This window comes from Pseudomonas sp. MWU16-30316, assembly GCF_020515645.1.
In the GTDB taxonomy this organism is placed as follows: domain Bacteria; phylum Pseudomonadota; class Gammaproteobacteria; order Pseudomonadales; family Pseudomonadaceae; genus Aquipseudomonas; species Aquipseudomonas cerasi.
This window is the reverse complement of record NZ_JAIZAZ010000002.1, coordinates 288,358-401,244: the sequence shown is the minus strand read 5'-3', so window position 1 is coordinate 401,244 and position 112,887 is coordinate 288,358. Positions and strand designations below refer to the sequence as shown.

The window sequence follows — 112,887 nt, the reverse complement described above, 5'->3', positions numbered from 1 at the left end:
GGATGAGCGAGAACGGTTCGATCACCGCGCTTTATACGGTGCTGATCGAACAGGACTCGATGAACGATCCGGTCGCCGACGAAGTGCGCTCATTGCTCGACGGACACATCGTACTGTCGCGCAAGCTGGCCGAGCGCGGGCACTACCCGGCTATCGATGTGTCGGCCAGCATCAGCCGGATTCTGAGCAACGTCACCGGTCGTGAACATCAACGGGCGAACAATCGCCTGCGCCAGTTACTGGCCGCCTACAAACAAGTGGAAATGCTCCTGCGCCTGGGTGAATACCAGGCCGGGGCCGACCCGGTCACCGACTGTGCCGTGCAACTGAACGAAGCCATAAACGCGTTCCTGCGCCAGGACCTGCGTGAGCCCGTGCCGTTGCAGGAAACCCTGGACAGGCTGCTGCAACTCACCTCTCAACTGCCGGAGTAGCCATGGACGAACCACTGGAAGACGACCCGCAACAGGTTGCTCTGCATCAGGTGATCGGTCTGCTCACGCCACTGCGTCAACATCGTCAGGCCAGTGCCGAGCGGGCTCATCGCCAGGCGCAGTTGGAACTGAAATCGATGCTCGACCACTTAGCAGAGACCAGGGCGTCGCTGAATCAGGAACGCGAAAACCACAAGCGCCGCCGAGAGAGTCTGTCCCATGCGCATTTGCAAAGAACTCTCAGCCTGACTGATGTAGACGGCTGGCACGAAAAGGAAAGAACCATGCTCGACCGCCTGGCTTACATCCGCCAGGACGTGCAGCAACAGCAAATGCGAGTAGCTGAACAACAGGCGTTGCTTGAACAGAAACGGCTGCAAGCCAAGGCGTCTCAGCGCGCGGTCGAGAAACTCGCCTGCATGGAGGAGACGCTCAACGAAGAAGGTTAAGTGACGATGACCGCACCGATCAAAACCCCCGCCAAAGCGCCACCCGCGCCGAGTGCGCCGCCAGCCGCCTCGCGCCCCCTGCCTTCGCGGCGTCAGCCCGCGAGGTTCGATGACCAGCCGCCAGCCTTTACCGGTACGCCTCGGAGCGATGCGCAGAAGGTTCGTTTCGCGCTGAACCGTTCAGTGACCGACAGCCCGATGAGCGCCGACGGCATGTTCTTCTCGCAACTGCTGATACCGCAGGTAGGCGAAGAGCCGGATCAGCAGGGCTTCGGAGGCAGCGGTGTAGCCTTCTCCGCACAGTCCGAAAACGTACCGACGCAGTTGATCGACGAGCTGGCTCAGCGCTTGCCCGACCAGCCGGACGGTCCGCTGGCATTCAGCCTGCTCATGCCCAATCTGGGGAGCGTGCGGGTCAACGCCAGCAAATCCGAAAACCGCTGGAATATTCAACTGGGGTTTGGTCGGCGTGACGTTCTCAAGCGCTTGCAGGGCCAGGCCGGCGCATGCCGGGAATCGCTGGCACAGGCGCTCGGTCAGGACGTCGAACTGGACATGCATGAAGACTTCACAGCATGAGCGCCCTGCGTCTGCGCAAGGTCGACGCTCTGCTGGCCCAAGCCACACGCGCACTCGGTGCCGGACGGCGCCTGGGCTTCAGCAGCCGCGGTCAGCACGCCGAACTGAGCCTGCTACCGCTGCTGGAAGACGCGCGGATACCGGCAGACGGTGTCTGGTTGAATACGGCGGTCGGCCCCTTGTTGCTGAGCGATGCCGAAGCGTTGCTCAGCCTGCTGGGCGAAGTGCCCTTCACGCTTGGCGGCGAGCATCAGGGCTGGTACTGGCAGTTGTTCAACCAGCGCCTGAGCCCGGTGGTCGCCGACCTGCTGGCGCCTGTTGCGCCGTTTTCCGACACCCCGACCGAGCTGGCCATCGGCTGCCGCGTTCACGTGAGGCTGGGCAGCGAGCGACTGGATACCCGCCTGCACGCCGCACCCGCCACCCTGCTCAGGCTTCTGGGTTCGGCTGACTGGCAGGTCTTGAATCGTAACCTGGACGAATCCTGGTCGGTGTCGACGCCGCTGATCGTCGGCGAACTGTCACTGACCCGGGAACAAATCGCCTCGCTACGCCCCGGTGACGTGGTGCTGCCCGCCCGCTGCCGCTTCGACAGCGCCGGACAAGGGTCCGTGACACTCGCTGGCCGTCAATGGGCGGCCCGCACCGACCAACAGGAACAGCATCTTTTTCTGCAGCTCAGTCATGAGGAGCACAGTCACCATGAGTACTGAAGATCTGTATCAGGACGACGTCGAGATGCTCGACGACTATGAAGAACCGGTGCCTGAACAGGCTGATCAGCAACAGCGTGACGACGAATACGCCGAGCACGCATTCGGCTACGCGGACAGCGACGCGGAGCATGAAGAGCAGTCGGGAGACCATAATGAATCGCCGATGCTCGATTCACTGGAGCTGGACCTGACCTTGCGCTGCGGCGAGCTCAGATTGACCCTTGCCGAACTGCGTCGACTGGACGCCGGAAGCATTCTTGAAGTCAGCGGCATCGCGCCAGGCCACGCCACGCTATGCCACGGTGAGCAGGTGGTTGCCGAAGGCGAACTGGTCGACGTCGAGGGCCGCCTCGGTTTGCAGATTACCCGGCTGGTGGCGCGCTCATGATCATGGAGGGCGTCAACCCGATCATGCTGGCGCTGTTTCTCGGCTCGCTGTCGCTGATCCCGTTCCTGTTGATCGTCTGCACCGCCTTTCTGAAGATCGCCATGACGCTGCTGATCACCCGCAACGCGATCGGCGTTCAGCAAGTACCGCCGAACATGGCGTTGTATGGCATCGCCCTGGCCGCGACGATGTTCGTCATGGCCCCGGTGGCGCACGATATACAACAGCGGGTCCATGAACATCCGCTGGAACTGAGCAACGCCGACAAACTGCAGAGCAGCCTCAAAGTGGTCATCGAGCCGCTGCAACGCTTCATGACACGCAACACCGACCCGGACGTCGTCGCCCACCTGCTGGAAAATACCCAGCGTATGTGGCCCAAGGAAATGGCCGATCAGGCCAACAAAAACGATCTTCTGTTGGCGATCCCGGCCTTTGTGCTGTCGGAACTGCAGGCCGGTTTCGAGATCGGCTTTCTGATCTATATCCCCTTCATCGTCATTGACCTGATTGTCTCCAACCTGTTGCTGGCACTGGGCATGCAGATGGTCTCGCCGATGACACTGTCGCTGCCGCTCAAACTGCTGCTGTTCGTGCTTGTATCGGGCTGGTCGCGTCTGCTCGACAGCCTGTTCTATTCCTATATGTGAGGCGGTCATGGAAGCGTTGGCGTTGTTCAAGCAAGGCATGTTTCTGGTCGTCATCCTGACCGCCCCGCCGCTGGCCGTTGCGGTGCTGGTGGGTGTGGTCACCTCGCTGCTGCAGGCACTCATGCAGATTCAGGATCAGACATTGCCCTTCGGCATCAAACTGGGGGCCGTCGGACTGACCCTGGCCATGACCGGCCGCTGGATCGGCGTCGAGCTGATCCAGTTCATCAATATGGCCTTCGACCTGATTGCCCGCTCCGGGGTCAGTCACTAAATGCCCTTCGACGCGCACAGCGCCTTTCAATTCATGCTGGGCATGGGACTGGCAATGGCGCGGCTGATGCCCTGCATGCTGCTGGTGCCAGCCTTCTGCTTCAAATACCTCAAAGGCCCGTTGCGTTATGCCGTCGTGGCGGTGATGGCGATGATCCCGGCACCGGCCATCACCCGGGCTCTGGAGTCCCTCGACGACAACTGGTTCGCAATCGGCGGCCTGCTGATCAAGGAAGCGGTACTCGGCACCCTACTGGGGCTTTTGCTGTATGCGCCGTTCTGGATGTTCGCCTCGGTCGGCGCACTGCTCGACAGCCAGCGCGGTGCGCTCAGCGGCGGCCAGTTGAACCCGGCGCTGGGCCCTGACGCCACGCCACTGGGCGAATTGTTTCAAGAAACCCTGATCATGCTGGTCATCCTCACCGGGGGGCTGTCGCTGATGACTCAGATCATCTGGGACAGCTACAGCGTCTGGCCTCCGACGGCCTGGCTGCCAGGCATGAACGCTGGCGGCCTGGATGTATTTCTGGAGCAGTTGAACCAGACGATGCAGCACATGCTGCTGTACGCCGCCCCCTTCATCGCGCTGCTGCTGTTGATCGAAGCAGCGTTCGCGATCATCGGCCTGTATGCGCAACAGCTGAACGTTTCGATCCTCGCCATGCCGGCCAAGAGTATGGCCGGCCTCGCGTTTCTGCTGATCTATCTGCCGACGCTGCTGGAACTGGGCACAGGTCAACTATTGAAGCTGGTTGATCTGAAGTCGCTACTGACACTTCTGGTGCAAGTGCCGTGAGCGAAAAAACCGAAAAGGCCACGCCCAAGCAACTGCGTGACGCGCGGGAAAAGGGTCAGGTCGGGCAGAGTCAGGACCTCGGCAAACTGCTGGTGCTGATGGCTGTCAGTGAAATCACCCTGGCCCTGGCTGATGAAAGCGTCAACCGCCTGGAGGCGCTGTTGTCGCTGTCCTTTCAAGGTATCGACCGCAGCTTTGCCGCCTCGGTCGAGTTGATTGCCAGCGAAGGATTCTCCGTACTGCTCAGCTTTACCTTGTGCAGCGTCGGTATAGCGATGCTGATGCGTTTGATCAGCAGCTGGATGCAGATCGGCTTTCTGTTCGCGCCCAAGGCGCTGAAAATCGATCCCAACAAGATCAACCCGTTTTCCCACGCCAAACAGATGTTTTCCGGGCAAAACCTGCTCAACCTGCTGCTCAGTGTGCTCAAGGCCATTGCCATCGGCGCGACGCTGTATGTGCAAGTCAAACCTGTGCTGGGTACCCTTGCAGTGCTGGCCAACAGCGATCTGACGACCTACTGGCACGCGTTGGTCGAGCTGTTCAGGCATATTTTGCGAGTGATATTGGGGCTGCTGCTGGCGATCGCCATGATCGACTTCGCCATGCAGAAATACTTCCATGCGAAAAAACTGCGCATGAGCCACGAAGACATCAAGAAAGAGTACAAGCAATCGGAAGGCGACCCCCACGTCAAAGGCCATCGTCGGCAACTTGCCCAGGAGATCCTCAATCAGGAGCCCAGCGCTGCGCCCAAGCCGGTGGAAGACGCCGACATGCTGCTGGTCAACCCGACCCACTATGCGGTGGCCCTGTATTACCGACCAGGCGAAACGCCTCTGCCTCTGATTCATTGCAAAGGGGAAGACGAGGAAGCCCTGGCATTGATTGCCCGGGCCAAAAAAGCCGGCATCCCGGTGGTGCAAAGCATCTGGCTGACCCGCACGCTGTACCGCTCCAAGGTCGGCAAATACATCCCCCGCCCCACCCTGCAGGCTGTCGGCCACATCTACAAAGTGGTTCGGCAACTGGACGAAGTCACCGATGAAGTGATTCAGGTCGAAGTCGAGCTGTGATGGCTGTTTAGCCATACGCGTACCCTTCCAGCCAAGTGACCTCAACCGACGTTATCTCGCGGTCGTCGAAGCCTGCATGAATCACAGACAGAGTCATACCGGGTCATACAGGGCTGCATTGCCCATTGTCGGCCTGGATGTCGGGGCTGCGCCGTAGCCATGGCGCTTGACCAGGCCGCTGCTTGATCTCGGCTATGGTCTTTTTTATCGCTGGCGTCCGCAGTTGGCCTGGTCGTCCCATCCTGATGGCAGTGCTCGCTGCCGGGGTGACAGCTGTGCAGTGTCGAAAACCGACCGAGCTCCGCATGACCAGTAACTGCCTGATGCTTTTGGATTGCATCTGCGCAAAAAAAGACCGCCCCAGATGGGGCGGTCTTCTTTTCACGCGGGTGTTATCTCCTAAGCCAGATGATCCAGGCCTGCCAGTATCAGCTCGTTTCGCCGGATATCATCCAGGTTGGTGACGGCATAGGGGGCGTCGCTCACCGCGTGCCACACCACGAAATCACGCCGCATATCCAGGAACAGAAAGTAGTCATTGAATCGTTCGGCTTGTGAAAACCTCAGTTGCAGCGCCTCTCTGAGTTGTTCGGGACGCAGCGCTCGACCCTCGATGTGCAGCGCAATGCCCCAGTCATGATGCTCGCGCCGGCTGACGAAAGACACTCCGTTTGCCACCGGCCAGACCGCAGGACTCTGCGCCGCAACGTTGTAGTAGAACGCTGTTTTCTCCTCGACCTCGATCATGTCTAGTCCCTTAACTTCACGACGGTGTAATCACGCTCGTGGTCCTGGTCGTCAAGACCGTCACGCATGTCCGGAGGCCACCAGATGACCAGTTCGCGGCTGGTGGAGTCCGGGCGTTTGCAGGCAGTTCCCGAACAACCGTGGGTGGCGCACCCGGTCAGGGTAGCGAACACCACCAACACGACTGCAACGCTGCTGATCTTCATGGCTTTGCCCCCCGGAGCAGTGATGGCCGGCTCTCTTTGGCCATTTTCGATATCTGTGGCTGACGTACCGCGATATACACTTCGCTTTCCTCGCCCGGTTGCAGCCATGCATGGGGCCAGGCGGCGACGCCGATGACCCAGCGACCACCGCAGCGACTCTCGTCGATCCGCACCGGTTTGTCGGTATTGTTGCGCGCGACCACGACAGCCACACCCCAGTCCTTGCGGGCATACCATTGCGAGCGCTGGCCATCGAGGCTCAGGCCCTGGCCCGGGTCACACAGGCTGTCGGTTTCAAAGGGCAGTGTTTCGCCATCATGCATGCCCTCTGGCGCAGCGCCATCAACCATCTGCGTGAAGACTTTCTGAATGTCGCCACGGGTAGGCAGCTCAGCGCCGTCACGCCGTTCCTTGATCCTTTTCATCTGATCATCGACGTCGTGAGGGTTGCCGTTCTGCACATAGCGAGCCGGGTTGACCTGATCGCCAATCAGTCTTGGCGTCAGGATGAACAGGCGCTCGCGCTGGCTCAGTTCACGGCTGCGTGACTGGAACAGCAGCTTGCCGATGTAGGGAATGTCGCCCAGCAACGGAACCTTGTGGACCTTGTCGTTGGCTTCAAGACCATGGAAACCACCGATGACCAGCGAACCGTGCTCGGCTATGACGGCCTGGGTACTGACATTGCCTTTGCGCACACTTGGCTGCGTGTCATTGATGTCGGAGATGTCGATCTGACCATCTTCGATATCGACGATCAGTTGCACCTGAGGCTTGCCATCGTGATCCAGCGAGCGCGGAGTCACCTGCAGACTGGTGCCTGCGGTGATGGGCTCGATATTGGCCACGCGTTCCGAGGTCGCGGTGAGGTATTCGGTGCGACTGAAGTCGATCACGGCCGGCTGGTTTTCAAGGGTAAGAATGGACGGGTTGCCGATCACCGACGCCGAGCCGTTACCTTCCAGCGCATGCAGTTCGGCGGCGAACTTGCCGGCGTTCTGAATGAACAGGGTGGAGCTGGTGCCAGCGTCGAACATGTTGGCGCCCCCGTTGACACTCCCGGCATTGAAGTTCCAGCGGCTGGACAGTTCTGCCAGCTCGTTGCGATCGATGTCGAGAATCACGGCGTCGATTTCGATCAGGTTGCGCGAAACATCCAGCTCTTTGATGAGCTTTTCGTACATGGCCTTGCGCGAGGGCAAGTCGTAGATCAGCACGGCATTGTTACGGACATCGGCGGTTACACGGATGTTGGCCCGCCCGCCAGAGCGACTTTTTCCACTGCTTTTGCTGCCGCCGCCACCATAGTGCAGCACCTGATCGAGGCCCTGCTCCAACGCATTGGTATCGAGGCCGCTGGAGCTCATTGGCAGACTCGGAGCGTCCGGGCTGCCACCGCCCGCCAGACCGTTACCGCGACCGCCTCGCCCCAGCAGATCCATACCATTGATGGACCCGCCATGAGAACGGGTATCCAGCAAATCCTGGAGAATGCTGGCGACACCGGCGACCACCAGTTGTTGATCGCGATAGCGAATGGTGCGGTCCGCAGCACTGGCGTACTTGAGCGGAAATACGATGACGTCCTGCTTGTCGCCCTTTTCCGGCGCTTCGACTTTCTTGCTGTAATCGCGCACCAGTTCCACATATTTTGCCGGGCCGCGAACCAGAACCACGCCTTCGTTCGGCAATACCCCCCAACCGAAGCGCTTGTCCAGCAGCCCCACATCGGTCAAGGCAGTCTGCAGGTCATCCACCGCGTCGGAGGACACTTCGATGCGTGCCGAGGTGTGCTCGCTGGAGGGGCTGACGTACAACGTGTCGTTATACACAAACCACTGGAAGTGATATTCCTGGCCCAGACGGTCGAGAAACTCTTCCGGACTCTGGGCGCGTATCCGGTCATCGAGGACTCCCGGGATGGGCGGCATGTCCAGCGCCATGCCGAATTCCTTGGCGAAGTCGGCCAGCGCTGTCGCCAGCTCGGTCTGCCGGGCATCGTAGGCGTAAGCCGTATGTTTCCAGGCTTCGGGGGTCACCGCCCACGTGGCGGGGGACAGCCCGATCAACAATAAAGGCAACCACATCAAGGCCTTGCGCATTTCAAACTCCCGGTTGCCGGTGATTGAGGGTCGTGCGCCCGGCTAAGGCGGGCACGGAATTGACCAGAGTGGTGTGCATCAGGCTGAGCAAGGCCGCGCGCTGATTGGCCAGGCTTTCCAGACGGTTCAGCAGATCGGCAAGGCCGCAGGGGCCAGGCATCCAGCTGACCAGCACCATGCAGCGCGTTTGCGGATCGATGGCGAACGCGCCGTCACAGGCACACGCCAGGCTGGCACCGCCGTGACTGAGCAATGCTTCGATACGCTGGGGGTCGTTGGCGTCATAGGGGTCGAGTAATTCGATGCTGCAACGGACTCCGCCACCCACCATTTCCAGCCGTGCGTTGGCGTCGTCGACCCAGCAGTCGAGCGGGCTCGCCGGACGCTGATCACGCCACAGGCCGACGACCTCCTCGAACTCACTGAAATCCATCGATGACATTTTTGGTCATTTTATAACCAGCCTGCTGGCATTGATCAGCGATGTTGGAGCTGACCGCAGCCTGCTGGCTCGCCTCACTGAAGGCATCGATGTCGTCGGCGGTGAAATGCCCATTGCCCCCGTCCAGCACGTCATCCACGTCGGACAACGCGCGAGTGAGCGTGGAATCGAGGTTATTTTGCAGGGATTTGAAATTTATCATGTCCTGATACTCCAGCAGAAAGGTTCAAACCTTGAGTGGAGCAAACAGGTGGAGCGGTTCCATTTTCGCCGCAAGAGTCTGTTTCAGGCAGCTGGCTCCGCGCCTGCCAGCCCATTGCGAAGGGTTGCCCAATCGATTTCGAAAGCGCCGTTGGCGTCGCTCAGGCGCAGGCTTTCGGTGGTCAGCGTCGCATCGCGCTTGAGCTCCCAGTGCTCGGCAAAACGGCTCTCTGCCAACCATTCGGCGACCGGCTCGGCCATCTCCGGATGAACGCTGAGTGTGGCCACTGCTTCGTTGAGCTGACTGGCTGCCAGGTTCCTGACCAGTGCCCGAGCGCGCTCGGCAAGGGTTGTTTCGTCGAGCAACTGGCACAATGCCTCAGTCAGCAGTTCCTCTACAGCAGTCATGGCCTGCTGCTGCAAGGCTTCGCGCTGAACGTGCAGCTCGTCCAGAAAGGCATTGGCACGCTCCCAGAACTGCGCAAGCGCCTCCTGATGCCGATGATCGGCTTTAGCCTGCTCAAGCACCAGCAGTTGCTCCGCCTGACGGCGCGCGTCAGTCAGAATGTCGCGAGCCAGCAAACTGTTGGCGATGTCTTCACGGCGCAATACCGGCTCGGGCAGCACCGCGTCGGCAGTCAAAGTAATACTGCGTTTGGCAAGCATGGGAGAATTCCTGGTGCAGAGAGGAGCGGATACTCAGGTCGCGGTGACACGCCATAGAACAGCCTGCCACAACGTCTGAAGTTTATTTTCGGGGGCCGCGCAAGGTCTGTCGGTGACCTCATCGGGCGCCCAGGCCAGACGCAATCGCGACCAATACTCAGGCCCGAGCCAGGCACCCAACAGCAAGCGCGCATCTTCACGCTCCAGCTCCAGCCAGACACCGGGGCGCAACGCTTTGGTCAGCGCCCAGCACCACTGCCCGTCATGGCCGTCGCTTTCGTTACGGGAAAAACAGATGCGCTGCGCCAGATCCAGCGCCTGATCACGCTGCACGGGCGTCAGCGCCAGCCAGTTCAAAACAGGCTCCGCAGGCATTGGCGGTTGACTTGGCGTGATGCCGATACTCTGCAGGAACACACTGTGACGGCTGACCATAAGGGCTTCACATTCGCTGACGGTCAGTCCGCAGCGCTCGGCGAACCGGCTTTGCCAGCCCGGATGCGCCCATGGCCAGGGATTGCACCACCACTGAGTCCAATAGTCCTCGGCGGTCAGGTCCATCACGCGCGCGCCGGTACGGTCGAGCGACTCCGGCCGGCAAAGCCGATCCGCCGCAGCACTGAAGCGCGCCAGTCACTGCGCAACAGCAGCGCGGTGATCAGCAGCAATACCGCCAGGCCAGCCGGCACCAGCCAGAGCATCAGGTTCCAAAACGGCAGATTGGCGCTGTCCAGCTTGAACGGTCCGAAACTGACCCACTGTGTGGTTTCCTGAAACTCGGTAGCCGGTACGAACACAATGGAAAACTTTTTCGATTCTGCCGCTTGCGTCGACATACCGGGGATACTGCTGGCGACCATCTGCTGAATGCGTCCGCGCACGCTATCCGGGTCAAGCACTGCGGAGTGTTTGATGAACACCGCAGCAGAAGCAGGTTGCACCGGTTCGCCCGGTGCGATGCGTTCCGGAAGTACCACGTGCACCCTGGCCACGATGACGCCGTCTATCTGCGAAAGTGTCGCTTCGAGTTCCTGAGACAGGGCATAGATGTAGCGGGCGCGCTCTTCGAGCGGGGTCGAAATGACCCCTTCTTTCTTGAAGATATCCCCCAGACTGGCGCGGGACTGACGTGGCAGGCCGGCAGCGTTGAGCACCCTGACGGCGCGGTTCATGTCGCTTGTGGCGACGGTGACGACAACGCCGGTTTTTTCCAGACGTTTGCGCGCGTCGATATGCTGATCGGCAAGGCGCGCAACGACCTCGTTGGAGTCCTGCTCGGACAGGCCGGTGAAAAGATCGGTTTCATCACTGCAGCCGCCGAGCAACACCATGCAAATCAGCAACAGCCCTGCGCTCAGAAATTTCACGGAAACCTCTACTGCAAGTTAGTCAGCTTGTCGAGCGCCTGCGCAGTCTTGCTCACCACCTTGGTGGTGAGCGCAGTCTGCAACGAGCATTGCGACAAGGTTCTGGTCATCGCCGCGATATCCAGCGCGTCTCCAGTCCCGGAGGCTTTCTTCATCGACCGCATCGCTTGCTGAGACATTTTTTCGGTTTCGCCCAGACCGCCGGAAATTGCGCTGGCGATATGCTCGGAAAGCGGCGCTCCACTTGAAACGCCGTCCGGCTGCGTGGCAGCGGTGAAGATGTCGACATCCGCCTGGGCCGGTTCTGAAACGAGCCCCTGTGGCACATCCTGCCCGAGTTCCGGCGAGATGCTTTTAACATTACCAAGGTGGGAAATGGTCACGTGAGTTCTCCGTCAGGCGGTTGTCGGTCAGGCCGCAGCCTGATTGCGGGTGCCTTGCAGCAGCGTACTGACCAGCAAGGTGGCGATTTGCGCAGCGCTCGACTGCACGTCGGTGCCTGTTTGCCCGGCATCCTTGAGCGTTGCCTCCAGGCCCTTGAGCAGCAAGCCGCCCAGCAACTGATCAAGATCCTGAGCGGACTGTCCGCCATTCGCCGACGTACCGGTCTGCGGGGTGTTTACGGGTGTGCCCAGTCCACCACCGGCCAATACCGATTGCAGGCCACGGTCGATAAGCTCGCCGATCAGTTGCCCCGCTTCACCACGGGTATTGCCGCTGTCACCGGGACCGGTATTGGCGTCGATCAGCGGATCACCCATCACGGACGAGCTGTTGGAAAAACTGCTCGGAGTGCCCAGACCTCCACCCGTCCCTGCCAGACTGCCAGCGTCACTCTGCTGATTACCCAGTTGCTGGCCAATGATGTCGAGTGCCGAACGGAACGCAGCCGTTTCGTCGCCATCAAGGAAGTTGTCTTCCTTGAGTTCGTTCACCCAGGAGCCAGAGTCCGGCTTGGGAAACTGTGCGGGATTGTCATCCATGAACTGCGCGATCTTGTTCAGCATCGGCATATCGTCTTCGGAGAAGCTTGTCCCGCCATCCTGCTTGGTCAGAAGATCATCGAGCATCGACTTGGCCAGGCCATTGAGCACCTGAGTCATCAGGTCCTGCTGTCCGGTACCCGAGGCGCTGTCCGCAGACGCGCCGAAGTTGTCACCGAGCTTTTCATGGATCAGCTTGTCCAGCGCAGCGATGACATCCTCGATACCGCCACCCGCCTTGCCATCCGCGGCCATCGACTTGGTCAGCAGTTTGCCCAATGGCGAGCTGTCGTCGAGTTGACCATTGCGCATCAGTTCCTCGGCCAGCTTCACGACAACTTCCTGAAGCGCCTTGCTCGACGTACTGCCAGTCGTCTCGGCTTCAGGACGTACCAGGACAAGGGCCATTGCCGGGGTTTGCAGCGAGCTGCTGTTAAGACTGAGACTCTGCATCACAACCTCCTAAAAGTAGCAGCCCCCTCAGGTACGAAGGGGCGTCAAGAAATCAGAACTGGACGACCGAGTTCCGGATCTTGCTTGCGACGATCTGGTTGGAAAGCGCCTCTTTCTTGTCCTCAAAGCCCGCCAGCATGCTCGACTCGCGGAGCAGGCCGTTCTCTTCGTTCGCGGTGCCGTCAAGCTCGGCACTTTTTGCATCGCCTTTGCTGATGCTGGAGCGAGTAGCGTCGATGCTGTCAGTGCTGCCGGTGTTGCTCACCAGTGCAGCATTACGGTCGGCGCTGCTCTTTACGCTGTTGATGCCCTGAGCGGCACCACCGATCGTGTTGACTACACCGCGACCCGCACCCGCCAGAGAACTCATGATAGTCATAACGTCATACCCCTTCGTCTGTACCAGCGTAATTGCTTGGTACAGCTAGGTGGCATGTGTCCGCGAATCGGTTCCAGATCTTCTGCAAAAAATCAGATGCTCAATTCCTTGATGCGACGGTAGAGCGTACGACGTGGAATATCGAGCTCCAGGCTGGCCGCGTCGATGCAATTGCGGTGGCGCTTGAGCGCTTGCTGAATCAAGGCCTTTTCGATCGCCCGCAATTGGAACTTGAGCCCGCACGCCATGTGCTCTTCGGTCTGCGAGTCAGCCCCCAGCAAGGGGAAGCCCAACACATGACGCTTTGCAGCGGCCTTGAGCTCGCGGATATTGCCGGGCCAGCGATGCCCCGTCAGTACCTGCTGCAGCAACGGGCATACATCGGGAATCGCGACGTTCAGTTCTTTGGCCGACGCCGCCACAAACCGAGTAAACAACGGCAGGATACGCTCGGGCTGATCGCGCAGCGGCGGCAGTTTGAGGGTCAGCACGTTCAGGCGAAAGTACAGGTCGCGCCGAAACTTCCCCTCTTCGACGGCATCGTCCAGAGAGGCCTGAGCCGACGCAATCACACAGATATCCAGGTGGATCGTGGAGGTCGAGCCCAGACGCTCCAGTGCTCGGGTTTCAAGCACCCTCAGCAGCTTGGCCTGGAGGGCGAGCGGCATGCTATCGATCTCATCCAGATACAAGGTTCCACCCTGCGCCGCTTCGATGTAGCCCATTCGAGAACGGTCCGCGCCGGTGTAGGCTCCACTCACCACCCCGAACAGCTCGCTCTCGGCGAGCGATTCCGGAATGGCCGCGCAGTTCATCGGTACGAAGCGCCCCTGGCGCCCGGACATGTTGTGAATGCGCCGGGCAGTGGTGTCTTTACCGGTGCCGGTTTCGCCCGACAGCAAGACATCGATGCCGAGCTGCGAAATACTTTCGGCAACGATCCCCAGATTGGGTACGCGCTCCGCATCCAGGTCATCGTCAAACTCATCATCGAGATTCATTTCATGACTCCAATGGCATCGGCGTTGCGCGAGCGCAGCGGCGATTCAGGACTCGGCTGCCAGGTCGATATGCGAAGCAACCCCCAGCTCTTTCATGCGGTGGTAGAGGGTCCGCCGGGGCAGTTCGAGTTCCTCTAGCACAGCGTCGAAATTGTGGCGATGCCGCTTCAAGGCATCCTGGATGAGCATTTTCTCGATGACGCGCATCTGCATGCGCAGTCCTGTTACCGGGTCACGCGCTTCGACCGGCTCGGCGCCCAGCAACGGCAATCCGAGGACAAATCGCTTGGCAGCGGACTTCAGTTCGCGCACGTTGCCGGGCCAGTCATGACTCAACAGGATCTGTACACGCCCATTGTCGAGCGTTGGAGCGGAGCGGCCACACTCTGCGGCGATGTCCTGGGTGAACTGGTCGAACAATGGCAAAATCTGCTCGCGACGCTTGCGCAAGGCTGGCAACTGCAGTGTCAGCACATTGAGCCTGAAAAACAGGTCACGACGAAAAAGTCCTTGTTCCACCAGTTCATCCAGCGGGCGCTGGGCCGAGGCGATCACTCGCAGATCCAGGGGTATGAAGTCGGTCGAGCCCAGCCGCTCGACCCCCCTGCTTTCCAGCACGCGCAGGAGCTTGGCCTGAAGGCTCAACGGCATGCTGTCGATTTCGTCCAGATAGAGGGTGCCGCCGTTGGAGGCTTCGATGTAGCCCTCGCGAGCGCGGCACACGCCGGTGAACGCACCATTGACCACGCCGAATAGCTGACTCTCTGCCAACGACTCGGGGATGGCCGCACAGTTCATGCCGACAAAGGGCCCTGTCCTGCTCGACAGCTCGTGAATCCGGCTGGCCAGGGTGTCTTTGCCGGTGCCGGTTTCCCCGCAAAGAAGCAAGTCCATATCCAGTAGCGCACTGTGCATTGCAATTTGATGACCAGCCGATAATGCAGTTACGTTCCAACGCGTTCGAACGTCGTTATCAATGTCTGTGCTCATCGATCACTCTCATAGCGGGAGGAAGGCGGAATATTAATACCACGTCTTACAAGGCACACCTATAGTAATTTAGTTCCCCAACGATGGTAAAAAATTTCACAAACTCGAGAATCACTATCAAGTAGCGCCAGCACCTTAAGATTCACTCGGTATAGCGAACGCGCTTTTACATGACCTTATTAATATATACTTATTCCAAAATTATCATAGACTTACGCTGGCCAAGCATCGCCGCAGGCCCCACAGCTGCTGGGGATCCGGGCGCATGCCCGATCAGGAGCCATAATGAAATCGAAAAATTTGTAACTTGCCAATCGTAGAAAAAACAGTTAGCCACCCCATGAACTTCGATGCCCCTGCACGGTGTGCCGCAACGCGTGAGTTCTTTGCAACAGTAAAAATCGATCAAACCAAAATAATAAAGCACATGCACTTAATAGATTAACTTTCAACAACATTACAACTAACAAACTCAGGCATAAACCTGTCAATGTCCAACCTGCTCCACACGTTCGAATATAAAGTGCCGGACTGCAAAACAATGCCCGATAACTGGGCGGATACAACCAAGTTATCAGTCGGATTTCCGAACAGTGCGACATCGCTGATTTGGTTGGATCCAGAATCCCCCCATTTCTTGGGCCCATCTCGCGATAGCTTTTTGCCACACCTGCATTCGGTAATCCGAACGCGTCGCCTTTTCAGAATTTAGATTGTCAGGTTCTGAAAATGGCTAATCGGCTGAAAGGATTCACTGTAGGACAATCTGGCAATCAAGGATTATGGCGCTGTGAACTTTTCCCTCCATAAGCAGCACTGATACCTCATCATCACTGAGATTGTTTCAAAATATGTGTAAGTATTTCCTTACAATTCTTTACAAAGTTTGCATGATCCATTGAGAAACATATCTGGTGCAGGTCGGTCAGCCGCCCTTTTTACGCCCCTATAACGGCAAAAAAAGGAGCAAAATTCTGCCTCCGAGGATTTCGGACACACACTGAAAACGCGAAAAAGCACTAAAAAAGGTCAATTTTCAGGTGCTTTAAGGGCTCAGGAGAAAAAAATCGAGAGGTTATTGGCGTGGATCGCTCGCGTATACCACGACACGAGGACCGTTCGGCAGCTCACGCGGCTCATCGCGGTACGCGATCTCGTCGCGCTTGCGTGGCGACGAACGGTCATCGATGTACAGCCTCTTTTGTATCCGGCGGTCCAGTAACGAACGCTCGTTTTGCGATTCAAGCTGTGTCGCCTGCGACGACGCCAGACGCTCAGGCTGGCTGGGGTCGGATACAGGCACCCGCTCGGCAGCCTTAACGGGTTGCGCGGCGCCGGGCAAGGGTTCCTGCCTGGCAACCTGCACCACTTTCGGTTGAGGTTCACGTCTGACCGGTTGCACCGATTCCGGTGCCGGCTCGCGCCCAAGCACCTGCATCAGGCCTACGGTCTGCTCGCGCGCTGCTGCTTGCAACGGTCCAGGCGTCGGAGCGCGCTCGGCCACCTGCGACGATGGCTGGCGCTCGATCACGCGCTTTCCGGAGCTGGGCGGGATGACAGCGGTTGTCGGCGACTCTCCGGTGATCCGCTCGATACCAGCAGTCAAAACCTGCGTGTGGGTCTTGGGAATCAGCAAGCGTCCCGGCCCATCCGGGGTCTTTTTTCGCAGGAATGCCGGGTTGAGGCGCAACAACTGCGCCTCATCTACCCCGGTGGTGGCGGCGAGCTGAGTCAGGTCTACCGTGTGGTTGAGCTCAACCACATCGAAATACGGCATGTTGGCGACCGGCGTCAGTTGCACGCCGTAGGCGCCTGGATTACGCACCACCAGCGAGAGTGCCAGCAGGCGCGGAACGTAGTCCTGGGTTTCGCGGGGTAAATTCAAATGCCAGTAGTCGACAGGCAAGCCACGCCGACGGTTGGCGTCGATCGCTCGTGCAACCGTACCCTCGCCTGCGTTATAGGCCGCCAGTGCCAACAGCCAGTCGTTATTGAACTGATCATGCAGGCGAGTCAGATAATCCATCGCCGCCTTGCTTGACGCTACGACATCGCGGCGGGCGTCGTAGGTAGCGCTCTGGTTCAAGTTGAACTGGCGACCGGTGGACGGGATGAACTGCCAGAGGCCCGCTGCCGCCGCCGGGGAGTTGGCCAAGGGATTGTAGGAGCTCTCGATCATGGGCAAGAGTGCCAGTTCCAATGGCATGTTGCGCTCATCCAGGCGCTCGACAATGAAATGCAGATAAGGCGTGGCGCGCTTGCTGGCCCCGGTCAGGAAGCCCCTATTGTTCAGCAGCCAGTCACGCTGACGAGCAATACGTTCATTGACGCCCTGCCCGTCCACCAGCCGGCATCGCTGCGCTACCCGTTGCCAAACGTCCTCGCCGTTGTAGACGGGCAAATCGGAAACAGTCGTTGCAGCCAGAGGGTTTGCCTGCGCGTCGTCAGAGCGATGCCCCAGCCCGGCGACCAGTCGCGGTAAGCGGTCCAGGCGCGGCTGTGAGTCATCGACTGACTGACAGCCCACACACAGCGACCCCAAGGCCAGGACGGCGATCTGTATCGAACGAGCCAGCAAACGAGGAGACGAAACGTGGAGGGCAACGGCGGCCATGTGCGGAATGTCCTGAACGTGTCCCCCTACGTGGCACGCCCGCCTTTCCAGTTCCCTGCAACGCGTATTTCGCTTGCGTACGCACAAGCCTGAAACGTTTCAGCCATCTGTTTTTCTGTGGAACCGGTGCCTTTCCCATGCCACACAGAAGCTGAAGGAATTTTCAAAGGGTTACAAAATCGCCGTCGTCGGGCGGCAAATGGAAAGGGAGATGCACCGTGCAGGCACCAACGGTCAACCGCAATACCGGTAACGTCATTTCGCCAGAAGCAACAGCAAGAGCCGACAACCCTTCAAATCTGCGGCAGCAAACTGAACAGCCGACCCAGCGCTCCTCACATTCCCTGGGGAGCATGGGAAAACGGCTGCTGAAAAGCGTCGGCAAGGTTTTCCAGAAATCCAAGGCACCCCGGCAATCGGCCGCCAGATCGCCCAGTACACAAACACCCTCAAGCTCAGCGCCGCGCTCCAGTCGCGAGGCCGGCAGAAATACCGGTCGTGGCAATCGTTTGCCGGATAACCCGGCGCCACGCAGCGACCAGCCTCCCAAGTCCATTCTGCGCACCAGTGCGAACAGGGCAAACGCGTCAGGGACGACGACGCATGAAATAGAAGAAGGATCGGCGCGGACAGGCACTGCCCCCCGTAACAATCGCCGTGTCACATTCAATCTTCCGCAGGATCAGCTCACACACAGCGCTTCGCAGCAGCTCTCCGCAGAGCCCATGACTGACGAAGAGGCGGTCGCCAGCGCTATGCGCGAACGCCGTAACCCTGGCAGCCGCCTGCAAGGCTCCGATGGTACACGCCAGTCAATGCAACCTGTCGACACGAACACGGCAAGCAGTTCCGGCACCAAAGCCGACGATCCTGAAGAGCCGCTTGCGCCGCGCAACCCCGGTCTGGAACCTGGCACCAGCGGGCGCTCCGCGCTCAGGAGCGAGCAACGGCTACGCAATGCGCAACCACAGGCCACTGTCAGGCTGAGTGCCGACGGCAAGCCGGATTTCTCTTCGTTCAAGACGCCCGGCATGGCCGCGCTGCTGGACGACATACTCGCCAAGCCCGGACAAACCTATCTGGCGCAGCAGAGTGAGCAAGGCGCGCAGGGCCACCAACTTCTGCAAGCCAACGGGCATCTGCTGCATCTGGCGCAGGACGACAGCTCGCTGGCCGTCATCCGCAGCAGCGAGCCCACACTGCCGGTAGCAGGCGGGAAACCTCCGCCGGTGAACATGCAGCGTGAAGAAAACCACATTCATCTCGACACCCTTGACGGGCGGCGCAGCCAGGAGTTGCCAGGCAAGGCCCATATCGCCCACCTCACCGAGGTCCATCAGACCACCAGCGGCGACCGCCTGCGCGTGCACGAAGACCGGCTGTACCAGTTCGAACCGCTCGCCGCTCGCTGGAAACCAGTGGATGATATCGAGGACATCGCTTTCAACCGCCTGATAACCGGAGGCAACGGCTCGGTCTACGCCAAAAGTGACGATGTCGTCGTCGATCTCTCCAGCCCGTTCATGCCGCACGCCGAGTTCAACGACCTGAAGTCATTTTCGGTTGCCCCTGACGATACCGCGGCACTGCTCAGCGGCTCGGACGTGCAGACCGTCCTGCTGGCCGACATGAGTCCGGTGATTGGTGGGCTGACCCCGAAAAAAACCAAAGCCCTTGAACTCGACGGTGGTCAGGCACAGGCCGCCGAAGTTGCCCTGAGCAACGACAGGCTATTTATTGCAGACACGCAGGGCAGGCTTTACAGCACTGATCGCAGCGCCTTCGAAAGCAACGACCCGATGTTGCGCCTGATGCCGGAGCGGGCCGGCTACAGGCTGGACGATCAACCCATGGGCGGCCACAACAGCGTCAGCGGATTCATCAGTGGCGATGACGGTCGCGTGCACGCGCTGATCAGGAATCGTCAGGGCGAGGTGCACTCCCATGCGCTCGATGAGCAGGGTACGAAACTGGAAAGCGGCTGGAACCTGACCAATGCGTTGGTACTGGACAACACACGCGGCCTGACGGTTATGCCAGCGCCCGCCGGGGCTGACCGCCTGCACCTCGACCGTGCCGGGCTGGTCGGCCTGAGCGCCGGTCGTATCCAGCGTTGGGATGCGACGCCACAGTGCTGGAAAGATGCTGGCATCAAGGAGGTGGATCGCTTGCAACGCGGAGCCGACAGCAACGCCTACGTATTGAAAGGTGGCAAGCTGCTCAGGCTGGATGTGGCCCCTAAACACCCCAATGTCGCCTTCGACCACAATACGGCGCTGGCCCAGATAGCACGCTCGACCAAGGTGGCGATGGGCAAGGAAATCGCAGGGCTGGAGAATCGGGTCGTGACCGCCTTTGCCATGGTCAGCGACAAGCGCTTTGTTGTGCTCGATGATCAGAACAGGCTGACGGCCCATAGCAAGGACCACAAACCCATTGATCTGGATACGTCCGCAATCGAGGGAGACATCAAGGAACTGGCCCTGGACGAAAAACACAACCTTTACGCACTGAGCAGCACCGGCAAGCTTTACTGCATGCCCAGAGAGGCATGGCAGGCAACCCGATTCGGAGGCCAGTTGGCCGCCAAATGGACGCCGCTCGCAGCACCTGACGGGCAACCGGTCAAAGCGCTGTACAGCAATGATGACAATCGCTTGAGCGTCCAGGTCGAGGACGCCGCCGGTCAAGGCCTGATGCAACTGAAAGAGGGGCAGTGGCAAGCGTTCGAACAGCGTCCCGTGGAAAAAAACGGCTTGAACGACGTCTACAATCGCATCACGCGAGCGCACAAGACCTGGCGGATTCCAGGCACCGGGTTGACGGCCAAGCTGGACATTAATGCATTCGGGCGCAGCGGCATGGAGAAAAGCAATCGTCCCGCCGCCAGCGAGGCTATTCGGGCCAATGTCTACAAGCACACGCTGGAACCGCCTCGCTGGATGAAGAACGTCGGCAACAACATCCAGCATCGCTATCATGGTCGCGAGGGCCTGAAGGAGCTCTACAAAAAAGAGCTGATCGCGTTCAAACAACTTGAACTGATTCATGAAGCCGGCGGCGCACCGCCGACCCCGGGCAACGATCTGAAGGCGCGGATTGCGCGCCTGCAGCTTGGCCCTGAAGGCGCCGAGCTAGCAAAAGAACTGGAAGTATTCCGCGACGAACTGGAGAAGCACGCCAGGACCGCGCTGGAGAACATCGGCAAGGATTACGGCAAGCTCAAAAACCTGAGGCAGAACGACGGCGTGCTCAACCAGCACAGCGAATTGGCAAAGTCGTCGAAACGCACTCAGCTAGGCAAGAAGCTGGCTGAACTGGGGTCGATGCTCAACTTCAAAAGCTCCGGCCATGATTTCGTCAATGAGCTGGATAACGCACTGACCCGGGTCGCCCCGTCCGCAGAAAACCCAACGGCCGCAACGCTCAAGCGGCTGAAAGACAACGGGGTAAAGCTTTCTCACACCAAAACCGATATCGGTCTGGGTCAACGCCGCGATGCCAATGAAGATCACGGGCTGAGCAAGGCCCGCCTGGCGCTGGATCTGGTCACCCTGAAAGACCTCGGCGCGCTGATTGGCAAGGTTGAGCTGCTGGCACGCAGCAGCGACCTGCCCAGGCTGCAAGCGGAATTGACCTCGTTACGCGATGTGACCTATGGCGAGAACCCGGTCAAGCAGGTCACCGACATGGGCTTTACCGATAACGCAGCACTGGAAGGCGCGTATGACGCGGTCAAGGCGTTCTCGAATGCACTCAAGAAATCCGACCACGCTGTCAGCGTCAATATGCGCGCGGCAACCGGCAGCCAGGATCAGTCCGAGCTGGCCGACACGCTCAAGGCCATGCTTAAAAACCTGGAGCATGGCGACGATGAAATCGGCGTGCAACGCAGTTACGGGCTGAACCTGACCAGCCCGTTCGCCGTCCTTGCCGACAAGTCGACAGGCCCGTGGCCGACCGCCGGGGCTACCGGCAATCGCAACTACCTCTTCAGTGCTGAACGTTGCGAAGGTGGCGTGACCCTGTACCTGATGAGAGAAGCGGCCGGCAATATCAGCGGCGGCGTGGGGGGTGGCAAGGACTACTGGCCTGGCTTTTTCGACGAAAACCACCCTGCCCGCAGCGTCGATATCGGTAACAACCGCAAGATGACCCCGAACTTCCGTCTTGGCGGAGACGTGACCGCAACCGCTGCCGCGAGCCAGCGTGCCGGGGTGATCTTCAATGTAGCGGACGACGAAATCGACGGATTCGTCGACGACCTGTTCGAAGGCAAGCTCAACCCCTTGCAGCTGTTGAACAAGGTCAAGGACCACGAAACCTATGAAGCGCGGCGCTTCAATTTCGATATCACGACAGGCTTCAGCGCTGATATGCGCGTCGGCTTCGGTCTGTCGGAGGCCGACAGCGCGCCGCTTTCCGCCGTTGCGCGTCTGGGCGTGGCGGCGAATGTCACGGTCAACCTGCTGAGCTACACCGATTACTCCCTCACTCAGAAGAACGACAAGACAGAACTGCGCGAAGGCGGCAAGAACCGGCCGCGCTTTTTCAACAGTCTGATCTTCGGCGGGCAGGCACGCGGGCAGATCGGTGGCACGCATACCAACGCCACAGCGACCCCGGCCTCCGCTGCCGGGCCGACGCCAGCGACTCAATCGGCGGCCAATAACCTGGGCGTCGCAGCGAACGTGACCATCGATGACAAAACCGTCAAACGGGTCAAGTTCCGCTTTAACGTAGCGACCCCGATGAGCACCGAGAGCCTGGACAAACTGTCGAAAAGTCTCGCTGCAGCCTTCAAGGATAAAGCCACGACAGCCAGGCTTGCAGCGCTGCAGGATCCGCTGAACGCGCTTTACGCCGACATGGACCCTGAGCAGGCCACTCAGGCACGACTTGACGAGCTCAAAGCGCTGTTTGCCGACAGACCGTCGCAGAACGACACGCAATACAAGGCGCTTCGAGACCTGAAACGGGCGGCCGTGCAACACGAAGCGTCGATCAGCAATCACAGCGTGCTGGACAATGCCCGCTTCGAAACCAGCAAGACCAACCTGTCCGGCCTGAGCAAGGAAAGCATCCTCACCAGAATCATGGGTTCGATACGCGAAGCCAGTGCGCCCGGCAACGCCGCCAGGGTCGCCGAGTACATGCGTCAGGACCCGACGCTCAGCGCCATGGTCAAGCAGCTTGAAAACAGCCAGGGCACCCTCGCCCGGGTACGCCTTGAACCAAAAGACTCGCTGATCGACGAGATCGACGAAGGCAGCCGCAGGGGTACGCTGACGCAGACCGAACTCTCCGGCCTTCTGGAAAATCGCAACAACATGAGGATCAAAAGGCTGGTGGTGTTCCATGCGCCACCGCAGACCGAGAACTTCACGTCACCCACGCCACTGATCAGCTACAACAGCGGTGCGTCGCTGAGCGTGAACAAGACCCTCGGGCGAATCAATTTCATCTATGGCGAAGACCAGGACAAACCCATCGGCTACACGTTCGACGGGGAGCTGTCGCGGCCCTCGGCATCGCTGAAAGAGGCGGCTGGCGAGTTGAAACTGTCGGGCTTCGAAGTCAAAAGCTGATAGTTGAAACAACGCAAAAGCGCCGCATGGAAGCGGCGCTTTTGCGTGCAAACCCGTCTGCTCAGGCGTGCAGAAATGCGCGGGCTTCGCGTGCCTGAGCAATAAAGCCACGTGTCACGTCGCAAAAGGCTGGCTCATCGAGCGACACCAGCTCACGTTGCGCACACAGGCGTACATCGCCCTGATCGACGGCAAACCAGCAACCGTGCAAACGGGCGACATCGAAGTTCAGGCTCAACAAATGCTGCAAATCGGCAGTGCGTTCAGGGCAGCGCCCGACGCGGCAATGAAAGATGACCATTTCACTGTGCTCGGGCAGCTCGATGACGGCGGCTTCGTTATCCTGGCCGTCATACAGCGCGCATACCCCGTTCTGCCAGGTAAGCGAAGTGCCAAGCTGGGTACCCAGCGCAGTGATGAAACGGGAAAACTCATGTTGCGAGGTATTCATCGTCATAGTCCTTTAAGAAAAGCCTGAGCTGACCAGGCAGTGAGTGGCTGCCTGGCGCTGTCGGTTCCAAAAGAAAGGCTCAGCCCTGGTTGCTTTCGTCAGCGTCGGCGCCCCTCCTCCATCGCCGTCAGTTCGACAGCAGCGGCGTCATCAACTGCTGGCGATGATGTTTCCGCTGGTTTGAGTGCATCGCGCAACGAGGACACGCCGCTTGCTACGCCGTCTTCCACGACACGCACCGTATCGACCACCACCTGGGTCGGTAATTGCAGCGCACCCCTGGCCATGTGATAGGCGTTTTCAACGGCTCTGGGGACACCACCCAGGGTATCCGGCTGGAACGTATGCGGCAGTGAAGCTCTGTCCGGATGGCGAATAGTGTTCCAGGCGCTTTCAGTACGCGGCAGCATCGGCACTGCGCCGCCCATGCCCGCCTCTTTCAAGGCCTTGGCCTCGGCCGTAACCGACTGGTTGGCATACAGGGTCGACAGGTAAGACACCGAACCGGTTGCCGCCAGCGCCATGTTGCGCAGGATATTACCCGCGCTGAGCGTGCCGGATGTACCTTCGGGCTGGACTGCCACCGGCGGTAGCGCGCCGTTCAGCGCTGCGCTCTGCACACCTGAAACAGCCTTGCTGTAGAACGCGGTGCGTACCGCCGGCTCGCGAAGGTCCAGGCCTTTGGCCAGGTCCTTGCCCAGGTCGGCATTGGCGCGGTCCGGGGTGAAGACCGGGATCTTGCGTCCGCGCGGATCGACATAGGTCGAGTTCAGCTGTGCAATGGTCTGGGTGGTGGCTGATATGGCCCCGGCGATCCCGGAGGTCACCGCTCTGGCCGACAGGGTCTGGCCATTGAGCAGATTGAAATCATTCAGCATCTGGCGTACCGCCTGCCCGCCACCAAAGGCGCCGTAGGGGATCATCTCACCCAGCGGGTGGGTGGACGAAACCTGAACCTTTTTCTGATTCAAAACCGCTCGCTCGCTTTCGACGAAGGCTTTGTCCTCAGCGGCTTCTTCAGGTGTTTTTCTGACCAGTGCGCCGTTGTCGTTCTTCAACTCGAAAGGGTCGGGAATCACCGAGTCAGTATCGATCCCTTTGAGTGGCACCATATTCAGCCGTTCGTTGAGGCCGGTTTTCTGAAACCCGGCCTGCACGATCGGCTTCAACAGGTTGGTAATGCCCTCATGAGCCACCCCGGCAGTCAGTCCTACGGCCAGGGCCCTCTTCATGCTGGCGTCGGCGCTCTTTCCGGGAACGGCATCTTTCATCGCGTCACCGGTGGCCGTACGGATATACCCCAGGTGGAGCATGGACACCATAAACTGCGGCACCGCTGCCGCGACGATCGGACCGACCCCCTTCCAGCCGCCGACCGAGTTGCGATCAACGTTCAGCTTGTCGATCAGAGCATCCATTTGCGTGTGAGCGGCAACGGCATTCAGCCGCTTGGCTTCAGGCGATTTGCAGAAGTCGGCGTGCAAGTCGCTCAGCATCGCTCTGGCCGTTTCCAGCGCCTGTCTATCCATCAGCAGACCCGGTCTGCTGCCCTCATTGGCGCCCTCCAATTGACTGTCCAGTGCGGCGATGCGTTCGTCCAGCACCGCGAGACTGTGGTTCAACCCTGCTTCGATGGACTTACTCGCCCGACCGGCGTATTCGCCCAGCGCCGCCTGACTGACCGCCAGCGTGTTGCGGTCGCGCAGCCCTCCGGGGCCGAATCCATCAGCCGTCGCGTCGTGCATGAGCTGGAAGTGTTCCAGCTGGTCTGCGAGCGACTGGGCAAAGCCCTTGATCAGTTGCTCGGTCTCGGCCTTGCCTGGCACATGCCCTGGCTCAGCGAATCGTCCGAGCGTTTGCTGCAAGTCGGAGCCATGAAACTGTTTCAACTCATAACGCTCAGGCGCCAACCGGGCGGCCATGACTTCGAAGGGCAGCTTTTCAGACTGCAACAAACTGCCGATCAGCAGGGCCGCGTTAGAGCTGATAGTCGGTGTGGAAGTGCCTTGTACGGTGGGCTGTTCGGCACGAAACTTCTGCAAAATCGGCAGATGTCGCGGCGCGACTGGCAGGCGAGCGGCGCCGGCCGCCGAGCTTTCCGGCGCCTGCGCGGCCGACTGGCTGGCGGTCAGCGGCGGGTTGCTGCCCGGGCTTACCGCGTGTGGATGAGCCTGGGCGACAGCGGCAGCTGGCTGCGGCTGGTTCGCCTGGACGATCTCGGTACTGCCTGATCCGCCGACTCGTGTGCCGATCATTGGAACCTCCCGGCGCTCGCAGGATTATCACGCATGGTTGCCTTGGAAGCGGGCATATTGAGCGGGGCACCCGCAGTGCCCACCGGTCCCATGAAACCGTGTTCGCGCCACTCTCTGGCCAGGTCGGCAAAGGACTTCATCAACAACAGCACGCCCTCGGCTGTCGCTCGTTCAAGGCCTATCGATCCCATCAGCAGCACTCGGCCGGTCTGGGCATTCCAGGAGAAAGCCGGGCTGTGGGCACCCGAAAACATATGAAAGTTGATGTCCATCAACGCCAGCAATGCGCTGTCGCGATTGCGCGCGGGCAACGCGCCCATATCCCCGTAGATCAGAATCGCACGCCCCTCGTCGCGATCCTGATAGTGAAGTGTGAAGTCGACGTCGCTGATTTTGAAATTGGCTGACTCGTAAAAACGTTCGGGTTCGGAGATCAGGCTGAGCGCGCAAATCTCATTTATAAGCGTTTGATACTCATCATTTTTGTTCATTTCACGGCCTCTGAGTGCGATGTGGGTCCACACCATTTTTTTGCTGGCGTGCGCGCACTGAGTCGGAGGGCAAGGTGTTTTGGTTCCTTGGGGCGAGTCTGCCTCTCCAGACACGTACATCGGGATCATCGCCAGTCAACGCACACAAACGGGAACCCATCCCACCGTGTTGCCACTCACTTCGGGCAACGCCAAGGCAGAGTCCTCATCGACCTATAGAGCCCGACAAGGACGCGGCGATCAACGCCGGTAAATCCGGAAGACGACGCTGGTTCATATGTCCATCCCATCGAGGTAAAGCACCATGAGCATCGGTATCAACTCCTCCACCACCTACCAACCCGCTTCAACCCAGTTGGACTTCTCGGCGCTGAGCGGCAAGAGCCCACAGACCAATACGTTCAACGATGAGAGCACTGCACAGGCCGTCGACCCGAGTGCCCTGCTGTTCGACACTGCCAGCCAGAAAGACGTCAGTTTCGGAAAGCCCGACAATACGGTTCAAAGCCCCACCGACAGCAGTGCTGCAACTGACCCGCAGTCCAACGTCGTCAAGCTGCTCAGCGCGCTCGTCACATCGCTGCTGCAAATGCTCATGAACCTCAATAAAAAACAGGACACGGGTCAGGACTCCAACGAGTGGCAAGACCCGTTTCAGAACAATGGCGGACTCGGTACGCCATCGACCGAAGGCGGTGGCGGTGGCGGTGGTACTGAGGCGGCTTCAGGCGGTGACGACGGCGGCGGTACAACGGCAGCGTCGGGTGGTGGCGATGGTGGCGGTACATCCCCAACCACTGAAGGTGACGGCGGCGGTAGTTATGCGTCGACAGGCGCAGACGGCAGCGGCACGCCTTCGACCGAGGACGGAACCGGTGGCGGTGGCGGTGGCGGTGGCGGTGGCGGTGGCGGTGGCGGTGGCGGTGATAGCGTAACGCCTCAAGTCACCCCACAACTGGCCAATCCCGGCCGCAGCTCGGGCAACGGCACGGTTTCGGATACAACGGGCTCTCTTGAGCAATCCGGCGAGGTCAATGTCGAGAAAGACACCATCGAAGTCGGTCCTGGCCAGGTGTATGACGGCCACGGTGCAACCTTTACCGCCGACAAGTCGATGGGCACCGGCGACCAGGACGAACATCAGAAACCCCTGTTCGAACTGGCCGAAGGCGCTGTGCTGAAAAACGTGAACTTGGGTGAGAACGAAGCCGACGGCATCCACGTGAATGCCAAGAACTCGGAGCAGGTCACCATTGATAACGTGCACGCCCAGAACGTCGGTGAAGACATGATCACGGTCAAGGGCGAAGGAGGCGCAAAGGTCACCAACCTGAACATCACTAACAGCAGCGCCAACGGCGCCGATGACAAGGTCATTCAACTCAACGCCGATACTCACCTGAAAGTCGACGGTTTCAAAGCCACCGATTTCGGTACGCTGGTCCGCACCAATGGCGGCAAGCAGTTTGATGACATGAGTGTCGAGCTCAATGGCGTGGACGCCACCCATGGCAAGTTCGCACTCGTCAAAAGCGACAGCGATAACCTGAAGCTGGCCACTGGCGACATCGCCATGACCGACGTCAAGCACGCCTATGACAAGACCAAGGCGTCTACCCAGCACACCGAGCTCTGATACGACGCATACATGAGGAACAAGCAAAGGGGCGCATTCCGTAGAGGGCGCCCCTTTCCTTTACCGGCTATGGTTGGAGACGCTTATGAGCGCCCTGGCTGGAACGGCACCGCGCTCGGCGAACCCGCCGCAATGCCCCCCTCTTCGATGTCCGGCTCACGAACATTGCGACGACGTAATGTGTCACGCAGGGATGCCCCCGTCGCAGCAATCGCCTCACTACTCGCGTCGATGCCCGCCCTGGCCAGCTTGACAGTCTGATCGGCTACATAGCTGGTCGAACTCGACGCCGCCGATTTAACCGTATCCTGCAAGAACGACTCGGCCTTTTTCACTGCGGGATCGGTTGCGACTGCGGCCGTGGTCCAGGCTGCGAACACACCTGCCGAGCCGGCCATATTGGTCAGTTGGCTGACCGCCGCCTTGGTGGCCGGGTCAGTGATATTTTTGGTCGCCATCTCCTGCAATTTGCCCACGCCGGCAAAGCCGCCCGCCAGGGCCAGCCCGTTTTGCGCAAGACCGGTGGCCGACACCAGGCTTCTCACCGCTTTCAGGCCGTCGGTGGCGACGTCAAGCGGCAGACCCGCCATCCGCTTGCCGGCGTTCAGCGCCGCGCCGGCGTAGCTGGCTGACTTGATCGCATTGTAGGCCTCAAGCCAGTCGGTTTCTTCACTCAAGTCTGCCTTGGGTTGCTTGTCCTTGATGCCGAGCACGAATGCACCGCCGCGCAGGTGATCACGCGCCTGCACACTGAGCATCCGATTGCCGAACCCCGCGTTGGCCGCCAGGCCACCTGCCGCCGACACGCTGATGTCGACCGCACCCTGCACGGCGGGTCTGGATGCCAGTGCTGGCGCCAGCACGGTGCGCACCGCATTACGCGCACTGTAAGTCTGAACGGCAATGCCCAGATCGACCGCCTGACGCATGACACCCGGCGAATGACGCTTCACGGAAGCAGCCATCGCATCATGCAGTTTCTCAGGCGAGGTGCTCAGGTAGTGCAGGTCGCCCGTGGCGCGATTCATGACCGTAGTGCCCACCTGATCCATGACACCGGACAGCGCTCCGGACACAAATGGCGTCAGGGGTTTGAGCGGCGTAGGCAGCCAGTCGCCCTTGTTGATGGCAGGCTGCATGTACTGCAACACCGACGCAGCGGCAAACGGCGTGGCACGTAGCGCGGTCGAAGCGGTGGTTGCCATCCTGTCGAACTTCTCCGCCTTGGCGAAGGTTTCGCCAATGCTGGCAGGCGTTTCGCCCTCGTCCAGCAAGCGTCTGGCGCGAGTATCGATGATGTTGTCGATCTGCTCGTTATGCGCATGAACAGCGTCCTGATCGACGGCCGACTCACTCAACGGCAGTTTGTGCGCAGCGAACACATGATCTTTCAGGTAATCGGTAATGGCTTGCAGATTGGTCTGCTCGGCACTGCTGAGCTCGCGTACGGAACTGGAGGCAGACGATTCCGATGCGGAATAAAAGCGCTCCAGCTCGATGCTGGGGTGCGGGCTGCCGGTTCGGTTGATGTTCATGGAAACTCCCTCTCTATTGCGTAAGTTGCGTAGCAACGCGACGAGACGGGTCTGGCCGGACGACTTGCTTGTGAACAGGCAAGGCAATGGGGCGTCGGTCCGAGAGTGATAGGAATTGCAAACGTCCGGGTGCCCGTCAGCGAAGAGGACCGACAAGGCTGTGTGGTCGCAACTGTGCCGGGGGTTCCAGCTGTCGGCATGGGCCGCCATGGTCAAGACAGGCGTGACTGTTTCGCCACCATGGAGAATTAAGCGAGCTTTAAGCCTCGGTCAGTAAGTTTGCAGCGTGGCGTGTTGATTGACCGCGCCAAACCTCTTCCAACCCAGCAAAGGAGTGCCGCAATGTCTGGTCCTTTTGAAAAAAAATGGCGGTGCATCAGCAGAACGGTCACCTACGTTGGCTGGTCACTGTTCTGGCTTCTGCTCTGGGACGTGGCCGTGACCATGGACTTCATGTTGGTCCAGGGTGCTGGGATAGATCTCCCGCTGATGCCGCTTACGCTGTTGTGCTCGGCGCTTATCGTGCTGATCAGCTTTCGCAATTCCAGCGCCTACAACCGCTGGTGGGAGGCACGCACGTTATGGGGCGCGATGGTCAACAGCTCGCGCAGCTATGGCCGTCAGGTACTGACCTTGATTGAAGGCAACGCCGATGAGCGCGGCAACCCGGTGAAAGAAGTGCTGTTCAATCGTCACGTGGCTTACCTGCGGGCACTGCGCGCTCATTTGAAAGGCGATGTCAGCAAAGCGAAACTTGAAGGGCTGTTATCGGATTCCGAGATTCAGCGCGCAAAAGAGAGCAACAACTTTCCCAATGACATCCTCAATGGCTCGGCGGCCATGATCTCCGAAGAGTTTGCCGGAGGGCGAATCGACAGCATCCGCCTGGCGCGACTGGAGTCGACCATGGTCGAACTGTCCAACTGCCAGGGCGGGATGGAGCGCATCGCCAATACGCCGCTGCCCTACCCGTATGTCTATTTCCCCAGACTGTTCAGTACCCTGTTCTGCATCATCATGCCGCTGAGCATGGTGACCACTCTGGGCTGGTTCACCCCGGCGATATCCACGGTGGTCGGCTGCATACTGCTGGCAATGGACCGCATCGGCACTGACCTGCAAGCCCCGTTCGGCGCCAGCCAGCACCGGATCCGCATGGAAGACCTGTGCAACACCATCGAAAAGAACCTGCGCTCGATGTTTGATGCACCCGCAAGGCAAAGTCTGGTGATTGACGCGCAAGATCAGCAGGGCAGCGCCTGGCAACCGCATCGGCTGGTCGTTTAGACGCGTTTGACTGGCGTGCCGATGTTCCACATTGGCACGCCATCCGGGACGCCCGGCCTCATACTGCAAGACCACAGGCAGTTCAGCTCAAAACACAAATCCCTGCCCCAGTTCGCCTTCCATCCATTCCAGAAATCGCCTGACTCTGGGGAAGCTGGAGTGCGCCTTGGGGAATACCAGATGGTGCGCGGCGACCGGTGCAGTCAGGGCTTGAGGGGCAACTTCGATCAGCTCCCCCGTGGCCAGGTATTTTTGCGCCAGCAACGTACTTTCCAATGCAAACCCCAGACCGTGGCTAGCCGCTTCGAGCGTCATGTATGAGCGGTCGAAACTCAGCGCGTAGGGCTTTTCCGGACGAGCCAGACCATGCCGGGCAAACCATTCAGGCCATTTCAGCAGTGTGGCCTCGGAGAGAATCAGTTCGCGGTCGAGCAAGCCAGCGGCGCTCTCGACCGGACGTCGCGCCAATAGCTGCGGAGACGCCAGCACAGCGAATTTCTCGTCACGCAAGGTGCGCACTTCATAACTCGGCCAGTTCGGCCTGCCATGCCGGATATCGACGTCGATCTTGTCCCTGCTGAAATGCAGCGACTCGTAAGAACACGACAGGTTGATCTGAATGTCCGGATGGCTTACGCGAAAGGCTTCCAGCCTGGGCATCAGCCACAGCAGCCCGAAACTGGGCGCAGAATGCAGACGCAGGCAATCGAGGCTGACATCGCTGGCGGCACGCTCGGTGGCGACGGCGAGACTGTGCAGCACTCCGGAGACATCTTTCAGATACTGCTCACCGACCGGCGTCAGGGTCACACCACGGGCGGCCCGAACGAACAACTGCCGGCCAATCAAGGCCTCCAGCCGGGCCAGTTGGTGACTGACCGCCGACGGCGTCAGATCCAGTACTTCGGCGGCTCTTGCCAGGTTGCCAAAGCGCGCCGTCTGCTCGAAAGCCTGAAGCGCTTTCAGCGGTGGCAGGCTCAGCGGTGCATCGTCATCAGGCCGCATGGATGCTCCGATGTGTCCGATTATTCGAGTTTCATTCATTCAACCACTCGCCTGTCGAATTGACGAGAGGTGAATTTTTTTCAGCATCCAGTGATTTTTGCGGCATTGCTCAGGATCGGCACCGGGAACACTCTGAAGTCATCGATCACCCGAATCGAACCCAATAACAATAATCAGAGGTAACCCTCATGCTACTTCAAGGCAAAATTGCAGTGATCACCGGCGCGGCGTCGGAACGCGGTATCGGTCGCGCAACCGCGATCACCTTCGCCAACCACGGCGCACGCGTGGTGATTATCGATCTCGACGAGTCCGCAGCACGCGATGCCGCCGCCGCACTGGGCGAAGGTCATCTCGGCCTGGCGGCCAACGTCGCCGACGAACGTCAGGTTCACGAGGCCGTCAGCAAAATTATCGCGCACTATGGTCGCATCGACATTCTGGTGAATAACGCCGGTATCACACAACCCATCAAGACCCTGGACATCCGCCCTTCCGATTACGACAAGGTGCTCGACGTCAGCCTGCGCGGCACCTTGCTCATGTCACAAGCGGTGATCCCGACCATGCGCGCCCAGTCCTCGGGCAGTATCGTGTGCATGTCTTCGGTTTCCGCCCAGCGCGGCGGCGGTATTTTCGGCGGGCCTCACTACAGCGCAGCGAAAGCCGGCGTGCTGGGCCTTGGCAAGGCAATGGCGCGGGAATTCGGCCCCGATCAGGTGCGTGTCAACTCCATCGCTCCCGGCCTGATTCATACCGATATCACCGGCGGTCTGATGCAGGATGAGCGACGCCACGCGATCATCGACGGCATTCCCTTGGGCCGCCTGGGCGCAGCGCAGGACGTGGCCAATGCCGCGCTGTTTCTGGCCAGCGACCTGTCGTCCTACCTCACCGGTATCACGCTGGATGTGAACGGCGGCATGCTGATTCACTGACCGCGAGTGGACGGGCTGGCAAACAGCCTGTGTTTGTTCTGGATCGACGATACGCCAGGCGGTTGCCTGGCCGATCTATAAAAACAAGAGATCAGACCATCATGATAACCACCATGACCCTCGACGCGGTGTCGACCACGCGCGCCAATGCCTACCGCAAGACCGCCTGGCGACTGATGCCGTTCCTGATGCTGTGCTACCTGTGCGCGTACCTGGATCGGGTCAATGTCGGCTTCGCCAAGCTGCAGATGATGAACGACCTGGCCTTCAGCGAAACCGTCTACGGGCTGGGTGCAGGCATGTTTTTCATCGGCTATTTCCTCTGTGAGGTGCCCAGCAACCTGATCCTTCACCGGGTCGGTGCCAGACGCTGGATCGCCCGCATCATGATCTCCTGGGGGATTATTTCCGCGCTCTTCGCCTTTGTCGAAACTGCCTGGCAGTTCTACGCCCTGCGCTTTCTGCTCGGGGTGGCGGAAGCCGGTCTGGCACCCGGTCTGCTGCTGTACCTAACGTACTGGTTCCCCTCTTATCGCCGCGCGCGCATGACCGTGCTGTGGTTCATCGCCATCCCGCTGTCCGGCATGATCGGCGGCCCGCTGTCGGGCTACATCATGACCCGCTTCGCAGGCGTTCATGGCTGGGCCGGCTGGCAATGGATGTTCGTCCTCGAAGCGATCCCGACGGTGATCGTCGGCTTGCTGGTCCTGAGCTACCTCAAAGATGGCGTGCATCAGGCGACATGGTTGTCCGCTGAAGAAAAGGAACTGGTCAACAAGGAGCTGCAAGAGGACAACAGCCAGAAAGTGGTACACGCGTCGGTAGGCGCCTTCATTCGCGACAAGCGTCTGTGGCTGCTGGCGTGCATCTACTTCTGCGTGGTGATGGGCCAGTACGCAATCACCTTCTGGCTGCCGACGCTGATTCGCAATGCAGGCGTTTCCGACCCGCTGCATATCGGCCTGATGACCAGCCTTCCCTACCTGTGCGCAATCGTCGTGATGCTGTTGATGGGGCGCAGCGGCGACAAGCATCGAGAACGCCGCTGGCACCTGGTCGGGCCGATGATCGCAGGCGCGCTCGGGCTGAGCCTGGCAGCGCTGTTCGGCGGCAATCTGCTGCTCTCGGTGCTCAGCCTGTGCCTCGCCGCAGCAGGCATTCTCTCGGCATCGTCGCTGTTCTGGATGCTGCCCACCACCCTGCTGGGCGGGGTATCGGCGGCCGCCGGGATCGCCGGAATCAACAGCTTCGCCAATCTCGCGGGCTTCTGTTCGCCCTACCTGATCGGCTGGATCACCACCACGACCGGCTCAAGCGCCATTGGCATGTACCTGATTACCGGCGTGCTGTTCATCGGCGCCTATCTGGTGCTGCGCATCCCTGCCGCCTCGGTCAATCGTTGAGTCAACGGAGTAATCACCATGACAGCCAAGACTTTACCTGCGCCTTCCACTTCGCTGGCGCAGCGTGCTCATAACATTCGTCGACACGCATTACGCATGGGCCAGGTTCAGGGCCAGGGTTATGTCGGACAGGCGCTGGGCGCTGCGGACCTGCTCGCCGTGTCCTATTTTCACGCGCTGAACTATCGCCCTGAAGACCCTGAATGGGAACAGCGTGACCGCTTTTATCTGTCGATCGGCCACTACGCCATTGCGCTGTACGCGGCATTGATAGAGGCGGAAATCGTCCCGCTCGATGAACTGGAAACCTACGGCTCCGACGACAGCCGATTGCCCATGTCCGGAATGGCCACCTACACCCCCGGCATGGAAATCACCGGTGGCTCACTGGGTCACGGGCTGGGCATTGCCGTAGGGGCCTGTCTGGGTTTGAAACGCAAGAACTCGCGTTCTTTCGTCTACAACCTGCTGTCGGACGGCGAGCTGAACGAAGGCTCCACCTGGGAAGCGGCCATGTCCGCCTCGCACTGGAAGCTGGACAACCTGATCGCGATCATCGATGTGAACAACCAACAGGCCGATGGTCACTCCAGTGAGGTACTGGCTTTCGAACCCATTGTCGATCGCTGGCAGGCGTTTGGCTGGTTTACCCAACGGGTCGACGGCAACGATCTGGACGCGCTCGTCGTCGCCTTCGACAACGCGCGCCAGCACGACGGCGCGCAGCCCAGGGTCATCATCTGCGACACCAAAATGGGCAAGGGCGTGGCGTTTCTGGAAACCCGTGAAAAGACCCACTTCATCCGCGTGGATGAGCACGAATGGGACATCGCACTGAATAACCTCGACGAGGGGAAAACCGTATGAGTTCTGCCAATCACACACCGGCTCCGTCCGGCGCCACGAAGAAAAAACTGACCACCTCGGCGATGATCGCGTCTATCGCGTCCGAGGGTCAGGCCACTCGCCCGGCTCCGTTCGGCCATGCATTGGCGGCGCTCGCGGAGCAACGTCAGGATATCGTCGGGCTGTCGGCTGACCTGTCGAAATACACCGACCTGCACATCTTCGCCAAAGCGCACCCTGAACGTTTCTATCAAATGGGCATGGCCGAACAGTTGCTGATGAGCGCGGCTGCGGGCATGGCTCGGGAAGGCTTCGTACCGTTTGCGACCACTTATGCGGTGTTCGCCTCGCGTCGCGCTTACGACTTCATCTGCATGGCGATTGCCGAAGATAACCTGAACGTCAAAATCGTCTGCGGTCTGCCGGGCCTGACCACCGGTTACGGGCCGAGCCATCAGGCCACCGACGACCTGGCGATCTTTCGCGCCATGCCCAATCTGATGATCGTCGACCCCTGTGATGCACTGGAAATCGAACAGGCGGTCCCTGCGATCGCAGCACATCAGGGCCCGGTGTACATGCGCCTGCTGCGCGGTAACGTGCCCTTGGTGCTGGACGAATACGGTTACACATTCGAGATCGGCAAAGCCAAGACACTGCGCACTGGCAACGACGTGCTGATCATTGCCACCGGCCTGATGACCATGCGTGCACTGGAAGCGGCCAAGCAGCTGCAGGCTGACGGTATCGACGTGGCAGTGTTGCACGTACCGACCATCAAACCGCTGGACGAACAGACCCTACTCGCTGAAGCCAGAAAGCCGGGCCGGCTGGTGGTGACGGCCGAAAACCATTCGGTCATTGGCGGGCTGGGCGAAGCAGTGGCGACGGTGCTGCTGCGCAATGGCGTGACGCCCACGTTCAGGCAGATCGCCCTGCCGGACGCTTTTCTCGACGCTGGAGCGCTGCCTACACTGCATGATCGTTATGGCATTTCCACGCCCGCCGTCTGTACGCAAATCAAGGCGTGGCTTTAAGCACTGACAGGCGCAGGGGCTTATCTCCCTGCGCCTCGGGAGCACGTATTGAACGCCGATGAATTACTGGACCCGGCCTATCGTTGGTTCATGGACGAGCCGTCGAGCAACTGGACGCTGCACACCCTTGCCGACATCAGGGCTCGCGTCAGCGCCTCATGGGCAACCGCCGCCACAAAGCGCGGCGAGCAACACTGGACCTCCTCCGATTCGGACAACGGCGTCAGGTTATGTCTTTATCGTCCGGACCTTTCGCTCTCTCACTCTGGACTCCCCGTCATCCTGTATATCCACGGGGGCGGCTTTGTACTGGGCAGCCCGGAGATGGCCGATGACTACCTCGCAACGCTGGCCGTCGAGCTCCAGGCAATAGTCATTGCCGTCGACTACCGGCTTGCACCCGAGCATCCATTCCCGATCCCGCTGGAGGACTGTTACGCAGCGCTGGAGTGGGTATTGAGCAACGGGCTGACGCAGGGCATGGACACCCGCAACCTGGTGATCATGGGCCACAGCGCCGGCGGCGGGCTTGCTGCCGCGCTCGCCCTGCTGGCAAGAAACAGAGGTCTGCGGACCATCGCCGGCCTGGTGCTGATCTACCCGATGCTGGATCACCGTACAGGCACACCCGACGCTGCGTCAGCCAACCCGACTACCGGCACTTTCAGCTGGTCGCGTCAGGCCAATCATTTTTGCTGGGAATGCCTGCGCGGTGCCTACGCACTGGACGATGATCGCAAAGCCCTGTTCTCCCCCGCACTGGCCACCGACCTGAGCGATCTGCCGCCCACTTTCATCTGCGTTGGCGCACTCGATCTCTTTCTGGAAGAGGACCTGGCATTCGCGCTGACCCTGTCGCGCTCTGGGGTGCCGGTGGAATTGCATGTCTACCCAGGCGTGCCGCATATGTTCGATCAGTTGCCAGGCGAGCAGACAGCGCAGGCTACGCAAGATATTGCCCGGGCCATGCGCAGGATGATCGCAGCAGGGTTATGCGACTAGAATGACGCGCATGTTGCATCAACTCGGAAACAAGGGAATGTATGCTCAAGCAATGCCTGTTACTTACTACGGCCATCTCACTGAGCGGCTGTTGGAGCCTGATGTATCACCTCGATGGTGAACGTTGCGTCTATCCCGGAACACGACACGGCTGGGCATGGGGTACCAAAGACGTGACATCAACCTGGCCCTGGCTGATAGACGTGCCGTTCTCTTTGGCCCTGGATACGCTGTTTTTGCCCTACGACCTCACCGCTTTCCTGCCGGAAAACCTTGGCGGTGACGATCGCGAGTGCCATTTCAATGATGCGCTGAATGTGCTTGGCTGAGAGCCTCCCGCAGGGTCACGGCCTCGCCTCTGCTCAGGAATGCACACCTTACGGCTGGAAAAGGGACACGCCTTGATGCTCGCCACGAAACTTCACCTGCTGTGCGGCAAGATCGCATCCGGTAAATCGACACTGGCAAAATCAATCGCGACCGAGCATTCAGCGATCCTGCTCAGTGAAGATCAATGGCTCTCTCGGCTCTACCCTGACGAGATCAAATCAGTGGCGGACTACGTGCGTCTGGCCCATCGGATTCGCGACATCATCGGCCCTTTGGTCATCGACATGCTGAAGTCCGGCATGTGCGTGGTTCTGGATTTCCCAGCCAATACGCTTGCCGACCGCCAATGGCTTCGCAGCCTGGCTGAAGACGCTCAGGTTAAACATCGACTGCACTATCTCGATGTGGAAGATGATCTTTGCCTTGCCAGACTGCATGCTCGTAACGAAACAGCAGAGCATGACTTTGCGGCTACAGATGCGGAGTTCAGGCTGATCACGCGCTACTTCCAGACTCACACACTGACGAGGGGCTGGATATCCTGGTTCACCGCCTGTCATTCATCAGAGGGCGCGTGGCGACGTCCTTCCAAGAGTCTGATTTCTGATGCTCCCGCAACAGGCACCCTGCGTAGCCGGTCGGCAAAGATCGGGACAAACGGATGCCTTAACGCCACTCCACAACGAAGCCTGCCATATGAACCTTCGGCCGATATGGCGCTCACTTTATAGGTTGCCTTGTCTCATTGCCGAAAGGAATTCGCATGCTTTCGACCTCACCATCGAACCCTCTTGCCAGCCCTGTCGAGCGTGAGCTCAGTCTGCGCGCGGTGATTACCGGGGTTGTGCTCGGTATCCTGTTGACGCCTTCCAATGTGTACGCCGGGTTGAAGATCGGCTGGTCGTTCAACATGTCAATCATTGCGCTGTTGATCGGTTATGCGATCTGGCAAGGGCTGTCGAAGCGCGCCTCCGGGCAGCTGCCGTGGACGCTGCATGAGAGCAACATCAATCAGACGGTCGCCTCGGCCGCTGCGTCGATCATTTCTGGCGGGCTGGTCGCGCCGATTCCGGCTTATACCTTGCTGACAGGCCAGCAATTGGACGCCATCCCGATGATCGCCTGGGTCTTTTCGGTGAGCTTTCTGGGGATCTGGATTGCCTGGTATTTGCGGCCGTCACTGCTCAATGACACATCGCTGAAGTTTCCCGAAGGCATGGCCACTCTGGAAACCCTCCTGCACATCTACAATCACGGCCGTGAAGCTGCGACGCGCCTCAAGGTGTTGCTCAGTACCGCGTTGCTGTCGGCGCTGGCCAAGTGGATCGACACGTTCGTATGGGCGTTCCCGCGCTGGTCGCCGAGCGCTCAGTTGGAGCGCCTGACCTTTACCGCGGACCCTTCGCTGCTGCTGGTGGGGTTCGGGGCGATTATCGGTATTCGCGTCGGCTTGACCCTGCTGATCGGTGCCGTGCTGGCCTGGGGTGGCCTGGCGCCGTGGCTGCTGGAACAGGGGCTGGTGACGTTGCCGTCCGACAGCAGCGGCCCGCAGTTCGCCGCGCTGGTGGAATGGTTGCTGTGGCCGGGCGTGAGCCTGATGGTCTGTTCGACGCTGGCTTCGCTGGCTATCCGCCTGTGGACACTGCACGCGTCTACCAAAGCCAGCGGCGGGACGCCCTGGTCAATGCCCAAGCCCGGGCCGGCCGCCGGTTTTGCGCTGGCGATCCTGTTGGTGGTCAGCCTGCAGGCGCTGTTGTTCGGTATCAATCTGTGGATGGCATTGCTGACCATTCCTCTGGCGATCTGCCTGGCGGCCGTGGCGGCTCGTGTGGTCGGTGCCACGGGTATCCCGCCCATCGGCGCAATCGGGCAGTTATCGCAACTGAGCTTCGGTATCGTCGCGCCCGGTCAGGTGCCGATCAACCTGATGAGCGCCAACACCGCAGGCGGTTCAGCCGGGCAATGCACCGATTTGATGAACGACTTCAAGGTAGGCCGGGCGATTGGCGCCACGCCGCGCAAACAATTGATCGCCCAGACACTGGGGATTTGCGTCGGCAGTATCGTCGGGGTCCTGGCTTATATGGCGCTGATCCCGGACCCGCAATCGATGCTGCTCACCGAGGAGTGGCCAGCCCCGGCGGTGGCGACCTGGAAGGCTGTGGCGCAGACCCTGACGCACGGTCTGGATTCGCTGTCGGCAAGCATCCGCTGGGCGATTTTCATCGGCGGTCTGGCCGGCTTGCTGCTGGGCATCCTCGACAGCACACTACCTGCGTATCGCGCCCGGTACTTGCCCAGCGCCGCAGCCCTGGGCCTGGCCTTCGTGCTGCCCGCCTCGGTGTCGTTGATGATGGCGCTCGGTGCGGTGCTCACCTGGCTGGTGAACTGTCGCTGGCCGTCACTTACCGAACGCTTCGCCATCACCGCAGCGGCAGGCCTGATTGCCGGCGAGAGCATTACCGGCGTCGGTGCGTCGTTGTGGCAAATGGTTCAGAACGGCGGGTAGTCGCATGCATGGCGCGACAGGCAAACTGCTATGATTCGCGCCTGTGCAAGCGAGTTGAAGAATATGAATCGTCGCAAGAAAATCCAGCAGTTGCTGAAAGCTCATGCCAAAAAAGCCAGCGCCAAACTGGCCCCGCAGAGTAAGACCAAATACATCAGCAAGGCCGACCGCGTGAAGCTGGCGGCCGAAGCGGATCAGGACTCGACCAGCCCGTCCGAAGGCTGACCTGCCACGTAAGCGCCATCGTGCGACGCAGAACGTCGAGACCTGCATTCACACGCTGGAGCGTGCGGAACGATCATCGCAACTATCGTACGACGCTCTGCGTCGTATGCCTTTCCGGACGCTCCGCGTCCTCTTGCGACGCAGAGCGTCGAGACCTACATTCCCACGCGGAGCGTGCGGAACGATCATCGCAACTATCGTGCGACGCTCTGCGTCGTATGCCTTTCTGGACGCTCCGCGTCCTCTTGACAACGCAGAGCGTCGAGAACTGCATTCCCACGCTGGAGCGTGCGGAACGATCATCGCAACTATCGTACGACGCTCTGCGTCGTATGCCTTTCTGGACGCTCCGCGTCCTCTTGCGACGCAGAGCATCTAGAACTGCATCTACACGCTGAAGCGTGAGGAACGATCATCGCAACTATCGTACGACGCTCTGCGTCGTATGCCTTTCTGGACGCTCCGCGTCCTCTTGCGACGCAGAGCGTCGAGAACTGCATCTACACGCTGAAGCGTGAGGAACGATCAGCCCGAGTATCATGCCGCGCAAGCGCTTCAGGCACGGCGGTTACTTGGCAAAGGAATATTCCCCGCCCTGCTCCAAAGCCTTGCGGTACGCAGGTCTGCCCTGCAGCCTTTCAACCCACGCGGTCACGTTCGGGTACGGCTGCAGCATTCCCTGAGCCTTGGCGAACTCGCCGATGAAGCTCATCTGAATGTCAGCACCACTCAGCTCGTCGCCAAGCAGATACGGCGTCAGCCCCAGAGCCTCGTTCAGATAGCCCAGGTAGTTGGCCAGTTCCGACTGGATACGCGGATGCAGCGGCGCACCTGCGTCACCCAGGCGCCCGACGTACAGGTTGAGCATCAGCGGCAGAATCGCCGAGCCTTCAGCGAAGTGCAGCCATTGCACGTATTCGTCGTAGGTAGCGCTGGCCGGGTCCGGCTGCAGACGACCGTCGCCATGACGGCGAATCAGGTAGTCGACAATGGCACCGGACTCGATGACGACATGCGGGCCATCTTCGATGACAGGTGATTTGCCCAGCGGATGCACGGCCTTGAGCTCGGGTGGCGCAAGGTTGGTTTTCGGGTCGCGCTGATAACGTTTGATCTCGTAGGGCAGGTCGAGCTCTTCGAGCAGCCACAGAATACGCTGCGAACGTGAGTTGTTCAGGTGATGGACAGTGATCATGTGAGGCTCCGCCGGGTGAGAGTGTCTAAAAAAGACTGCGCTACCACCCGGGAGTGCCGTGAAATGATTTTACTTCGATGAACGTAACGAATTCATTCAGGTGCTTCTGTCACTCGAGGCGCCCGCCGCTTCGCCACGAAGCTCGCGCTCCACTGCCGCTTTATCAATGACCGACCAGACGCCGATGATCTTGCCGTCAGCAAAGGTATAGAACACGTTTTCGCTGAAGGTAATGCGTTGGCCAGGCGCCTCCAGCCCGAGAAAACGCCCTTGCGGCGAGCAGTTGAAGAGCAGACGGGCGGCAATCTGTGGCGCTTCGACCACCAGCAGGTCGATATTGAAACGCAGGTCGGGAATGATCCTGACGTCGTTTTCCAGCATCGCCCGGTAACCGGCCAGACTGATCCGCTCGCCGTTGTAGTGCACACCGTCGTCGACGAAATTGCCCAGGTCCTGCCAGCGACGCTCGTTGAGACAGGCGATGTAGGCACGGTACTGCTCGGCCAGGTTCATGTTGCGCCCTCTTTTTCAAAAGATACCGACGCAGCCTCGTTGAAAAGGCCGCACACCTCTGCTGTCTTACTGTAGCGCTTATGAGCGGCGCAGAGAGTGAGTAATGACAGCAGCGCATGTGCCAGATAAAAACTGCTTGGAAATCAATGAACAGCATTTTTTACCAGTCAAAAAAACTGAATTTCATTGACAGCGAAAGGGGGAAACAGGGGCGTTTATGACAAGGAAAAGTTAATCGTTTCAGCAGCCTCAAGCTCAAGGCTTTCGCCAGGAAAACAATCCTGAGCAGGTTTGTAGGGAACTAGCACGGCCGACACCGCCCTAAGCGTGACATCCATGTACTGGCGCAACGCTGGTTTCAAGCCAAGGACTTCAGATTCATGTCTTCAAGTAGCACCTCAGCAGCGGCGGGTCAGCAAGGCCGGCAACGCGCTTCATCGAATCGACTCATCTTTATCTCTGTGCTTGTGGCGACCATGGGCGCACTGGCGTTCGGGTATGACACTGGCATCATCGCCGGTGCCCTGCCGTTCATGACACTGCCCGCCGATCAGGGCGGGCTGGGTCTGGATGCTTACAGCGAAGGGATGGTCACCGCGTCACTGATTGTCGGCGCCGCGTTCGGCTCGCTTGCCAGTGGTTATATCTCCGACCGCTTCGGACGCCGCCTCACCTTACGCCTGCTGTCAGTGCTCTTTATTGCGGGCGCACTGGGCACTGCTATTGCGCCGTCCATTCCGTTCATGATCGCAGCGCGCTTCCTGCTGGGTATCGCAGTGGGCGGCGGCTCTGCAACAGTGCCGGTGTTCATCGCCGAGATCGCAGGTCCGTCACGGCGTGCGCGGCTGGTCAGCCGTAACGAACTGATGATCGTCAGCGGCCAGCTGCTCGCCTATGTGCTGAGTGCGGTCATGGCGGCCTTGCTGCATACGCCGGGGATCTGGCGTTACATGTTGGCCGTCGCCATGGTGCCAGGGGTGTTGCTGCTGGTTGGTACGTTCTTCGTACCTGCGTCGCCGCGCTGGCTGGCCTCCAAAGGCCGTTTCGACGAAGCGCAGGACGTGCTGGAGCAACTGCGCCCCAGCAAACAGGACGCGCAGCGTGAAGTCGACGAGATGAAGGCGCAGGACGAAGAAGCTCGCCATCGCCCGAAAGCAAGAGAATTGCTGCGTCAGCGCTGGGTCATCAAGTTGTTGCTGATCGGTGTAGGGCTGGGCTTCACCGCGCAGTTCACGGGGGTGAACGCGTTTATGTACTACACGCCGATCATTCTCAAGAACACCGGGATGGGCACTAACGCTGCGTTGACCGCGACGATCGGCAACGGTGTGGTATCAGTCATCGCGACCTTGCTGGGCATCTGGGCCATCGGCCGCTACGGGCGCCGGCATTTGCTGATGACCGGTCTGGTCATCGTCATTCTGATGCAGGCAGCGCTCGGTTGCGTGTTGCAGTTCATGCCGCAGAACATGACCCAGAGCTACACCGCCCTCGCCTGCATTCTGGTGTTTCTGCTGTTCATGCAGATGTGCATCTCGCCGGTTTACTGGCTGCTGATGTCAGAACTGTTCCCCATGCAGGTACGCGGCTTGCTGACCGGCACGGCGGTATCGATGCAGTGGCTGTTCAACGCATCGGTAGCGTTCACATTCCCGATTGCGGTCGATACCATCGGCAACCCGACGTTCTTCATCTTCGCCGCCATCAACATTGGCTCGTTGATTTTCGTGTTCCTGTGCCTGCCGGAAACCAAGGGCAAGTCACTGGAGCAAATCGAAAAACATTTGAAGAAAGAGCTGTAATGGGCGCCTGTCCACTGAACCTCAACTAAAGGAATAGCGATGCCCACGACCGAGCCAGCCACCGTGACCTTCACCAGTGCCATCCCGATCCTGCGGATATTCGATGAACGCAAGGCGCGTGAGTTTTACATCGACTTTCTCGGTTTCAGCATTGAATTCGAGCACCGCTTCGAAGCGGATCTGCCGTTGTATCTGGGCATCAGCCGTAATGGGCTGAACCTGCACCTTTCCGAACATCACGGTGATGCCTGTCCAGGTGCGGCGGTGTTCATCCCGACGCAGAACATCGAGCAATTGCGCGATGAACTGATCGGCAAGCAGTATGGCTACGCCCGCCCGGACATCGTTCAGCAAGGCTGGGGAAAGACACTGGAAGTCTGCGACCCGTTCGGTAACCGGCTCAGGTTCTGCGAGAGCTGAGAACCCTGCATTGATGTCAGCCGCGCGGCGCTACATTCGCCCTGCGGCTGACATGACCTATCTTTGTGCACGCAGACACATTCAAGCGCAAACATGACGCATGACTGCAGCGCAACGCCCCGCCAATAGCCAGTAACCCCACCGTAAATCGCCCTCCGGCTGACCTTGGCCCGTAACGTGCAAACGCGTCAGCTCATCTTGTATACATGAATGAACACCACCATGACCGCACTCGATATCCCTGAACTTCAGTCGGCGCTCCGCTCGGGCGAAACCACGCTGACGACACTGGTGCAGAACCTGACCGCGCACATTGATGCGGATGACCGGGCAGAGGTCTGGATTCATCGCGTCCCGCTGGCACAGCTTGTCGAGCGGGCACAGGCGCTGGAGAGTATCGCCGAACAACTGGGCGATGCGCTGTATGACCGGTTGCCGCTGTTCGGCGTGCCCTTTGCGGTCAAGGACAATTTCGACGTAGCGCAGATGCCCACCACGGCTGCCTGCCCGGCGTACGCCTACGTGCCCGAGGACAGTGCTCACGTTGTGCAACTGCTGCTCGACAGCGGCGCGATCCTGATGGGCAAGACCAATCTCGATCAATTCGCCACTGGCCTGGTGGGCGTCCGTTCACCCTACGGCGCAGTGCGCAATGCGCATGATCCGGCCTACGTCAGCGGCGGTTCGAGTTCCGGCTCGGCAGTGGCGGTAGCGCGTGGCTACGTCAGTTTTGCACTGGGCACGGACACCGCAGGTTCAGGCCGCGTGCCAGCCGGCTTCAACGGCATCGTCGGCCTCAAGCCCAGCCTTGGTCTGTTCAGCAGCCGCGGGGTCGTACCTGCCTGCCGCACGCTGGACTGCCCATCCATCTTTGCCAACGATGTGATGCAAGCCTGGCAGGTGGCGCAGGTCATTGCAGCTTACGACCCGCTGGATGCGTCCAGTGCGGCCGTGCAGGCATTGCCGGTACAGCGCAGGGTTCGGCGTGTCGCCGTCGCGCGGCACTGCGAGTTTTTCGGTGACGAGCAGGCAAAGGCGGCTTACCTCAAAACTCTGGAAGGCCTGCAAAACGACCCGCTGGTGACGGTCAGCGCTATCGAGTTCGACGTGTTCGCCGAGGCGGCTGCCCTGCTGTACCAGGGCCCGTGGGTGGCGGAGCGCCGCGCTGCCATCGGCGAATTCTTCGCCAGCAACGCGGCCGACATTCATCCCGTGGTGCGCGGCATTGTGCAGAGCGCGGATTCATTCGACGCCGTGGACACGTTCAACGCCCGCTATCGCCTGGCAGAACTGACCCGCGCTGCGCAGCAGTTGCTGACCGACATCGACGTGCTGGTGGTGCCGACCGCGCCGTGCATGCCGACCATCGAAGCGGTGCTCGGCAATCCGGTCGAGCTCAACTCACAGCTTGGCTATTACACCAACTTCGTCAACCTGATGAACATGTGCGCCATCGCCATCCCGGCAGATCGCCGCGCGGACGGACTGCCTGCGGGCATCACGCTGATTGGCCCGGCCGGTGCCGATCAGCGCCTGGCGGAGATCGCCGCTGCCTGGCAGCCGCTGTTCGGCCAGGCTGACCAGCGTGACGCCGTGGCGATGGCTCCCCTGCCCTATAACAGCCCGACCGTGCAGGTTGCAGTGGTCGGTGCACACCTCGTTGGCCAGCCACTCAACTGGCAATTGCTCGAAGGTGGCGCGCGCCTGCTGCGCACCACAACCACCAGCGCGGATTACCGCCTGTATGCGCTGGCAGCAACGACACCGCCGAAACCGGGACTGGTGCGCGTCGCTGAACAGGGCGCGAGCATCGAGATAGAAGTCTGGGGAATGCCGCTGAGCCAGTTCGGCGCCTTCGTCGCGGCCATTCCCGCACCACTGGGCATCGGCTCGCTGCAATTGGCCGACGGCCAGTGGGTCAAGGGTTTCATCTGTGAGCCTGGCGGCCTTGAAGGCGCGTTGGACATCACCGATTACAAAGGCTGGCGCGCCTACCGCGCCGCGCGCACATCTTCCATCGCTCAATGACCCGAGGTAGCACACATGTCGAATGTTGATCGTCGCAGTTTCATCAAGTTAGCGGGCATTATCGGCCTGAGCGCAGCGCTGCCTTTCGGTCGCGCCTATTCAGCCGATGCGCCGTTGGTAGTGGGTTTTATCTACGTCGGCGCTCGCGACGACTTTGGTTACAACCAGGCCCACGCTCAGGCAGCGGCCATCATCAAGACGCTGCCCAACGTCAAAGTGATCGAGGAAGAAAACGTTCCGGAAACCGTGGCCGTACAGAAGACCATGGAAGCCATGATCCGTCAGGACGGCGCCACATTGATTTTCCCGACCTCGTTCGGCTATTTCGAACCGCACGTGGTCAAGGTCGCCAAAAAGTACCCGGACGTCCGTTTCGCGCACTGCGGCGGTCTCTGGCAGAAAGGTCGCGACCCGATGAACGCGGGTAGCTTTTTCGGGTACATCGACGAAGCGCAATACCTCAACGGCGTGATCGCCGGGCACATGAGCAAGAGCAAAAAGCTCGGTTTCGTCGCCGCCAAACCTGTGCCGCAAGTGCTGCGCAACCTGAACGCGTTCGCCATGGGAGCCCGCTCGGTCGACCCGAGCATCGTCACCACGGTGATCTTCACCGGTGACTGGTCGCTGCCAGTCAAGGAAGCAGAAGCTGCCAACGGCCTGATCGACCAGGGTTGTGACGTGCTGACCTGCCATGTCGACGGGCCCAAGGTGATTGTCGAGACAGCTGAAAAACGCGGTGTGATGACCTGTGGCTACCACGCCAGCCAGGCTGCGCTGGCGCCCAAGGGCTACCTGACCGGTGCCGAATGGAACTGGGAGACGCCTTATCGTGCTCACGTCGCGGCAGCCCAGAGCGGCGCGCCGATGATCAACTTCCTGCGCGGCGGGCTGAAGGAAGGCTTCGTCAAAACGTCCGCCTACGGGCCTGCGGTAACAGCCGACGCCAAACAGAAAGCGGATGCCATCAAGGCGCAGATGATGGCCGGTCAGTTCGTGATTTTCAAAGGCCCGCTCAAGGACAACAAGGGCAACGTGGTGATTGCCGATGGTGTTGCACAAGGCCAGACCGATATTGCGCTGGAGAGCATGAATTACCTGGTCGAAGGCGTGCTTGGCCAGATCTGAGGAACGTTCATGAGTTCATCGATAAGTCTGCGCCGCCTGGCCAGCGCGCTGTTGCCAGGGTTGCCTACAGTGCTGGCGGTGTTTTCCTCGTGCGTGCTGTTCGGGCTGTTTCTGGCGGTTCAGGGCAAGCCTGCCTGGCAGGCGCTGCACTTGGTCGGCGAAGGCGCGTTCGGCTCGTGGTTCGCCCTGGAAAACACCTTGCAACGCGCCGCGCCTCTAATGCTGACCGCGCTGTGCGTCGCCCTGCCCGCGCGAGCCGGGCTGATCATCATCGGCGGTGAAGGTGCGCTGGTACTGGGCGGCCTGGCTGCCGTCGTGACACCCTTGTGGCTCAGCCATCTGCCAGCCGGTTTGATGCTTGCCTGCATGGCCGTCGCGGCAATGACCGTGGGCGCACTGTGGATCGGTCTGAGTGGCTGGATGCGCCAGCGTCGCGGGGTCAATGAAACGATCAGCAGCCTGCTGCTTTCGTACATCGCCCTGGCACTGTTCCGGCAGTTGGTGGAAGGCCCCCTGCGCGACCCGGCAAGCCTGAACAAGCCTTCGACGCCGCCGCTGGACGATGCCTACATGATCGGCACGATCAGCGACAGTTTCGAGGTGCACTGGGGACTGGTGGCGGGCGTCGTCGCCTGCCTGCTGGCGTATGTGCTGGTGCGCCACAGCGTCAAGGGGTTTGCCCTCGCCGTGGTCGGCGGCAACGTGCGTACCGCGCTGATGATCGGCTTGCCCGTGGACCGGCTGATCATGCTCAGTTGCCTGCTGGGCGGTGCGGCGGCGGGTCTGGCCGGCATGTTCGAGGTCACCGCAGTGCAAGGCAGCGCCAACGCCGCGCTGATCGCAGGCTATGGCACCAGCGGCATCCTCGTGGCTTTCGCCGCTCGCCATCATCCGCTGGCAATTATCGTCTGCGCCATCCTGCTTGGCGGGCTGGAGGCCAGTGGCGGACTGCTGCAACGACGACTCGGTCTGCCGGACGCCACCACGCTGATTCTTGAAGGTCTGCTGTTCACCAATCTGCTGCTCTGGGAAGCCCTGGGTGGGCGTATCGCCGCCTGGAAGATCAGGCTGACGGCGGTGCCTGCGCCGCTCGACAAGGGAGCACTGCAACATGGCTGATATCGACCTGACTACCTTTCTCCTCGCCCTGCTGGCCGGCGCTATCCGCGTCGGCACACCTTTTCTGTTCGTCAGCCTGGGCGAATGCCTGACCGAGAAGAGCGGCCGGATCAACCTGGGGCTGGAGGGCATTCTGGTGGCTGGCGCCATGTCCGGATATGCCGTCGCGTGCCTGAGCGGATCGGCGTGGCTGGGGGTGGGCGCGGCTGCAGGGGTCGGCATTCTGCTGGGCCTGCTGCATGGGCTGGCGTGCTCGTTGCCAAGGGTCAACGACATCGCGTTCGGCATCGCGCTGATTCTGCTCGGCACCGGCCTGGCGTTCTTTCTCGGCAAAGCCTTTATCCAGCCACAGGCGCCCATGCTGCCTTCACTGGCGCTGGGAGCCTGGAGCAGCGAAGAACGCGTGCGCTCGGCGCTGAACATCAATGTGCTGTTCTTCGTCGGTGCAGCCCTGGCGTTCGTTCTGCACTGGGGGCTGCGCACCACGCGCTGGGGGCTGATGCTGCGTCTGGTCGGCGACCACGCTGAAACCGCTCAGGCGCTGGGCTATCGACCGCTCAAGGTACGCATTGTGGCCACTGCGGTGGGTGGTGGGCTGGCCGGTATCGGCGGTGCCTATCTGTCGCTCTACTACCCAGGCAGCTGGAACGAAGGGCTGTCCAGCGGTCAGGGACTGATGGCCGTGGCGCTGGTGATATTTGCCCGCTGGCGCCCGTTGGCGTGTCTGTGGGCGTCGTTGCTGTTCGGCGCTGCCGGTGCCATCGGCCCGGCCCTGCAAGCGGTCGGTATCAGCACCGGCTACTACCTGTTTGCCGCAGCACCTTATGCGCTGACGCTGGTGGTGATGTACGCCACCTGCCGCCGTGGTCGCACTCTGAATGGCGCGCCGGGCGAACTCAGCCTGACGCGATGAACTGATCTTTTCGAGGAGACATTGCATGGCCAGTGGTCTTGGTGGTTTGAACAAGTCGCCCAAGGGCGTGGTGATCGGCCTAGCGCAACTGGCGCTGCCCGATCCGCATACGCGCGAGGCGCTGTGGGCGCAGACGCAGAAAGTGGTCGGCATGGTTGCCAAAGCGCGACGCAGCAACCCGGGCATGGACCTGATCGTATTTCCCGAATACTCGCTGCACGGCCTGTCGATGAGCACGGCGCCGGAGATCATGTGCAGCCTCGACGGCCCGGAAGTCCTTGCGCTGCGCGAGGCGTGCAAGAAGCACCGGATATGGGGCTGCTTCTCGATCATGGAAGCCAACCCGCACGGCAACCCGTTCAACAGCGGCCTGATCGTCGATGACCTCGGGGACATCCGCTTGTACTACCGCAAGCTGCACCCGTGGGTGCCGGTCGAACCGTGGGAGCCGGGCGATCTGGGTATTCCGGTCTGCGACGGACCGCGCGGCAGCAAGCTGGCGCTGATCATCTGCCACGACGGCATGTTCCCGGAAATGGCCCGCGAGTGCGCCTACAAGGGCGCCGACATCATGCTGCGCACCGCGGGTTACACCGCACCGATCCGCCACTCGTGGAAGATCACCAATCAGAGCAACGCCTTCACCAACCTGATGCAGACCGCAAGCGTCTGCATGTGCGGCTCCGACGGCACGTTCGACTCCATGGGCGAAGCGATGTTTGTCGACTTCGACGGTACGATCATGGCTGAAGGGGGTGGCCGGGCCGACGAAATCGTCTGCTGCGAACTGCGCCCCGACCTGGTCCGCGAAGCCCGTGTGCACTGGGGCGTGGAGAACAACATCTATCAATTCGGGCATCGCGGCTATGTGGCGGTCAAGGGCGGCGCACGCGACTGCCCCTACACCTACATGCACGACCTGAGCGCAGGCCAGTACCGTCTGCCGTGGGAAAACGATGTCGTGCATACCGATGGCAGCTCGTGCGGGTTTGCGGCCCCCGAGCGCGACTTCAAACCTACCCCCAGCAGTTGGGAGGAGTAATGCCATGAGCGAACGTCATATTGCATCGGCGCCCTACCCCTGGCCCTGGAACGGCCAATTGCATGCGCACAACACAGCCTTGATCGTGATCGACATGCAGACCGATTTCTGCGGCGTCGGCGGCTACGTGGACAGCATGGGTTACGACCTGGCACTGACCCGTGCGCCCATCGAGCCGATCAAGGCGTTGCTCGCCGCGATGCGCCCGCTGGGCTTCACCATCATCCATACCCGCGAAGGCCATCGCCCAGACCTCAGCGACTTGCCCGCCAACAAACGCTGGCGTTCGCAGCGCATCGGCGCGGGAATCGGCGACCCAGGTCCGTGCGGCAAGATTCTGGTACGTGGCGAGCCGGGCTGGGAAATCATCGACGAGCTGGCACCGCTGCCCGGCGAAATCGTGCTCGACAAGCCCGGCAAAGGCTCCTTTTGCGCCACCGATCTGGAACTGATTCTGCGCACTCGCGGCATCGACAATCTGATCCTGACCGGCATCACCACCGACGTCTGCGTGCACACCACCATGCGCGAAGCCAATGACCGTGGCTTCGAGTGCCTGCTGCTGGAAGACTGCTGCGGGGCGACCGACCCTGGCAATCATGCGGCGGCCCTGAGCATGGTCAAAATGCAGGGTGGCGTGTTCGGCGCAGTCGGCCATTCCTCAATGCTTCGCGACCTGTTGGGAGCATGAACATGCGCGCCCCGAGTCTTGAGACGATTGGTGCCAGCAAGCATTTCGGAGCGTTTCGCGCACTCGACGAGGTGTCCTTCAAGGTCCGCGCCGGCACCGTCCACGCCCTGCTCGGCGAGAACGGTGCCGGCAAGAGTACGCTGGTCAAAGGCATCATCGGCTACAGCCCGCTGCAGTCGGGCAGCATTCTGATCGACAACCGCGAACACGAGATTCGCACCCCGCGCGACTCTCATCAGTTGCAGATCGGCATGGTGTATCAGCACTTCACCGTCGCGCCGGGCCTGAGCGTGGCGGAAAACCTGGTGCTGTCGCGTGGCGATCTGCCGTGGCGTATCGACTGGGCCAGCGAGCACCAGCGTCTGGAAGCGTTCATGGCAAAAATGCCTTTTCGACTGGACATCCATCGTCCGGTCAGCAGCCTGGCGGCCGGCGAAAAGCAGAAACTGGAAATCCTCAAACAGCTGTATCTGGAGCGTCGACTGGTCATTCTCGACGAACCCACCTCGGTGCTCACGCCGCAGGAAGCCGACGAAGTGCTGGGGCTGATGCAGGCGATGGCGCATCGTGGCGAACTGACCGTCTTGATGATCACGCACAAATTTCGCGAAGTCAGCACCTACGCCGATGACGTCACCGTTTTGCGCAAAGGCCGCTGGGTGGGCAGTGCAGCAGTGGCTGACACCACCACACAACAGATGGCAGCGTGGATGATGGGCAACGCACAGGTGCGCGGAGTGAGCACCGAGCGCCCGGTGATGGCGGCTCGTCCGCCGCAGTTGCAGGTGACAGGCCTGGATGTGCCTGGCGACAAAGGCACGCTGGCGGTGAAAAACCTGTCTCTGGCCGTTCACCCGGGTGAGATCGTCGGAGTTGCAGGCATCTCCGGCAACGGTCAGCGCGAACTGACCGAAGCGCTGCTCGGCCAGCGAGCCTTCAGCGCCGGGCAGATAGCGGTCGACGGTCAGCCTTACCACGCGCGGCGTGAACAGATGCAACGCCTGCGCGTGTTCAGCCTGCCCGAAGAGCCCCTGCGCAACGCCTGCATCGGCACGTTCAGCGTGGCTGACAACCTGGCCCTGCGCAATTTCGACCAGCCGCCGCTCTGCCGTCAGGGCTGGCGCCTGGATCGTCGCGCCGCAGGTGTGCAAGCACGCAGCCTGATTGAGCAGTTTCAGGTATCGCCCAACGATCCGAACCGGCCCATCGGCACTTTGTCAGGGGGCAACGTGCAGCGCGCTGTACTGGCCCGAGAGCTGACCCACGACGTCGCGGTACTGATCGTCGCCAACCCGGTATTCGGTCTGGACTTCGCCAGTGTCGCGCTCATTCACCAGCGCCTGATCGACGCTCGCAACAGCAGCACAGCGGTCGTTCTGCTCAGTGAGGACCTCGACGAACTGCTGAGCCTGGCAGACCGCATCGTGGTTATCCACGACGGCGAGCTGGTGTTTGAAACCAGTGCAGCGGACGCTGACCGTACCGAGCTGGGCCGACACATGGCCGGTGCCGAGCATCTCGCGGGGCAACCGGCATGATCAAGGTCAACGCGCGCCCTGACAGCTTCACCTTCGACACGTCCCGGACCGCTGTGGTGATCATCGACATGCAGCGCGATTTTCTCGAACCCGGCGGCTTTGGTGCCGCACTGGGCAACGACGTCGCACCGTTGCAAGCCATCGTACCGTCCGTGCAACGCCTGCTGACGCTGGCCCGCGATGAAGGCATTGCGGTGATCCATACCCGCGAATCACACCGCCCGGACCTTGCCGATTGCCCGCAAGCCAAACGTGACCATGGCTCGCCGGGCCTGCGCATCGGCGATCCTGGTCCGATGGGACGCATCCTGATTCGCGGCGAACCCGGCAATCAGATTATCGACACCCTGGCGCCGCTCGCTGGCGAGTGGGTCATCGACAAACCCGGCAAAGGTATGTTCTTCGCCACGGATCTGCAGCCGCGGCTGACCGACGCCGGGATCACCCATTTGATCTTTGCAGGCGTCACCACCGAAGTCTGCGTGCAGACCAGCATGCGTGAAGCCAATGACCGGGGTTATCGCTGCCTGCTGATCGAGGATGCGACCGAAAGCTACTTCCCCGTATTCAAACGGGCCACGCTGGAGATGATCACCGCACAAGGCGGGATTGTTGGCCGCGTCGCCTCACTGACGGACCTGGAGCAGGCGCTGCAGACAAGGAGTACACATTGATGGACATCAACCTCCCCCACGTGGTCGCTGAAGTGACCCACGCCTTTCGCGACTACGAACGCGCCCTGCTGGCCAATGAACTGACCACGCTGGATGCATATTTCTGGGATTCCGAACAGACCGTCCGCTACGGCGTCGCGGAGAACCTGCATGGCGCCGACACGATTGCGCGCTATCGGCGCCAGTGTCAGCCGGTCGGACCGGGCCGCACGCTGCTGCGCACCGTGGTGAGCACCTTCGGTGAAGACTTCGCCACGGTCAGTACCGAGTTTCACGATGGCGTCACCCAGCGCCTCGGTCGGCAGATGCAGACCTGGGCGCGACTGGAGGGCGGCTGGAAAGTCGTTGCTGCACATGTCAGCATTGACCTGAGCAGCCTGGAGCCACGCCCTTGAATTCCCCGAACACCACCAACGCGCTGGCAGAAGACGTCTATCGGCGGCTCAAGCAGGAGATTTTCGACTTCTATCTGCTGCCTTATGACCGGTTCACCGAAACCCAGCTGGCCGACCGTTATCAGGTCTCGCGAACACCGGTGCGTGACGCACTCTACCGCCTCCAGCGCGAAGGCTACCTGGACGTCGAGTTCCGACGTGGCTGGTCAGTCAAGCCTCTGGATTTCAACCAGATCGACCAACTCTACGATCTGCGCATCGTGCTGGAGTGCGCGGCGGTCGAGCGCATTTGTGCATCCGCCGAGGTGCATCCGGAACTCACTATTCTGCGCCAGCACTGGTTGGTCGATCGCGACAGCTGGCAAATAGACATGCAAGTGGTCACCGACCTCGATGAGCAGTTTCACACCCAACTGGTGGCGGCGTCAGGCAACCTGGAAATGGCCCGCATCCATCAGGAAGTGACCGAGCGCATCCGTATTGTGCGCCGCCTGGACTTCTTCAAAAGCGCCCGTATCGAACATACCTACCTCGAACACGCCGCGATCCTCAATGCCCTTCAGGCGCGCAAACGCGACGAAGCATTATTGCTGCTGCGCTCCCATGTAGAGATCAGCAAACTGGAAGTACGCAAACTGACGATTTCCATGCTCAGTGATGCACGACGGCGGTATGAGGCGTGAGGTTTCATGCCCACTTTCAAGGCAGACAAACCATTGCGTGAGCGCAAATCATCGCGCCTGTTAATCGTCAGTCCGTCGATGAGGGTACTGCTGTTCAGATTTCAGCACACAACCGGGGCGTTGGCCGGCGACAATTATTGGGCAACACCTGGAGGGGGCGTAGAGGACGGCGAAACTTTCGAGGCCGCCGCCCTGCGTGAACTGCGCGAAGAAACCGGCATCAGGGTCAATTCGGTTGCCGGGCATGTTGCCAACAGACGTTTTCCGATGCTCCTCCCTGATGGTGAAACCGTACTCGCCGTTGAGCGGTATTACGTTGTGCACACAGAGCGTCAGATAGTCTCTCGATCAGAATGGACGCTGCAGGAAACTCAGGTCATGACAGAGCATCATTGGTGGTCCGCCAATGAACTGAACTCGACAATGGAAATCATCAAGCCCGATAACCTAGTGAGAGTACTCGAGAAAGCGGGTGTCTTTAAAACTCAGCGCTAGCAGCATCGTAATGCCACAACGGGTATGACTGCGAACGACTCCCTCAACTTCTCTGCACGGGCCATTCATATAAACAAGCCAACTTCGACTATCTGCCTTGCACTCTTTCTTGGCAGTAGGGCTAGCACTCCATCCGGACATCCACTCTTCCATGCAACCTTTTGAAACCCGCCCTGTCGTAAACATTAGTGCGTAATAGCACTTAGGCATCAGCAAGAACTCACTGTATTAAACATGAGCCGTAACAGCAGGTGCGATCCGCAGCTGACTGAGGGGCACGTTATCCAGTAGGTCACTCGTCGCTTCGACCAAACGTCTTTTAGCAACATCAAGTCTGTACGTGGTGCTGGCTGAAAAAAATCAGCTGAACCCGTCAGACGATCTCTTAGCGCAACTGGAAGAGGTCCACGGAACGCGTCCACGGCTTATGCGCTGCCGAACAGGATCCGGACTATACATGCATGCCATTCAGGAATAGCGATCGATGAACCCTCAGGGCTATGAGCACGACCACGTCATACCAAAGAATATTGAAGATGTTGCCAAGGTATTGCAGGCCGCTGCTCATTCCGCCTCGTGCAACGCCGCTCTGCTGATGGTATCCAGCGCTACAGGCTGGGAGCAGTTGGTCAGCGTTGGTCAAAGCCAGACCAAGGCGGACGAAGCATGGTTAAGGATGATCTCATCGTATGGAGACGTGGTGCTGGTCGGTCATGACAGCCCGGCGAAGGCAATCGAAGCGAATGGCTCAGGGCCTACCCTGATCTACGTCGCGATTCGTGGCTTCAGGCATGAGTTGCTGGGCGCGATGTTGTTGAGCAACAGCGACGACGCAACAGTGCTGAGCGCAGCGCAACGTTATGCGCTGCAGGCCCAGGCTGTTCATATTCGTACTTACCTGCAACCGGGACGTGATCCCGAAGCCAATAACCCGCTGGTCACCTCGTTCGAACGCCTGCGCTTGCTTGAATCGGTTGTCATCAACGCCAATGACGCGATTCTTATCACCGAAGCGGAACCCATCGATCTGCCCGGCCCGCGTATCGTCTATTGCAACCCTGCGTTTCTGGCAATAACCGGTTTCACGGAAGACGAAGTCATAGGTCGCACGCCACGGATTCTGCAGTGTGAGGACACCAGTCGGGCAACGCTGGACGTTATTCGCGAGGCACTCAGTCACTGGCGACCGGTTGAAGTCGAACTGCTCAACACCCGCAAGGATGGCAGCCAGTTCTGGGTCGAGCTGAGCATTGTGCCGGTGGCCAACGAAAAAGGCTGGTTCACTCATTGGGTATCTGTGCAGCGCGATATCACCGAGCGCAAGGAGTCCCAGCAACTGGCTCAGCGAGCTCGGCTGGAGTGGGAGGAAAAGCTTGCGTTACAGAGCCGGCTGGAGGAACGCGAGCGTATTTCCGAAGAGCTGACCTATATCGCTTTTCACGATGAGCTGACCTCACTGTTCAACCGCGCTTACCTGATGAACGAATTGACCACGGCCTTTGTAACCCGTGACTCTCGTTACGAACGGGCAACGGTACTCTTTCTGGACCTGGACGGCTTCAAGGTGGTCAACGACAGCATGGGGCACCTGGCCGGTGACAAGTTGCTCAAGGCGGTCGCGAACCGATTGCAGACCTGCGTTCGCTCGAATGACGTTTTGGCGCGAATCGGCGGCGACGAATTTGCAATCCTGCTGATGGGCAAGGATCAGCCGGAGACTGCCGTAAAAATGGCTGAACGTATCGTCAGTCAATTGCACACGGCAATACAGATCGAAGGCCAGGACATTTTCATCTCGTGCAGCATCGGCATTGTCACCGCAGGTGAAAGCCATACCAAGCCCGAAGAGTTGCTGCGTGACGCCGATGTCGCCATGTATTCCGCAAAAAAACAGGGCAGAGGACGCTGGAACATTTTCAACGCCTCGATGCGCGAGGCGGCCATCGACACGCTGGTGATTCAGAATGCATTGCGCCAGGCACTGGAAAACAAGGATTTCCTGGTTTTTTATCAGCCGATCTACAGCGGCGACTGTGAGCATCTGGTGGGAGCCGAAGCCCTGGTCAGATGGAACCACGCCACCATGGGCATCATTTCCCCCGATGCGTTTATCCCGATTGCCGAAGACCTCGGGATCATTCATGAGTTGGGGGCCTGGGTGATGCATCAGGCCTGTAGCGAAGTGCAGGCCTGGCGCAAGCAGTTCCCTCACCTGGACCTGAGGCTCAATGTCAATGTGTCCGGAAAAGAGTTGAGCCATCCCGGGTTCGTCGATCAGGTGACACGGATCATCGCCTCCACCGGCCTGCCTGCGGGCCAGCTGCAGATCGAGGTCACCGAATCGGTGTTTCTCTATCAGCCTGACGCGATCGCGGAGATTCTCCGACAGATCAGGCAGCTCGGCGTGAGAGTAGCGCTGGATGACTTCGGTACGGGTTACAGCTCGCTCGGCTACATCGACCGTTACCCGATCGATGCCGTGAAGATCGATCGCTCCTTCGTGTCCCGAATGATGACGTATGAGCGCAGCGAAGCCATTGTCAGCAGCATCCTGTCGCTGGGCCGAGCACTGGACCTGGATATCACGGCGGAAGGTGTGGAGACAGCGGAACAATACAACCTGCTACGCAAAATGGGCTGCCCTTACTTTCAGGGTTATCTGTTGAACAGGCCGATGCGTTCAGAGGCACTGTTGCATATCATCAAGTCCGCAGCCGAATGCACTGCCTGATTTACGCCGACGTTGATGGGCCGGAATGATTCCCGGCCCTCCCGCAGGGCTTCACGTCAGCCAGTGCCACAGCAGCAATGTCCCGATCAGCCCGACCACCGAAACGATGGTCTGCAACACCGACCAGACCCAAATGGTTTGCTTGAGTTGCAGGCCGAAGTATTCGCGGACCATCCAGAAGCCTGCATCGTTGACGTGGCAGAAGAACACCGAGCCGGCACCGATCACCAGCGCCACCAGTGAGGCCTGCACCGGCGCAAGCCCGGCCATCATCGGCGCGAGTATGCCTGCGGTCGTGGTGGTCGCCACGGTCGCGGAACCAGTGGCCTGACGCAGTGCCACGGCAATCAGCCAGGCGAGCAGCAGATAAGGCATGTGCGCACCTTCCGCCACTTTGCTGATGGTCTGGCTGACTCCCGCATCCAGCAACGTCTGCTTGAGGCCGCCACCCGCGCCGATGGTCAGCAACAGTACCGCGATGGGCGCGAGGCTTTTGCGCAATGTACCGCCGACGTGTTCACGGGAAAGCCCGTTGGCCCAGCCCAGACAAACAGTTGCCGCCAGCACCGCGATACCCAGCGCTACCAGCGGCTCACCGAGAAACTTCAAGGTCAGCGCGATGTTGCTTTCAGGCTCCAGGGCGATCTTGGCAAAGGTGCTGCCGAGCATGAGGATCACCGGCAAAAGGATGATCAGCAGCGAGATGCCGAACCCTGGCTGGCGACTGGTTTCAGGCTTGGCACTGAACAATTCACCGAGCTCGGCTGGCTCTGCAACGTGCATGCGTCCGGACAGCCAGTTGCCGTACAAGGGACCAGCGAGAATCACCGCCGGCACGGCAATGCACAACCCCAACAGCATGGTCAGCCCCAGATCGGCATGCAACGCGCTGACCGCAATCAACGGGCCGGGATGCGGGGGCATCAAAGCGTGCAAGGTGGTCATACCCGCCAGTGCCGGAATCGCGATTTTCAGCAGCGGCTGACCGGACTGACGCGCCATGACGAAGATGATCGGCACCATCAGCACCAGACCGACTTCAAAGAACAGCGGCAAGCCGATGACCATCGCCACCAGCGCCATTATCCAGGGCAACATGCGGCCCTTGCCCAGCCTGAGCAAGGTGGAGGCAATACGATCCGCCGCCCCCGACTCGGCCATCAACGCGCCAAGCATTGCCCCCAGCGCGATGATGATTCCGGCCTCGCCAAGAATGCTGCCCGCGCCTTTACTAAAGGCTTTTGCAACAGCCTCGGCTGGCAAACCCGCGCCGATACCGGCGATGAACGTGCCGACGAGGATGGAGAGAAAAGGTGGCAACCGGGTAGCGCTGATCAGCAAGATGATCGTGGCAATGGCAATCAGGCAGCAGATAATCAGACGGGTGTCGTGAAACACCCAGGCAGCAGACGACAAATCCAACGCAGACCTCCTGGCATTCGTTTTTTCAGGACGCATTTCAGCGCGCACCCCGAGAGAGTCAGAAACAATTAGTTTCAATTGACCGAACGATACCGGAATGCGACATCACGTCGCAGTTAATATTTGCCAAACCGCTCAGATACTTGGGCGCTGCACGGGGAGTCATGCGCGCGTTTTTTCCTGGAGGTATAGTGCCCGTGCAACCAGTGCTCGGTGCCTGCGGTCCAACTCACTGCACCCATTGTCCAACCGGCATTGCGTCACACATTATCTGATCAGAGCCGCGATCAATTAACGGATCACTCGACAGGAAATCAGATGACCTCATCCAGTCAGCGTCTTGCCTTGCTTGAAGCAGTTGTCGAACAGTCATTCAATGCCGTATTGATCACCGACGCCAATCTGGCCAATGGCGGCCCCTTCATTGTGTACGTCAATCCGGCATTCTGCTCCATGACCGGCTACACGGCCGAGGCATTGATCGGTGCCTCGCCACGGATCCTGCAAGGCCCGGACACCGATCCTCAAGTGATCGAGCGGATGCGCGAATGCCTGAGTGAAAGCCTTTTTTTCGAAGGGTCGACAGTCAATTACCGCGCGGACGGAAGTCCTTACATCGTCGAATGGAAAATTTCTCCCGTGCGCGACGATGCAGGTTCGGTGTGCAACTTTGTCTCTGTGCAGCAGAACATCAGCCCGCGCATCCGGGCCGAGCGTGAGCAACACCTGCTGGCGCAGGCACTGAACGCTGCGCTTGATCCGATTATCATCACCGACTGCAATTCCACCATCGTGTTTGCCAATGAGGCTTTTCAGCAGATCACTGGCTACAGCAGCAGCGAAATCCTCGGCGAAAACCCGCGGATACTGAGCTCTGGAAAACACGATGAGGCGTTCTATGCGCAATTCAAGGAAGCGCTGAAGAGTGGCGCCCCGCTTCGCACGACCTTCATCAACAAGCGCAAGGATGGCTCGCTGTTCTATGCGGAACACAGCATTTCTCCGCTGTGTAACCTGGAGGGCGCAATCACCCACTACGTCAGCATCAGCCAGGATGTGACCACACGCCTGGGCCGTGAGCAAAAGTTGCTGGAGATTGCTCACAGCGATCCGCTGACCGGGCTGGATAACCGTCGCTCAGCCGAGCATACGCTTGAGCGACAGATACCTGCGGTGAGTATGTCGGGCAAGCCGTTCAGTCTGATCATCTGCGATATCGATCATTTCAAGGCGGTCAATGACCGGTACGGCCATCCTGCCGGCGACAGCGTAATCACCAGCGTTGCGGCCATCCTCAAACAGCGTATCCGCCTGTTGGACGTCGCCGCCCGATGGGGAGGAGAAGAGTTTCTGATCCTGGTGCCCGACAGCTCGTTGAAACAGGCGGCCGAACTCGCGGAGCGCATTCGCAAGAGCGTTGAAAGCCTGGTGATTCCGGAAACAGGGTCGGTGACCATTTCTCTGGGCGTTGCAGAACTGAGCACCGGGGAAACGGCCGCCAGCCTCATTCAGCGCGCAGACCAGGCGCTCTATCAGGCCAAGCGCCTGGGCCGCAACCGTGTGGAATGCGCTTAGGCAAGGACCCGGCTTTCTTCGTCATCCGCGTCGTTCGCCCACGCATCGGAGTGAACACCGCTCATCGAAACCGGGCCTGTCATTACAACAGGCCCGGACATCGTGTCAGAGCTTCGGCAACTGTCCGATACGCCCCATCATCTCGGTGACGATCTGCAGATCCAGCAAGAACTGTCCGGTGGTCTTGAACTCGTTATCCGTATGGCCGGTGTATTTGACTTCGGGTCTTGCCAGACCGAACTGCACACCGTTGGGTAATGAATGGACCGACGTAGCGCCAGCCGACGTGCCAAAGGTGTGCTCCATGCCGAGATTTTCACTGGCAACAGCCAGCAGCGCCTTGACCCACTCACCCTCGGGATTGCGATACATCGGCTCGGCGATGGAATAGTCAAACACTGGCTTGATAGAAGTTTTTGTACTCCAGGCCGCAAGCTTTTCAGCGATTTCGGATTTAAGGACCTGCGGGGACTTGCCCTTCGGCACACGCAGATTGACCGCCAGTTTGAACGCCTTTTCATCCATTGCTACGTAAGTCAGGGATGCGGTCAGAGGCCCCATGAAGTCGTCGGAGAACCCGACGCCCAACTTGCTGCCCAGATAATCGAGCCCCCAGTTGTCAGCGGCATAGCGGGCAGCGTCGGTGATCTGGTTCTGTTTGAGCGCAACCTTGCCCCGCAGACTGTTGATGAAGTCCAGCATCCTCGCGACCGGGTTGACGCCGGACTGGGGTGCCGACGAGTGTGCGGATACACCGGTGACCGTCAGCTTGACGTCTTTGCCGTCGACGCGGGCATCGACCTCGAAGTCGCCGCCATTACTTTTCACGTACTCGGCACCGGCCTGTTGCAGGCTGGCAGCCAGCTCGGCAGGCTTGTCGGTCACCAGAGTGGCCACCGACTTCGATGGAATCTGATTGGTGGCCATGCCCCCGGTCATTGAAACGATCTCGGCGCCCTCGCCCTCGGCCTGGCGTCGAGCAAAGCTGGCCATGACCGTGCCGTAGCCTTTTTCTGCGATCACGACGGGATAACCGCCATCCAGCGCCAGGTTGTAGGCGGGCGTCGGGTTACGCTCAAAATAGTACGGGATGGCGTCGCCGGCCGTTTCTTCCGTGGTATCGATCAGCAACTTGAAGTTTCTGGCCAGCGGCAGCTTTTCTTCCTTGATGACTTTCATGGCATAAAGCGCCACCACGATACCGTTCTTATCGTCCTCGGTGCCGCGTCCATACATGCGATCACCGATCAACGTCACCTTGAACGGGTCCAGACGAGTGCCGTCAGGCAAGACCCAGTTGTCCAGCGTGACCGGCACAACATCGGCATGCACATGAATGCCCACCACTTCGTCACCGGCCCCGTCGAGCGACACTTCGTACACACGGTTATCGACGTTACGGAACTTCAGATTGAAGCCCTCGGCCAGGCGCTTGATCGTGTCGGCGATCTTTATGAACGCCGGGTTTTCATGCTGGGCAACGCCGTCGACACGAACAGTGGGAATCGCCACCAGCTCGCGCAGGGTTTCAGTAGCCGCGCTGCCATACTTCATGCGGGTATACAGACCAAGCAGACGATGAATATCGTTCTGTTGCGATGCGGAAAGTTGCTTGTTGTCGAGAAAGGCGCTGATAGCCGGGCCAAAATCGGCAGTTTTAACCACATCAGCGCTGGCGAGATTGTTCAGAAACTGCCTGAAATCCTTTACCGATGTCTCACTGAATGTCTGGAGAATCACAGCGCTCTGTTGTGCAGTGACAGTGGCATTTGCCAGACTGGCGAACGACGAGAGACTGGCCAGTATCAAGGTGGAGGCAGCCAGTTTTTTGAGTGACAGGTTCATTATTGAAGGCATTCCTTGGCAGGCAACGTGCGGATTTTCTGATCGTTTGATCAGGAAGCGTTTCAACTTACACCAAGAGCAGTGATGCGAGAATCCCCTTCTAAAACGAAGCGATGCACTGGAGTGCTCATATGATCAAGCTGCTGATGCGCCTGAAAGCGCGCTTCGACCGAAAGTCCAAGGGGCAGCAACCTGATCGGTTACCGCCTGCGCAGCCTGCCGATCAGCAGGAATCCATGTCACGCGTGCGGGAAAATCTGGCTTGGCTGCCAGTCTATAAAGAGCCGGAACCACTGCGTTTTACGCCAAGACAGGTCAGGACATTTCTGCCACATCCCTCAAGCGAGACACGTTTGCCTGATGAACCTTCGCCGGGGCCCGACGATATTGACCAGCTGCTCTCCTACCTGCCACTGCTGTACCCAGACGGCGTGGCGATCAAGACTTATATCGTCAAGGAAAACACCTATTGGCCAGACTACTTTCCGGTAGTTGAAGCGTTTTATCACGCGGTGGCCAAAGACTGCTGGTGTGATATTGATTACCTTAATCATGGCGCGGCGGACATGCTCAATGACGACAGCTATATGGCCCAGGCAAACCTCGCTGATATACAAACCTTGCTGACCTACTGCATCAGAGGCGAGCGTTTTTGCGATGGCCACAATGGTGCGATGATCGAAAAAGGCTACGTGCTGAAGATCTTACGCAGGCTGGCAGTGTTGCGCGAGGATTGAAGTTCGTGACAATCAGTCAGAGTGTCGGGCCATAACAGTGCATACCTGACTCTTTCACATGCGCTCCTGTGCACCGAACGACTTCAATAGCGTATGTCGGCTCCAGGGGCCACAGTAGCGTGGAAGACATGCGATCGGCACGTAACCGCAACGCGCGTACCATCTGGCAACATCGTCATCCAGCGTTTCGATCAGAGCGTCAGTACAGCCTCGCTCGATGGCCAACGCTTCAAGCCTGTTCAGGGTCTGCGCCCCGAGCCCTTTTCCGCGCCACCCGGCATCGATCCACAGGTAACTCACAAACAGCCGCTGGAACTCGGTTCGGCCTGTGGCGCCGCCAATCAATAGATCGTTCTCCATGATCATGCAGGCGATCGGATCAGCCACTCCCCCTTTCGCTTCGGACAATGCGCGGCCATGTTGCAAGACGCCGTCAACAACAGCGCGGGTTTGATCATTGTCAATCTGTGAGCCTGTAAGCCACTTCCTCATGTAATCAATTCCCTCATAACGGATCGCAGGTACATGAGCATGAGCAAGATAAAGGCCAGGCACACGATCAACCGCAGTGAATTCTTCCCGCGCCGGACACTCCGAACAATACCGAGCGAATGCTGCAGATCATTCGCTCCCCACTGAGGAAGTCTGAATGACCACCGCATTCAAAGTTGGCGACGCCGTACACTGGAACTCCGAGGCGGGCCAGGTGCATGGCAAAGTCACTAAAGTACATGTGAAGGACGTTGAGTTCATGGGCAAACATCGGCCTGCTTCAAAGGACGATCCGCAGTACGAAGTGAAGAGCGACAAGACCGGCCATTCGGCGATGCATCATGGGGATGCGCTCAAGCACGCGTGATTGCTCCGCGCCGCGTTGTGGAGAGAACGGTGTAGCGCACGTCTCACTTACGCGAGAAAGCTTTACCGATTGGCGCGCCTGCACCCGAAACGGATGCAGGCACGGTCCGTCAGATCACGCCACAGGCAGCACGATCACCGCCACCGCCCAGAGGTGCGGGGTGGTCGGAATGGTTGTCGCTGCCGGCGTGAACCATCAGCGCGTGGCCTTTGACTTCCGAGAGTTTCTTCAGGCGTGGGGCAAGCACCGGGTAAGTTGCAGTGCCGTCAGCAGCCACGTACAGCGCAGGCAGATCGCCTAGATGGCCATCGGCGTAAGGACCCAGGTGCTTGCCGGTCTTGGCCGGGTCGAAGTGACCGCCAGCCGCGAGGGCTGCGACCTTCTTGCCGTCCTTGGTGCCCGCTTCGCAACTGCCGTTTTCATGCACATGAAAACCGTGGATGCCCGCAGGCAGCTCTTTCAGATTCGGAGTGAACAGCAAGCCGTATTGCGTTTCGCTCACCGTAACGCTGCCGACAGGTTTGGGGGCGCCATCAGCGCTGACCAGATTGATCGGAACGTCCAGCGATGCAGCCTGAACACCGAAGGAGAAAACGCCAAGCAGACCTAGCAAAAGATGAGGTTTCATAATTTCAATGCGTCCCTGATCTGATAATCGAATTGAACGTGGCGCCAGGCAGCACTGATGCTGCACAGCACGAACGTCTTTCATGCCACAGAGGTGTGACCACAGACCGGCGAACTTGATGCGAGGAAATGAGCGGGGAGTACTTGGGAAAGTAATGCAAAACATCACAACTGGCCTGCCGACACCAGGGTCGGCAGGCCAGCGCTGTTCACCTGTGCTCAGTTAACAGCACAGTGTTGCGGATCAGATATCCAGGCAGATCTTGCCGAAATGCTGATTGGTTTCCTGGTAACGGAACGCTTCGACGATGTCGGTCATCGGGAAGGAACGGTCCATGACTGGACGCATGCCATTGGCATCGATGGCCCGGATCATGTCCTGTTGCTGGGTGCGACTGCCGACCAGCACGCCCTGCATGCGCAGCTGTTTGACCAGCGCCGGGACGAACTCCAGTTGGCCGGCAACACCGCTCAGAATGCCGATGACCGAGATATGGCCAGCGACCCGGGCCGCGTTCATGGAGTGCTGCAGTGTCGAGGGGCCGCCCACGTCGATGATGTGATCCACGCCACGGCCGCCGGTCAGCTTGCGCGCCGTCTCGCCCCAATTGCTGTCCTTGCGGTAGTTGATCAGGTGATCAGCGCCCATGGCTTGCAGACGCTCCAGCTTTTCATCACTCGACGACGTGGCGATAACGGTCGCACCGACCATCTTGGCGAACTGCAACGCGAAAATCGATACACCACCAGTGCCCTGCACCAGAACGGTATCGCCGGCTTTCAGCGCGTCATCGACCATCAGCGCACGCCATGCGGTCAGACCGGCGGTGGTCAGCGTGGACGCTTCAGCATGGCTGTAGCCCTTTGGCGCAAGGGTGAACGAGGTGGCACGGGCAGTCACCTGCTCGCGGGCATAACCGTCGACGCCATCACCCGGCACCGTGACAAAACCTTCGACCAGCGGCTCGCCGCTGATCCATTCCGGGAAGAACGTGCTGACCACTGAGTCGCCAACCGCGAACTCGCTGACGCCCTCGCCCACTGCAGTGACTACACCTGCACCATCGGCCATGGGAATGCGTTTTTCCGTCGGTGCCCACATGCCGGTAACGACCGCGAAGTCGTGATAGTTGAGCGAGTTGGCATGCAGACGCACAGTGATCTCACCGGCTTTCGGTGCCAGTACTTCGCTTTCGCCCACGCTGACCTGATCGTAGCCGCCGCCAGCCTGCACGTAGATGGTTGTATTGCTCATGGTCAATCTCCTATCAATTCAACATTACGCAAAATGACGAAATGTATAAATAACGCTCAAAGCCTAGAGTTCTTTCTTGAGCCTGTCGGCAAACCGGTCTATGGCCTGCTCGTCACGGCGAAAATAAGTCCACTTGCCGATCCTCGTTGCCTGAACCAGCCCGGCACGTTGCAGGATGGCCAGATGCGCAGACGCGGTAGAAGCCGACAGGTTGGCCTTGGCCTGAATGTGCGACACACATACGCCTATCGCCGGATCACCGTGGTCCTGGGGAGGGAAATGGGCTTGCGGGTTTTTCAGCCACTCCATGATCAACATGCGAGTGTCATTGCCGACCGCTTTGATTTGCTCAAGAATCATGGAGCACAACATTACGCTTTTTTACGAAATGTTCAACCCCTGATTTCCCTCCCCCGGCCAACGGCATGTTTTGATTACAGCTTCACAGCGGCCTGACAAATGAAGCAATCTGTCGGCTCCAATAAAACCGACTGCACCGCTGAGAGCATCCAGACTCATGATGAATCTTAAATACAGCGCACTGACCGCCCTGCTGCTGGGCATCACAGGCATGGCTCAGGCTCAGGACTACACCTCGCATCTGGACAAGGTGCTGCAAGCTGGCCAGTTGGCTGTCTGCACCACTGGCGACTACAAGCCCTACACCCTGCTGCGCGAAGACGGTGAGTACGAAGGCATCGATATCACCATGGCCCGTTCACTGGCCAAGAGCCTGGGGGTGAAGGTGCAGTGGGTGCCCACGACCTGGAAAAATCTGATGCCGGACATGGTGGCCGGTAAATGCGACATCGGTATGGGTGGCATCTCTGTGAGTCTGGAACGCCAGAAAAAAGCGTTTTTCAGCAACACACTGGACGTCGATGGCAAAATCCCGCTGGTACGCTGTGCCGATCAGGCGCTGTATCAGACGGTCGAGCAGATCAACCAGCCCTCTGTGCGTTTGATCGAACCCGCCGGTGGCACCAATGAAGCCTTCGCTCGCGCTCATCTGCCAAAGGCGTCCTTGGCATTTCACGACAACAAGACCATCTTCCAGGAGCTGCTGGACAAGAAAGCTGACGTGATGATCACCGATGCTTCCGAAGCGCTCTACCAGCAGAAACGCATGCCCGGCCTGTGCGCGGTCAATCCGACCCGCTACATGCAATACGGCGAAAAGGCCTACCTGTTGCCACGTGACGATGTCACCTGGAAAGGCTACGTGGATCAGTGGCTGCATCTGAGCAAGGCCACCGGCGAGTATCAGCAGGCGCTGGGAGAATGGCTGGCAGTGCCCGCCGAGTGAGTGTGAAGTGGTTTTGCCGGGCACTGCCTTCGACGTCCTGCTGTGCAATGGTTGCAAGGCGTGTCCGGGTGAAATAGCGTGTTACGGCAACTCTCACTGGAAGGCAGCCAAACGAGCATGAAGCCCAGCAAACCCATCACCCGTGCGTACTGTGTGGAACTGCAGCAGGAGCTGTCGATCGCCGCGGCGCGACGCGAATACTTCTCTCAGGAACCGCCACGCGCACGGTTCGAGTTTCTCTGCTCGACCGAGGCGTGCAGGGCAATGGGCGCGAAGGTCACCGGGGTTCGCTATGACGTGAAACCACAGGACAACCCGACCTTCGTCGCCGCGCACTTTCGCGCCAACCCGCATTACGACCATCACCCGGGCTGCGAATGGGTGGATGAGCGCGCAGAGGCAGAGGAAGAACCGAACGAGCCGGTCGAAGAAACCGATGTACAGACACGCCTGCGCAAGGCCAAACGCAAGCTGGACGATTACATCGATATCTTCGACCCGGTCATCAAGGTGCCGACCAAGGAAACGTCCGGCCCGGAAAAGCCCGATGCTGGCGCTCAGCGCCCTGCTGCAACGCTTCCAGTCACAGAAGCTGCCAAGGCACCGATTGCTCGCTACAGCGAAACGCGCACCAACAATCTGGAGCGGCTGGTGGACAGCTATCGGCAGGCCAAGGCCGAGCTGTCACTGGAAGACTTCAAGCTATTGAAGCTGAAAATTCCGGGCCAGGGCGAAGTGTCGCTGCGCTCATATTTTCGCCATATCAAATACGCGCAATCAGGCGATAACGGCCGGGTGCTGTTCGGCGGCGGCCTGATCGAGCAGCGGTACGGGCTGGGCTTCAAGTTCAGGTTCTTCGACCGTCTTGACGGCAAACTGGTGACGCTCTACGTGTCGCCCGCGCAGATGCAGGCCTATCGCTCCAGCCGTTACATCAGTGAGCTGCTGAGCCACGCGGATGACGTGAAGTTTTTCACGGTGTATGCGCTGGGAACGGTCACTCAGAGCCCTTCGGGCAAAAGCTATGGCCTGGAGGTCGACGACTTGCGACATTTGGCGATTGTGCTGGGGCCGGCTAAAGAACCGGTTGAGCAAGGAAAAACACCTGAAGCCTGAACGTGTGGTCGGTGGTCGTTCCAGCGTTCGACGCTGGAACGATCCGGGTCAGCTCATCAGACCTTGACGATCCAGCCGGCTGGCGCCTCGATGTCACCGGACTGAACGCCGGTCAGCTCCTTGTACAGACGCTGAGTGACAGGGCCGACTTCGGTCTGGTTGTAGAACACGTGCAGGTTGTCCTTGTAGGAAATCCCACCGATCGGAGTAATGACCGCAGCCGTACCGCATGCGCCTGCTTCCTTGAACTCGCCGATCTGATCGATGAACACATCGCCCTCTTCGACCGTCAGGCCCAAACGGGATTTCGCCAGTTCGATCAACGAAAGTCGGGTGATACCCGGCAACACTGATGGCGACTTGGGCGTCAGGAACACATCGTCCTTGGTGATGGCAAAGAAGTTGGCTGAACCTACTTCCTCGATCTTGGAGTGGGTCTGTGGATCGAGATAGATGCAATCTGCAAAGCTGTGCTTCTTGGCTTCGGAACCGGGCATCAGGCTGGCAGCGTAGTTACCGCCGACCTTGGCCGCACCTGTGCCGTTGGGCGCAGCACGGTCGTAGCCGGAGATGACGAAATTGTTCGGCTTCAGGCCGCCCTTGAAATAGGCGCCCACCGGAATGCAGAAGATCGAGAAGATGAACTCAGGCGCCGTACGCACGCCGATGTTGTCACCCACACCGATGACGAACGGGCGCAGGTACAACGCGCCGCCGGAACCGTAAGGCGGGATGAAGCGTTCGTTGGCCTTGACCACCTGTTTGCAGGCGTCGATGAATACATCGGTCGGGATGTGGGGCATCAACAGACGGGAGCAGCTGCGCTGCATGCGCTGGGCGTTCTGATCGGGACGGAACAGATTGATCGAGCCATCCTTGCAGCGGTAGGCCTTGAGGCCTTCGAAGCACTGCTGACCATAATGCAGCGCGGTCGACCCTTCGCTGATATGCAGCGTGTTGTCCTCGGTCAGTGAGCCCTGATCCCAGGCACCGTCGCGCCAATGAGAAAGGTAGCGCTTGTCAGTCTTGATGTAATCAAAACCCAGAGTGTCCCAGTTGATGCTTTCTTGACTCATAACGCCCTCTATCATTTTAGCGACTGCCTGGTCGAGTCAGGCCAATGCCTTATTCTGCCAGATCATTCGGGCCATGAGGCTCGAAATAAATGCAAACCGACATGGCATTTCTGAAGCAGCTCCGAACGCACAGGCGCTTTTCGTCCAGTCAGTTGCCCACTGGCCGTGATGTGGCCTGGCGCCGGCGAACATATGAGAGAAAGGCTTCCATATCACCGCTGCACAAGGTCCGTGCCACAGATTTGACCTCCTCCATGGGCCAGTCCCACCAGGCCGTTTGCAGCAGCAGTTGACGAACATCCTCTTCAAAGCGCCAACGGATGAATTTGCACGGATTGCCACCGACAACCGAATAGGGGGCCACATCGCGCACAACCATCGCGCCGGCACCGACGACTGCACCGTGACCTATCGTGACGCCCGATACGATGAGCGCGTTGGCGCAGATCCAGCAGTCACTGCCAATGGTGACATCACCCTTGCTGGGGGAGTAATCCTTGATATCTGCCAATTGCTCGACCATGGCGGGAAATGGATAGGTCGTGATCCAGTCTGTGCGGTGCTCACCCCCCAGCAGAATCCTCACTCCTTTGGCAATCGAAGTGTAGGACCCTACACGCAGCACGGAATCATCACCAAACTCGACGATATCCGGCGTGCCATATGTGCCTACACCCACTTCAGCTCGCGGGTATTGCAGTCTGATCTTCTCCGCAAGCCTCTCCAGTTTGTCAAGTTTGCGTAGCTGCTTGCGTATTTTTCTATTTTTTAACAGCTCGATGATTTTCATATCTTCAATCACATATGTTTTGACCAGCAGGCAGCGCCTACCGATAGCTCAACAACAAACGCTTGCAGCGCCGCAAGGTTGTTCTGTTGATCTGCCTCCACGGAATGGACAACAGCAGACTCCAGGCATATCGCTTGTCCGCGACCGCGGCGTATTTCAAGGCCTTGTTGATGGCCTGAGTGCGACCGCTCTGGTATTCGCGATGGTCCCGATAAGGCTCGATGCTTTTCAAGTCAGCCTCAAGCAACACCTTGTACTTGCGTGAAAGGTTGTTCGAGTGACGTCGGTAGCGCGTAACGATCTCGGGGAGCACATGAATTTCATAGCCCAGATGGGCTATTTTCAATGTCGCCTGAAAATCCTGAACCTTTATCTGCGGGTCATAGCCGTTCGCACCCTTGATGGCCTTCATGCGGTACAGAGCGACCGGCGCGCCGACGACCACTGCGCCGCGCAATATGTCATCAAACGTCAGCCTCTCGATGTAATCGCGCGACTGACGTTTGATTTCATTGCCGTCACCATCCATGTAGCTGATCAATGCGCCGACACAGCCTACTGCGGGGTGATTGTCCAGATACTCGGCACGGATCCGCACCGATGAGGGAAGCATGATGTCATCCAGGTCCGGCGTGGAGAGGTAAACGCCCTTGGCATACCGCAGACCGTGGTTAAGGGCAGCACTGACACCCTGATTGGCCTGACGGTAAAGCTGGAAAGGATAGCGTTGCTGCAGGGACTCGAGCATCGCAATGCTGTTGTCGGTCGAGCCATCATCAACAACGATGACCTCGAAATTTCCGTAGTCCTGAGCAAAGATGCTCTGAATCGCAGCCTCAAGAAATCGCTCGGCGTTGTAGCAAGGGGCAACGATGGAAACCAAGGGGCTGGACGTGGGGTTCTGACTTTCTGAAGACATCATGGGTAGCAGCCATAATCATGATCAGCCCTGGCGGGCTCGGAAACCGGATATCTGTAACAGGTCGCTTGAAAACGGCACATCATGCGGCAAGCGCTCCTGATTTTCCATGAAAGGTCAAAAACGCCCTGCAAGCAGGCGTTTACAGGCACTTCAACACTGCCGACACGCCCTGTGTTTCATCCAGTGTAGTTCGGCACTCGAAAAAAAACCCCGTTCTTCGCAGAACGGGGTTTTCATAACGCGTATCAGGAGGAATCAGAAGGCGTAAGTCACCAGCAATTCTTTTGTCACCTGAAAGTCGACCGACATCATCACGCTCAACGCAGTAATGGTGAAGATCGAAAACACGAACAACTTGCGAGCCCAGACAGTATCGTCAACGGCCTTGTAGCCCTTCCAGGCCATGTACAACCAGTACATGCCCATACCCGCTGCGACAGCCAGGTAATTGAGACCCGCATAGCCACCGACGGTCAGCATCAGGGTCGCTACGAGGAACGCCAGGATGTAGAGCATGATGTGGCGCTTGGTAACCAGAATGCCGCGCTTGACCGGCAGAACCGGGATCTTCGCAGCACGGTAATCATTGAAGCGGAAGATGGCGATCGCATACGAATGCGGCATCTGCCACAGGCTGAACATCACCAGTAGCGTCAGGGCCGCAAAGTCGAAGCTGTTGCTCACTGCGCAGTAGCCAATCACCGGCGGCATGGCCCCCGAGAGACTGCCCACCAGCGTGCCGTGAACGGATCTGCGTTTCAGGTACAGGCTGTAAAGGCCGACGTAAATCACGAACCCGATCACTGCAAACAGTGCGGCCAACGGATTGGCCTCGGTGTACAGCAGGCCAACGCCTGCAATACCGAGCAAGGTTGCGTAGAGCAGCGCCAGTTTCAGTGAAACCAGGCCCTGCACCAGAACCCGGTTACGGGTTCTTTCCATTCGCTGATCGATATCGCGATCGATGCAGTTATTGAACACACAACCGGACGCAACGACCAGGGAAGTACCGATGACAGCAGCGAGGAACACGCCGAAATCGATATTTCCCTTAGAAGCCAGAAAAAAGCCACCTGCCACCGAAAGCACGTTACCGAAAATGATCCCCGGCTTGGTGATTTGGATAAAGTGCTTCAGTGACATCTGGTATTCCTCAATGCGCCATCATTTCGCGGTGGACGCTGAAAATGATCCACAGCGACAAGCCGACCAGCAGGACGATAACCATCGTGGTAAAGGCGAAGGCCATCACGTTGTTACGCTGCACGCTCGTGAAGTCCAGATGCAGGAAGTAATGCAGGTGCACCAGGATCTGGATGATCGCGAAGACCAGAACGATTGCGATCGTCATGTCCTTCGGCAGTGAAGGTGACATCACCAGGGCAAACGGAATGGCGGTCAGGATGATCGACAGTACGAAACCGATGACGTACGACTTCACTGAGCCGTGACTATTGTCTTCAGCGGAGTGATGCGAATTTGACATTACAAAGCTCCCATCAGATAGACAACGGTGAACACGCCGATCCAGACAACGTCCAGGAAGTGCCAGAACAGGCTCAGGCAGCTCAGGCGCGTCTTGTTGGTGTTGGTCAGGCCCCTTTTCTGGACCTGGAACATCATGATCGCCATCCAGATCAGACCGCTGGTCACGTGAGCACCGTGCAGGCCTACCAGGGCGAAGAACGCTGACAGGAAGCCACTGCGGCTCGGACCGTAGCCCTCTTCGATCAGGTGATGGAACTCATAGATTTCCATGCCGATGAAGGCAGCACCGCACAGGAAGGTCAGTGCCAGCCAGCCCAGTACCTGGCTTTTATTGCCCTTGTACAGTGCCAGCATGGCGAAGCCGTAAGTGATACTACTGACCAACAGGAACGCGGTTTCCACAGCCACGAATGGCAGCAGGAAGATGTCCTGGCCCGATGGGCCACCCGCGACACTGTTGACCATCACGGCGTATACCGCGAAGAACGAGGCGAACAACACGCAGTCGGTCATCAGGTACAGCCAGAAGCCGTAGACCGTCATGCCACCGCTGTCGTGGTGATCGTCATGCCCATGATCATGGTCGTGACCGTGATCGTGATCGTGGGCTCCGGAGTTGATTGCAATATTTGACATTGTTTAAACCTGTTCCAGCGAGGACTTGACAGGAGTGTATGCACCGTTGGCCGCCAGGACCTTGTGATGCTCACCTTCAATACGCGCTACATCTTCAGCAGGCACCATGTAGCCCTGGTCGTCACGGACAGCGTGAGCAACGAAGACTGCAATGGTCGCAACCAGGCTTGCGCCTACCAGCCACCAGATGTGCCAGATGAATGCAAAGCCGAAGACCGTCAGCAACATACCCATGTACAGGCCGGTCGGCGTGTTGTTAGGCATGTGGATCGCCGAGTAGCGGGCAGGAACCTTGTAAGCGGTGCCGGCACGTTTTGCGTCGGTGAACGCGTCAATGTCGTCAGCTTTTGGCAGCTCGGCAAAGTTGTAGAACGGTGGAGGCGAAGACGTGGACCATTCCAGGGTATGGCCATTCCATGGGTCACCGGTCAGATCGCGGTTGTTGTCGCGGTCACGGATACTCACGAACAGCTGGATCAGCTGCGAAGCGATACCCATCGCGATCAGCACGGCACCGAACAGCGCGACGTCCAGGTAGATGTTCCACTCTGGCATGTCGGTAGCGTTCAGACGACGGGTCATGCCCAGGAAGCCCAGCGCGTACAGCGGCATGAATGCGACGAAGAAGCCGACGATCCAGAACCAGAACGCAGCCTTGCCCCACTTCTCGTTCAGGGTGAAACCGAACGCTTTAGGGAACCAGAACGCGAAGCCGGCGATGTAACCGAATACCGCACCGCCGATGATGACGTTGTGGAAGTGAGCGATCACGAACAGGCTGTTGTGCAGCACGAAGTCAGCACCCGGGATCGCCAGCAGAACGCCGGTCATGCCGCCGATCGAGAAGGTGACCATGAAACCCAGGGTCCAGAGTACCGGCGGAGTGAAGCGCAGACGGCCCTGATACATCGTGAACAGCCAGTTGAACAGCTTCACACCCGTCGGGATCGCGATCAGCATCGTCGCCAGACCGAAGAAGGCGTTGACGTTGGCACCCGCACCCATGGTGAAGAAGTGGTGCAGCCAGACCATGAAGCCCAGGATACAGATCGCACCGGAGGCGAAGATCATCGACTTGTGGCCGAACAGACGCTTGCCGGAGAACGTCGAGATGACTTCCGAGAACACGCCGAAGGCCGGCAGGATCAGGATGTACACCTCAGGGTGACCCCACGCCCAGAACAGGTTCACGTACATCATGGGGTTACCGCCCATTTCGTTCGTGAAAATGTGGAAGTCCAGGTAGCGGTCAAGGGTCAGGAACGCCAGGGTAGCGGTCAGGATCGGGAACGAAGCCACGATCAGGATGTTTGCCCAGGTGCAGGTCCAGGTGAAGATCGGCATGTCCATCAGTTTCATGCCAGGGGTACGCATCTTCAGAACGGTCACGAGGAAGTTGACCCCCGTCAGCGTCGTACCTAACCCGGATAACTGTAGCGCCCAGATGTAGTAGTCAACCCCTACGCCAGGACTGTATTGCAACCCGGAGAGAGGCGGATACGCGACCCAGCCAGTCTTGGCGAACTCACCGACACCCAGGGAGATGTTGATCAGCAGCATACCTGCAACCAGCAGCCAGAAGCTCAGGGAGTTCAGGAACGGGAACGCCACGTCGCGAGCGCCGATCTGCAGAGGCAGAACGATGTTCATCAGACCCGTGAAGAACGGCATCGCCATGAAGATGATCATGATCACACCGTGAGCGGTGAAGATCTGGTCATAGTGTTCAGGCGGAAGGAACCCTTCGGAACCGTTCTGGGCCATCGCCAGTTGGGTACGCATCATGATGGCGTCGGCAAAACCGCGCAGCAGCATGACCATGGCAACGACGATGTACATCACGCCGATTTTCTTGTGGTCGACAGAGGTCAGCCATTCAGACCACAAGTACGTCCACTTGCGGAAATAGGTGATCAACCCGACAACCGCAATGCCGCCGAGCGCGATCATGGCAAGTGTCACCATGACTATGGGCTCGTGGAACGGCACCGCTTCCAGACTTAATTTGCCAAACATCGTTTACTCCTCTGCCCCAGCAGCTGAATTTTTGCCTTTTTCCGCACCAGCGTCACCGGCCACTTCCTTCTCACCAGCAACAACCTTCTTGCCTGGATTCATACCTTCATACTTGTCGATGACGATCTGGAACAGGTTCGGGGTGACCGAGGAAAAGAGTTCGACAGGGTTGCGTTCGCTCGGCTTGATCAACTCGGCGTATTCGGCCGTGCCAAGCTTTTTAGGTGAGCTCTTGACTTCGCTGACCCAGCTGTCGAAATCAGCCTGGCTGGTAGCGATGGCCTTGAACTTCATGCCGGTAAAGCCTGCGCCACTGTAGTTGGCCGAAATACCGTTGAATTCGTGATTCTCGTTGGCAATGAGATGCAGCTTGGTGTGCATGCCCGCCATCGCGTAGATCTGACCACCCAGACCCGGGATGAAGAACGAGTTCATCACACTGTCGGAGGTCACCTGGAAGTTGATCGGAGTCTTGGCAGGGAACACGATCTTGTTGACCGTGGCGATGCCGTAGTCCGGATAGACGAATACCCATTTCCAGTCAACCGAGATCGCCTGGATGGTGACCGGCTTGACGTCCGAATCAAGCGGACGGTAAGGGTCCAGCGAGTGAGTCGAAACGTAAGTGATGTACCCCAGGAAGACCAGCAACAGCATGGGTACGCCCCAGACTGCGATTTCGATCTTGGTGGAGTGAGACCAGTCCGGCGTGTACTTGGCGGCCTTGTTCGACGCGCGATACTTCCAGGCGAAGATCAGGGTCATCAGGATGACCGGGATCACGACAATCAGCATCAGCAACGTTGCGATTACGATCAGGTTCCGCTGCTCGATACCCACCTGCCCTTTTGGATCGAGCAGAGGTACGCCATCGCATCCACTGAGCAAAAGCATACAGAAAAGGGCCAAGAAGCCAAAAAACCTGGGGTACCTTTTTTTACTCATTTCACGACCTCTAAAAGCAGCTTGCGCGGTGCAGTTGGGTTTCGACCGCCAACACTTCGCCCTGCCAGTGCCGGCTAATTTTTTTGAATTGAACAAGGGCCGCCAGTACGCACAGCGGCGTATCGACAAGTCCGGGTTTAGCTATGGATTCTTGTTTTTTGAGTTGCTGGAACTGCCCAAAACTTCGGGCAGACGCTTTCGACGCGGCCATTATACGCCCTCAGAGGCAAGCGTTGCGCTGCCTGTTCAGAGTGCACAGGGGACGCTCCAAGCCTCAAAATGCTGATCGTTCGGCCAAGCTGAACGACAAGTGACGGGGATTGTAGATACGTAAATTTTTAATGACTATGCCTAATTTTGTAACAGTTATTCTCTATATGCGTAACAATCGTCTTGCAAACGCCTCATTTCACTCGAAAAAAGCCCCGTATTCACGGGGCATTTTTTGCGAAAGCCCCTGTAGTTAGTAAGGTTTGCGGCGATTGCGAATGATGCACGCCGGTACCAGAACTGCGGTCAGGACAAACGCCGTCAGCGCCCATTGCGCGAGTGACAATCCGAGAACCGGCGGATATGGCGTCGTGCAGAAACCGCTTACCTGAAACCCTGTAGGGAACAGTGTAGCCAATGGCAGGCCATCGACAATTGGCTGCAGCACGTCGATACCGCAGCTGTCGGACGGATGGGCGAGGATCCAGACATGCCGGCCGGCCGCGGCAATGCCGCCAAGGGCGCTGAGGGTAACCAGGGTTTCAAACGCCGTGACGCTGCGACGCCCAGGCATGGCCGCGCCGATGAACGCAAAAATGGCGATGAACAACAGCGCGTAACGCTGCAGGATGCACAACGGGCAAGGCGCTTCGCCCAGGACGATCTGCATGTACAGGGCGCCGCCGATCAGGGCCAGGCAGATAATCCCCAGCAAAACCAGAAAGCGCTTTTCGCGTCTCAGGTACAACGTGTTGTCGCTCATTCACATACCTTACTGAACTGATGAAAGGGTTGGTCAACGCCATGCAGCGTGCGTCAGCAACCTGAACGGGGGTGGACGGCCTGGCTGAGCCGAGGCGTGCGCGATGATCATCTGTCTGATCCGGCAACTCAAGCATTGGCCAGCCATACGGGCGCATTTGCCAGCCGGATGGTCTGCGCGTCGGCAGATCCAAGACCGACAGGACGTTTTTGCGGGAGCCGGATGCAATGCCCTTCTATATATAGAAGGGTGCGTCAGTTTGTCGCAGCTCTTCTTCTATATATAGCTGCGGTATTTTGTCGCAGGGTGCCTTTCTGGCAAAGCACTACTGCGTGCGAACCCGCGACGCAGGTTGTCGGAATGCAGAGAGCGACAATCTGCCGCCCTCCTCCGGTTTGACGCAACCGAAGCCAGACTGCCACTATCGGGACGTGGGCAGTCAGTTTGTCGGGCCCGCTGCGGTGTAGTGCAACGACTTCCAATGGCAAGCGAACGGCGTGCTCGGCTGTCGGTTAAAAATCCTCAAGCCAGCCCGTCTCAGGTCGATAACCTGTCATAGAAAGTTGTTTGCCGCTACCAGGCGACGAAACACCTACAGCCAGAAGGTTCATATGTCCAAGAACGTCCGAGCAGATTCACTTTCGCTGCTCCTCTTCACGTTGCGCAGCGGCAAGCTGATGGCGATCAACCTGCTCAAGGTCAGCGAGATTATCCCCTGCCCTCCCCTGACCCATCTTCCCGAATCGCACCCGCACGTCAAAGGCATCGCGACGTTACGTGGCTCGTCACTGTCGGTTATCGATCTGAGTCGTGCGATCGGCGAGCGTCCGCTGGCCGATCCCGACGGTGGCTGCCTGATCGTCACGGATGTCAGTCGCTCGAAGCAGGGCCTGCACGTTCAGGCCGTCAGCAAGATTGTGCATTGCCTGACCACCGATATCCGTCCGCCGCCCTACGGGTCGAGCAGCAAGTCGTTCATCACCGGGGTCACTCAGGTCGACGGCGTGCTGGTGCAGGTGCTGGACATCGAAAAGGTGATCCACGGCATCGCCCCTGCGCAGATCGTCGTGCAATCGACGGAGCTGGCCAAAGAGGATGCGGAACTGCTGAGCAAGGCGCGGATTCTGGTCGTCGATGACAGCCAGGTTGCCCTGCAGCAGTCGATCATTACCTTGCGTAATCTCGGCATCGAATGCCACACGGCGCGCAGTGCCAAAGAAGCTATCGATGTTCTGCTCGACCTGCAGGGCACTGCACGGCAGATCAACGTGGTGGTTTCCGATATCGAGATGTCGGAAATGGACGGCTACGCCCTCACCCGCACACTCCGGGATACGCCGGACTTCAGTGACCTGTACATTCTGCTGCACACCTCGCTCGATAGCGCGATGAACAGCGAGAAGTCCCAGGTCGCCGGGGCCAATGCCGTGTTGACCAAGTTCTCGTCACCCGAGTTGACCAAATGCCTGATCGAGGCCGCACGTACGGTGGTCGCCCAAGGGCTCTGATCCCTGAGCGCACAGCGACACAACGTCCGAACCTGACCGACGCATCCGCCGCGCATTACTGGCTGATGCGTCGGGATCTCGCAGTGCCAGTATCATTCGCAGCCTGGCCGCATGGCATCCAGCCACACCCCTTCACCATTGATCGAGCCCCAGAGGTTCACCGCCTGCTGACCGTGGGTTACGGCAGCGCGGCAGGCTGCGTTGCGGATTATCCGGACTGGCTGGCCGCCTTCGAACACGATCCGGAATGCGACCCGTCGCGGTGCTTTCTGGCCATGCGTGATGCAACGGTAGTCGGTGTGATCGTGTGCTGGACCAGCGCATTCATCAGGGACTTGGTCGTGCACCCTGGTGTGCGACACAGCGGGATCGGCCACGCCCTGCTCAATCACCTGTTCGTCCATCTGCGTACGCGCAACGAAGCATCTGTCGACCTTCACGTCATGGAAAACAACTTGGCGGCGCGGCGTCTTTATGAGAAATCCGCAATGGCCTATCTCAAGCGTTTCGACATCCCTGCAGCCTGAACGCGCTGTTGACCCGCCCGGCGACTGGCGCACAACTTGCTTCCGGAGAGGTATCAAGCAGGTGAGTGACCAATTGTTGTCGCCCACCACATACCTCTTCGACGGATCATCGAGATAATGGACACCAAGTTTTCCTGCGTGGGTTGTGGCGGCTGTTGCACCGACCATCACGTACCGCTGACGCTCGGCGAAGCCACGCAGTGGGCAGCAGATGGCGGCAACGTCATCGTTCTGACCGAGGCATTTTTGAGCAATGGCTACGGGGTCTCCGAGACCCAGCTGACCCATGCCAGCCGTCGCTCGACCGAGGTGAGCAGTGGCAGCACGACAGCCTTCGTGGCGATCACCTTCGCGGCCTACAACGTGGGGCGCTGCCGGAATCTTGACGAGAAGAACCTGTGCCGCATCTACGAGCGCCGGCCGCTGGTGTGCCGAATCTATCCGATGGAGATCAACCCGCACATTCCGTTACGCCCCGACAGCAAAGGCTGCCCGCCAGAGTCCTGGGAGCAGGGTCCTGACCTGATCGTCAACGACAGGCTGGTCGATACGCAACTGATAGACCTGATCGAACAGTCGCGTCAGGCCGACCGGGATGAGATAGAGACCAAACAGCTGATTTGCCAGAAGCTCGGCATCCGTACCACCGCCCTCAAGGGCAACGGTTTCGTCGCCTATCTGCCGGACATGGGCGCGTTTGCCGCTGCCATCGAAGAAGTCGCAAATCCTGCGCAGGATGAGCGAGCCCAGGGCTCGAAGTGGGAGTTTCACGTGGCCGGCCAGCACGTTCTGGACACCCTGCAACAGGAAGGTGCCGAAGTGACTGACCGGCAGCCGGTTTCCTACCTGTTCATCCCGTTGCAGGCTGCCTGACAGGATCAATCAGGCAATCAGCGCTTGCCCATCGACCTGCGGGTGCCGGCCGGCGCTACGCCCGGGGTCTTGTGGTGGCCGTGCTTGTTGGTTTTCTGATGCCACGCCGGCTCCTTTTTGGCCTGGGCAAACTCCGAAGGCTTGAACGGAAAGCTGAAAGGCGCAATGACAGCCTTCTTTTCAGTGTCTGCGGCGGAGTCGGCTGCGGCGTCTTGAACAGGGGGTTGTTCAGGAGTGGTCATGGTGTCACCAGAAAGTCGAATTGGCCGGGCAAATGCCCGCGGCCGCGCAGCATACATCAATCGCCGCACAACCGCCCGAGCCTCCTGTCGCCGTCATTTGTAGAACAGATCGACCATCACTTCGGCATTGAACGGTCCGGGCCGTGGCGTGCTGGTGTTCCATAGCAGTTCGGCATTGAAGTCCGCCCTGGCAGTGTTGGTTTCGCCCAGCAATTCCGTCAGATGGAAGGGTTCGTTGTAGCGTAACGGCTGACCATTGACTGCGCTGGTCATCCGGATCCCCAACGAATCATTACCGACAGGGATCAGCAGCTCGCCAGACAGAGTGCCTGTCACCGGCCTGAAACGCGCGTCGATGCTGAAGGGCGAATCGCAACTGCGACTGGTCAGCAGGGAGAATGTCTGGGTGGCAGTCACTTTGCCAATGGCCACTTGGTGTATCGCAACATCGCCAAATTCCACGGTTTCCGGGAGCACTTGGAGATCGGCATCGCAGGCCACGAACCTCAGCCCCCGCAGGTTATTGATCACATAACTGAGGCTGAGCCCTGACAGCCGACTCGGGTCTGTCGCGCCGCCCAGCTGAAAAAACCGGTAATCGAGCAGGTCACTGGCCACGCCGGAGGACGGTGTAGCGCCGAACTTCTGGATGAACACCGAAAACGCCAGGCTGAAGCGCACCTTAGGGCAGTTGTCGAGCGTGCTCTCACCCTCACGACACATCGGCAGGTAGCTCCCGGTACTGATCCTTCCACCGCCTTGCAGGTGATCGATGCCCTGCAGCGTCATCCCGGCGCGAATCCCCTGACCGATCGAACGATTGTCCGGATTCAGGTAGATAAAAATCTCCTCCGCGCCGGACTGCCAGCCCTCTCTCGCGCATTCGACCTGAACAGTCAGAGGTTCGGAACGCCATACCACTTCCCCGTCAGGACTCGACTCCGGGATTGCCACCGAACTGCTCAGATCATCGTGAATTTCGGTTTCGCCCGTCCCTTGAGTGGTACAGATCAGCGCGAAAGTGGAAGCCGGATGCAGTAACAGCACCACGGCAAGGGATCGCAGCCAGCCTCCGGCAGAGAGATATTTCATATCAGCATTCGTCCTGAATGGAATTGTTTTTCGGCAGCCCGGCCGTAGTGGCTGTCTGCCCGGTGAGCTGTGCGCAATGGGTCCGTCGGCCGCCGTAGTCGGTCAGCGACTGGTATGAAAAACGATGTGTGGCAGAGGGCTCGACACTTGCGGGCACACCCATGGCAACCTGGGCGCCCGGCGCCAGCAGCAGATGATCGCCGAGCTGCACACCGTCGATATGCAGCGCTTGCAGAGCGGCGTGATAGGGCGTCGGGTTACTGACCGTCAGCGACAAGACGTGCGACGGGTCATGAGTCAGTGTCCACAGCAGCCGCGCGGGGGTGTCGGCCGGATCACCGTCAAGGCCGGGGGGCCGGTAGAACACCTTGATGCGTTGGCGCACGGCAATGTTCAACTGCCCCACGCCGTCCTGGCGTCGAGGCACCTCAAGCACATACAGATGCAGCAGAGACTCGTGCTCCTGCGGCATGCCCGAGCCCTGATACAGCACGCGCAAGGTCTGCCTGCCGCCCACCGCCAGGCGTGCAAGCGGTGGCGTGACCACGAATGGCAGCGCTTTGCGAAGCTCACCCGGGGTGTCGTCATCGTCCGCGGCGTCGCTGAGCCAGGCCTGCAAAAGCGCCTCGGACTTGCCGCGATTGCGCACTTCGAGCGTGACTTCGCGATACTGCCCGTCGAAAACCAGCCGTGTTCCACTCAGCGAAACAGCGCCGTGCGCCGCCAGGTCGCTCGTCAAAAGCACAGCCGTCAGCAGCGCCTTGCATGAGCCAGCGAAAGCGCTCATCGGCATATCACCCTGATCCGCTCGTAGGCTCGCGACGGGTCTCTGGGCGGTAGCGAGAATGTTGCCTGACAACGTTGATCGGACCAGCGTACCCACACGCTGCCGGCGTCCTGCTCGCTGAGCACCAGCGCCTGACTGCCGGGATCGACCACTGCCAGCGCCCTGCCCTGCTCATCTTCGACACTGGCGCCCAGCGGCACCTTGCTGCCATCGGTGCGCACCAGTTCGAACTGCACCCGACGGCCCACATTGGCCTTGAAGCGCACCACCGGGATCGCGCCCCTGCGCGGCACGATCTGGGTGATGGCGTTTTCCAGATCGACATCAGCGCCCAACTGCCGGGTATCCAGGCTGACCCAGTTGGTGCGGTAGGCCTGCGCATAAGGCAGAACCGCATAGCCGTTGCCGGCGGTCTCGACGTTACTGAACGACTTCAAGCGGGCACCACCGACATCGGGCACCTGAACCAGTGCAAAGGTTTCCCCCAAGGCCTGCCCAAGGTTCACGCCACCGGCATGCGCTACCAGCGAACCAGCGGCGGACAGGCTGAATGCATCGTAATCCTGACCCTGGCTATAACCGGCCTCGAAACGGCCGAATGCCGTGCTGGTGCTGACCTTGCCTGCGCCGAAACTGCCGGAGGTACTGTCACGTCCAGCCTGTACCGAATAGAACGTGTCGCGATCGCCCGGCACCTGGCCGTTAAGACCGGTCTGCGCGTTGTACTCGCCGCGGCTGTCGCGCACCGCGTTGAAAGACAATCGCGACGAGCCGGGGCTGGATCCAAGCGGCAGGGTCACGCTCAGGGCAATACGATTGTCGGTGCTCGCGTCACCGCTTCGCCCGAAATCCTCGTTGCGTTCGACGGACAGGCTGTAATTGAGCGAACGCCAGGCTGCGTTATAGGACAGGTAAAGTTGCCGGGTCTTGCCGGGCAGGTTCCAGTAGCGCTGCTCTGAAGCAGTCAGGCTCAGCGACGCCGACTGGCCAGGCACTATCTGAGTGATGCTGAGTTCGAGTCGATCCCGCGCCAGACCAGAGGGCAGTACCAGCCGCTGCGGGCCGATATCGCTGACGTGCTGGTTCAAGGTCCGGTATTGCTCGGTCGAATACCGGTAACCGGCCACTGCCAACGTGGTGTCGGTGACGTCCAGCGTGTTGGCATAACGCACCCGCAGGCTCTGACCACTGCGCGCCTGCTGATCCACCTTGCTGATCGATCGGGTGAGGTCCATCGACACCGCGCCCAGCCCGGTGTTTACTCCCGTACCTATATTCCAGGCCTGATAATCCTCGGCCAGTTGCAGCCCGGCAAACCCGGTGATCCGTTCGGAAAGCCCGTAGATCAGGGCTGCGCTGGCAAACGCCGGAGAGGCCTGCTGGTCGTCGTTGTTGTCGACCTGCCCGCTGGCCAGGCTGTAGCGCAACGAGCCTGCGGGAACCATGATCGGCAGCGACGCGTAGGCCTGAGTGAAGGTTCGCACACGCCCGTCGGCTTCGATGACAGACACCGACAAATCGCCATTCGAGCCACTGGGATAAATATCGGCAATCTCGAAAGGCCCGGGCGACACACTGCCGCTGTAAAGCAGAAAGCCGTTCTGGCGAACTTCCACGGTCGCATTGGTTTCGGCAATCCCGCGGATGACCGGTGCATAGGCCCGCTCGCTGTCAGACAACATGCCGTCGTCAGAGACCAGCGCCGCGCCCCTGAAGCGGACACTGTCGAAGACCTGCGAATCGGTAAACGTCTCGCCCAGCGTGAGCTGGCTTTTCAGGGCGGTGATGTCGCGCTGTGCGAACGTACGATTGCTGCGATAACGCCAGGGTCTGTCACTGCCACCCACCAGAGAGGACTCGTTGCGCAAACGCCAGGCACCAACGTTCAGCCCGTTTCGCAGCCCCACGTAGTACTGATCCGTTTCCAGGCCCTTGTTACGCCGACGGCTGCCATTGAAGTTGTAATTGATAAAGCCTGCGGTCTCGCCCTGATCCCAAAGCTCCGGCGACACATAACCGCGGGCACCGCGTGACATCACCGCTTGCGGCACACTGATCGTCAGTCGCAACGCACCGGGCTGATAGTCGACGCGGGCAAATTCGACACGCGCAGGCAGGTCGAAACAGGCCTGGGCAGACACCTCACCTGACGGCAGACGACTCAAGTCCAGACCAAAGCTCTGTAGCATCTCGAGCGACAGGCAGGGCTCGATCAGGCCTGACAGCGGATTTTTCAAAAAGCGGATATCCCGCCTGCCGCTCAGCTTGCGATTGACGTAGATATCAACCCGGTAAGTACCGGGCAGTACGCTATTGGAGCGCAGAAACTCCTGAAGGTCAGCCGGCTGATCGCTTCCCTGGATAAAAGCCGTATTGAATCTGCCTGCGCCGCTGCCACCCGAAGAGGCGGCCGACGCGCTGACCGCAACCATCAACGCCAATCCGAAACCGATACCCCGCGCACAGCGTCGGGGGTGAGGGAGCGCGCACTGGGCAATGACTCCCTTGTTAACTTCTTTGCGCCATTCCATAGCGGTCTTCACTCTACTTCGGCTGTCGCGCGCGTCGCGCAATCCTTTTACACAGACGCAGGTCTGCCGGGCGGTCTTGTCGCTGAGGCCCGACGGTTTGAACAGTGAACGCTGACAGTGGATGCGCCAGCTTATCGGGGCGACGCCTTGCCGGCGTTAACCGGTTGTTTATGGGTAAGGGCTGCCTGATAAGGCACTTGTCCGCCGTAGTCATTGAGACTGACGAAACTCAACAGCAACGGCGCACTTGCCGATGTGTGCTGTAACGGAATACGCAGACGCTGATGCGGCGCCAGCATCTGACTGTCCAGACGGGCAAGTTCGGTGTCATGCTGGCGTATGGAAACCCTCAGCATGGAGACATGATAGGGGCCGGGATTTTCGACCTGTACACCGGTGTCATCGACCCACTGCCAGTTCAGTTTTTCCGGAGCCTGCTGTGGATCACCCTGCAAACCATCAGGCCGGAAGAAGACTTTGATGCGCTGACGTACCGCGATCTGCAGTGTGTTTTCAGCTGCGGCCTGGGGAATTTCCTGAACATTGAGCCATAACACCGATTCACGATCGGTGGGCATGTCGGCACCGGAATGAATGATCCGCAATAGCTGCCTGCCACCCCCGGCCATACGCGCAAGTGCGGGTGTGACAATGAACGGCAGGTTCGGCAGACTTTCGTGAGTGCTGACCGCCGCCACAGGCGGTTCAAGCCAGGACTGGAGGAGAATCTCTCCCCCGCCACTGTTGTGAACACCCAGACTGACCTCTTTATCAGTGCCCTGGTAAATGACTCGCGTCGTATTCAATACAATGCCCGCCTGAACGGTGGATGCGCAGAACACCAACGCAACAAGCATCGTGTAGCGAAAAAAATCGGAAAACATGCTGGCGTTCGCCTTGAATTCGGTAGAGGACAGAGCGAGCACTGCCCGCCCCGCCCGACACGATTACTCGTAATCCATCACGAACGGCAGGAAGCCGTCGGCATTACCCGGATTGGTGGGCGTGCCGTTAAGCACATACACCGCGCCAAAATTGATTTCAGCGGTGGCACCGTTGGCGCCATCCTTGATCAGCGTGGTGTCGACGGTTTCGTCACCACTCAGATCCATCAGCACACTGGACGCATTGAGCAGGCCGATACCGACGCCATCTGCCGCACCGGTGGTGCGCAGGAGTTTCGCGTCGTTGTTGTCCAGGCCACTGCCGTTACGGGCAATAAGGCGCATCTTCACCATGTTGTACTGGTCTGCACCGGCACTGCAGTTGACCAGCAGCTGGATGGGGGCAGCCGTCTCGAATCGGCTTTCGCTCGATACACCGATATCGGAGAAGGACACGTTGCCCAGGTCGATATTGATTTCGCCAGGGTTGGTCCCCGCACTGACACCCGTGCCCGGCCCCACATCGCAGGAGATATTGGTCAGTGTTCCGTTAAAGACCATTGTGCCGTTGTTCGCAGCACTGGCGGTACCTGCCATGCCAACGCCCATTACGCCCAGAACTGCCAATGTAAGAGAACGCTTTTTCATGCTAACGACCTTCCTTGTGTTATTTCGTGTGTGCCCGCTATCGGACGGTGAGCACTATAGAGCCAGGTCTATTTCAATGCTGTCAGCCCGGTAACTTTCACCCCGCAGACAACACAACACGACACGCAGGACAGGTCTGTAGGAATAATTATAAGTCGTGCCCGGCACACTGATAAAAACCCTTTTCCACACAGAAGCGCGTCTTTACTCAGGTACAGACTAGCGACGCCTTGACGGTGGCCGAGGTTATGTATCGTTCATACCTGGCGGGCACTGGACTGCCACTTGAAAACGTGACAGTCCGGACGAGAAAACACAACAGGCAGCTAGTCACTGATAGCTCAACGTAACGACGGCAGCGCGTGCCTGCAGGGCTTCTCCGTCGATAACCACGGCGGCAGGCAATACCTGATACTGCGTCACGAAGGGCATTGCCTGCTCACCACAGACATTGCGTTCGGTGCTCACATGAATAATGACCCCGGGTGCAACTTCCAGCGTTCTCGACTGATTACCGGGCACCGTTATCTCTGTACTGGAAACCCTGCAACTGCTGTTGACGATACTGCCACGCAACGTTATTGCACCGTCCTTTGCCCATGACACAGCGGGAGTAGCCAGCCACAGCGTCGACATGATTGCGACCCACAAGTTTTTATCAAGGGACCGTAACGTCCACATCACTTTTCCGTTCGTTTTCTGACGGCTCATGGCGTACTCCATTCATTGACTCATGCGATAAGTTAAGTTGATGAGAGAATGACCTGCCAGAAACCTACTTAGGAAAATGTAGGAAAACTCCTAGGACTTAATAAACATCTGGACAACTATCTCTTCAACATAGATATCGTCCAATTCCGACTTTTCTTGACTGCACGCCACACCCGCTGGAGGCTTTCTGACAAACCTGACAGCTGAAAGTCATTCTGTTGACCGGGTTTGCAGGCTATAAGGAAGCTGTAAAAAATATCTCTCCCGTACTGACATTTGGCGTTTTCTTCATATGCGCAGAAAGACCCTGACCGTCACCGCTGTCGTTCTGGTGATCGCCTGTGTGGCGATTGCCGGCTGGAAACTGACACGCCCGGCCACGCTTCCCAAAAATGCCGCTGCCGCTGTGCCGGTCAAAGTGATCACGGTCAGTCTTGAAGACGTGCCGCGCTTCGTCACAGGGATCGGATCGGTGCTGTCGCTGCAAAGCGTCGTGATCCGCCCCCAGGTGGATGGGGTGCTGACGCGCGTGCTGGTCAAGGAAGGTCAGCAGGTCAAGGCCGGAGACCTGTTGGCAACGCTGGATGACCGCTCTATCAGGGCTGCGCTGGAACAGGCGCGTGCCCAGTTGGCGCAGAGCAAGGCGCAGCTGGACGTAGCGCAATTGGACCTCAAGCGCTATCGCCAGCTCACCCAGGAAAATGGTATCTCGCGACAGACGTTCGATCAGCAACAGGCACTGGTCAGGCAGCTCGAAGCCACGGCAAAAGGCAACGAAGCGAGCATCAACGCCTCACAGGTGCAACTGTCCTACACTCAGATTCGCTCGCCGGTAACGGGACGGGTCGGCATTCGCAATGTCGATGAAGGCAACTTCCTGCGCGTCAGTGATGCTGCCGGACTGTTTTCAGTGACCCAGATCGACCCGATTGCCGTGGAGTTTTCCCTGCCACAGCAGATGTTGCCGACCCTGCAGGGGCTGATTGCCGAGCGCGACGCTGCGACCGTCAAGGCGTATCAGGGCGACGGCGCGGCCAACGGCCTGCTGCTGGGTGAAGGCACGCTTTCATTGATCGACAATCAGGTGTCGGCAAGCACCGGTACGATCCGCGCCAAGGCTCAATTCAGAAACCCCGGCGAGCAACTCTGGCCAGGGCAACTGGTGACCGTGAAGATCCAGACCGGTATCGAACTCAACTCGCTGAAAGTGCCGCCACAAGTGGTGCAGCGCGGCGTTGACCTGCACTTTGTCTATCGGCTCACTGCCGATAACAAGGTGGAAGTCGTACCCGTCAAAGTGCTCTATCAGGACAGCGAGCAGACGCTGATCAGCGGGCCGCGTGCTGGCGATGTACTGGTCAGCGACGGCCAGTCACGGCTACGCCCGGGAGCAACGGTGGAAGTGATCACCGCGCCTGCTGCGGATGTCGCCAGCGCGCAAGTGGAGCCCGCACGATGAACGGCCGTGGTTCGGTATCGGCGTGGTGCATCGACCATCCGGTGGCCACCTTGTTGTTGACCTTCGCATTGGTACTGCTGGGGGTCATTGCCTTTCCGCGTCTGCCGATCGCGCCGTTGCCGGAAGCGGAATTCCCGACCATCCAGGTCACCGCGCAACTGCCCGGCGCCAGCCCCGAGACCATGGCGTCTTCGGTTGCCACGCCACTGGAAGTGCAGTTCAGTGCGATACCGGGCATGACCCAGATGACTTCCAGCAGCGCACTGGGCTCCACCAACCTTACGCTGCAGTTCACCCTCAACAAAAGCATCGACACTGCGGCCCAGGAAGTCCAGGCCGCCATCAATACCGCAGCCGGACGCCTGCCGGCCGATCTGCCTAGTCTGCCAACCTGGCGCAAGGTCAACCCGGCCGACAGCCCGGTGCTGATCCTCAGCGTGAGTTCCAGTCTGATCCCCGGCACCGAATTGAGCGACGTCACCGAAACCATTCTGGCGCGCCAGCTCAGCCAGATCGAAGGGGTGGGCCAGGTATACATCACCGGTCAGCAGCGTCCGGCGATTCGTGTCCAGGCCGCCCCCGAGAAACTCGCCGCGCTGGGGCTGACCCTGGCGGACATTCGCCAAGCGGTGCAACAGACCAGCCTGAACCTGGCCAAGGGTGCCCTGTACGGCAAGGACAGTATTTCGACCCTGTCTTCCAACGACCAGTTGTTCAAGCCGCAGGACTACGCGCAACTGATTGTTTCCTACAAAAACGGCGCGCCCGTCCAGCTCAAGGATGTGGCTCGGGTCGTCGCGGGCTCGGAAAACGCCTACGTCAAGGCGTGGTCCGGCGATCAGCAAGGCGTCAACATCGCCATCTTCCGCCAGCCGGGCGCCAACATTGTCGACACCGTGGACCGTATCCAGCGTGAATTGCCACGCTTGCAGGAAATGCTCCCGGCCAGCGTCGATGTATCGGTACTCAACGACCGGACCCGCACCATCCGTGCCTCGCTGCATGAAGTGGAACTGACCCTGCTGATCGCGGTGCTGCTGGTGGTCGCGGTCATGGCGCTGTTCCTGCGCCAACTGTCAGCCACCCTGATCGTCAGTGCGGTACTCGGGGTCTCGCTGATTGCCAGCTTTGCGATGATGTACCTGTTCGGCTTCAGCCTGAACAACCTGACACTGGTGGCCATCGTGGTCGCGGTCGGTTTCGTGGTGGACGACGCCATCGTGGTGGTCGAGAACATCCACCGTCACCTCGAAGCCGGCCAAGGCATGCGCGAGGCGGCGATAAAGGGCTCCGGAGAAATCGGCTTTACCGTGGTGTCGATCAGTTTCTCGCTGGTGGCGGCGTTCATTCCGCTGCTGTTCATGGGCGGCGTGGTCGGGCGACTGTTCAAGGAATTCGCACTGACCGCAACCGCGACCATTCTTATTTCGGTGGTCGTCTCCCTGACCCTCGCGCCGACCCTGGCCGCCCTGTTCATGCGCGCGCCCACCCATCACCCGCATCAGAAACCGGGGTTTGGTGAACGCCTGCTCGCCTCCTACGAGCGCGGCCTGCGCAAGGCCCTGGCCCATCAACGGCTGATGCTTGGCATATTCGGCCTGACCCTGGCGCTGGCGGTAGTCGGTTACATCCTCATACCCAAAGGCTTCTTTCCGGTCCAGGACACCGCGTTTGCACTCGGGACCACCGAGGCAGCTGCTGACATCTCCTACCCGGACATGGTGGAAAAACACCTGGAGCTGGCAAAGATCGTCGGCGCGGATCCTGCGGTGCTGGCGTTCTCGCATTCGGTTGGTGTTTCAGGCAGCAACCAGACCATCGCCAACGGCCGCTTCTGGATCTCGCTCAAACCACGCTCCGAACGCGATGTGTCGGTCAGTGAATTCATCGACCGCCTGCGCCCCAAACTGGCCAAGGTCCCGGGCATCGTTCTGTATCTGCGCGCCGGGCAGGACATCAACCTCAGCTCCGGCCCGAGCCGCAGTCAGTACCAGTACGTGCTCAAGAGCAACGACGGCGAATTGCTCAACACCTGGACGCAACGGCTGACTGAAAAACTGCGCAGCAACCCTGCATTTCGCGACATGTCCAACGACTTGCAACTGGGCGGCAGCGTCACGCACATCGACATCGACCGCAGTGCTGCCGCGCGATTCGGCCTGACCACGGCCGATGTCGACCAGGCGCTGTACGACGCATTCGGCCAGCGGCAGATCAGCGAGTATCAGACTGAAGTCAACCAGTACAAGGTGATCCTTGAACTGGACGCCCAACAACGCGGCAAGGCCGAAAGCCTGGCGTACTTCTATCTGCGCTCGCCGCTGACCAGCGAAATGGTGCCGCTGTCGGCGCTGGCCAAAGTCAGTGCGCCGCGCATGGGACCGTTATCGATCAGCCATGACGGGATGTTCCCCGCGGCGAACCTGTCGTTCAACCTGGCACCCGGGGTCGCCCTGGGCGATGCCGTGAGCATGCTCGATCAGGCCAAGAACGAAATCGGCATGCCCGCCTCGATCATCGGCAGCTTCCAGGGCGCGGCCCAGGCGTTCCAGAGTTCGCTGGCCAACCAGCCCTGGCTGATCCTTGCGGCGCTGGTGGCGGTGTACATCATTCTGGGCGTGCTCTATGAAAGCTTCGTGCATCCGCTGACCATCATCTCCACCCTGCCCTCGGCAGGCATCGGCGCACTGTTGCTGCTGTGGATGATGGGGCAGGACTTCTCGATCATGGCCCTGATCGGCGTGGTGTTGCTGATTGGTATCGTCAAAAAGAACGGTATTCTGCTGGTGGACTTTGCCCTGCAGGCCCAGCGCGAGCAGGGCCTCACGCCGCACGAGGCCATTTATGAGGCCTGCATCACCCGCTTCCGACCGATTATCATGACCACCCTCGCCGCCCTGCTCGGCGCACTGCCGCTGATGCTCGGTTTTGGCGTCGGTGCCGAGTTGCGGCAGCCGCTGGGTATAGCCGTGGTTGGCGGCCTGCTGGTGAGCCAGATGCTCACGTTGTTCACCACGCCGGTCATTTATCTGCAACTGGAGCGGCTGTTTCATCGACGCCAACCGGCGCCCGCCGCACCGACGCTGGCCCTGCAAAAGTGAGAGTTGCCCGATGCGCGTGCTGATTATCGAAGACGAAGAGAAAACCGCCGACTACCTGCGTCGCGGTCTGACCGAACAGGGCTATGCCGTGGACGTGGCGCGCGACGGGATCGAAGGCCTGCACCTGGCGCTGGAGAATGACCATGCGATCGTCATTCTCGACGTGATGCTGCCGGGCCTGGATGGTTTTGGGGTGTTGCGTGCGCTGCGTGCGCGCAAACAGACGCCCGTGATCATGCTGACCGCGCGCGAGCAGGTCGACGACCGCATTCGCGGCCTGCGCGAAGGCGCGGATGATTACCTGGGCAAGCCGTTTTCCTTTCTGGAACTGGTCGCCCGCCTGCAGGCCCTGACGCGGCGCAGCGGTGGCCACGAGCCGGTGCAGATCACCATCGCCGACCTGTGGATAGACCTGATCAGCCGCAAGGCGACCCGCGCCGGCCTGCGCCTGGACCTGACCGCCAAGGAGTTTTCGCTGCTCAGTGTGCTGGCCCGACGTCAGGGTGACATCCTTTCCAAGACATCCATCGCCGAGATGGTCTGGGACATCAACTTCGACAGCGATACCAATGTGGTCGAAGTCGCGATCAAGCGCTTGCGGGCCAAGCTCGATGGCCCTCACGAGCACAAGCTGCTGCACACCATTCGCGGCATGGGCTATGTGCTGGAGAACCGCAGTGCGGGTTGATTCGATTGCCCTGCGCCTGAGCGGGCTGTTCGCGCTGGTGGCACTGGTGGTGTTCCTGCTGATCGGCTGGGCCTTGTACCTGCAGGTGGACAAAAGCCTCGATTTGCTGCCCCGTGCAGAGGTGGATGCGCGCTACAGCGTGCTGGAATCGGCGGTCAATCGTTTCGGCAACCCGGAACACTGGCGCAAGATCAAGGCCAAGCTCACCTTGCTCAGTGAAGAGGACAAACGCCTGCGCTTCTGGGTGGTGAGTGACAATCCGCTCTATGAGTTCGGCAATCCCGGTGCGGACATTCGTCGTTTTGCACAGGGGCCGCTGGGCATGCACGACCTGAAGCTGGCGGACCATCCGTTTTCGTTCAAAGTGCTGGTCAGCGAGTTTCCCGCCAAGGAACAGCGTCCGGCCCTGCGCTTTCTGACTGCCATCGACACCGAGACGTTCTGGCACACGCAGCACTCGCTGCTGGTCGCCTTGATCAGCCTGGCCACGCTGGGCATTCTGCTCGCGTCGGCGCTGGGCTACTGGGTCGCGCGGATTGGCCTGCGACCGCTGACCAGCCTTTCGCAGGAAGTCCAGAAGCTCGCCCCGCCAAGGCTGTCCGGACGCTTGCAGTTGTCGCCGCTGCCACCGGAACTCGAGCAATTCGTCGCCTCGTTCAACTCCACGCTGGAACGCGTCGAGCAAGCCTACTCGAGGCTGGAGTCGTTCAATGCCGATGTGGCACACGAGCTTCGTTCACCGCTGACCAACCTGATCGGTCAGACTCAGGTGGCGCTGACCCGTGGCCGCTCTGCCGAGCATTATTTCGAGGTGTTGCAGTCGAACCTCGAAGAGCTGGAGCGCCTGCGCTCGATCATCAACGACATGCTGTTTCTGGCCAGCGCCGATCAGGGCACCAAGGTCAAGGCACAGATCTGCACCTCACTGGCTGAAGAAGTCGCGACGACGCTGGATTATCTGGACTTCATTCTGGAAGACGCGCACGTGCAAGTCCGTGTCCAAGGCGACGCCAGCGCACCCATTGAAAAACCCCACTTGCGCCGCGCGCTGATCAATCTGTTGCATAACGCCGTTCAGCACACTGGCGCTGGTGAAGTGATTGAAGTCAACATCGAATCCCGCGATGCCCATGTCACTGTCAGCGTGACCAATCCGGGCGTAAAAATCGCTCAGGAACATTTACCCAGACTGTTCGAGCGCTTTTATCGGGTGGATGCCTCACGCAGTAACAGCGGCGCCAATCACGGCCTGGGGCTGGCCATCGTCAAGGCGATTGCCTTGATGCATGGCGGCACCGTGTTCGTGAACAGCGACAAGGGCGCCAATACCTTCGGCATCCAGTTGCCTCGCTGACACCTGAAAATACTGACTACATTGACCGTGTTCACGGTCCTCAGTGTGCGTCTGTTCGCAGCGTTTTAAATACAGTTGCTTTATTCACATTCCCTTCATATGGGGCTATAAGGAGCGTGTTATACACGCGTCAATAAGTTCCCCACCTAACTGATAATTTTATTAACCGATTATCAAGAATCATTCGTCTGCAGGTAGAACAACCGATGATGGTGTTTGCGTTTTCTCGGCAAGCCCGGCTCAAATGGACCCGTCCGGAGCTGATATTGATTTTCGGCAGCTCGGTTTCAATGCTCGCCATTCTGGCGATCGTGGCGTCTCTACTGGCCCAGGAGCGCGACGACGCAGCACAGACAGCAGCACGCGCAGCGTCCAATATCGTGCGTTTGATCGATGCCGACGTCATGCGTAATGCAGAACTTTACGACTCTTCACTGCAAGGCATGATCAGCGCGTGGCAGCGTCCGGACCTTCAGCAACTGTCACCTGAACTGCGCCAACTTGTTCTGTTCGATCGCGCCACTGCCGCCTCTTACAAGGGCGACCTGGTATTACTCGATAACCGCGGCGAAATAGTGGCTGATTCTTTGTCTGTCACCCCTCGACACGACAACTTCGCTGACCGCGCCTATTTCAAGGACCATGCAACAGACCGCTCTTTGACGCTACACGTCAGTGCACCGTACAAGACTCGCTGGGGCTACAAGGACTGGTGCATCAGCTTCAGCCGCCGCCTATCGGGGCCCAACGGCGAGTTCATGGGCATCGTGAGCGCAGAGATGCGTCTGGTGTATTTCAAGCACCTGTTCATGAGCCAGAATCTGGGCCGTGACAGCAGCATCAACCTGATCAATACCTCAGGCATTCTGATCGTTCGCTACCCGGAAATGGAAGGCCAGGAGTTGATCGGCAAGGATTACAGCCACAGCCCCAACTTTCAGCGCATCCTTCAGGAAGGCGATGGCAGCTTTGCCGCGATGTCGACGCAGTTGAATGCTCGTCGGCTGTATACCTTCTCCCGAGTCGGCAACTTGCCGCTGATCGTGGTGATCGGGCAATCCGAAGATGAGGTGTATGCCGTCTGGCGACGCAATGCCTGGCTGGTCGGCTCCGCGACCAGCATATTGTGTCTGGGCATTTTGTGGCTGACTTGGCTGCTGTGTCGCGAGCTGAGAAGGCGCCACCGTGCCGAAGATGCACTGGCCAGCCTGGCCGCGACAGATGGTCTGACCGGGCTTGATAATCGCCGCCAGCTTGACGAAGCCATGGAAGTCGAATGGGCGCGAGCGCAACGCTCTGGCAAGCAGCTGTCATTGCTGATGATCGATGTAGATCATTTCAAGGCATTCAATGAGCGTCATGGCCATCAGGGCGGGGACGAGGCGCTGCGTCTGATTGCGCAGACCATCTCATACTGCATCCGTCGTCCGGGCGACCGCGTGGCACGCTATGGCGGCGAAGAGTTCGTAGTTGTGTTGCCGGAAACAGACTTGCCGGGTGCCATGCTGATCGCGGAAAAAATCCGCAAGGCTGCGGAGGCACTTCCGCTGTTCATGAATGCCGAGTATCCCATCACGGTCAGTATCGGGGTCGCTTCGGAGGTCGTCCGTCAGGGAGACAAGCTGGAAGCATTTTTCGGGGTGGCCGACAAGGCGCTGTATCAGGCCAAGGACAATGGGCGCAACCGGGTCGAGTACCGCAGTTCGGTTGCCAGAAAGGTGACAGACCCGGTCTGACCAGCTGCGTTCGGGCATAAAAAAACGCCAGACTGGCTGGCGTTTTTTCGGTTACCGCTGACGCATCGGATTACGATGCGGCGTGGGCTGCACGTGCTGCGTCACGCAGTGCTTTTACTTTGTCGTGGTTGGCCAGAACGCCAGCCTGCTGCTTTTCAATCAGCGCGATAACGTTAGGCGAAACGTTCTTGGCACGGGCTTTTTCCAGCGCTTCGCGGTAAGCCTTCTTGGCAACGTCTTCGCCTTTTTCAACTTCTTCCAGCACGGCCTTGTCGTCGTCGGAAGTAACCATCGACTTCAGGTTGACCCATGCGCGGTGCAGTGCGCCAGATACGCTGGAAGAATCTTCAGGCTTGCCACCCAGTGCGGTCACTTCAGCTTGCAGTTCACGAACGGCTGCAGCGACTTCGGTAGAGCGGTTTGCGAGGAACGATTTCACCTGGGCGCTTTTCGCGTGTTCTGCGCTGGTACGGAAACCTTCTTCACCGTCTTTGCTGGTTTCGATCAGGTCATTCAGGATAGAGATCGTTTCTTTGTTGATATCAGTCATTTGATAATTTCCTAATGGCAGGTTGATACGAAAGTGTTCGATGTATAGGTAATTGCAGACACCGTGCCAGTTTTTGATACGAAAATAACTATTTAAAATCAATGACTTACGAAATTTTCACAATTGGCCGTTCGTGACTTCTGCATGATCTGTCGTTTGGCCTGCATGCAGAATGCACGTATCGTACTGGCTGAAAGAGAAATACAGGCGTATCGCGGATGAATCCGGAAAAACTCAAGCTGCTGGTGACACAGGAAATGCCGTTCGGCAAATACAAGGGTCGGTTGATCGCTGATTTACCGGGGCATTATCTGAACTGGTTCGCCCGGGAAGGCTTTCCCAAAGGAGAGTTGGGAGGTCTGTTGGCGCTGATGCAGGAAATCGATCACAACGGCCTTGGCGCGCTATTGGACCCGTTGCGCACACGTCCACGCCAGTCGTTCAAGGACAAGGGATAAACAAAGAGACGGGCCGGAAAAAAAAACGGTGCTCCGGACCAGGGAGCACCGAAAAGCCATACAACCAACAACAACTTCCTTGTCGGAATCAGCAGTAAGGGCTGACTCCGAAATCCTGAAAATCAGTCAAACAGTGCCATTGCCTGCGCAGTCGCTTCCTGGATACGCCCCCAGTCGCCATTCTTGACCCATGCGTTATCGATCATCCAGGTGCCGCCCACGCACATGACGTTGGGCAGGGCCATGTAGCTCTTGAGGTTATGTTCGTTGACACCGCCTGTGGGGCAGAAACGCACCTCGTTGAACGGCCCGCCCAAGGCCTTGATCGCTGCCACGCCACCACTGATCTCAGCCGGGAACAGCTTGAAGCGGCGATAGCCCATGGCATAGCCGATCATGATTTCCGAGGCGCTGCTGACACCCGGCAACAGCGGCAAAGGGCTGTCGACCGCGGCTTGCAGCAGGTCTTGCGTGCTGCCGGGAGTGACGATGAACTGCGAACCGGCCGCTTCAGCGTCAGCCAGCATCTTGCGGTCCAGGATGGTCCCGGCGCCCACACACAGCTCGGGGCGCTGTTCACGCAGGATACGAATGGCGCTCAGACCGAACGCCGAGCGCAGGGTCACCTCCAGTGCAGTCATGCCGCCAGCGGCCAGTGCATCGGCCAGCGGCAGTACGTCCTGGTCACGGGCGATGGTAATCACCGGCAGAATCTTCGCCTTGGCGCAGAGTTCGTCGATCTGGGCAATCTTGTTCGCCATGCTGGTCAGCGACTGATTATTTTCATTCTGTGTCATGGCGACGGTTCCTTTGTTTGTGGGGCTTATCGGGGCTTATGGGCACCAGTAAATCTCGAGAGACGGGTTGAGAAAGGCACGCACCGGCATCTCGGCGAGGTCGTCGCCTGCCAGCGCGGTGCGCAGAGTGTCGAGTTTGGCCTGACCGGACACCGACAGAATCGGTGAACGCGCCGACGCCAGCAGGCGGCGGGTCAGGGTCAGGCGCTGGTGCGGCACGCTCGGTGCGAGCATGGGCAGGCAGCGGCGCTCACCTTGCAGGTCAAGGGCTTCGCTCAGATTCGGGCTGTTGGGGAACAGCGACGCGGTATGCCCATCGTCGCCCATGCCCAGAATCAGTACATCAATGGGTGGCAGCTCGGCCAGTGCCTGATCGGCAGCCTGAGCGGCTTCCTCGACACTGCTCGCCACGCTGTACAGGCCGAGAAACTTCGCCTTCGCCACAGGCCCCTGCAACAAGTGGCGGTGCAACAGGCCGGCATTGCTGTCGGCATGTTCGGTCGGCACGAAGCGCTCGTCCGCCAGACTGATGACGACCTTCGACCACTCCAGCGGCTGTGCCGCCAGACGCTGGAAGAAGGCGACCGGGCTGCGTCCACCGGACACCACCAGCGTCGCCAGACCGTTCTCGCTGATCGCCTGCTTGAGGCGTTCGGCGACAGTTTCAGCCAGTGCATCGGCCAGTTGCTGCGCTGTGTCGAAATCGTGTGCTACCAGCCCTGCTGGCAGCTTGAGGTCACATGTCGCCATACCAGGATCTCCCGTCGCGAGTAATCAGGGCAATGGAGCTCATCGGCCCCCAGGTTCCGGCCGGGTAAGGCTTGGGCGCATCGCCCGCCTTCTTCCAGCCAGCGATCAACTGATCACACCATTGCCAGGCGTACTCGATCTCATCTTTGCGGACAAACAGGTTCTGATTGCCACGCATGACTTCCAGCAACAACCGCTCATAAGCGTCGGGGACACGAGCGCTGCGGTAGGTGTCGGAAAAATTCAGTTGCAAGGGACCGCTGCGCAGCTGCATGCCCTTGTCCAGGCCCTGATCCTTGGTCATCACCTGCAAGGAAATGCCTTCGTCAGGCTGCAGGCGGATGATCAGGCGGTTGCTGATCTGCAAACGCTGTTCAGGCGCGAAGATGTAGTGCGGCGGTTCTTTGAAATGGATCACGATCTGCGACAGCTTCTGCGGCATGCGTTTGCCTGTGCGCAGATAGAACGGCGTACCCGACCAGCGCCAGTTGCGGATATCGGCACGCAACGCGACGAAAGTTTCGGTATCGCTCTGGGTATTGGAGTTTTCTTCCTCCAGATAGCCGGGCACCGCCTTGCCTTCGCTGTAGCCGGAGGTGTACTGGCCGCGCACCACCTGGGTGGCCAGACGCTCAGGGGTAAACGGGGCCAGTGCCTTGAGCACCTTGACCTTCTCGTCCCGGATACTGTCGGCGGACAGGTCGCTTGGCGGGTCCATGGCAATCAGGCAGAGCAGCTGCAGCAGGTGGTTCTGGATCATGTCACGCAGCTGGCCAGCCTGATCGAAGTAGCCCCAACGGCCCTCGATGCCGACCTTCTCGGCCACCGTGATCTCCACGTGCGAAATATGGTTCTGGTTCCACTGGGTTTCGAACAGGCTGTTGGCGAAGCGCAGAGCGATGAGGTTCTGTACCGTGTCCTTGCCCAGATAGTGGTCGATACGATAAACGCGGTTTTCCGGGAAAAACTGCGCAACAGCGTCATTGACCCGGCGCGAAGAGGCCAGGTCGTGACCGATGGGTTTTTCCAGCACGGCACGCGTGCGCTCAGCGAGGTTGACCGACGCAAGGTTCTCGCAGATGGCACCGTAGACCGAGGCGGGTGTGGCGAAATAGGCGATCAGGGTTTCGGCATTGCCGACGCGCTCGGCGAGTGCGACGTAATCCTCGGCCTTGAGAAAGTCGACATGCAGGTAGCTGAGGCGCGCCAGAAAGCGGCCCAGGTTGTCCGGCTCCAGTTCCGTCTCGGGAATGAAGCGACGCATGGATTTTTCGATGTACGCCAGATGCGACTCTTCGTCACCCGGTTCACGCGCCAGGGCAAGAATTTTTGTGTCTTCATGCAGCAGTCCAGCGCGATCAAGCTGATAAAGAGCCGGGAACAGCTTGCGTACCGCCAGGTCCCCCAAGGCACCAAACAGGGCAAATGTGCACGGTTCAACCGTAATCAAGGGCATAATGTTGGTTCTTTTATCAAGTTAGGCTACAAATACCTTTTTTAAAGGCGTTACTCAAGGCCATATGTAGTAATAACCACAACATTCTGCCTGAAAGCATATTCCAGTGGTGATCAACACAGGCCCTCAGTACGATAGGCCACCTTTGCTACAGGCTAAAGGGCTAATAAAAGCCCAAGGCAAAACCGTTGGTAAATCAGCCCCGACAAGGACTTTGAATGGACCGCGTAAGAAACCTCCTGGAGCAAATCCAGGGTCGACTCGACGAGCTGAACAAGGCCGAACGCAAAGTGGCCGAGGTCATCCTGCTCAATCCGCAGATGGCAACGCGGCTGAGCATTGCAGCGCTTGCCCAGGCCGCCAAGGTCAGCGAGCCGACGGTCAATCGCTTCTGCCGTTCGTTCAGTGTCAGCGGCTATCCGGAATTGAAGCTGCAACTGGCCCAGAGCCTGGCCAGCGGCGCGGCTTATGTCAGCCGTGCGGTGGAAGCGGATGATAATCCGGAGGCCTATACCCAGAAGATTTTCGGCAGTGCCATCGCGTCACTGGACAGCGCCTGCCAGCAGTTGGACCCGGCCTTGATCAGCAAGTCTGTGGACATGCTCATCCAGGCGCGGCAGATCCATTTTTTCGGGCTGGGTGCCTCGGCGCCGGTGGCTCTGGATGCGCAGCATAAATTCTTCCGCTTCAATCTGGCGGTGACGGCGCATGCCGATGTGCTGATGCAGCGGATGATTGCGTCAGTGGCGCATACCGGCGAGTTGTTCGTGATCATTTCGTATACGGGCCGTACTCGTGAGTTGGTGGAAGTGGCGCGTATCGCGCGGGCCAATGGCGCGTCGGTGCTGGGGCTGACTGCAGCCGGTTCGCCGCTGGCTCAGGCCAGTACGGTGAGTCTGAATATTCCTCTGCCGGAAGACACGGATATTTATATGCCGATGACGTCGCGGATCATTCAGTTGACTGTGCTCGATGTGTTGGCCACGGGTATGACGTTGCGTCGCGGTGTCGACTTTCAGCCGCATTTGCGCAAGATCAAGGAAAGCCTGAATGACAGCCGTTATCCGATCGAGGATCAGGGCTGACTGGGTGTCGTTGACTATCGTTCCAACGCTCCGCGTAGGAATGCCTTTCGTGACGCTCTGCGTCACACAGCGGTTCTGTGATCCTCAGGTGGATCCTTGCTGAGCGCGAGTGGAGACGACGCAACTCACCCTGCCAAGCTGGCTTGCAGTTTGAGCTGCACCTGCTCTCCGGGCCGCAGGCTGAAGGTGTCGCCGGAGCCTGAGGCGGCTTCGACACGGACGAAGCCTGTGGTTTCGCTGCCGCATACGCCGAGAAGCGGTCTGCTGCCGGGGTGCCAGACGACGGTGTTGGTGCTGTCGCCGGTGTCGATGTTAAGCCTGCGCTGCCAGATCGGGTCCTGGAGCTGTAGGGCGCCGGCGTGTTCGAATACGCGCTGGCAGGCGCCTGCCACGCGCAGTTCGCCGTGTTGCTGACACGCCTGTCGGCTGAGTTCGTCATAGCCCTGTGCACCGTCGAGCCCCTCCAGCGCGACTTCAGCCACATCACCGATCCGCCAGTACGCGTGCAGCGCATGGCTGAAGTGACACGGCTCGCTGTCCTCGTGACGCGTGCTCAGACGCAGTTCCATGCCCTGCCCCAGTTCAGCATGCAGATCGACCTGCCAGTCCCACAGTTGCAAGCGCCAGTGCAGGCTCACGCCTTCTTCGCACTCACTGCTGTCGATCAGCCTCCAGTCCAGCAAACGCCCCCAGCCGTGCGCCGGCCAGCCGCTCTCGCCGGGATGCCGGCCATACCAAGGCCAGCAGACTGGCACGCCTCCACGAATGGCGCCCACCTGTGGCCACTGAGCGGCACACCAGAGCCAGGGTTTCTGGCCCTGCGGCTGAAAATGCAGCAGTTGCGCGCCCTGACGACTGAACACGGCCTGACATTGCGGGTGGTCGATGACTAGCACATCGCGCAGTTGATGGCGCTCCCACTCGAAAGTCGGTCTGGCACGTCGGGATCGGAAGAAGCGCTGCAATGGATGTTCAGGCAGTTGCGCGTCGTGAGTGGTCATCGCCAATCGCGTCCCTGAAAAATAAAAGGATCAAGCCAAAAAAAACGGGCAGCCAGGCTGCCCGCAAAGCACACACGACCCTTGATCGCGTTACGCGTCAGTCAATAATCAGAACTTCGACTGGATCTTGATGCCCGCTACCAGCGCATCATCAACCTGATCTACGCCACCAGGATGCTTGATGTATTGCAGGTTGGGACGCACGGTCAGCCAGTTGGTGACATGGAAGCCGTAGTAGATTTCAGAGTTGTACTCAGTGCTCTGGACCGGCAGGTAGCCAGGGTTGTCATAGTCATTGATACCGCTGATCTGGTTGGCCAGACGCACGCGATCCTGCACATCGTCGTTGACGTGGATACGGGCAATACCGATACCAATGTCATCTTTCGGACGCGAGTTGAACGGACCTTTGTACGTGAAACCGATCTGCTGGTAGTTGTCGACGAAGTTGGTCGCCTTGTCATGCACGGTGGCGTTGGCAAAAATGCTGAGGCCGCGCGAAGCATCGCCGTCATGCGTGGTCAGTTGTTGCTGAGCCACGACCCACCAGCCATGCTTGCTGCTGTGCGACTTGAACGCTGCGCCAGTCAGCGCTTGCGGCTGACCATTCACGTCTTCATAGACGTCGTTGGCGTTTGGCGTGCTCTTGTAGTAACCGACACGGTACTCACCGGGCAACGAGTTGAAGGATGGAGTCCAGACCAGTTCGACCGGCAGAATCATGCCTTCGGTGCCACTGCCACTGAGCTTGAAGCCGTTGCCTGTTTCCAGGTTGGACGGGTTCTGCTCGTACACACCCACCTGGGCATAGACTTCAGGCGTGATGTTGTACTTGATGCGCAACGCCCATTGGCTGATTGGCCAGTTGTACCAGGTGCTTACGTAGTTACCGACCTGCGAGCCGCAGAATGACAGGTTCTGGAAGTCGCACGGGAAGCTGTTGAAGTCTTCGCCCGGACCGAAACGGCCGGCCTTGACGTCCAGCGCGCCGTCGAAGTACTTCTGCTTGATCCACATCTGCGTCAGACGCCAGGTCTGACCACGGCCCCAGACTTCCTGGGAGGAGCTGAGTGTACCGGCGCGAGGATCGCCGATACGGTCATTGGAGATGTTGCGACCGCTACGTTCGGTGATTGCCAGCTTGAACTCTGCGTCCTGCCAGCCGAGAACTTTCTGCAAATCGACTTTCATGCCCAGCGCGAACTGGTCGCTGTAACGACCGGTGGTGTCGTCGTTGTAGCCGCCCTTCAGGTTGCTGGCCATCTCGGAAACGTATTCCAGCGAGAAGTCATAACCCTTGTCCAGCAACTCGGTGCGCTTGCCACCCCAGTCACCCGTCATCCAGGGTGAATCTGCGGCAAACGGCTCGGCGGCGTGAACGCTGCCTGCCAGACCCATCACACCCAACGCCGACAGCTTGCATACCAACTGGAGCCGGGAAAGCGATTTACCTTTGTTGATCTTCTTCATCCCATCAATCCTCGTTTTATTGTTATTAGCTTTGGTAGACGTGTTACTTCATTCACTGCCCTGTGTTCGCTGGTCGGCCGTGCGTTTTGGCAGCAGACGGCCAGCCAGCGATGCTCGTTGCTGAATCAATTTATCACTTGCGGCTCGACCGGTGACACATTGTTTTCCCGTTCAGCCGCCAGTCGTGCTCCCAGCACCCCAAGACGCTCGCCGCTCTGGGCATCGAAAATCAGCACCCTGGCAGGATCGAATTGCAGGGTAAGGCTCTCGCCCACCTGCGGTGCGACATCCGGGGCGAGGCGACAGCAAACCTTGCTCTGGTTGAGCGTAACGAACACCAGCGTATCCGGACCGGTCGGCTCGGTCACCTGGACCTCGGCACGAATGGTCGGCAGCCCGGTCGATTCAGCGCCGGCCAGCATAATCTGTTCGGGGCGAATACCAAGAATGATTTCTCGATCTTCAAGGCCTGCATCGGACACGCCCACCGGCAGCTCGCAACGGGCCTGACCACTGTCGAGCGCAGCGATCAACTGGCCATCCTTGCGTTGCAGGCGCAGCGGGATAAAGTTCATCGGCGGCGAACCGATGAAACTGGCGACGAACAGGTTGGCCGGATCGGTGTAGATCTGCTTGGGCGTGCCGAACTGCTGGACGATACCGTCCTTCATCACCGCCACCTTGTCACCCAGCGTCATGGCCTCGATCTGATCGTGGGTCACATAAACAGTGGTGGTTTTGAGGCGTTGATGCATCAACTTCATTTCGGTGCGCATCTCGACGCGCAACTTGGCGTCGAGGTTGGAGAGTGGCTCGTCGAACAGGTAGATCTTCGGTCGACGCGCCAAGGCACGGCCCATCGCGACACGCTGCTGCTGACCACCGGACATCTGGCCCGGCTTACGATTGAGCAAGTGCTCAATCTGCAACAGTTTGGCAACGCGCGCCACTTCAGCGTCGATGTCGGCTTGCGGCATCTTGCGGATCTTCAGCCCGAACGCGATGTTTTCACGCACGCTCATGGTCGGATACAGGGCGTAGGACTGAAAGACCATGGCAATGTCGCGGTCCTTGGGGCTGGTGCCGCTGACGTCTTGGCCGTCGATCAGGATCTCACCGCCACTGATGCTTTCCAGACCGGCAATGCAGTTCATCAGCGTGGATTTACCACAGCCCGATGGACCGACCAGAATCAGGAACTCGCCATCCTTGATCGACAGGTCGATGTTCTTGAGGGTGTCCGGCAGATTGCTGCCGTAGGTCTTGTTGACGTTGCGTAATTCGAGAGTCGCCATGATTACCCCTTGACCGCGCCGGCCGTAAGCCCACGCAGGAAATACTTGCCAGCCAGTACGTAGACCAGCAGTGTCGGCAGGCCGGCAATCATCGCCGCCGCCATGTCAACGTTGTATTCCTTGGCACCTGTGCTGGTGTTGACCAGATTGTTCAGAGCCACAGTGATCGGCTGAGAATCGCCGCTGGAGAACACAACGCCGAACAGGAAATCGTTCCAGATCTGGGTGAACTGCCAGATCAGGCAAACCATCACGATAGGCGTGGACATCGGTAGAATGATGCGCCCGAAGATGGTGAAGAAACCGGCACCATCCAACCGTGCAGCCTTGACCAGCGCATCGGGAATGCTGACGTAGTAGTTACGGAAGAATAGCGTGGTAAATGCCAGCCCGTAGACCACGTGAACAAACACCAGCCCGGTGGTCGTGTTGGCCAGCCCCATCTTGCCCAGTGTGAAGGATGCCGGCAGCAGGACGGTCTGAAACGGCAGAAAGCAACCGAACAGCAACAGACCGAAGAACAGCTGCGAGCCCTTGAAGCGCCACATCGACAGCACATAGCCATTGAGCGCGCCGATTGCGGTGGAGATGATCACGGCCGGAACAGTGATTTTTATCGAGTTCCAGAAATAACCATCGACCAGGTCCCAGGCTTTTATCCAGCCGATTGCAGTCACTACGCTTGGCCAGCTCAACAGGTTGCCGGTGCCGATGTCTTCGGGTGTCTTGAAGCTGGTGAACAGCATCACCACCAACGGCACCAGATAAATCAGACAGGCCAGCATCAGCACGGCGTAAATCAGAACACGACTGAAGCTGATGCCCGGTTTGCCAACATGACTAGTCATGGCGTTTGGTCCTCAGCTCGGAATACAGATACGGCACCAGAATCGCCAGGATCGCGCCGAGCATCAGAATCGCACTGGCAGAACCCATGCCCATCTGGCCGCGGCTAAAGGTGAACGAATACATGAACATCGCCGGCAGGTCGGATGAGTAACCGGGGCCACCGGCGGTCATCGCGGCTACCAGGTCGAAACTCTTGATCGCAATGTGCGCGAGAATCATCACGGCACTGAAGAACACCGGACGCAGGCTTGGCAGCACGACGCGCCAGTAGATCATCGGCAAACTCGCGCCATCCATCTGGGCCGCGCGAATGATCGACTGATCGACGCCACGCAGACCTGCCAGAAACAACGCCATGACGAAGCCGGAGGACTGCCATACTGCGGCGATGACCAGGCAGTACACCACGCGGTCCTGGTCAATCAGCCAGTCGAAACGGAAACCTTCCCAGCCCCAGTCGCGCAACATCTTGTCCAGGCCCAGGCCTGGGTTGAGCAGCCACTTCCAGGCAGTACCGGTGACGATCATCGACAGCGCCATCGGGTACAGGTAGATAGTACGAATCATGCCCTCGCGACGAATCCGCTGGTCCAGCAGGACGGCCAGCAGGACCCCGATCACCAGGCTGATTGCAATGAACATCCCGCCAAAGACCGCAAGGTTCTTGCTTGCCACCCACCAGCGATCGTTGTCCATGAGACGCGCGTATTGCGCCAGACCGACCCATTTATAGGAAGGCAGGAACGTCGAGTTGGTGAACGACAGTGCGAATGTCCAGAGGATATAGCCATAGAAACCCACCAGCACGATGAACATGCTGGGGGCCAGCACCAGTTTTGGTAGCCAGCGTTGCAGCGCATCCATTGGCGAGGCTTTGCTGTTCGCAGCGACAGAGCTCATCGGGAGTATCCCATGCGGTGTATCGAATCCAGGCCGCAGCCGCAGGTGAAATCAACCAGGGATTTCAACACTGCGGACGACGGTTAAAGGCGGTTCAGAACGAATTACTTGGCAGACTTGATGGCAGCGCCCAGCTTTTTGGCTGTTTCGGCCGGATCAGCTTTCGGGTCATTGATGTAGTTGGTCACCACATCGAAGAACGCGCCCTGCACTGCCAGCGTAGTTGCCATGTTGTGCGCCATGCTTGGCTGCAGACCACCGGTTTTCGAATCAGCCAGGAAGTCCTTCGCAGCGGTTTGCGCACACGAGTCGAAACCGTATTTGCTCATGTCGGACAGCATGTCTTCACGAACCGGGATCGAACCCTTGTTGATGCTGAAGACCTTCTGGAAGTCCTCGCCCATGGCGACCTTGGCCAGATCCTGCTGTGCGGCAGTCGTGCCCTTGTCTTTCTGCTTGAACACCGCCAGCGAGTCGATGTTGTAGGTAAAGGCTTTTTCGGTGCCCGGGAAGGCTACGCACTGGTAATCCTTGCCAGCGACCTTTTTGGCTGCGGTCCATTCACTCTTGGCCCAGTCGCCCATGATCTGCATGCCGGCCTTGCCATTGATGACCTTGCCAGCTTCCAGGTTCCAATCCTGGCCCTTGCCATCGGCATCCATGTAGGTCGCGACTTTCTTGAGTTCGGTGAGCGACTTGACCATTTCTGGGCCGGTCAACGCGCCGTTGTCCAGATCGACCAGAGCTTTCTTGTAGCCGTCAGCCCCCATTACCGAGAGCACGACAGCTTCAAAGACGGTGCTGTCCTGCCAAGGCTGGCCACCGTGGGCGAGCGGGATGAAGCCGGCTTTTTTCAGCTTGTCGCCTGCCGCGTAAAACTCTTCGAGCGTTGTAGGCGCCTTGTCGATACCGGCTTTCTTGAAGACTTCAGGGTTGATCCACAGCCAGTTGACGCGGTGAATGTTCACCGGTACTGCTACGTAATCACCGTCGTACTTCACGGTGTCGGAGACTTTCTTGTCCAGCAGGGAGTCCCACTTCTCGGACTTGGCGACCTCTTTCAGCGCATCGGTATCGAGCAGGCCGGTAGAGGCCCATTCCTGAATATCCGGGCCTTTGATCTGGGCCACACCGGGAGGATTTCCGGCAACCGCACGGCTCTTGAGCACGGTCATGGCCGTGGAGCCGCCGCCGCCTGCAACGGCGCCGTCCTTCCAGGTAAAGCCGTCCTTTTCAACCTGAGCTTTCAGAACATCGACTGCAGCCTTTTCGCCACCCGACGTCCACCAGTGCACGACTTCTACGGTGCCTTTGGATTCAGCGGCATTAGCGCTCAGAGGGAACAACGAAGCGAGAGAGATGACAACAGCGAGACGTGACATGGAATTCATCGAATTGACCTTTCTTGTTGTTATGCATGAGCAAGTCTGGTGCTTGCGCTTCGTGGGAGTCTAACCAAGCCTGACGCGCCGACAGTAACGAAGGGACGCGTGATTGTCACAGGATGGTGACAATTGAAATCCCGGTGCAATCGCTAGCCAAAAGCCACTGTGCAGCGCGTCATTCCACAGTTCTCGGCAGGTACAACGTTACCCGCAACCCTCCGTCACGCAGGTTCTGCAGGCTGACTTCGCCGCCATGACTGTGGGCAATGTTGCGAGCGATGCCCAGGCCGAGACCGTAGCCCTGCTGCTGATTGCCTGCCAGACGGAAATGCGGTTCGAAAACATGTTCGAGACGCTGCTCGGGAACGCCAGGACCTTCGTCATCGACATGCAGTACGAACGCCTGGGCATTGTCCTCGACTTTCAGATGCGCGCGATCACCGTATTTGAGCGCGTTATCGATCAGGTTGCCGATGCAGCGCTTGAGCGCCAGCGGTTTGCCTGAATAGGCAGCCTGAGCCTCACCCTGCTGCGTGACCCGCCCATTGCCGTCAGCAAGCAGCCAGGGTTCGACCAGACATTCAAGCAGCGCGTTGAGGTCTACCGGCTCGATGTTTTCATGAATATCAGTGTCCTTGACGCACTGCAGCGCGCCTTTGACCAGCAGCTCCAGTTCATCCAGATCACGACTGAATTTGCGTTGCAGTTGCTCATCCTCGAGCAGCTCGACCCGCAAGCGCAAACGGGTGATGGGCGTACGCAAATCATGGGAAATGGCACTGAACAACTGCCCCCGCTCGGTCAGGTAGCGACTGATCCGTGTGCGCATGGCATTGAACGCCCGGCTGACCTCGATGACTTCGCTGCCGCCGCCCTCGACCACAGGTTCGACGTCCGCGCCCAGGGACATGTCCCGTGCGGCCCGCGCCAGACGCTTGAGCGGGCGGCTCTGCCAGTGCACCAGCAAGCCGATGAACAACAGCAGAAATGCGCTGGTCAGGACAATGAACGAGACCTGCTGAAGAGGCAGCTCCTGCTCCTCCAGCGAGGTGTAGGGTTCGGGCAGCAGCGAGGCAATGTAGAACCACTCGCCCGGCGCCATTTCGATTTGCGTGACCAGCACCGGCGGGTTCACCGGCTCGAGTGTCAGCGCGTAATGCGCCCACGAACGCGGCAGCTCGTCGAGCTTCAGGCCGCTGTTGAAGATCCGCAGTTCTTCGGGCCGCGCGAACCATACGGTGATGTCCGGACCATTGCCCAGTCGCTGGCGCAGCACCTCGCCCACCACGTCCAGCACCGCCTGCTTGCGAGGGGTGGGCTGCATGATCTGCATGTCCAGCGGGTGATCGTTGAGTGACACCACGAACCGTGTGCCACCCATACTGCGTAACTGGTCGAGCACCATGGGCCGGTAAGCCAGCGGCAATGAGCGAAAGTAGCTGACACTGGCCGCCATCGAGTACGCCAGACTGCGCGCACTGGTCACCAGGCCTTCCATCTGCGTGGCACGCAACTGTGACAGCCAGATCACGCTGGACAGCGCCTGCGCCAAAAGAACTGCCAGCAAGGTCAGCAGCAACATGCGCCCCAGCAACGAGCGCGGCAGCGGCAGGCCGGTTCTCTTCGTGCCTGCCCCTGTCGGTTTAATAGCCGTTGCCCGCTTGCGAGTTGACGTTTGCGGCCAGCAGGTAACCACTGCCGCGAATGGTGCGGATCAGACGCGGTGACTTGCCGGTGTCGCGCAGACGCTGACGCAGGCGACTGACCGCCATGTCGACAATGCGCTCCAGCGGCATCAACTCACGCCCACGTGTGGCATTGCCGATGGTGTCGCGGTCGAGAATCTGCTGGGGGTTGTCGAGAAACAGTTTGAGCAGTGCGAAGTCGGCGCCGGACAGAATCACCTCTTCGCCGTCATTGTGAAACAGCCGGTGGCTGACCATATCGAGTCGCCACTCATCAAACAGGATCACGTCGCCACCCGGACGCTCCTGACCGAACTGGGCACGTCGCAACAGCGCCTTGATGCGGGCCTGAAGCTCGCGCGGGCTGAACGGCTTGCCAAGGTAATCATCGGCCCCCAGTTCCAGACCGATGACCCGGTCGGCTTCGTCCGAACTGGCGGTCAACATGATGATCGGCACATGCGGCTGACGCGGGTGCTGGCGGATCCAGCGACACAGACTGAAACCGTCTTCATCGGGCAGCATGACGTCAAGGATCAGCAGATCGCTTGGTTCGTCGTTGAACGCTCGACGAAAATCCGCGCCATCGCCCACTGTGCGCACCTGAAAACCGGCGCGGCTCAGGTAGGTGTCCAGCAACTCGCGAATTTCCTGATCGTCATCCACCAACAGGATCGATTTACTGACTGAGCTCAAGTTGAAGCGTCCTTGTCTGGCTGTTAATTTTTGTTGTTATGCCATATCGCTCAGATCTGCGCACCAAACGCCTGCTGCAGGGCCACGCCTGAACCCATGAGGCCCGGGTATTCAGCCGTGACCAGCCACACCGGCAGGCCATTGAAATAGTCGCTCATGACGCCCTTCTCGGCCATGGCGCGCTTGAACCCGCTGTTGATGAAGAACTCAGTGAAGCGCGGCACCACGCCGCCGACGATATAAACCCCGCCGAGACTGCCCAGGGCCAGCACATGGTTGCCGACCACTCTGCCGAGAAACACGCAGAATTGTTCCAGCACTGCCGCAGCTACCGGGTCGCCCGAGAGCGCAGCGGTAGTGATCGCCGCAGGCGATTTGAGCACCGGTTCGATGTCGTCCAGCGCGCAGCTGACCTGATACAGCAACAGCAAGCCCGCACCGCTGAGCACGACTTCGGCGCTGACATGTTCATGCTCGGCCATCAGCCGCGTCCACAGCAGCGCCTCACGCGCGGTGCCGATGGGCAGGTCGGCATGACCGCCCTCGCCCGGCAACGCCATCCAGCGACTGCCGTCGAGTTTGATCAGCGTACCGACGCCCAGCCCGGTCCCCGGCCCCACCACCACGCGCGGCCGATCAGGCTTGCCGACACCGTGGCAGACCGTCAGGTATTCATCATCCTTGAGCCGGGTCATGCCCAGCGCCATGGCGGTGAAATCGTTGATCAGCAGCAGTTCATCGACCTGCAGGTCGGCGCAGAACGCCTTGCGGCTCAATTGCCAGTGGCTGTTGGTGAACTGGAAAAAATCGCCATCGACAGGCCCGGCCACCGCCAGGCACACATGACCGATATCGCCGCGCTGCAGCTCCAGGTCCTGCAGATAGACTTCGATGGCCTTCTCCGGGCCCGCGTAGTCAATGGTCGGGAATACCCGGACAGAATGCAGCGTGTCGTCTTCCCAAATGGCAAAACGTGCATTGGTACCGCCTATATCACCGACCAGGGCCAACTTCACTTAAGCGTCTCCAGACTAGAGGTAAAGGCGCTGGCGCCTTGCTCTGCGGAGCTGAAGGCCATGCGCATGAATCCAAAAAGCTCGCGACCGCAGCCGACACTGTTGTCGATCTGGTTGATGGCCGGTTCTCTGGCGGCCAATTCTGACGCTTCGACCAGCACTTGTAACGTGCCTTTTACACCATCCACGCGAATCACATCGCCATTGCGTACCAGCGCCAATGGGCCACCATCGAACGCCTCCGGGCAGACATGAATCGCCGCCGGGATCTTGCCCGAAGCGCCCGACATGCGTCCATCGGTGACCAGCGCTACCTTGAACCCGCGATCCTGAAGGACCCCCAGAAACGGCGTCATCTTGTGCAGCTCGGGCATGCCGTTGCAACGCGGGCCCTGGAAGCGCATCACGGCGACGAAATCGCACTCCAGCTCGCCGGCCTTGAAAGCGTCGGCCAGCTCTTTCTGATCCTGGAACACCTTGGCCGGTGCTTCGACGATCTGATGCTCCGGAGCCACCGCGGACACTTTCATCACGCCGCGCCCCAGGTTGCCTTCCATGACCCGCAGCCCACCTTCCGGCGAGAACGGACGGGCCACCGGGCGCAGTATATTTTCATCGAGGCTTTCGAGCGGCCCTTCACGCCAGACCAGTTTGCCGTCCTCCAGGAACGGCTCCTTGGTGTAACGGCTGAGTCCATAACCGGCCACGGTATTGACGTTTTCGTGCAGCAGACCGGCAGCCAGCAGCTCGCGGATCAGGAACGACATGCCGCCTGCCGCCTGGAAGTGGTTGATATCGGCTTTGCCGTTGGGGTAGACGTGACTCAGGGTTGGCACCACTTCAGACAGATCGGCCATGTCCTGCCAGGTCAGTTGAATGCCAGCAGCCTGAGCAATGGCCGGCATGTGCAGCGTATGGTTGGTCGAGCCACCTGTCGCGTGCAGCGCAACGATGGAATTGACCAGCGAGCGCTCGTCGACGATTTCGCCGATCGGCATGAAGCTGCCACTCTGCTTGGTCAGACGCGTCACCTGGCGGGCCGCCTCTGCGGTCAGCGCATCACGCAATGGCGTGTAGGGATTGACGAACGAAGCACCAGGAAGGTGCATGCCCATGACTTCCATCAGCAACTGGTTGGTATTGGCGGTGCCGTAGAAGGTGCAGGTTCCCGGACCGTGATACGACTTCATTTCCGAGTCGAGCAGCTCTTCGCGGGTGGCCTTGCCTTCCGCATAACGCTGCCGTACGTCGGCTTTTTCCTTGTTGGAGATGCCTGAAACCATCGGTCCGCCGGGCACGAAAATGGTCGGCAGATGACCGAATCGCAATGCGCCCATCATCAGACCCGGCACGATCTTGTCGCAGATGCCCAGCATCATGGCGGCGTCGAACATGTTGTGTGACAAGGCAATCGCCGTGGACATGGCAATCACTTCACGACTGGCAATCGCCAGTTCCATGCCCGGCTCGCCCTGGGTGACGCCATCGCACATGGCCGGTACACCGCCCGCAAACTGACCGACCGAACCAATGTCACGTAATGCCTGTTTGATCTGGGCTGGAAAGTGTTCGTAGGGCTGATGCGCCGAGAGCATCTCGTTGTAGGAAGAGACGATTGCCACGTTGGCGGCGTTCATCAGACGCAGGCTTTGCTTGTCTTCCGGTCCGCAGGCGGCGACGCCGTGGGCAAAGTTGGCGCATTGGAGCTTGCCGCGCATCGGGCCATCGCTCGCTGCGCCGCGAATCAATTGAAGGTAGCGCTGACGGGTATCGCGACTGCGGGCGATGAGACGCTCGGTTACTTCAAGGACGCGGGGATGCATGTGATGAACTCCAGGCTAACGTCTAAGGTCACCCGTAAAGACGGCTCCGGTTTTCGAGCAGTGACTGTCAGGGAGCAAAACCCTGATCTCGATCAACTGGGAGTGCCTTTCAGGCTTGTAGTTGTAGATAAAACAAAATATTGCCACTAAAAAGGCTTGTTTTCTATTTCTATGAGAATAATCTTGTAATTCCAACAACAAATTCAGAAGGACGGCTGTATGACTCTTCGTATTGCAATCAACGGTTTTGGCCGAATCGGCCGCAACGTCCTACGCGCACTGTATACCCAAGGCTACCGTCAGGACCTGCAGGTCGTCGCCATCAACGATCTTGGCGACAGCGAAATGAACGCACACCTGCTGCGCTTCGACACTGTACACGGCCCTTTCAGCGGCACGGTCGAGTGTGACAAGGACAGCCTGACCGTCAATGGTGACCGTATTTCGGTCAGTGCCATCCGCAATCCGGCCGAGCTGCCGTGGAAAGCGCAGGACATCGACGTGGTGTTCGAATGCACCGGTCTGTTC

General features: G+C 59.3%; 109 protein-coding genes and 2 pseudogenes (2 of these 111 cut by a window edge). 52 read left to right on the top strand and 59 right to left on the bottom strand.

Translation table 11 applies throughout. The features are described 5' to 3' along the window. The 10 genes and pseudogenes from hrcN to LCH65_RS08570 all read left to right on the top strand — a co-directional run. Positions 1-434 carry the 3' end of a type III secretion system ATPase HrcN gene (gene hrcN, locus LCH65_RS08615; RefSeq protein ID WP_003365129.1) on the top strand. Its footprint begins 916 nt before the window's first position, so the window shows 434 of its 1,350 coding nt (coding positions 917-1,350); the start codon falls outside the window, past its left edge; its stop codon occupies positions 432-434. A gap of 2 nt (positions 435-436) precedes the next feature. Next, positions 437-883, top strand: a complete 447-nt coding sequence (locus LCH65_RS08610) for a hypothetical protein (RefSeq protein ID WP_003365131.1) — start codon at positions 437-439, stop codon at positions 881-883. Positions 884-889: 6 nt separating this feature from the next. After that, the gene (hrpP, locus tag LCH65_RS08605; protein WP_122267056.1) at positions 890-1,462 is read left to right on the top strand and encodes a type III secretion system protein HrpP; all 573 of its coding nucleotides are present in this window, start codon (positions 890-892) and stop codon (positions 1,460-1,462) included. Continuing rightward, positions 1,459-2,175 (top strand): type III secretion system protein, encoded by a 717-nt coding sequence (locus LCH65_RS08600; RefSeq protein ID WP_103735694.1) that lies wholly within the window; start codon positions 1,459-1,461, stop codon positions 2,173-2,175. The genes hrpP and LCH65_RS08600 overlap by 4 nt, the downstream gene beginning before the upstream one ends. After that, on the top strand, positions 2,165-2,566 hold the full coding sequence (locus LCH65_RS08595) for a FliM/FliN family flagellar motor switch protein (protein WP_003433470.1): 402 nt from the start codon (positions 2,165-2,167) through the stop codon (positions 2,564-2,566). Before LCH65_RS08600 ends, LCH65_RS08595 begins: the two co-directional genes overlap by 11 nt. After that, complete coding sequence (gene sctR / locus LCH65_RS08590) at positions 2,563-3,216, top strand: type III secretion system export apparatus subunit SctR (RefSeq protein ID WP_003409078.1); 654 nt, start codon at positions 2,563-2,565, stop codon at positions 3,214-3,216. Before LCH65_RS08595 ends, sctR begins: the two co-directional genes overlap by 4 nt. Positions 3,217-3,223: 7 nt before the next feature. Beyond that, complete coding sequence (gene sctS, locus LCH65_RS08585) at positions 3,224-3,490, top strand: type III secretion system export apparatus subunit SctS (RefSeq protein WP_003339811.1); 267 nt, start codon at positions 3,224-3,226, stop codon at positions 3,488-3,490. Beyond that, the gene (gene sctT, locus LCH65_RS08580; protein WP_003433471.1) at positions 3,491-4,285 is read left to right on the top strand and encodes a type III secretion system export apparatus subunit SctT; all 795 of its coding nucleotides are present in this window, start codon (positions 3,491-3,493) and stop codon (positions 4,283-4,285) included. It begins immediately after the preceding gene. After that, positions 4,282-5,361 carry a type III secretion system export apparatus subunit SctU gene (gene sctU / locus LCH65_RS08575; protein ID WP_003433472.1) on the top strand — a complete coding sequence of 360 codons (1,080 nt, stop codon included), beginning with the start codon at positions 4,282-4,284 and terminating at the stop codon, positions 5,359-5,361. The genes sctT and sctU overlap by 4 nt, the downstream gene beginning before the upstream one ends. 103 nt (positions 5,362-5,464) lie before the next feature. After that, a pseudogene (locus tag LCH65_RS08570) lies at positions 5,465-5,677 on the top strand (DUF393 domain-containing protein); the annotation flags it as partial. An 83-nt stretch (positions 5,678-5,760) separates the two neighbouring features. Here the strand turns inward: LCH65_RS08570 and LCH65_RS08565 are convergent. From LCH65_RS08565 to LCH65_RS26320, 15 genes are all read right to left on the bottom strand, one after another. Then, positions 5,761-6,108, bottom strand: coding sequence for a hypothetical protein (locus LCH65_RS08565; protein ID WP_003365146.1), 348 nt, complete (start codon positions 6,106-6,108; stop codon positions 5,761-5,763). A 2-nt stretch (positions 6,109-6,110) separates the two neighbouring features. Further along, on the bottom strand, positions 6,111-6,314 hold the full coding sequence (gene hrpT, locus LCH65_RS08560) for an HrpT family type III secretion system protein (RefSeq protein WP_003314144.1): 204 nt from the start codon (positions 6,312-6,314) through the stop codon (positions 6,111-6,113). Then, on the bottom strand, positions 6,311-8,416 hold the full coding sequence (gene sctC, locus LCH65_RS08555) for a type III secretion system outer membrane ring subunit SctC (RefSeq protein WP_226439301.1): 2,106 nt from the start codon (positions 8,414-8,416) through the stop codon (positions 6,311-6,313). The genes hrpT and sctC overlap by 4 nt, the downstream gene beginning before the upstream one ends. A 1-nt stretch (position 8,417) precedes the next feature. Beyond that, a complete protein-coding gene (locus LCH65_RS08550) occupies positions 8,418-8,858 on the bottom strand; it encodes a type III secretion system protein HrpG (RefSeq protein WP_003415377.1) in 441 nt (146 codons plus the stop codon). Then, entirely contained in the window at positions 8,836-9,060 is a 225-nt protein-coding gene (locus LCH65_RS08545) for a type III secretion protein (protein WP_003314139.1), read from the bottom strand. Before LCH65_RS08545 ends, LCH65_RS08550 begins: the two co-directional genes overlap by 23 nt. Before the next feature lie 83 nt (positions 9,061-9,143). Next, a complete protein-coding gene (gene sctL / locus LCH65_RS08540; RefSeq protein ID WP_054080718.1) occupies positions 9,144-9,725 on the bottom strand; it encodes a type III secretion system stator protein SctL in 582 nt (193 codons plus the stop codon). Between the two features lie 33 nt (positions 9,726-9,758). Next, positions 9,759-10,286, bottom strand: a complete 528-nt coding sequence (locus LCH65_RS08535; RefSeq protein ID WP_054080717.1) for a hypothetical protein — start codon at positions 10,284-10,286, stop codon at positions 9,759-9,761. Beyond that, entirely contained in the window at positions 10,286-11,092 is an 807-nt protein-coding gene (sctJ, locus tag LCH65_RS08530; protein WP_054080716.1) for a type III secretion inner membrane ring lipoprotein SctJ, read from the bottom strand. The genes LCH65_RS08535 and sctJ overlap by 1 nt, the downstream gene beginning before the upstream one ends. 8 nt (positions 11,093-11,100) lie before the next feature. Further along, a complete protein-coding gene (gene sctI, locus LCH65_RS08525; protein WP_003314135.1) occupies positions 11,101-11,475 on the bottom strand; it encodes a type III secretion system inner rod subunit SctI in 375 nt (124 codons plus the stop codon). Positions 11,476-11,502: 27 nt separating this feature from the next. Continuing rightward, positions 11,503-12,528, bottom strand: a complete 1,026-nt coding sequence (gene hrpZ / locus LCH65_RS08520; RefSeq protein ID WP_226439300.1) for a type III secretion system effector HrpZ — start codon at positions 12,526-12,528, stop codon at positions 11,503-11,505. Positions 12,529-12,580: 52 nt separating this feature from the next. Then, complete coding sequence (locus tag LCH65_RS08515; RefSeq protein ID WP_003314134.1) at positions 12,581-12,907, bottom strand: Hrp pili protein HrpA; 327 nt, start codon at positions 12,905-12,907, stop codon at positions 12,581-12,583. A gap of 92 nt (positions 12,908-12,999) precedes the next feature. Continuing rightward, the gene (gene hrpS / locus LCH65_RS08510) at positions 13,000-13,908 is read right to left on the bottom strand and encodes a transcriptional regulator HrpS (RefSeq protein ID WP_003365153.1); all 909 of its coding nucleotides are present in this window, start codon (positions 13,906-13,908) and stop codon (positions 13,000-13,002) included. Positions 13,909-13,953: 45 nt separating this feature from the next. Beyond that, on the bottom strand, positions 13,954-14,898 hold the full coding sequence (hrpR, locus tag LCH65_RS08505; RefSeq protein WP_072365606.1) for a transcriptional regulator HrpR: 945 nt from the start codon (positions 14,896-14,898) through the stop codon (positions 13,954-13,956). 1,075 nt (positions 14,899-15,973) lie between these two features. Beyond that, positions 15,974-17,512, bottom strand: a complete 1,539-nt coding sequence (locus tag LCH65_RS08500) for a transglycosylase SLT domain-containing protein (protein WP_003433478.1) — start codon at positions 17,510-17,512, stop codon at positions 15,974-15,976. A gap of 163 nt (positions 17,513-17,675) precedes the next feature. Further along, positions 17,676-18,068 (bottom strand): hypothetical protein, encoded by a 393-nt coding sequence (locus tag LCH65_RS26320; RefSeq protein WP_306424309.1) that lies wholly within the window; start codon positions 18,066-18,068, stop codon positions 17,676-17,678. 169 nt (positions 18,069-18,237) lie between these two features. Between LCH65_RS26320 and LCH65_RS08495 the strand changes: the two genes are divergently transcribed. Further along, positions 18,238-23,100: an AvrE-family type 3 secretion system effector gene (locus tag LCH65_RS08495; protein WP_345945906.1), complete on the top strand. Its 4,863-nt coding sequence runs from the start codon at positions 18,238-18,240 to the stop codon at positions 23,098-23,100. A 61-nt stretch (positions 23,101-23,161) separates the two neighbouring features. Here the strand turns inward: LCH65_RS08495 and LCH65_RS08490 are convergent, their stop codons facing one another. From LCH65_RS08490 to LCH65_RS08480, 3 genes are all read right to left on the bottom strand, one after another. Further along, positions 23,162-23,551: a type III secretion system chaperone gene (locus LCH65_RS08490; RefSeq protein WP_003433480.1), complete on the bottom strand. Its 390-nt coding sequence runs from the start codon at positions 23,549-23,551 to the stop codon at positions 23,162-23,164. A 98-nt stretch (positions 23,552-23,649) separates the two neighbouring features. Further along, entirely contained in the window at positions 23,650-25,806 is a 2,157-nt protein-coding gene (locus LCH65_RS08485; RefSeq protein WP_096105059.1) for a restriction endonuclease, read from the bottom strand. Beyond that, entirely contained in the window at positions 25,803-26,297 is a 495-nt protein-coding gene (locus tag LCH65_RS08480; RefSeq protein WP_032609531.1) for a CesT family type III secretion system chaperone, read from the bottom strand. The genes LCH65_RS08485 and LCH65_RS08480 overlap by 4 nt, the downstream gene beginning before the upstream one ends. Positions 26,298-26,601: 304 nt before the next feature. Between LCH65_RS08480 and LCH65_RS08475 the strand changes: the two genes are divergently transcribed. Beyond that, entirely contained in the window at positions 26,602-27,933 is a 1,332-nt protein-coding gene (locus LCH65_RS08475) for a pectate lyase (RefSeq protein WP_226439298.1), read from the top strand. Between the two features lie 83 nt (positions 27,934-28,016). Here LCH65_RS08475 and LCH65_RS08470 read toward each other — a convergent pair whose 3' ends face one another. Continuing rightward, positions 28,017-29,468 (bottom strand): type III effector, encoded by a 1,452-nt coding sequence (locus LCH65_RS08470; protein WP_226439297.1) that lies wholly within the window; start codon positions 29,466-29,468, stop codon positions 28,017-28,019. A 342-nt stretch (positions 29,469-29,810) separates the two neighbouring features. Between LCH65_RS08470 and LCH65_RS08465 the strand changes: the two genes are divergently transcribed. Then, positions 29,811-30,755, top strand: coding sequence for a bestrophin family ion channel (locus LCH65_RS08465; protein WP_226439296.1), 945 nt, complete (start codon positions 29,811-29,813; stop codon positions 30,753-30,755). Positions 30,756-30,842: 87 nt separating this feature from the next. On the opposite strand, the gene LCH65_RS08460 is transcribed toward LCH65_RS08465, so the two are convergent. Beyond that, positions 30,843-31,760, bottom strand: a complete 918-nt coding sequence (locus tag LCH65_RS08460) for a LysR substrate-binding domain-containing protein (protein ID WP_003365185.1) — start codon at positions 31,758-31,760, stop codon at positions 30,843-30,845. Positions 31,761-31,948: 188 nt separating this feature from the next. Here LCH65_RS08460 and LCH65_RS08455 point away from each other — a divergent pair, with 188 nt between their 5' ends. The 9 genes and pseudogenes from LCH65_RS08455 (at position 31,949) to LCH65_RS08415 (ending at position 40,050) form a co-directional block, all read left to right on the top strand. Continuing rightward, positions 31,949-32,698 (top strand): SDR family NAD(P)-dependent oxidoreductase, encoded by a 750-nt coding sequence (locus LCH65_RS08455; protein WP_003365186.1) that lies wholly within the window; start codon positions 31,949-31,951, stop codon positions 32,696-32,698. A 101-nt stretch (positions 32,699-32,799) separates the two neighbouring features. Next, positions 32,800-34,101: an MFS transporter gene (locus tag LCH65_RS08450; RefSeq protein ID WP_032609495.1), complete on the top strand. Its 1,302-nt coding sequence runs from the start codon at positions 32,800-32,802 to the stop codon at positions 34,099-34,101. 18 nt (positions 34,102-34,119) lie between these two features. Beyond that, positions 34,120-34,968, top strand: a complete 849-nt coding sequence (locus tag LCH65_RS08445) for a transketolase (protein ID WP_058417002.1) — start codon at positions 34,120-34,122, stop codon at positions 34,966-34,968. Next, positions 34,965-35,984, top strand: coding sequence for a transketolase family protein (locus tag LCH65_RS08440; protein ID WP_058417001.1), 1,020 nt, complete (start codon positions 34,965-34,967; stop codon positions 35,982-35,984). The genes LCH65_RS08445 and LCH65_RS08440 overlap by 4 nt, the downstream gene beginning before the upstream one ends. 48 nt (positions 35,985-36,032) lie before the next feature. Further along, on the top strand, positions 36,033-36,986 hold the full coding sequence (locus LCH65_RS08435; protein WP_058417000.1) for an alpha/beta hydrolase: 954 nt from the start codon (positions 36,033-36,035) through the stop codon (positions 36,984-36,986). Positions 36,987-37,027: 41 nt separating this feature from the next. Continuing rightward, positions 37,028-37,315: a YceK/YidQ family lipoprotein gene (locus LCH65_RS08430; protein WP_003365194.1), complete on the top strand. Its 288-nt coding sequence runs from the start codon at positions 37,028-37,030 to the stop codon at positions 37,313-37,315. Positions 37,316-37,390: 75 nt separating this feature from the next. Then, positions 37,391-37,923: pseudogene (locus LCH65_RS08425) on the top strand (ATP-binding protein). Positions 37,924-38,079: 156 nt separating this feature from the next. Beyond that, positions 38,080-39,825, top strand: coding sequence for an OPT family oligopeptide transporter (locus LCH65_RS08420; protein WP_058416999.1), 1,746 nt, complete (start codon positions 38,080-38,082; stop codon positions 39,823-39,825). Between the two features lie 63 nt (positions 39,826-39,888). After that, on the top strand, positions 39,889-40,050 hold the full coding sequence (locus LCH65_RS08415) for a DUF2986 domain-containing protein (protein ID WP_065351023.1): 162 nt from the start codon (positions 39,889-39,891) through the stop codon (positions 40,048-40,050). A 568-nt stretch (positions 40,051-40,618) separates the two neighbouring features. Here the strand turns inward: LCH65_RS08415 and LCH65_RS08410 are convergent. Together LCH65_RS08410 and LCH65_RS08405 are read right to left on the bottom strand one after the other, a co-directional pair. Beyond that, positions 40,619-41,245 (bottom strand): glutathione S-transferase, encoded by a 627-nt coding sequence (locus LCH65_RS08410; RefSeq protein ID WP_003339874.1) that lies wholly within the window; start codon positions 41,243-41,245, stop codon positions 40,619-40,621. A 96-nt stretch (positions 41,246-41,341) separates the two neighbouring features. Beyond that, a complete protein-coding gene (locus LCH65_RS08405; RefSeq protein ID WP_058416415.1) occupies positions 41,342-41,758 on the bottom strand; it encodes an ester cyclase in 417 nt (138 codons plus the stop codon). 380 nt (positions 41,759-42,138) lie between these two features. Here LCH65_RS08405 and LCH65_RS08400 point away from each other — a divergent pair, with 380 nt between their 5' ends. The 14 genes from LCH65_RS08400 to LCH65_RS08335 all read left to right on the top strand — a co-directional run bounded on the left by LCH65_RS08400 (position 42,139) and on the right by LCH65_RS08335 (position 57,414). Beyond that, positions 42,139-43,560 (top strand): sugar porter family MFS transporter, encoded by a 1,422-nt coding sequence (locus LCH65_RS08400; protein ID WP_032609497.1) that lies wholly within the window; start codon positions 42,139-42,141, stop codon positions 43,558-43,560. Between the two features lie 39 nt (positions 43,561-43,599). Beyond that, positions 43,600-43,980: a glyoxalase superfamily protein gene (locus LCH65_RS08395; RefSeq protein ID WP_054080705.1), complete on the top strand. Its 381-nt coding sequence runs from the start codon at positions 43,600-43,602 to the stop codon at positions 43,978-43,980. Between the two features lie 222 nt (positions 43,981-44,202). Beyond that, entirely contained in the window at positions 44,203-46,008 is a 1,806-nt protein-coding gene (gene atzF / locus LCH65_RS08390) for an allophanate hydrolase (RefSeq protein WP_058416414.1), read from the top strand. A gap of 15 nt (positions 46,009-46,023) precedes the next feature. Further along, positions 46,024-47,133, top strand: coding sequence for a BMP family ABC transporter substrate-binding protein (locus LCH65_RS08385; RefSeq protein ID WP_003433508.1), 1,110 nt, complete (start codon positions 46,024-46,026; stop codon positions 47,131-47,133). Between the two features lie 9 nt (positions 47,134-47,142). Further along, positions 47,143-48,252 carry an ABC transporter permease gene (locus LCH65_RS08380; protein WP_058416413.1) on the top strand — a complete coding sequence of 370 codons (1,110 nt, stop codon included), beginning with the start codon at positions 47,143-47,145 and terminating at the stop codon, positions 48,250-48,252. After that, positions 48,245-49,165 carry an ABC transporter permease gene (locus tag LCH65_RS08375; protein ID WP_004406591.1) on the top strand — a complete coding sequence of 307 codons (921 nt, stop codon included), beginning with the start codon at positions 48,245-48,247 and terminating at the stop codon, positions 49,163-49,165. Before LCH65_RS08380 ends, LCH65_RS08375 begins: the two co-directional genes overlap by 8 nt. 25 nt (positions 49,166-49,190) lie before the next feature. Beyond that, positions 49,191-50,207 (top strand): formamidase, encoded by a 1,017-nt coding sequence (locus LCH65_RS08370; RefSeq protein ID WP_058416412.1) that lies wholly within the window; start codon positions 49,191-49,193, stop codon positions 50,205-50,207. Between the two features lie 4 nt (positions 50,208-50,211). Continuing rightward, the gene (locus tag LCH65_RS08365; protein WP_003365215.1) at positions 50,212-50,898 is read left to right on the top strand and encodes an isochorismatase family cysteine hydrolase; all 687 of its coding nucleotides are present in this window, start codon (positions 50,212-50,214) and stop codon (positions 50,896-50,898) included. Beyond that, on the top strand, positions 50,895-52,436 hold the full coding sequence (locus tag LCH65_RS08360) for an ATP-binding cassette domain-containing protein (RefSeq protein WP_161937170.1): 1,542 nt from the start codon (positions 50,895-50,897) through the stop codon (positions 52,434-52,436). The genes LCH65_RS08365 and LCH65_RS08360 overlap by 4 nt, the downstream gene beginning before the upstream one ends. Beyond that, a complete protein-coding gene (locus LCH65_RS08355; protein WP_058416410.1) occupies positions 52,433-53,110 on the top strand; it encodes an isochorismatase family cysteine hydrolase in 678 nt (225 codons plus the stop codon). The genes LCH65_RS08360 and LCH65_RS08355 overlap by 4 nt, the downstream gene beginning before the upstream one ends. Beyond that, positions 53,110-53,505 (top strand): oxalurate catabolism protein HpxZ, encoded by a 396-nt coding sequence (gene hpxZ, locus LCH65_RS08350; protein WP_003433523.1) that lies wholly within the window; start codon positions 53,110-53,112, stop codon positions 53,503-53,505. Before LCH65_RS08355 ends, hpxZ begins: the two co-directional genes overlap by 1 nt. Then, positions 53,502-54,188, top strand: a complete 687-nt coding sequence (locus LCH65_RS08345; RefSeq protein ID WP_226439295.1) for a GntR family transcriptional regulator — start codon at positions 53,502-53,504, stop codon at positions 54,186-54,188. The genes hpxZ and LCH65_RS08345 overlap by 4 nt, the downstream gene beginning before the upstream one ends. A 6-nt stretch (positions 54,189-54,194) precedes the next feature. Beyond that, entirely contained in the window at positions 54,195-54,683 is a 489-nt protein-coding gene (locus tag LCH65_RS08340; protein ID WP_083515796.1) for an NUDIX domain-containing protein, read from the top strand. Positions 54,684-55,167: 484 nt separating this feature from the next. Next, complete coding sequence (locus LCH65_RS08335; protein ID WP_058416409.1) at positions 55,168-57,414, top strand: EAL domain-containing protein; 2,247 nt, start codon at positions 55,168-55,170, stop codon at positions 57,412-57,414. Positions 57,415-57,465: 51 nt separating this feature from the next. Here LCH65_RS08335 and LCH65_RS08330 read toward each other — a convergent pair whose 3' ends face one another. Next, a complete protein-coding gene (locus LCH65_RS08330) occupies positions 57,466-58,836 on the bottom strand; it encodes a gluconate:H+ symporter (protein ID WP_058416408.1) in 1,371 nt (456 codons plus the stop codon). Between the two features lie 318 nt (positions 58,837-59,154). Here LCH65_RS08330 and LCH65_RS08325 point away from each other — a divergent pair, with 318 nt between their 5' ends. Beyond that, a complete protein-coding gene (locus LCH65_RS08325) occupies positions 59,155-60,411 on the top strand; it encodes a sensor domain-containing diguanylate cyclase (protein ID WP_058416407.1) in 1,257 nt (418 codons plus the stop codon). A 105-nt stretch (positions 60,412-60,516) separates the two neighbouring features. On the opposite strand, the gene LCH65_RS08320 is transcribed toward LCH65_RS08325, so the two are convergent. Next, positions 60,517-62,256 carry a dipeptidase gene (locus tag LCH65_RS08320; protein ID WP_058397446.1) on the bottom strand — a complete coding sequence of 580 codons (1,740 nt, stop codon included), beginning with the start codon at positions 62,254-62,256 and terminating at the stop codon, positions 60,517-60,519. Positions 62,257-62,387: 131 nt separating this feature from the next. Here LCH65_RS08320 and LCH65_RS08315 point away from each other — a divergent pair, with 131 nt between their 5' ends. Beyond that, positions 62,388-62,993, top strand: coding sequence for a DUF6508 domain-containing protein (locus LCH65_RS08315; protein ID WP_054080697.1), 606 nt, complete (start codon positions 62,388-62,390; stop codon positions 62,991-62,993). Between the two features lie 54 nt (positions 62,994-63,047). Here the strand turns inward: LCH65_RS08315 and LCH65_RS08310 are convergent, their stop codons facing one another. Further along, complete coding sequence (locus LCH65_RS08310; protein ID WP_058416406.1) at positions 63,048-63,485, bottom strand: GNAT family N-acetyltransferase; 438 nt, start codon at positions 63,483-63,485, stop codon at positions 63,048-63,050. A 157-nt stretch (positions 63,486-63,642) separates the two neighbouring features. Here LCH65_RS08310 and LCH65_RS08305 point away from each other — a divergent pair, with 157 nt between their 5' ends. Further along, on the top strand, positions 63,643-63,852 hold the full coding sequence (locus tag LCH65_RS08305) for a DUF2945 domain-containing protein (protein WP_003433541.1): 210 nt from the start codon (positions 63,643-63,645) through the stop codon (positions 63,850-63,852). A gap of 109 nt (positions 63,853-63,961) precedes the next feature. On the opposite strand, the gene sodC is transcribed toward LCH65_RS08305, so the two are convergent. The 3 genes from sodC to LCH65_RS08290 form a co-directional block, all read right to left on the bottom strand. Beyond that, positions 63,962-64,480: a superoxide dismutase family protein gene (gene sodC / locus LCH65_RS08300; RefSeq protein WP_058416405.1), complete on the bottom strand. Its 519-nt coding sequence runs from the start codon at positions 64,478-64,480 to the stop codon at positions 63,962-63,964. Between the two features lie 243 nt (positions 64,481-64,723). After that, on the bottom strand, positions 64,724-65,734 hold the full coding sequence (locus LCH65_RS08295) for an NAD(P)-dependent alcohol dehydrogenase (RefSeq protein WP_003365244.1): 1,011 nt from the start codon (positions 65,732-65,734) through the stop codon (positions 64,724-64,726). A 63-nt stretch (positions 65,735-65,797) separates the two neighbouring features. Next, complete coding sequence (locus LCH65_RS08290; protein ID WP_083515795.1) at positions 65,798-66,106, bottom strand: winged helix-turn-helix domain-containing protein; 309 nt, start codon at positions 66,104-66,106, stop codon at positions 65,798-65,800. Between the two features lie 145 nt (positions 66,107-66,251). Here LCH65_RS08290 and LCH65_RS08285 point away from each other — a divergent pair, with 145 nt between their 5' ends. Together LCH65_RS08285 and LCH65_RS08280 are read left to right on the top strand one after the other, a co-directional pair. Beyond that, positions 66,252-67,040 (top strand): transporter substrate-binding domain-containing protein, encoded by a 789-nt coding sequence (locus LCH65_RS08285; RefSeq protein WP_003433545.1) that lies wholly within the window; start codon positions 66,252-66,254, stop codon positions 67,038-67,040. 117 nt (positions 67,041-67,157) lie between these two features. Next, positions 67,158-68,156, top strand: coding sequence for a hypothetical protein (locus LCH65_RS08280; RefSeq protein ID WP_058416404.1), 999 nt, complete (start codon positions 67,158-67,160; stop codon positions 68,154-68,156). Positions 68,157-68,212: 56 nt separating this feature from the next. Here LCH65_RS08280 and LCH65_RS08275 read toward each other — a convergent pair whose 3' ends face one another. The 10 genes from LCH65_RS08275 to LCH65_RS08230 form a co-directional block, all read right to left on the bottom strand. After that, a complete protein-coding gene (locus LCH65_RS08275) occupies positions 68,213-69,232 on the bottom strand; it encodes a branched-chain amino acid aminotransferase (RefSeq protein ID WP_226439294.1) in 1,020 nt (339 codons plus the stop codon). 148 nt (positions 69,233-69,380) lie between these two features. After that, positions 69,381-70,022, bottom strand: a complete 642-nt coding sequence (locus LCH65_RS08270) for a CatB-related O-acetyltransferase (RefSeq protein ID WP_058416402.1) — start codon at positions 70,020-70,022, stop codon at positions 69,381-69,383. 37 nt (positions 70,023-70,059) lie between these two features. Further along, entirely contained in the window at positions 70,060-70,944 is an 885-nt protein-coding gene (locus LCH65_RS08265; RefSeq protein ID WP_058416401.1) for a glycosyltransferase family 2 protein, read from the bottom strand. A gap of 255 nt (positions 70,945-71,199) precedes the next feature. Next, positions 71,200-72,087: a heme o synthase gene (gene cyoE, locus LCH65_RS08260; protein ID WP_003314082.1), complete on the bottom strand. Its 888-nt coding sequence runs from the start codon at positions 72,085-72,087 to the stop codon at positions 71,200-71,202. Positions 72,088-72,097: 10 nt separating this feature from the next. After that, positions 72,098-72,430, bottom strand: a complete 333-nt coding sequence (gene cyoD / locus LCH65_RS08255; RefSeq protein WP_003409003.1) for a cytochrome o ubiquinol oxidase subunit IV — start codon at positions 72,428-72,430, stop codon at positions 72,098-72,100. Further along, a complete protein-coding gene (locus LCH65_RS08250; RefSeq protein WP_226439293.1) occupies positions 72,430-73,068 on the bottom strand; it encodes a cytochrome o ubiquinol oxidase subunit III in 639 nt (212 codons plus the stop codon). The genes cyoD and LCH65_RS08250 overlap by 1 nt, the downstream gene beginning before the upstream one ends. 3 nt (positions 73,069-73,071) lie before the next feature. Beyond that, positions 73,072-75,084 carry a cytochrome o ubiquinol oxidase subunit I gene (gene cyoB / locus LCH65_RS08245; protein ID WP_003433558.1) on the bottom strand — a complete coding sequence of 671 codons (2,013 nt, stop codon included), beginning with the start codon at positions 75,082-75,084 and terminating at the stop codon, positions 73,072-73,074. Positions 75,085-75,087: 3 nt separating this feature from the next. Next, entirely contained in the window at positions 75,088-76,029 is a 942-nt protein-coding gene (cyoA, locus tag LCH65_RS08240; RefSeq protein ID WP_003433560.1) for a ubiquinol oxidase subunit II, read from the bottom strand. A gap of 10 nt (positions 76,030-76,039) precedes the next feature. Continuing rightward, on the bottom strand, positions 76,040-76,240 hold the full coding sequence (locus LCH65_RS08235; protein ID WP_003314077.1) for a hypothetical protein: 201 nt from the start codon (positions 76,238-76,240) through the stop codon (positions 76,040-76,042). A gap of 252 nt (positions 76,241-76,492) precedes the next feature. Then, on the bottom strand, positions 76,493-77,002 hold the full coding sequence (locus LCH65_RS08230; RefSeq protein ID WP_003365269.1) for a disulfide bond formation protein B: 510 nt from the start codon (positions 77,000-77,002) through the stop codon (positions 76,493-76,495). 611 nt (positions 77,003-77,613) lie between these two features. Between LCH65_RS08230 and LCH65_RS08225 the strand changes: the two genes are divergently transcribed. The 3 genes from LCH65_RS08225 to LCH65_RS08215 all read left to right on the top strand — a co-directional run bounded on the left by LCH65_RS08225 (position 77,614) and on the right by LCH65_RS08215 (position 79,910). Then, a complete protein-coding gene (locus LCH65_RS08225) occupies positions 77,614-78,510 on the top strand; it encodes a chemotaxis protein (protein ID WP_003365270.1) in 897 nt (298 codons plus the stop codon). 65 nt (positions 78,511-78,575) lie between these two features. Continuing rightward, positions 78,576-79,037, top strand: coding sequence for a GNAT family N-acetyltransferase (locus LCH65_RS08220; protein ID WP_058416400.1), 462 nt, complete (start codon positions 78,576-78,578; stop codon positions 79,035-79,037). Positions 79,038-79,154: 117 nt separating this feature from the next. After that, positions 79,155-79,910, top strand: a complete 756-nt coding sequence (locus LCH65_RS08215) for a YkgJ family cysteine cluster protein (protein WP_058416399.1) — start codon at positions 79,155-79,157, stop codon at positions 79,908-79,910. A 17-nt stretch (positions 79,911-79,927) separates the two neighbouring features. Here LCH65_RS08215 and LCH65_RS08210 read toward each other — a convergent pair whose 3' ends face one another. The 7 genes from LCH65_RS08210 to LCH65_RS08180 all read right to left on the bottom strand — a co-directional run bounded on the left by LCH65_RS08210 (position 79,928) and on the right by LCH65_RS08180 (position 86,817). Further along, a complete protein-coding gene (locus tag LCH65_RS08210; protein WP_044309220.1) occupies positions 79,928-80,152 on the bottom strand; it encodes a hypothetical protein in 225 nt (74 codons plus the stop codon). 93 nt (positions 80,153-80,245) lie between these two features. Then, positions 80,246-81,244 (bottom strand): fimbrial protein, encoded by a 999-nt coding sequence (locus LCH65_RS08205; RefSeq protein WP_058416398.1) that lies wholly within the window; start codon positions 81,242-81,244, stop codon positions 80,246-80,248. A gap of 1 nt (position 81,245) precedes the next feature. After that, entirely contained in the window at positions 81,246-82,031 is a 786-nt protein-coding gene (locus LCH65_RS08200; protein WP_226439292.1) for a molecular chaperone, read from the bottom strand. Continuing rightward, on the bottom strand, positions 82,028-84,562 hold the full coding sequence (locus tag LCH65_RS08195; RefSeq protein ID WP_054080692.1) for a fimbria/pilus outer membrane usher protein: 2,535 nt from the start codon (positions 84,560-84,562) through the stop codon (positions 82,028-82,030). Before LCH65_RS08195 ends, LCH65_RS08200 begins: the two co-directional genes overlap by 4 nt. A gap of 131 nt (positions 84,563-84,693) precedes the next feature. Further along, the gene (locus tag LCH65_RS08190) at positions 84,694-85,446 is read right to left on the bottom strand and encodes a molecular chaperone (protein ID WP_058416426.1); all 753 of its coding nucleotides are present in this window, start codon (positions 85,444-85,446) and stop codon (positions 84,694-84,696) included. Between the two features lie 63 nt (positions 85,447-85,509). Continuing rightward, positions 85,510-86,094 carry a fimbrial protein gene (locus tag LCH65_RS08185; protein ID WP_003365284.1) on the bottom strand — a complete coding sequence of 195 codons (585 nt, stop codon included), beginning with the start codon at positions 86,092-86,094 and terminating at the stop codon, positions 85,510-85,512. 330 nt (positions 86,095-86,424) lie between these two features. Continuing rightward, positions 86,425-86,817 (bottom strand): hypothetical protein, encoded by a 393-nt coding sequence (locus LCH65_RS08180; protein ID WP_003433578.1) that lies wholly within the window; start codon positions 86,815-86,817, stop codon positions 86,425-86,427. 280 nt (positions 86,818-87,097) lie between these two features. Here LCH65_RS08180 and LCH65_RS08175 point away from each other — a divergent pair, with 280 nt between their 5' ends. From LCH65_RS08175 to LCH65_RS08155, 5 genes are all read left to right on the top strand, one after another. Beyond that, the gene (locus LCH65_RS08175) at positions 87,098-88,264 is read left to right on the top strand and encodes an efflux RND transporter periplasmic adaptor subunit (protein ID WP_058416397.1); all 1,167 of its coding nucleotides are present in this window, start codon (positions 87,098-87,100) and stop codon (positions 88,262-88,264) included. Beyond that, the gene (locus LCH65_RS08170) at positions 88,261-91,365 is read left to right on the top strand and encodes a multidrug efflux RND transporter permease subunit (RefSeq protein WP_003365290.1); all 3,105 of its coding nucleotides are present in this window, start codon (positions 88,261-88,263) and stop codon (positions 91,363-91,365) included. Before LCH65_RS08175 ends, LCH65_RS08170 begins: the two co-directional genes overlap by 4 nt. 10 nt (positions 91,366-91,375) lie before the next feature. After that, the gene (locus LCH65_RS08165) at positions 91,376-92,053 is read left to right on the top strand and encodes a heavy metal response regulator transcription factor (RefSeq protein ID WP_003314062.1); all 678 of its coding nucleotides are present in this window, start codon (positions 91,376-91,378) and stop codon (positions 92,051-92,053) included. After that, positions 92,043-93,407 (top strand): heavy metal sensor histidine kinase, encoded by a 1,365-nt coding sequence (locus LCH65_RS08160; protein ID WP_080479456.1) that lies wholly within the window; start codon positions 92,043-92,045, stop codon positions 93,405-93,407. The genes LCH65_RS08165 and LCH65_RS08160 overlap by 11 nt, the downstream gene beginning before the upstream one ends. A gap of 206 nt (positions 93,408-93,613) precedes the next feature. Next, complete coding sequence (locus tag LCH65_RS08155; protein WP_003365292.1) at positions 93,614-95,143, top strand: sensor domain-containing diguanylate cyclase; 1,530 nt, start codon at positions 93,614-93,616, stop codon at positions 95,141-95,143. Positions 95,144-95,213: 70 nt separating this feature from the next. On the opposite strand, the gene LCH65_RS08150 is transcribed toward LCH65_RS08155, so the two are convergent. Further along, positions 95,214-95,693, bottom strand: coding sequence for a PA2169 family four-helix-bundle protein (locus LCH65_RS08150; protein WP_002552329.1), 480 nt, complete (start codon positions 95,691-95,693; stop codon positions 95,214-95,216). A 218-nt stretch (positions 95,694-95,911) separates the two neighbouring features. Between LCH65_RS08150 and LCH65_RS08145 the strand changes: the two genes are divergently transcribed. Beyond that, positions 95,912-96,151, top strand: coding sequence for a DUF3820 family protein (locus LCH65_RS08145; protein ID WP_003341842.1), 240 nt, complete (start codon positions 95,912-95,914; stop codon positions 96,149-96,151). Between the two features lie 122 nt (positions 96,152-96,273). On the opposite strand, the gene LCH65_RS08140 is transcribed toward LCH65_RS08145, so the two are convergent. From LCH65_RS08140 to zwf, 3 genes are read right to left on the bottom strand one after another with little or no spacing between them, the layout of a single operon-like run. Then, positions 96,274-96,948, bottom strand: coding sequence for a bifunctional 4-hydroxy-2-oxoglutarate aldolase/2-dehydro-3-deoxy-phosphogluconate aldolase (locus LCH65_RS08140; RefSeq protein WP_003433587.1), 675 nt, complete (start codon positions 96,946-96,948; stop codon positions 96,274-96,276). Between the two features lie 36 nt (positions 96,949-96,984). Next, complete coding sequence (pgl, locus tag LCH65_RS08135; RefSeq protein ID WP_003365295.1) at positions 96,985-97,698, bottom strand: 6-phosphogluconolactonase; 714 nt, start codon at positions 97,696-97,698, stop codon at positions 96,985-96,987. Next, positions 97,685-99,154, bottom strand: coding sequence for a glucose-6-phosphate dehydrogenase (gene zwf, locus LCH65_RS08130; RefSeq protein WP_003408964.1), 1,470 nt, complete (start codon positions 99,152-99,154; stop codon positions 97,685-97,687). Before zwf ends, pgl begins: the two co-directional genes overlap by 14 nt. 218 nt (positions 99,155-99,372) lie before the next feature. Here zwf and LCH65_RS08125 point away from each other — a divergent pair, with 218 nt between their 5' ends. After that, the gene (locus LCH65_RS08125) at positions 99,373-100,239 is read left to right on the top strand and encodes a MurR/RpiR family transcriptional regulator (RefSeq protein WP_002552324.1); all 867 of its coding nucleotides are present in this window, start codon (positions 99,373-99,375) and stop codon (positions 100,237-100,239) included. A 125-nt stretch (positions 100,240-100,364) separates the two neighbouring features. Here LCH65_RS08125 and LCH65_RS08120 read toward each other — a convergent pair whose 3' ends face one another. From LCH65_RS08120 to edd, 10 genes are all read right to left on the bottom strand, one after another. Further along, positions 100,365-101,240 (bottom strand): D-hexose-6-phosphate mutarotase, encoded by an 876-nt coding sequence (locus tag LCH65_RS08120; RefSeq protein WP_058397457.1) that lies wholly within the window; start codon positions 101,238-101,240, stop codon positions 100,365-100,367. 108 nt (positions 101,241-101,348) lie between these two features. Then, entirely contained in the window at positions 101,349-102,710 is a 1,362-nt protein-coding gene (locus tag LCH65_RS08115; protein WP_003365298.1) for a carbohydrate porin, read from the bottom strand. Positions 102,711-102,835: 125 nt separating this feature from the next. Then, positions 102,836-104,005: an ABC transporter ATP-binding protein gene (locus tag LCH65_RS08110; RefSeq protein ID WP_058397458.1), complete on the bottom strand. Its 1,170-nt coding sequence runs from the start codon at positions 104,003-104,005 to the stop codon at positions 102,836-102,838. 2 nt (positions 104,006-104,007) lie between these two features. After that, on the bottom strand, positions 104,008-104,853 hold the full coding sequence (locus LCH65_RS08105) for a carbohydrate ABC transporter permease (protein ID WP_003433593.1): 846 nt from the start codon (positions 104,851-104,853) through the stop codon (positions 104,008-104,010). Next, positions 104,846-105,754: a sugar ABC transporter permease gene (locus tag LCH65_RS08100; protein WP_003314048.1), complete on the bottom strand. Its 909-nt coding sequence runs from the start codon at positions 105,752-105,754 to the stop codon at positions 104,846-104,848. Before LCH65_RS08100 ends, LCH65_RS08105 begins: the two co-directional genes overlap by 8 nt. Before the next feature lie 104 nt (positions 105,755-105,858). Next, complete coding sequence (locus LCH65_RS08095; protein ID WP_003365304.1) at positions 105,859-107,145, bottom strand: ABC transporter substrate-binding protein; 1,287 nt, start codon at positions 107,143-107,145, stop codon at positions 105,859-105,861. A gap of 169 nt (positions 107,146-107,314) precedes the next feature. After that, positions 107,315-108,721 (bottom strand): ATP-binding protein, encoded by a 1,407-nt coding sequence (locus LCH65_RS08090; RefSeq protein ID WP_058397504.1) that lies wholly within the window; start codon positions 108,719-108,721, stop codon positions 107,315-107,317. Positions 108,722-108,782: 61 nt separating this feature from the next. After that, positions 108,783-109,520, bottom strand: a complete 738-nt coding sequence (locus LCH65_RS08085) for a response regulator transcription factor (protein WP_003365308.1) — start codon at positions 109,518-109,520, stop codon at positions 108,783-108,785. A gap of 50 nt (positions 109,521-109,570) precedes the next feature. Beyond that, complete coding sequence (locus LCH65_RS08080) at positions 109,571-110,536, bottom strand: glucokinase (RefSeq protein ID WP_003433595.1); 966 nt, start codon at positions 110,534-110,536, stop codon at positions 109,571-109,573. Then, complete coding sequence (gene edd, locus LCH65_RS08075) at positions 110,533-112,359, bottom strand: phosphogluconate dehydratase (RefSeq protein ID WP_003365314.1); 1,827 nt, start codon at positions 112,357-112,359, stop codon at positions 110,533-110,535. Before edd ends, LCH65_RS08080 begins: the two co-directional genes overlap by 4 nt. 219 nt (positions 112,360-112,578) lie before the next feature. Between edd and gap the strand changes: the two genes are divergently transcribed. Further along, on the top strand, positions 112,579-112,887 hold the beginning of the coding sequence (gene gap / locus LCH65_RS08070) for a type I glyceraldehyde-3-phosphate dehydrogenase (RefSeq protein ID WP_003433596.1). Its footprint extends 693 nt past the window's final position; the window shows 309 of its 1,002 coding nt (coding positions 1-309); it begins with the start codon at positions 112,579-112,581; the stop codon falls past the right edge of the window.

What these genes read in the sequence shown, in the direction of transcription:
- LCH65_RS08190 (WP_058416426.1), bottom strand. Translation starts at nt 85,446, where the DNA reads ATGTTTTCCGATTTTTTTCGCTACACGATGCTTGTTGCGTTGGTGTTC.
- LCH65_RS08545 (WP_003314139.1), bottom strand. Translation starts at nt 9,060, where the DNA reads ATGATAAATTTCAAATCCCTGCAAAATAACCTCGATTCCACGCTCACT.
- cyoA (WP_003433560.1), bottom strand. Translation starts at nt 76,029, where the DNA reads ATGAGTAAAAAAAGGTACCCCAGGTTTTTTGGCTTCTTGGCCCTTTTC.
- LCH65_RS08360 (WP_161937170.1), top strand. Translation starts at nt 50,895, where the DNA reads ATGAACATGCGCGCCCCGAGTCTTGAGACGATTGGTGCCAGCAAGCAT.
- LCH65_RS08150 (WP_002552329.1), bottom strand. Translation starts at nt 95,693, where the DNA reads ATGACTGATATCAACAAAGAAACGATCTCTATCCTGAATGACCTGATC.
- LCH65_RS08480 (WP_032609531.1), bottom strand. Translation starts at nt 26,297, where the DNA reads ATGAACAAAAATGATGAGTATCAAACGCTTATAAATGAGATTTGCGCG.
- LCH65_RS08120 (WP_058397457.1), bottom strand. Translation starts at nt 101,240, where the DNA reads ATGACCACTCACGACGCGCAACTGCCTGAACATCCATTGCAGCGCTTC.
- LCH65_RS26320 (WP_306424309.1), bottom strand. Translation starts at nt 18,068, where the DNA reads ATGGACTTGGGAGGCTGGTCGCTGCGTGGCGCCGGGTTATCCGGCAAA.
- sctR (WP_003409078.1), top strand. Translation starts at nt 2,563, where the DNA reads ATGATCATGGAGGGCGTCAACCCGATCATGCTGGCGCTGTTTCTCGGC.
- sodC (WP_058416405.1), bottom strand. Translation starts at nt 64,480, where the DNA reads ATGAAACCTCATCTTTTGCTAGGTCTGCTTGGCGTTTTCTCCTTCGGT.
- LCH65_RS08385 (WP_003433508.1), top strand. Translation starts at nt 46,024, where the DNA reads ATGTCGAATGTTGATCGTCGCAGTTTCATCAAGTTAGCGGGCATTATC.
- LCH65_RS08280 (WP_058416404.1), top strand. Translation starts at nt 67,158, where the DNA reads ATGAAGCCCAGCAAACCCATCACCCGTGCGTACTGTGTGGAACTGCAG.
- LCH65_RS08270 (WP_058416402.1), bottom strand. Translation starts at nt 70,022, where the DNA reads ATGAAAATCATCGAGCTGTTAAAAAATAGAAAAATACGCAAGCAGCTA.
- LCH65_RS08145 (WP_003341842.1), top strand. Translation starts at nt 95,912, where the DNA reads ATGAATCCGGAAAAACTCAAGCTGCTGGTGACACAGGAAATGCCGTTC.
- cyoE (WP_003314082.1), bottom strand. Translation starts at nt 72,087, where the DNA reads ATGTCACTGAAGCACTTTATCCAAATCACCAAGCCGGGGATCATTTTC.
- hrpR (WP_072365606.1), bottom strand. Translation starts at nt 14,898, where the DNA reads ATGAGCACAGACATTGATAACGACGTTCGAACGCGTTGGAACGTAACT.
- LCH65_RS08565 (WP_003365146.1), bottom strand. Translation starts at nt 6,108, where the DNA reads ATGATCGAGGTCGAGGAGAAAACAGCGTTCTACTACAACGTTGCGGCG.
- sctT (WP_003433471.1), top strand. Translation starts at nt 3,491, where the DNA reads ATGCCCTTCGACGCGCACAGCGCCTTTCAATTCATGCTGGGCATGGGA.
- LCH65_RS08095 (WP_003365304.1), bottom strand. Translation starts at nt 107,145, where the DNA reads ATGAATTCCATGTCACGTCTCGCTGTTGTCATCTCTCTCGCTTCGTTG.
- LCH65_RS08170 (WP_003365290.1), top strand. Translation starts at nt 88,261, where the DNA reads ATGAACGGCCGTGGTTCGGTATCGGCGTGGTGCATCGACCATCCGGTG.
- LCH65_RS08410 (WP_003339874.1), bottom strand. Translation starts at nt 41,245, where the DNA reads ATGATCACTGTCCATCACCTGAACAACTCACGTTCGCAGCGTATTCTG.
- LCH65_RS08550 (WP_003415377.1), bottom strand. Translation starts at nt 8,858, where the DNA reads ATGTCATCGATGGATTTCAGTGAGTTCGAGGAGGTCGTCGGCCTGTGG.
- LCH65_RS08600 (WP_103735694.1), top strand. Translation starts at nt 1,459, where the DNA reads ATGAGCGCCCTGCGTCTGCGCAAGGTCGACGCTCTGCTGGCCCAAGCC.
- LCH65_RS08515 (WP_003314134.1), bottom strand. Translation starts at nt 12,907, where the DNA reads ATGACTATCATGAGTTCTCTGGCGGGTGCGGGTCGCGGTGTAGTCAAC.
- hrpT (WP_003314144.1), bottom strand. Translation starts at nt 6,314, where the DNA reads ATGAAGATCAGCAGCGTTGCAGTCGTGTTGGTGGTGTTCGCTACCCTG.
- LCH65_RS08340 (WP_083515796.1), top strand. Translation starts at nt 54,195, where the DNA reads ATGCCCACTTTCAAGGCAGACAAACCATTGCGTGAGCGCAAATCATCG.
- LCH65_RS08320 (WP_058397446.1), bottom strand. Translation starts at nt 62,256, where the DNA reads ATGAACCTGTCACTCAAAAAACTGGCTGCCTCCACCTTGATACTGGCC.
- LCH65_RS08195 (WP_054080692.1), bottom strand. Translation starts at nt 84,562, where the DNA reads ATGGAATGGCGCAAAGAAGTTAACAAGGGAGTCATTGCCCAGTGCGCG.
- LCH65_RS08265 (WP_058416401.1), bottom strand. Translation starts at nt 70,944, where the DNA reads ATGATGTCTTCAGAAAGTCAGAACCCCACGTCCAGCCCCTTGGTTTCC.
- LCH65_RS08440 (WP_058417001.1), top strand. Translation starts at nt 34,965, where the DNA reads ATGAGTTCTGCCAATCACACACCGGCTCCGTCCGGCGCCACGAAGAAA.
- LCH65_RS08535 (WP_054080717.1), bottom strand. Translation starts at nt 10,286, where the DNA reads ATGGACCTGACCGCCGAGGACTATTGGACTCAGTGGTGGTGCAATCCC.
- LCH65_RS08200 (WP_226439292.1), bottom strand. Translation starts at nt 82,031, where the DNA reads ATGAGCGCTTTCGCTGGCTCATGCAAGGCGCTGCTGACGGCTGTGCTT.
- LCH65_RS08430 (WP_003365194.1), top strand. Translation starts at nt 37,028, where the DNA reads ATGCTCAAGCAATGCCTGTTACTTACTACGGCCATCTCACTGAGCGGC.
- LCH65_RS08475 (WP_226439298.1), top strand. Translation starts at nt 26,602, where the DNA reads ATGAGCATCGGTATCAACTCCTCCACCACCTACCAACCCGCTTCAACC.
- zwf (WP_003408964.1), bottom strand. Translation starts at nt 99,154, where the DNA reads ATGCCCTTGATTACGGTTGAACCGTGCACATTTGCCCTGTTTGGTGCC.
- LCH65_RS08455 (WP_003365186.1), top strand. Translation starts at nt 31,949, where the DNA reads ATGCTACTTCAAGGCAAAATTGCAGTGATCACCGGCGCGGCGTCGGAA.
- LCH65_RS08420 (WP_058416999.1), top strand. Translation starts at nt 38,080, where the DNA reads ATGCTTTCGACCTCACCATCGAACCCTCTTGCCAGCCCTGTCGAGCGT.
- LCH65_RS08370 (WP_058416412.1), top strand. Translation starts at nt 49,191, where the DNA reads ATGGCCAGTGGTCTTGGTGGTTTGAACAAGTCGCCCAAGGGCGTGGTG.
- LCH65_RS08175 (WP_058416397.1), top strand. Translation starts at nt 87,098, where the DNA reads ATGCGCAGAAAGACCCTGACCGTCACCGCTGTCGTTCTGGTGATCGCC.
- cyoB (WP_003433558.1), bottom strand. Translation starts at nt 75,084, where the DNA reads ATGTTTGGCAAATTAAGTCTGGAAGCGGTGCCGTTCCACGAGCCCATA.
- LCH65_RS08490 (WP_003433480.1), bottom strand. Translation starts at nt 23,551, where the DNA reads ATGAATACCTCGCAACATGAGTTTTCCCGTTTCATCACTGCGCTGGGT.
- LCH65_RS08405 (WP_058416415.1), bottom strand. Translation starts at nt 41,758, where the DNA reads ATGAACCTGGCCGAGCAGTACCGTGCCTACATCGCCTGTCTCAACGAG.
- LCH65_RS08125 (WP_002552324.1), top strand. Translation starts at nt 99,373, where the DNA reads ATGGACCGCGTAAGAAACCTCCTGGAGCAAATCCAGGGTCGACTCGAC.
- LCH65_RS08380 (WP_058416413.1), top strand. Translation starts at nt 47,143, where the DNA reads ATGAGTTCATCGATAAGTCTGCGCCGCCTGGCCAGCGCGCTGTTGCCA.
- LCH65_RS08290 (WP_083515795.1), bottom strand. Translation starts at nt 66,106, where the DNA reads ATGTTGTGCTCCATGATTCTTGAGCAAATCAAAGCGGTCGGCAATGAC.
- LCH65_RS08225 (WP_003365270.1), top strand. Translation starts at nt 77,614, where the DNA reads ATGTCCAAGAACGTCCGAGCAGATTCACTTTCGCTGCTCCTCTTCACG.
- hrpS (WP_003365153.1), bottom strand. Translation starts at nt 13,908, where the DNA reads ATGAATCTCGATGATGAGTTTGACGATGACCTGGATGCGGAGCGCGTA.
- LCH65_RS08155 (WP_003365292.1), top strand. Translation starts at nt 93,614, where the DNA reads ATGATGGTGTTTGCGTTTTCTCGGCAAGCCCGGCTCAAATGGACCCGT.
- LCH65_RS08310 (WP_058416406.1), bottom strand. Translation starts at nt 63,485, where the DNA reads ATGAGGAAGTGGCTTACAGGCTCACAGATTGACAATGATCAAACCCGC.
- pgl (WP_003365295.1), bottom strand. Translation starts at nt 97,698, where the DNA reads ATGGCGACATGTGACCTCAAGCTGCCAGCAGGGCTGGTAGCACACGAT.
- LCH65_RS08140 (WP_003433587.1), bottom strand. Translation starts at nt 96,948, where the DNA reads ATGACACAGAATGAAAATAATCAGTCGCTGACCAGCATGGCGAACAAG.
- LCH65_RS08285 (WP_003433545.1), top strand. Translation starts at nt 66,252, where the DNA reads ATGATGAATCTTAAATACAGCGCACTGACCGCCCTGCTGCTGGGCATC.
- LCH65_RS08105 (WP_003433593.1), bottom strand. Translation starts at nt 104,853, where the DNA reads ATGACTAGTCATGTTGGCAAACCGGGCATCAGCTTCAGTCGTGTTCTG.
- LCH65_RS08180 (WP_003433578.1), bottom strand. Translation starts at nt 86,817, where the DNA reads ATGGAGTACGCCATGAGCCGTCAGAAAACGAACGGAAAAGTGATGTGG.
- LCH65_RS08165 (WP_003314062.1), top strand. Translation starts at nt 91,376, where the DNA reads ATGCGCGTGCTGATTATCGAAGACGAAGAGAAAACCGCCGACTACCTG.
- LCH65_RS08335 (WP_058416409.1), top strand. Translation starts at nt 55,168, where the DNA reads ATGAACCCTCAGGGCTATGAGCACGACCACGTCATACCAAAGAATATT.
- LCH65_RS08230 (WP_003365269.1), bottom strand. Translation starts at nt 77,002, where the DNA reads ATGAGCGACAACACGTTGTACCTGAGACGCGAAAAGCGCTTTCTGGTT.
- LCH65_RS08250 (WP_226439293.1), bottom strand. Translation starts at nt 73,068, where the DNA reads ATGTCAAATATTGCAATCAACTCCGGAGCCCACGATCACGATCACGGT.
- LCH65_RS08450 (WP_032609495.1), top strand. Translation starts at nt 32,800, where the DNA reads ATGATAACCACCATGACCCTCGACGCGGTGTCGACCACGCGCGCCAAT.
- LCH65_RS08220 (WP_058416400.1), top strand. Translation starts at nt 78,576, where the DNA reads ATGCGTCGGGATCTCGCAGTGCCAGTATCATTCGCAGCCTGGCCGCAT.
- LCH65_RS08365 (WP_003365215.1), top strand. Translation starts at nt 50,212, where the DNA reads ATGAGCGAACGTCATATTGCATCGGCGCCCTACCCCTGGCCCTGGAAC.
- LCH65_RS08275 (WP_226439294.1), bottom strand. Translation starts at nt 69,232, where the DNA reads ATGAGTCAAGAAAGCATCAACTGGGACACTCTGGGTTTTGATTACATC.
- LCH65_RS08485 (WP_096105059.1), bottom strand. Translation starts at nt 25,806, where the DNA reads ATGATCGGCACACGAGTCGGCGGATCAGGCAGTACCGAGATCGTCCAG.
- hpxZ (WP_003433523.1), top strand. Translation starts at nt 53,110, where the DNA reads ATGGACATCAACCTCCCCCACGTGGTCGCTGAAGTGACCCACGCCTTT.
- hrpP (WP_122267056.1), top strand. Translation starts at nt 890, where the DNA reads ATGACCGCACCGATCAAAACCCCCGCCAAAGCGCCACCCGCGCCGAGT.
- LCH65_RS08100 (WP_003314048.1), bottom strand. Translation starts at nt 105,754, where the DNA reads ATGAGCTCTGTCGCTGCGAACAGCAAAGCCTCGCCAATGGATGCGCTG.
- LCH65_RS08215 (WP_058416399.1), top strand. Translation starts at nt 79,155, where the DNA reads ATGGACACCAAGTTTTCCTGCGTGGGTTGTGGCGGCTGTTGCACCGAC.
- LCH65_RS08595 (WP_003433470.1), top strand. Translation starts at nt 2,165, where the DNA reads ATGAGTACTGAAGATCTGTATCAGGACGACGTCGAGATGCTCGACGAC.
- LCH65_RS08210 (WP_044309220.1), bottom strand. Translation starts at nt 80,152, where the DNA reads ATGACCACTCCTGAACAACCCCCTGTTCAAGACGCCGCAGCCGACTCC.
- edd (WP_003365314.1), bottom strand. Translation starts at nt 112,359, where the DNA reads ATGCATCCCCGCGTCCTTGAAGTAACCGAGCGTCTCATCGCCCGCAGT.
- sctC (WP_226439301.1), bottom strand. Translation starts at nt 8,416, where the DNA reads ATGCGCAAGGCCTTGATGTGGTTGCCTTTATTGTTGATCGGGCTGTCC.
- LCH65_RS08325 (WP_058416407.1), top strand. Translation starts at nt 59,155, where the DNA reads ATGACCTCATCCAGTCAGCGTCTTGCCTTGCTTGAAGCAGTTGTCGAA.
- atzF (WP_058416414.1), top strand. Translation starts at nt 44,203, where the DNA reads ATGACCGCACTCGATATCCCTGAACTTCAGTCGGCGCTCCGCTCGGGC.
- LCH65_RS08395 (WP_054080705.1), top strand. Translation starts at nt 43,600, where the DNA reads ATGCCCACGACCGAGCCAGCCACCGTGACCTTCACCAGTGCCATCCCG.
- LCH65_RS08495 (WP_345945906.1), top strand. Translation starts at nt 18,238, where the DNA reads ATGACTGACGAAGAGGCGGTCGCCAGCGCTATGCGCGAACGCCGTAAC.
- hrpZ (WP_226439300.1), bottom strand. Translation starts at nt 12,528, where the DNA reads ATGCAGAGTCTCAGTCTTAACAGCAGCTCGCTGCAAACCCCGGCAATG.
- LCH65_RS08500 (WP_003433478.1), bottom strand. Translation starts at nt 17,512, where the DNA reads ATGGCCGCCGTTGCCCTCCACGTTTCGTCTCCTCGTTTGCTGGCTCGT.
- LCH65_RS08355 (WP_058416410.1), top strand. Translation starts at nt 52,433, where the DNA reads ATGATCAAGGTCAACGCGCGCCCTGACAGCTTCACCTTCGACACGTCC.
- sctL (WP_054080718.1), bottom strand. Translation starts at nt 9,725, where the DNA reads ATGCTTGCCAAACGCAGTATTACTTTGACTGCCGACGCGGTGCTGCCC.
- LCH65_RS08110 (WP_058397458.1), bottom strand. Translation starts at nt 104,005, where the DNA reads ATGGCGACTCTCGAATTACGCAACGTCAACAAGACCTACGGCAGCAAT.
- LCH65_RS08090 (WP_058397504.1), bottom strand. Translation starts at nt 108,721, where the DNA reads ATGTTGCTGCTGACCTTGCTGGCAGTTCTTTTGGCGCAGGCGCTGTCC.
- LCH65_RS08115 (WP_003365298.1), bottom strand. Translation starts at nt 102,710, where the DNA reads ATGAAGAAGATCAACAAAGGTAAATCGCTTTCCCGGCTCCAGTTGGTA.
- LCH65_RS08460 (WP_003365185.1), bottom strand. Translation starts at nt 31,760, where the DNA reads ATGCGGCCTGATGACGATGCACCGCTGAGCCTGCCACCGCTGAAAGCG.
- LCH65_RS08465 (WP_226439296.1), top strand. Translation starts at nt 29,811, where the DNA reads ATGTCTGGTCCTTTTGAAAAAAAATGGCGGTGCATCAGCAGAACGGTC.
- LCH65_RS08315 (WP_054080697.1), top strand. Translation starts at nt 62,388, where the DNA reads ATGATCAAGCTGCTGATGCGCCTGAAAGCGCGCTTCGACCGAAAGTCC.
- cyoD (WP_003409003.1), bottom strand. Translation starts at nt 72,430, where the DNA reads ATGTCAAATTCGCATCACTCCGCTGAAGACAATAGTCACGGCTCAGTG.
- LCH65_RS08295 (WP_003365244.1), bottom strand. Translation starts at nt 65,734, where the DNA reads ATGAGCAATACAACCATCTACGTGCAGGCTGGCGGCGGCTACGATCAG.
- LCH65_RS08445 (WP_058417002.1), top strand. Translation starts at nt 34,120, where the DNA reads ATGACAGCCAAGACTTTACCTGCGCCTTCCACTTCGCTGGCGCAGCGT.
- LCH65_RS08235 (WP_003314077.1), bottom strand. Translation starts at nt 76,240, where the DNA reads ATGGCCGCGTCGAAAGCGTCTGCCCGAAGTTTTGGGCAGTTCCAGCAA.
- LCH65_RS08415 (WP_065351023.1), top strand. Translation starts at nt 39,889, where the DNA reads ATGAATCGTCGCAAGAAAATCCAGCAGTTGCTGAAAGCTCATGCCAAA.
- LCH65_RS08470 (WP_226439297.1), bottom strand. Translation starts at nt 29,468, where the DNA reads ATGAACATCAACCGAACCGGCAGCCCGCACCCCAGCATCGAGCTGGAG.
- sctS (WP_003339811.1), top strand. Translation starts at nt 3,224, where the DNA reads ATGGAAGCGTTGGCGTTGTTCAAGCAAGGCATGTTTCTGGTCGTCATC.
- LCH65_RS08305 (WP_003433541.1), top strand. Translation starts at nt 63,643, where the DNA reads ATGACCACCGCATTCAAAGTTGGCGACGCCGTACACTGGAACTCCGAG.
- LCH65_RS08185 (WP_003365284.1), bottom strand. Translation starts at nt 86,094, where the DNA reads ATGAAAAAGCGTTCTCTTACATTGGCAGTTCTGGGCGTAATGGGCGTT.
- LCH65_RS08400 (WP_032609497.1), top strand. Translation starts at nt 42,139, where the DNA reads ATGTCTTCAAGTAGCACCTCAGCAGCGGCGGGTCAGCAAGGCCGGCAA.
- LCH65_RS08205 (WP_058416398.1), bottom strand. Translation starts at nt 81,244, where the DNA reads ATGAAATATCTCTCTGCCGGAGGCTGGCTGCGATCCCTTGCCGTGGTG.
- LCH65_RS08375 (WP_004406591.1), top strand. Translation starts at nt 48,245, where the DNA reads ATGGCTGATATCGACCTGACTACCTTTCTCCTCGCCCTGCTGGCCGGC.
- LCH65_RS08610 (WP_003365131.1), top strand. Translation starts at nt 437, where the DNA reads ATGGACGAACCACTGGAAGACGACCCGCAACAGGTTGCTCTGCATCAG.